We start from the raw sequence: 115343 nt of genomic DNA, 5'->3' as shown, positions 1-115343 counted from the left end.
TTGTTTTATGAAATTCATATATGCATGTTTGTTGTTTAATCTGCAACTCTTTAGATCTTTGATTATAACCTCTAAATCAAAGTAGATTAAGAATTAAATATACTAATGAAACAAAACTTTGAAACAATGTAATAAATAAAAAGAATATATGAATCCGATAAAGTAAAAATATTGCAATAATAACAATCAGAAGATTGTTAATAAAACTAGAAATTTTCTTGATATAAAAATCTAAACAAGTTGTTAAAAAATCATCGTATTTATATATTATTCCGATATCGTCTTTGACAATCTTAATTGTTTTATGATTGCAAAAAGTATATAGTAATTGTGATCATCAATACTGATATCTATTCTTAATTATTTGTTGTTGCCAAATACTTAGTAAGCTACTACCAATTAAATTGATGACTTTTATAAAAATAAAAGTTGTAATAATTATAAGAATATTGTTAATTATCGATGTGTTAATAATGTCATTAATCAGTATCTTAAATAAAAAAGTTAAACCAATACTAGTTGATGTAATTAATAACTCAATAAATAAAAACACTATGATACATTTAATATTTATTAAATTTTTAAAAATAAATGAAGTTTTGTAATCTATCGGTTGGTAATTATCTATATCAGGTTTAATTGTTATTAAAATTCCTGAAAAGATTGATTCAAATTCTTTATAACTAATCCGTTTTTTATAAGTACTACCTGGATCAAAAATTAAAAAAGAATTAGCATTCTTTTTAACGATAACAAAATGATTAAAATCTTCGTTTTTTAATAAACAAACTAAAAAATCATCTTTTAGTTTTATCAATTCATTAAAACTTGCTTGATATGATTCACATATCAAATGGTGTTTTCTAGCAATTTCTTCAAATTGCGAAATATTAATGCCACTGCTGCCAATATGATTATCTGCTTTAATTAAAAAATCGTTTAAATCAGCTTCAAAATAATGATTATATAACATCCTTATTACAGCTATTCCGCAATCATTATTTTCTTTTTGTCTAATTAATCTCACTAGTTATGACTTATACATATAAAGATATGTATTTTGCGATTAAAAAGAAGAAAATATTAATATTTTTTAAATCAATAATTTTGCGCTGACCCCAAAACATAAAACTTTTTGAATATCAGCACAATTTAGATTAAGAATAAAACTATAATTATAGTTCTATAATAAGATTATGTTGATAAATGATTAAAATTACTACCACACAGAACGACCGCATTTTACAATAGACTATTGTAAAATTAATGAATGAATGAAAAATAATTCATAAAATTGCGGATTTAAGAAACTTATGAAATTAAAAGATGTAGTTACCAATAATGGCCAAGACGGAATACAAGCAATCCCATCAGATGAAATGGTTGATGGATATAGATATATAAAAATTTCAGATTTAGGTAATGATGGTGAAATTTTGCAACATAAAAAGAAAGGTATTAAAGAAAAAAATTTCGAAAAATACATACTAAAAAATAATGATATTGTTTTCTCTATCATTGGTACTATAGGAAAAAGTTATTTATATAACCCTGATGACGGTAAATTAGTTTTTGCTGGAACTTTAACTAGATTCAATTTGGATGAATCTAAAATATACCCATTATTTATGAAGTATTATTGTTTATTAGATGAATGTAAAAGGTGAATGTTAGATCAAAGTACTGGTAGTATTAAAAAGGTCTTCATGCGAACGCATTACTAGAAATGTCTATACCAAATATTGATTATTATGAACAGGTTAAAATAGGTAATTTACTAGATAAAATAACTTCTAAGATTCTTTTGAATAATAAGATAAACGATAATTTAAAAAAGCAAATCGAGCTTTTATATAAACATTGATTTGATAATTTAAATTTCTGTAATAAGAAAAATAAACCTTATAAACTATCAGGTGGTAAATTAATTTGAAATAAATTTATTAAAAGAAATATTCCTGAAGGTTGAAAAGTAGAAAAATTAACAGATTTAATAAAATGGGAAAGTAGTTACCAACCCCCTAAAAAGATTTTATTTATTCTATGAAGGAAGGCTATGTCAGATTTATACAAAACAGAGATTATAATAGCGATGGACACAAAACTTACATCCCTATAAAAGATAATCTAACTATAGTAGATAAATTTGACATTCTTATGGATAAATATGGTGATGCAGGAAGAGTTAGATATGGAATTGAAGGAGCATTTAATGTTGCGTTAGCAAGAATAAATGTAAAAGATCCAGCATTAAAAGAATATATTAGATCTTATTTCGAATCTAAACCAATCTATAATTATTTACATAATTCATGTATGGCTTCAACTAGAGCTTCGTTAAGTCTAAACAATTTAAGTTCTTTGATGGTGATGATCCCTGATAAAGAAACATTAAATTCTTATGAAATTATTTTGCATAATATTAGATCAATTGTTTTAAAAAATAAAGAAGAAAACGAGAAACTATCTGAAATTAAAGATTTTCTATTACCACTATTAATGAACGGTCAAGCAACGATTGATTAAGAAATCATTTTCTAAATTATCGTTTATCTCATTATTTTTCTGAATTTTCAAATCTATTTGATTTATTATTTTTATTCTTTTTTCTTGTTCATCGATTGATGGAAGTCACACCTCTAAATCGTAGTAAGTGTCAAATGTCATTTTTGGTAATGTTGAACCTGTATTTCTAGGGGAAAGATTCAATAATTTTAAATAGTAATACAAATATTTAACATTAGCGAATTCTTTATTAACTTCCGTTCAGTACATAGTATTAGCTGTTCAGAACTTATGATTAACATATAATATGTTTTTCAGTGATCCTATTCTAGGAAGTAGAATACTTTCTTTATCTGAAAGATAGCTATCTGTGTATTTAATAATCCCGCCGGTGCCATATACTGGAATACTACCACCTACTACTTCCTTATAATCTTTTCCGTTCTTTATCTTTATTAATTCTCTTAATTCAAACTTTCTCAACATATAGTTATCCAATATATTTTCTATGAGCAATTTTTACATTGCTTTGTTTAACCATTGCATATTGCAATGTAGTATCAATTCTTTTATGGCCTAATAAACTTTGAACTTGTTCAATAGGCATTCCCTTATCTATAGCTACAGTAGCCATTGTTCTTCTAAATTTATGTGGATGAACCCTACCTATATTTAAGGATTTTCCTATTTTTCTTAACATGGTTTCTACCGCTCCTATTGTGATTCTATTATAAGGTAGTTTTTTACCAACAAATAACGCTAGATTTTTATCTTTTCTACTTTTTAGATAGTTTAATAAATGAAGCTTAGTTCTAGCGTCAAAATAAACAACTCTTTGTTTATTCCCTTTACCTAATACAATGAATTCTCTTTCATGAAAATTGATATCAGATATATTTAAAGATACCATTTCACCAATTCTCATACCTGTAGAAATTAACATATCAATAATTGCTAAATCTCTAGGATTATTACAACTATCTCGCATTAATTCTAATTCTTCGTCAGAATAAATTTCTTTTACACTAGATATTGATTTAACCTTCTTAATTCTACGAACAGGGCTTTTTAATATGTAATCTTCATCTTCTAGTCAAGAAAAGAAAGTAGCAAATATTCTTCTTATATTATCTATGGTAATTCTAGATAGTTGTTTGTCTTGAGAATATTTAATTAAATATTCTCGTATATCATCTGTTGCGATTTCTACTATTCTTTTGTTTATATCGTTTAATAATGTTGATATAGTATTGTAGTAATACAATAACGTTTTGTTAGAACAACCTTCAATTCGTTTTGCAGATATAAATCTATCTAAATAGAATTCATCATTTTTATCATTAATATCTTCTTTTTTATTGATATCGTAGTGATTAAATTCTTCATCTAAGATCTGTTTTAATTTAGATAATTGATTATTATTTAAATCGTTTTTTATTGCGTTTAAAATATTTAATTTTATCTGTTCTTGCATTGCTATTCACCTTTTTTCCAGAGAACAACAAGCAACAGCAGTTCATTGGTTATTTTTTAATGTTCCGCTGTTGTTAGAACATATTTTGCGGGATTAATGATATTATAACGAATAAGCAACATTTTAGAATGGAACTTTGAAAACAAAAAAATAAAGTTCATTAGAACTTTTTAATACTAATAAAAATAAACTAATACATAACTTAATCTTAAAATTCATTGGTTATAAAATAGTTATTAATTAATAAGTTAAGTTATCATTTTCTTTGTATTATCTATAAACAGAAATTGATTGATAACTAATATCAATAATATAAAGAAATTACGGTAAAAGATGCAAAACATTAAATTGATTTATTAAACAAAGATAGCATTAATTACTAATAAAAAATAACGATAATTTATGTTAATACATCTTTGTTTTTTATTTGTTGAATATAAAATACTATTCAATCAATTATTTGTTTTTGTAAAAATCTAAATAATATTTTAGTCAACTTATTTAACAAATAAATAATATTTAACTTAAAATAATTACACAAGATAATAATGGAATTTCAATTATGGTAAAGGAACTATTCGACAATAAAGCCAACCAATTATTAGAAAATAAAGCATGATTTAATAAAACTTTTAAGATTTTTATCGGATTATATATAGTTACTTCCATTTTAGGTATTATTGTTACATTTTTTGAAAATTTAAAAGCTTTTTTTGCTATTAAAAATGTTATTAATTACGAAAATAACGCAAATAACCAAGCTACCAATAATTTAGTCTTAAACACAATATACTCAACTTTATTATTGATAATCTTTATAGCGTGAATAATGTTTATTTTTTATTCAGTTTCAGCAGCTAAAAGAATTAAGACAAATTTCTTAGAATTATCAAGAATCCGAACTTTGTTTATTGTCGGAATCTTTGTTCCAGTTTTTGGAATAATTGCAATCGTTCAAGCAACTAGCGAAATTGATAAAAAAGTTGAATCAGTTTTAAATCCATCTTTAAAACCGAATAATGAACAACAAGAAGAAGATAAAGAATAATTTTTATAAATCATTAAATAAATCCACCAAGTAAATTGGTGGATTTATTATTATTTCGTTCTAAATTATTAATTTATATTGTTAATTTAAGTTAATAAAATTTTAAGAATTAAATCATACCTGAAGTATGAGTTTGTGTTTTGTATTCAAACCAAGGTTTGAAGCTTAATAGCGCTTTAATATTTAAGAATGTAATCACTAAACTAACGATACTAATTAAACTTATTCCCGCAAAATATAAGATGTAGTTAAAACTAGTTGGAGCGTTCATTGTATCTAATACATCAAAAATTGCGATTGTGGTAATTGCTCCAGAAAAACCGAATGCAGTTCAAGCAAAACTAGAATTATGTATCACTAACATCTTAATCATTGATAAGATATAAATAAATAAACTAATAGCTGAAAATAAGATAAATAAATAGATGAAAATTTGAAATGCTTGTTCTGAGAAATTAATTAAAACGGCTGGTGTTAAAGGATTAAAAATCTTTGTAAAACCTATCAATAGTAAATTAGGGCCAACAGCCATTATAGCCATAGAAGCATAATCATTTTTATCAGTATAACCTTTGAAATATTGCTTGTATCCAAATAAGAAAAATGAACCGATAAACAGGATTGCGCAAATTAATCAAAGCACTTGAAAATAAGCTAAATAATATTGATTATCAATCCCTATATTATCATAAAAATTACAAGCGATCCCAAGCCCAACTAATGGTAGAAACCAAGAAGCATACATTTCATCTTTTTCAAGATCATGTTTTGCCAAAACTACATTAACGAAATAAATTAAACTAAAAACATGGCATAAACTACCAAAACTGATAATAATATTAACTATTACACTAAAAGCAAAATTACTATCAAAATAATTGACATTAATGAATCCTAGAAAGTTTCCAAAAACCCCTACAACCATAAATAAAGCGAACACTGATCCTGCTTTTTTAGGTGTTCTTAAAAAACCTACAAATTGTTTTTTATTAAGAATAAATTTGCTAATTACAAGCAAAGCATATAGTAAAGAAAAGATAACTGAAATAACTAGGATTGATAAACTAGCAATGTTATATTTATCTTTAATTTCATCAAACTGTGCAAAGTGTGATAACAATGCGTTTCAAGCAAAACCAAGACCAATCGTTCCTAAACTTAAGTTTGCTAGGGATAATGGTACTTGTTCAAACTTTTGTCTATTTAGTTTTTTTGACATCTTATTTTTATTAATAATTATTTGCATAAAATAAATCAGATTATGCAACTAACGTTTTTTTAATGTTAAAATTTTAAATAAAATATGTTTATATTTTAATTTAAATTAAATTATCGTAAAAGTTACGATTAATCTTTAATTTAATAGAAAGAAAGAAATGAGTACAAAAACTAAAAAAACTGAAGCATCTTCTAAAAAATTATTAATAGTTCAAGCTAAAGTTAATAATAAATTAAAAGACTATTCTTTTAAAACTGAAGATGGAATCGTATTGTTTGAATTCATGTCACACTACGATGGTGTTAAGCTATACAAGAAACTAGTTGAAATGTTCTGTGCGCAAAAAGACAAAGTAGAAGTTGATGTTGATAGTTTCTTATCACTAGTTGAAAAAGATATTGGTATCGATTCTGAAACTGTAGCTTTATCTCTTGCTTGCGCAATCGAATATGCTAGTGTTATTCCATTTACTAGAAAAACTAAACCTGATACAAAACCTAGTTTTGTAATAAAGGTTACTAAAGATTACAAACCAATTTATGATGCTGCAAAAAACATAGCTCAAGCTATGACTTTATCAAGAAGACTTCAAGATACACCATCTGATGTTTTATACCCAGAATCATTTGTTGAAATCTTTAAAGAAGAATTCAAAGATCTTAAGAACATTAAGATTTCAGTATATAACAGAGAACAAGTTAAAAAGATGGGACTTAACCTTTTATATGGCGTAAATAAAGGTTCTGATCGTGAATGCCGTTTCTTAGTTGTTGAATACTTAAACAACAAAGCTTCTAAAGAAGTATTTGCTTATGTTGGTAAAGGTATTACTTATGACTCAGGTGGTATGAACTTAAAAACTGGTCCTCACATGAGACATATGAAATATGATATGTCAGGTGCTGCTATTGTGATGTCTACTGTTTTAGCTTTAGCTAAAAACAAGATTAAAACCAACGTAATCGCATTAGCTCCATTAACTGAAAACTTAATCGGTCCTAAAGCACAACGTCCAGATGATATTGTTGTAGCTTACAACAAGAAAACTGTTGAAATCGATAACACTGATGCTGAAGGTAGATTAGTATTAGCTGACGCCATCTCATATGCTGCTTTAGATCTTAAAGCTACTAGAATCTTTGATGTTGCAACTTTAACAGGTCTGATGAGCTACATTCTAGGTAAAACTTACACTGGTATTTTCTCAACTTCTGATAAATACTGAGAAGAATTCAAGAAAAACGCAGAAGATGCAGGTGAAGCAGTTTGAAGATTACCTATGCATAAAGATTACTTAGAAACTCTAAAAACTCCTTTAGCTGATATCGCTAACTCAACAAACAGCCCACACGCTGGTTCATCAAGAGCTGCTATGTTCTTAAATGAATTTGCTGAAGGTGTTGATTTAATCCACTGTGATATTGCTGGTACTGGATCTGACCAAGCTGGTTTAGGTTTATCGCCAATGTTACGTGCTTTATACCAACAAGCTAAAAATCAAAAATAATTTTATTTAGAAGATGTCAAAAGAGCTAACTAACCAAACCAATCAACCCGATCTTGAAGAAATAAAAGAATCACATACAAAAATTATTCAAGAAGGCATCAATCAAGACCAATTAAATTTAACTAATAAAGATAATACTCATAATGAAGTTTATGAATACCAAAGTAAATCTAAATTAGATAATTTATCTCTTTGAAGCAAAGTCTTTATCATTATCTTATTAGTATTAATCTGTATCGGGGCTATTATTGGTACGGTGTTTGCTATAACTGCTGCCAAAGAAATGATTCCTAAATAAAATAAAAAAATCTTAAATCATATCAGTAACAATATTTTATAAAATAGTTGTTACTGATTTTTTTGTTATATGTTTTTTTCTTATACGCTTAATTTTATATAATTAGATAGTAATTCTATGGATTATTTTAAAAGCTCACACTACAAAAAAACCAAACCTTGAATTATTACATTATTTTTGTTAATTTTTGTTTTTGGGTATTATCTAACTATCTGAGTTTTGCTAGGTGAGTTTAATTTACTTAAACTTAACTGGTTATTAGGTGAGGGAGTAATAATTACAAATGATCAGCAAATCAATGAAAGAAATTTTAATTTGTTGATTCTTATTTTTTTAATCCCACCTCTTGGTGTGTATTTTATTTTAATCCTTATTATTAAGTATTTATTCAAACAAACCGCTTATGATCTCATTCCATTAACATATAGTTTTAGTTTAGCAATGATTACAACAATCCTTTCTGGATTATTTAATTTTGCTAACCAAGGGATAATCATTTTTGCTAGAATAGTCTTAGTAATAACGGTTTTTAGTATTAGTTTTTTCTTTTTAGTTTTTATTACCAATAAACTCTTAATTAAATTTGATCAATATAATGATTATGTATACCTTCACGATCTAGTTAATGAAGTTGAAGATAAAAACCAACGCAAGTTAGAAATCAATAAACTAAAACAAAAACAAGAAGAAACAATAAAAATAACTGATAAGAATAAATAAAATCGTAATATGCAATTTATAGATCGTTGTCAATTAAAACTAATTGCTGGTAATGGTGGCGATGGTATCATCGCTTGAAGAAGAGAAGCACACTATGATAAAGGTGGTCCAGCTGGTGGTAGTGGTGGTAAGGGCGGTAATGTTATTTTAGTAGCTGACCACAACCAATCAACATTATTAAGTCTTAAGTATTCTAAGATCATTCGAGCAAGCAATGGTGATAATGGAAAACCTGATATGTCTTCTGGCCAAAATGGTGAAGATAAATATATTAAAGTGCCTATAGGTACTACTGTTTATGATGAAGATACAAATGAAATTATCGTTGATTTAGTTCGCGATAAACAAGAATTCATTATCTGTAATGGTGGTAAAGGTGGTCGCGGAAATGCTGCTTTTAAATCATCAACTCTAAGAGCTCCTAATCTTTATGAATTAGGTGATGAAGGTGAAGTTCGTTCAGTTCGATTAGAATTAAAATATTTAGCTAATGTAGGTATTGTTGGTTATCCTAATGCTGGTAAATCTACTTTAATTTCCAAACTTTCTAATGCTAAACCAAAGATTGCTAACTATCAATTTACAACTTTAATACCAATTCTTGGAATGGTTGAATTAAATAACAAACGTCTTGTATTTGCTGATATCCCTGGTTTAATTGAAAATGCTAGTGAAGGTTATGGTTTAGGGCATGATTTCTTACGTCATGTTGAACGTTGTGAAGTATTAATTCACTTAATTTCAATGAATCCATTTGATCATGATAATGTCATTGATGCTTATGAAAAAATCATGACCGAATTAAAGAAGTATTCGCAATTATTAGTTAATAAAAAGATGTTAGTAGTAGCTAATAAAATGGATGCTGAAGGTGCTATTGAAAATTTCAATAAAATTCGTGAATATTTAGCAAAAAAAGATATCGATATAAGACCTATTTCTGCTATCAACGGTGATGTTGGTAATTTAATTAATCGTGTTTTTAATCTTTATGAAAAAACACTTAATACCTCAAACGATGATAATCCTTTTTCAACACCTTCGGTGGTTGAAAAAGTCTATCACTATGACGGTGAAAAAGCGATTGATGATGATCCATTAGATGTAACAAGAGATGGAGAAAATCGCTGGATTGTATCTTCTAAAAAACTTACTTATTGATTTAAAAAAATTCCACAAACAACTCTTGATAACATTACCAGACTTGGTCAAAAAATTAAGGCGATTGGTGTTGAAGATCAACTAAAAAGTATGGGCGCTAAACCCAATGATGTTATTGTTATCTGTGATTATGAATACTTAATTGATGAATAGGTCAATTAATTATTAAGACATAGCATAAATTTTAATAAACTTACTTGGCGAGATCGGACTTATTGTGGTTATAACATTATCATTAAGATTTATAACAGCATAAGTTCTCTTATTCTTTTCAATTAAAAACTTCTTGGGAATCTCAAAATAACCATTATTTGCTTTATCAATATAATAAGGCAAAATATCTCTTAAAATATCATTGATTTCAGAATCAATAAAGATATCACTTTTTTCTTGTAAAACTAAACGTTGAATAGCTCGTATTCGAGAATGGTGAGTAAGTTTATACACAATTAATTTTTTGCCATCTGAATAATGGCATTTTCAATAATATTCATACCTTCATTATTTAGAGTATATCAAGGTAAGATTAAGTTTGCATCCTCTTTTTGTTTTTGCACATATTTGCGATGCATTATGCGAACTTGATTACGTCATTGATACAAAACTTGTTTGATATCTCTTGAACGTTCTAAACAATCACGCTCGATTCTTCTAGCTAATCGTTCATCTGATGGAGTGTCAATAAATAATTTAAAGGTAACTAGTTCTAGAATCTTATCATCATACAATGATAAGATTCCCTCATATAAGATGATATCCGCTGGATTTATGATCATATAATCATCTGATTTTCTAGTGTAATTTTTATAATCATAAATTGGCATTTTAATACTTTTGTTATTTTTAAGATCTAATAGATCATTATAAACCTTATTAAAATCAAAACTATTTGGATCGTCATAGTTAATTTTTTTTCTTTCTTCTAGTGATAGATCACTAAAAGGTTTGTAATAATTATCTAAACAAACCGTAGCTACTTTAAGTTTAGAATCCTTTTTAATCGCATCAATGATCGATTGGGTTATTGTCGTTTTTCCAGATCCACTCCCACCAGCGATCGCGATTATCATAGAATGAGTGTTTTTCATCTTATAACAAAGTATTATTAATTATTATTTATTAATAATATAATTATAAAAGTATTTAATTATCTAAGGTTTAAAAGTGGCACCTAAAAAGAAAAAAACCAAAAAAAGAACAGCAAAAAAAGTTGATAAAAAAGTTGACAAGAAAAATGAAGTAAAAGCTAAAGCTCAACTTACAACAATCAACGATCTAACAAATAGATTAAAAGCTAAGACAAGTGTTGACTTTAATGTGTATAGTAATGCTTCTAAACTTAAAGAAGTAATTATTTACCGTCCTGGAATTGAAGTTGAGAGAATTATTAAAAAACCTAACCAAACGTTTAGTAGTTCTAAACACTTAGAAAGAATTCAAAAAGAACATGATATTCTAAGTGCGATTTTACAAAAAAGCGGTGTTAAGGTACATTACCTTAATTTAATGCTTGCATCAGCTTTAGATCAGATCGATGTAAGTTTAAAAGAAGAGTTTATTCAACGCTTTATTATTGAAGCTAAGGTTACTAGTTTATCAGCATTTGACACCTTATTTAATTACTTTAGAAGTTTTGATAGCAATCTAGAAATGATTAACGCGATGATTGCGGGTGTTAAGAAAAATGAAGTACCTTCATTAATTATTGATCGTTTTAGTGATCTTGTATTAGATGATAGCGCTTATTATATAGAACCACTTAATGATTTCTTATTACAATCTAAATACTTCTCAACCATTGGTAATGGAGTTGTAATCTATAAACACAACGATCCTTACTTTAATAGACATACCTTGTTTTATGAATATCTAGTTAAATTCCATCCAAGATTTAACAATGTTAAAGTGTATTTCTCAAGAGATAATGAAAACTGTTATCTATCAAGTGATGATATCTTATTAGTTAATAATGATACGTTACTTATTAGTGTTTCACAAAACACTAACATTTTAGGTATTGAAGTATTTGCAAGAAATCTTTATAACGATCCAGATAACAAAATCTTAAGAATTATTGTATGTGCTAAAAAGAATAGCGATGAATTCATTAGCATGAACCAATTAATCACTTCACTTGATTATGATAAGTTTATTGTTAATCAAAAAGTAATTGGTGAGATTATCTTTTTTGAATTATTAGATTCAGAACAAAAAGATCTTGATGGGTTGAATAAATTAGATTTCAGACAGATCGAAATCACTTTTGAAGAACTAATCGAATTATTAATCAAAAGAAGACCGAAGTTTATTTTATCAGGTGGTGGAGATGAAATGAATGCGATTAGTGAATCGAATAATTCTTGTTTAGAAGTTTTAATGATCAAGTCAAATGAAGTGATCGTTTATGATCGTAATAAGATTACCAACCACTTATTATTGCAACAAGGATTGATTGTTCATTACTTACCATCAGCAGAACTTTCAAGAACAAATGGTGGAGTAAATAACTTAGTTATTCCATTAATTCGTGAATAATTCAAAAAAATATTATATAATTATAGAAGGTAAGAATATAAATACCTTCAATTGCGCCGGTAGCTCAGTTGGATAGAGCACATGCCTTCTAAGCCTGTTGTCAGGGGTTCGAATCCCTTTCGGCGCGCCATTAATTACACTTTTCTTTTGAACAAACTCATTTAGTTTATTAATCATTCTAAAGTATAAATAACTAAATCAACAATTAAAACGGTTGAAAATAAGTATACCGTTAACTGAGTTTCAAGGTTCGGTATATCGTCCTAATGAGTTTGTTATTTTATTAAATTCATACTAAAAATCTAAACGGCTGATTAATATCGGCCGTTTTTTTATTTGTTTTTATTTAAAATAATATATTGCAAAAAAAAATTAAAAATTTAAAATAAAAAAGCTATTTTATAAAAAATTGATAAGGAAGTAATAAAAATATGGCACAAAAACGTGGAACTAGATTAGGGTGTGATACTTGTAATGAAATTAACTACATTACAAGAAAAAATGCGAAGAAAAACCCTGAAAAATTAAACTTACACAAATATTGTTCAAGATGTCGTCAAGCGACTATGCACAAAGAGGTTAAACGTAAATAATGTTGTTAGAAGATTTTCAATTCAAACACGACATTATTAAAAAAGAATTAGATAAACACAACGCAGATGGAATCTTATTAGCTTCTGATCAAAATCGTTTATGATTTACAGAGTTTAATTCGTCTGCTGGTTTTTTATTAGTTACTAAGTCTAATTCTGTTTTAATAATTGACTCGCGTTATTTTGAGGCTGCTACTAAATCAATTAAAAATACTGAAGTAGTTTTAATGACAGCTAACGCATTAACTGATGTAGCAAAAAAATTAAATATCAAGCACTTATTAATAGAAGCTGATTATTTAACTTACCAATACCAAGGATTATTAGATCGTATTAGCGAAAAACAAACTGCAATTGATACGCAAAGTTTAAGAGCAATTAAAACTCCTTCTGAACTTGAAAAACTAATTAAAGTAATCGATATTACAAAAGAAGTTGGTAATAAATTACCAGAAATGATCAAGTTAGGCATGACTGAAATGCAACTAGCTAAACTTGTAACTTTTGCTTTAATTGAAGCTGGTGGTGAAAAAAACTCTTTCGATCCGATTGTAGCATCTGGACCAAATGGATCTAAACCACACCACAAACCTACTAACCGTAAGTTTGAAGATGGTGATTTTATTACTGTAGACTTTGGAACAATCTACCAAGGCTTCTGTTCAGATATTACTAGAACTTGAGTTTTAAACAAACCAAAAAACCAAAGATTAATTAACGCTTATAAATTAGTTGATCAATCTAATTTGGCAGGAATTGAAGCTGCTAGAGCTGATTTAACTGGTAAAGAAGTTGATAAGGTTTGTCGTGATTTAGTTGATGAATCAGAATTCAAAGGAATGTTTGTTCACTCAACTGGTCATGGTGTTGGAATTGATATTCACGAAAAACCAAACGTTTCAAGCGCATTTAATGAAAAATTAGGTGTTGATTCAATCGTTACTATTGAACCTGGTATCTACATCCCAGATGTAGGAGGCATTCGTATCGAAGATATGATTCAAGTAAAAGAAACTAACTCGATTTGATTATCTAAAGATATTGCAAGGATGAAACTTTAGTAAAATGATAAAAATACAAGCCGAAGATATTGATAGCAAAATTGAAGAACTTCAAAAAGAACTACAAGACTCTAGAAAAAATTCAAAATTTTTCAACTTCATCAAAGTTGATTTTTGAAGATTTTTAGTTGCTTGTATTTTTTCAATTAGTCTATTATTATTATCTTTATTAATCCTAATAGGTGTAGTGTATCCTAAACAATACCAACCAAACACTGATAGCGCTATTGGATTATTTTGATTATTTTCACCAAACAATGATCCTATTATCGGATCATATATGAAAACTAATACTTCACTAAGTTTATCGGCTTATGGAGTTTGTTGTATTGTGTTATTTTTAATAAATGTAATTAGCGCTTTATTCTATTATGGTTATAGTTTTAAAGATGAGAATTATTTAAAACTAGATAAGAAAAGTAAAGTAATTTTTAACTACAGAACTTTTGGTTATAGTTTTTTTATACTAGTTTGCGGAATTATATTAATTCTAGGTTTATTGATTACTGATTTTACTCAATTCCCTGATGCTAGTAAAGATATTATGATTGGCGATCATTTTGGATATGCTTTTAAAATTAGCAATATACCATCAGCTAATGTTTATGAGTTAGGAATTGATGTTTTTGGTTACTTATTAATAGTTGGTTTTTTCTTAATTAATGCAATAAACATCTTTTTATTCTTGAAACTTAACACTAAGTTTGATGAGATGGTAAAAAACAAAAAACAACAAAAAGCTTAATGAGATTATTAGTTAATAATAAAAAAGCTAAACACAACTACGAACTACTAGATAAATACGAAGCAGGCATAAGTCTTTCAGGTAATGAAGTTAAATCATTAGCACTACACCATGGAAGTCTTGATGATAGTTATGTCATTATTAGAAAAAATGAAGCATATATTTTAAACTTATTGATCCCAAAATATAAGTTTGATACTTCAAAAACTAATAATGAAACAAGAACACGAAAATTGTTATTACATAAAAGCGAAATCTTAAAGATCGATTTATTAAGAAAACAACAATCGATGGTAATTATTCCTTATCAGATCTATTTTTCAAAAAATAAAATTAAAGTTAGTATTCATCTAGCAAAACCTAAAAAACGTCACGATAAAAGAGAATCAATAAAAAATCGCGATATTCAAAGAGAGATAAGAAAGTACTAAATCTTATGGAAAAAAACAATAAATTAGATTACAAAAAATACTTAAAGAAAAATTTAAGTTATCAAAAAAACCGTGAATATTTATTAACTAGAAATGCATTAGTTACTAATGATATTAATACTTTAGCTACTAATGTATTTAACCCTGATAAGAACTTAAATGAGTTTTTAATCGACGCGCAAAAACCAAGCTTTAGCATTACTGATCAAGATATGAGTGGAAGATGTTGAATCTTCGCTGGTCTTAATGCTTTAAGAAGAAGAACAGCTGACAACTTAAAGATGTCTAATTTCGTATTTTCTCAAACTTACATGGACTTTTGAGACAAATATGAAAGAGCTAACACCTTCTTACACAAGATGGTAGAAAAAGCTAATATCGACCTAGATGACCGTGATCTAAATTCTGAACTTAGAAACGCAGGACAAGACGGTGGTTGATATGGTTATTTTGATAACTTAGTTAATAAATATGGTTTAGTTCCTCAAGAAATTATGCCTGATAGTTTTTCAGGTCATAATACTTTCATATTAAATGAGTTATTACAAATCTTATTAATTAAAGCTACTAAAGAAATTAGAGCTAATCAAAAAGATAGTAAAAAACAAGAAGATATTATCAAATCAACACTTAAAAAAGTGTTAGAAATGCTTGTTTTAGCTTATGGACCTGTTCCTACTAAGTTTGATTGACAATACCAAGCTGACGCTAAAAAAGAAGAAGAAAACAAGGAAAAAGATAAAAAAGAAGAAGATTCTAAGAAATCTGAACAAAACAAAGCTTTAGAAAATAAAGAAACAGACAAACAAACCGAAGAACTTAAGAAACAAGAAGAAAAAGATAAGCAAGAATTCAAAGAAATTAAAGCTGAATTCTCTTATATCAAAGGTATTACTCCACTTGAATTCGCTAAAGAATACGTTAAGTATGATTCAGCTGAATTTTTAGATCTTTGAACAATTGGTAATGATCAAGATTACAAGATCAACCAAAAATACGAATTAAAAGATTCTAATAATATTATTGAAGCTGCTAACTTCACATTCTTAAATGTTGATAAGAAGATCCTTAAATTATTCACGTTAGCTAACTTAATTTCTAAGCAAACAATGTGATTTGCTGCTGATGTTTTACACTACCGTGATAATAAAACCGGTGCTTTTGATAACGAGCACTTTGATTATGACGCTTTATTCAACTCTGACTTTAGCATCGATCGTAATCAACAAGTAAGACACCACTTCATTTCATCTAACCACGCAATGGCTATCTGCGGTGTTGATTTTGACGAACAAAAAACTTTAAATAACCAAAAAGCTTTAGTTCAAAAATACAAGAAAACTAAGAAGATCAACCAATACGAATTTGCTTTAGAATTAGCTAACACTTTCGAATTCAAGAAATGAAGAATTGAAAACTCTTGAGGTGGTAAAGTTGGAGTTAAAGGATTCTATTACATGACTGATAGTTGATTCAATGACTACTTAATTGATGTGGTTGTATCAACTAATGCAGCTGATAACTTCTTCGCAAATCCAAAATTCATTAATGAAGAATTAATCGATTTAGTTAAACAACTAAAAACTAAAGAGATCTTAAAACAAGCAATTGAATCTAAACCGATCTTAATCGATGGTTATGATCCATTAGGAACTAATCTAAAAGGAGTTAAATAATGTCAAAATTAGAACTAAAAGACTCAATTAAACAAATCCAGGCATTATCAAGATCTAAATTTAACAAACAATTAACTAATATCTTAAATGCTAATGGTGCTAAAGCTGTAGCTTACAATGGGTATAATTTTTCAAAAAACTCATTATCTTTCAATGTTGATCTACCAAGTTTAGATGTTGTAAACCAATTCCAAACTGGTCGTTGCTGAATCTTTGCTGGATTGAACTTATTAAGATATTACTTAGCTAAAGAACTTAATATTGACGATTTAGAATTATCACAAAGCTACTTAGCTTTCTGAGATAAATTTGAACGTTGTAACTATTTCTTAGAATCAGTTATCGATCTAAGAAATGAAAAATTAAGAGATCGTACTTTAACTTTCATCTTAAGAAATGGTGTTGCTGATGGTGGTCAGTGAACTATGCTTACTAACGTAATTAAAAAATATGGATTAGTACCTAAGAGCGTAATGCCAGATACTGCTAACACTTCATCAACTAACCAAGTTAATTACTTAATTAACTTGAAATTAAATAAAGCAGCTGCTAGTATTCTTGAAAACAAAGATAAACCAGTTGAAGAATTACAAAAAATCAAAACAAAGGCTTTAGATGATGTTTTCTATTTACTAAGCACAATTTATGGTGAATTACCTAGTAGTTTTGACTTTAGTTATACAAAAATAACTAAGAGTGATTCTAGTGATGGTTCTGAATCTAGATTTAATTATCATTCATCAAAAATCACAGAAAAAAACTACACTCCATTAAGTTTTTATAAAAAATATTTCAGTGATTTAATTGAAAATCAAGGTTTTATCTCAGTTATCAACGCACCATCAATTAAGAAACCATTTAACCAAACTTTCGGTGTTAAATACTTAAACAACGTAGTTGAAGGTGAAGAAGTTATTCATTACAACTTAGAACAAGGTTTATTTAGTTATTTAACAATCAAACAATTGTTAAATAAAAACCCTGTATGATTTGGTAGTGAAGTAAAACAAATTTACTTAAACCAAGCTAGAACTTTCTGAGATGATCAATCATTTGATTATGAAACATTATTTAATGTTGATTTATCTCTAGAAAAAGCTGATCAATTAGATTATTGATTATCAGCAGTTAACCACGCAATGGTGATTACTGGTGTTGATTTAGATCTTGATAGTTTCTTAGATATCGATATGGAATTTAACAAATTAGTATCAGCTAAGAAAACTAAACAAGCTTATGAATACTTAAATCAAGCAATGGCTAATTTAAAGATTAACAAATGGAAGATTGAAAACTCATGAGGTAATGATGTTGGTCACGAAGGTTTTTTTGTAATGTCAGATTCTTACTTCAAAAAATTTGCTTACCAAGTAACAATTACTAAGCCATTATTTGAAGATTTAATCGATAAATTAAATCTTAAAAAAGAGTTTGATAAAAAACCGATATTACTAGAACCATGAGATCCAATCGGAACATTAGCGAAATAATCAAATCGATTGATTGATGTATTAGAAATAAAAAACAACCATGAATAATGATGGTTGTCGGATTTTTAAGCGGTATTATTGTTTTTATCATCGGATTATCAATCTTTTTTAAAAATCAAAATAAAATACCTAACACCACAATAATGGTAATGATGGATAAAAATGCCGATGGTCAAACTTATCAATTAATTGAATCAAGATTATTCTTAATTGCTTTTTTAATAGTATTAGGATTTGGGATTTTTGGATTCTTTATGTATACAAAGCAACGTAGCACTTATCTTGATATAGCAACAGCTACAAACTTATTTTTCAAAAAGAATCAATGTTTTTTTAGAATTACCAAATACCAAAAGAAACAATTAATTATTGCTAAAACATTATTATTAGAAATTCAAGAAAGAAAAGCGAAAGAAGATGTTAGAGAAATTAGCGCAAATACTTAAGTTATCTAAAGAAGAACTAAAAGAACGATTAAATGTAACCGACGATGTTAGCGAAAGCGATTTATTAAAAGCATTGGGTTTTGATAAATATGCAGCTATTGGTGAATTGTTAAATATAAGTAAATTTACTGGACAAATTCCAGATTCTATAGATACTCTTAACATTGCTAATTTAGGAGAAGTTTTCCAAAAAGTTAATGAAGCTTTGTTTGGTGATGGACAATCTGAAGAACATTCAAAAAAATTCAGTGAATTTATGGAAAACATGGATACTTTTATAAGTACTTTTGGTAATGGTTTTTCAATGTATAATTCAGAAGAAAAACCTAAAGAAGAAGATGATGACGAAGTAAAAGTAACTTCATTAAAGAATAAAAAAGATTTTTCTTAGTTTTTAACAAGATAATATTTGATCAAACACAAAAAAAATATAAGCCTTTTAAGGCTTATATTTTTTGTTATTATGATTAATTTTACTTAGATAATTCGTTAATAATCCCTAGTTTTCTTATAAAAAAATAAAAAAAAGCGTTTGTTCAACACTTTTATATATCTTGAAGATTGAGAGATTTGCTAGAAATGCCGCTATGCAGCAGATCTAGACATATTAAAAAGCCCGCTATTTTGCTTTTTTACTTTTAATAAGCCTCGCTTATTATCGTTTCTATTATTAATATTTAAGAATAATGATAATTCTTTATCCTGTAACTCGATAATACTTGAAGAAAAGTATTTAACTTCATCTTCAGTTCATTTTTGGATCTTTTTAAATTTAGCAACTAACTTTTTTAGACTAGTGTTTCAGCTTCTATCAATTAATTTATTGATTTTATTAATCAGAGCTATATTACCTGATTTATCAGCGGCTCAGTTGTATTCTAATTGAAGGGTAACAGTTTCGCGGTCTATTTTAAGTAAGTTAGATATCATTCGTGATTTTAAGTTTAGATAAACTCTTGGTTTGCTTATTAATAATTCTCTCTTTTTCTGGAAGATCATATGTAGTACCTATAATTTTATTTATTCAAAGTGAAGATGGTTTTTAATTTAATCTAGTTATTTTTTAATTTAGATCGATTGTTATTTCTTTATTTAACAAAAATCATTAACTGTTTCTTCGACTTTAATAGGTTGCCATTTATTCAAAAATTTTCTAAATTCACTATTATTAAATTTTTGCAATCATTTAGTATTGATAAATTTATTTTTTTGAACCTTATCAAAAATTGCGTTTAGTGAGATCTGGAAATATTCTGAATCAGTCTTAATGGCAGAAACCTTCATATTTTCTTTTTTTATATTATTCATCCATATATTAACGCATTTTTGTAAAAAATCAATACCTAACCAATTAAATTTTTTAAAAAATTTTTAAACAAAAAATTCCGACCAGTGTTTTGTTGTTAAAATCCTTTATTTTAAAGGCTTTCAACGAATTAAAAAGCGACAATATTAATTGTGATTTGAATCTATAAATACCTTCTGTGAGTTGTAAATAATCTTGATTATGTTATTCTAATAGGTTACACCGTTTTATTTTGAAGCCAAAAAAACTTCAATTATTAAATAACTTTTTTATAAAAATTCTAATTTTGGTTTGTTTTACGTTTTTTTAGGATTCTTAAATCTAGTTAAATCATCCTTATAAGTTTTATGTATGTTAATTCGATTAATATGTTTTCTACTACTATATCGTAATCTACTACTATATCGTAATACGGAAGTCTTGTTCATTTAAAAACAAGTTAATACATAAACAATTTAAATTAAACCAACAAAATAAATAAAGCGCTCCGAAGCTACTTTTTTTAACAAAATTATTCTGTAATATAATATAATTTATTAATAAATTATATTATACATAATCGAAAAATTATTATTTATGTAATAATTAACCTAACGAAATATCGATTTCAAAATGAACAAACAGAAATTAGCAAGCAGAATCTGACAAGCAGCAAATAGTCTTAGAACTAAAGTTGATTCAAGTAAATACAAGGATTACATCCTAGGTTTTATCTTCTATAAATTCTTATCTGAAAGGCAAGAAGAAATAAATAATAAGATTCAAGATAGCGGGCAAGATTTAAAAGATACATCATTCATCGCTAACGGTTTTTTTATTGAAGAAGAGAATTTATTTTCAACATGATTAAAGGATGAAGATAAATATATTAAAACTAAACCAATTAGAGATGCTTTCTTAAAGTTTGAAGAATCACTAAACTCTGAGAAAAATAAACACGTTGGTTTGTATAGTGGAATCTTTAATGATCTAGCTAACTCTTTAAGTGATTTAGGTAAAGAAGAAAACAACAAGGTTTCTTCAATCGAACTTGATAAACGGCTTAAAGAATTATTTAATATCGTTAGAGACATTCCAATAGATAATAAACAAAATTACGATATTTTAGGTTTTGTTTATGAATATTTAATCTCAAGATTTGCTGAAAACGCAGGTAAAAAGAGTGGAGAATTCTATACACCGCATGAAGTTTCAATATTAATGTCTGAAATAGTTCATGAAAACCTAAAAGATGTTAAAAAACCTAACGAATCAATTAAAGTGTATGACCCGACATCTGGTTCAGGTTCATTATTATTAACTATAGGTGATGCTTTACAAAGAACATTTAATAAGAAATTAATAAGTTACTACGCTCAAGATATCAAAGTAGAAGCTTATAACCTTACAAGAATGAACCTAATAATGAGAGGTATTTCAAAACGAAAAATTGAAGTTAGAAAAGCTGATACTTTAACTTCAGATTGACCGCTTGATGGACCTGAAACTAATAAGCCATTAAGAGTAGATGCTGTGGTATCAAACCCACCATATTCTATTCATTGAGAACCTAAACAAGGTGATATGCGTTTTACCGAATTCGGCTTAGCTCCTAAAACGAAGGCAGATTATGCTTTCTTATTACATGATTTACATCATATTAATACTGAAGGTGTTGTTACTATAGTTTTACCTCATGGCGTTTTATTCAGAGGTGGTGCTGAAGAGAAAATTAGAACTAAATTAGTTGAAGGAAAACACATAGAAGCAGTTATCGGATTACCTTCTAATATCTTTTATGGAACAGAAATTTCAACAATTATAATGATTCTTAAGAATTCAAATTCTAAGAATAATGACGGCAATATCTTATTTATTGATGCTAAAGATTTCTATATAAAAGAAGGTAAAAAACACAAATTAAGATCATCTGATATCAAACGAATTATCGATGTTTATAAAGAATTTAAAAAGAATAGAAATATATCAGGTGATTTCTACAGAGCTGTTGATAGAAAAGAAATCATTGAAAACAAATATAACCTTAATATTTCGAGATATGTAAATACTACAGAAAGTAGTGATCATCAAGATATTTATGCAATAATAAATGGCGGCATTCCAAACACTGAGCTTAACAAATGAAATAATGTTTGAGAACTATTCTCATCATTAAAGAAAGAGTTGTTTAAAGAAACCAAAAAAGGTTATTATGACTTAAATAATAACGATATTTTTGATCTTATATCTAAAAATAAAGAAGTTAATGAATATAAGTTAAACGAAAAAACAACAATACAAAATCTATCGAATGTTCTTAAAACAGAATTAATTGATAAATTAGATGAACAACTAAAAACTAAAAAGAACGATAGTGTCGATTCATTCTCATTAGACATTCTTAAAGATAAGGTTTATGAAAAAATTAATGCAATTATCAAAAATTCAAAATTCATCGAGAAATATGAAGCTTATCAAACATTTGATGATAACTGAAATTTTATATCAAATGATATGATGTCGATTTTATCAGATGGTTTTGTAAGAGCAGCTATCTTTGATGTGAACATTAATGAAATTAAAACTAATGAAAATACAGATGATAATGATTCAATCATTTCATTAGATCTTATTAAGAAACGTTTCTTTAGCGAAAAGTATAATCAATGATTAGCTCTTAATGAATCATCAAAAGAATATAGTGAAAGAATTAATGAAATTTACGAATCGTTTTCTGAAGAAGAAAAATCAGATAATGCGAATTATTTCACTAAAGAATTAAAGAAAATAGATAACAAAAAATTAACTAAAGAAGTTCTTGAAGAATTTAATTCTATAGCTGAAGAAGATAGTGATTCTTTTGAAGCTAAGGTTCTTGAAATACAAAAATTATCTACCGAATTAAAGGATCAAATTGATACTAAAAAGAAGAAGTTAGAAAAAGAATTAAATTCAGAATCTTTAGTTATTGCTAAATCATTAACTGAAGAACAAGTTAAAGAACTTTTAGTTGATAAATGAATTAATCCGATTGTTGATAGCTTAGTTGGATTAGTTGATAAATTCTTTGAAAACTTATCTTATGATTTAGTAAGTTTAAACGAAAAATATTCGAATAATCTTTTAGAAATTCAAAATCAAATTAATGAAATTCAAGGTGAATTAGTTGAACTATTAGATCAATTAACAACATCAGATAAGAATGATGAAAAAGGTATTGAAGATTTAAAAAACCTATTAAAAAATTCTAATTAGTTAGTTTATCTAACTAATTTTCTTATACCCATTTAACAGTAAAAAGGGATTTAATATGACTTATAATAGTGAATTAGAATTTGAAAAAGAAGTAATCAAAAAACTCCAAGAATATGGTTGAGATGGAGGTCTTTTTGAAAATTGAAATAGTAAGCAAATTATCGATAATTTTATCGAAATTCTGCATAATAACAACTCTGCACCGAACAAGCTTGGTGAACGCAGACTTAGCGAAGATGAAGTTAGAAGAATAATTGATATTATCAAGAAAGAAGACACCCCTTATAAGTTCAACAAATTCTTATTAAATGGCAACATCATTTTTAGAAGAGATCCTGATGAGAATGGTGAGTCTAAAGAAATTGACTTATACATTTTTAACAAAAATGTAAATGGTGGAGCTAAGAACATTTATCAAATAATTAAACAACCAAGATTTAATTGTTTAAGAGATAGAAATAGACGTGGCGACATTACCTTATTAATTAATGGAATGCCATTAATTCATATCGAATTAAAGAATATAGGTAATGGTGTTATTTCAGGTTTTTCACAAATCAAACAATACCATTCTGAAGGTGTTTTTGATGAAGGTTTAATGAGTTGTGTTCAATTGTTTGTTTCGATGCAACCTGAAAATGCTAAGTATTTTGCAAACGCACGAAGCAGAAGTGAATATGAACAAGATTACAGTAAGTTTTCTAGTGAATTTTGTTTTAACTGAACTGATGATAAAAACAATAAAATTACCGATTGAAAAGATTTTATTAAGGAATTTTTAGCAATTCCTCAAGCTCACTTAATCATTAGTAAATTTACTATTGCAGATGCTGGAGATAAAACTCTTAAAGTTTTAAGAAGTTATCAATACCACGCTGTTAAGAAAATCGAAGAAAAATTAGAAGATAGCATAATTAGTAACACTTTTGAAGGTGGTTATATTTATCACGCGACTGGTTCTGGTAAAACTATGACCTCTTGAAAAGCGGCTGAACATATCTATGATTGAATCTTTGAAAAGAATAACTTAAATGGTCATTATCCTTTGGATAAAGTTATCTTTCTTTTTGACCGAGTTCAATTAGGTCATCAATCAATCCTGGAATATCGTAATTTTTCAGATAACAGCAATAAAAACATTCAGGATTCAACTAGCACTAAAGAGCTATACAATAAGATAATTTCAAGAAAAGCAGAAGATCGAATAATAAAAACTTCAATTCAAATGATCTATCGTTTGATAAGTAATGAATTTTACGAAGAAAAGCTATTAAAAATAGCTAATCGCAGAAATGTTTTTATTATTGATGAGTGTCACCGAAGTGTATTTGGTGAAATGTTTAATGGTTTAAGAAATATGTTTAGCAAATCGATCTGGTTTGGATTTACAGGAACCCCCATCTATGCTCAAAACGCAAAGAAAGCAGTATTTGATAAAGAGTTCGGTAATACTACTAAACAAATTTTTGGTGATGAATTACATACTTATTCAATTAAGCAAGCTTTGGATGATAAGAGTATTTTACCAGTCGACCCAAGTATTGCTAAGACGGTTGAATATTCATTTGCTAAAAAACGTTACGCTAGAAGTAAGGTTTTTCTAGATCTTAATCCAGATCTAAATGAAAATGAATACTTAGCTAATGCTAGCGAAAAACAAAAAGAAGAGTATGCTAATTACTTAAAAAAATTGCAATCATTAGATGATATTAAGTTTGAAGAAAAAATTGATAACAGTGAAAAATGGTTTGGTAAAAAACACCGAATTAAAGTTGTCAATGAAATTTTAGATAACAACAATAAATTAACTTCTGATAAAAAATTCCACAGCATTTTAGCAACAAATTCAATTGTTGAAGCAATTGATTATTTTAGACTTTTTGAAGAGTTATCTAAAGATTTACCTGAAGATAAAAAATTAAAAATAACCGCTATTTTCGATCCAAATGTTGATAATTTCTACAACGTTGGTCAAGTAGTTTTTGAGAAAGATCAATTCCGTAAACAAGCAATGGATGAGATCATTGAAAAATATAACAATAACTTCAATACAAATTGACAACCATTTGAATGAGATGAATATAAAAAAGATGTTGCATTACGTCTTGCTCATAAAGAATCTTATTCATATATCGATAAAACTCCAGAAGCAGTATTAGATCTTGTTATTGTTGTTGATCAAATGTTAACTGGTTTTGACTCTAAGTGAGTTAGCTGTTTATATCTAGATAAGGTTCTAGAATACGAATCATTAATCCAAGCAATTTCAAGAACTAATAGAGTTCATAATGAACACGGAGTAAAACCGCACGGATCTGTAGTTTATTACCGTAAGGTAGCTACGATGAAGAAGAACATCGATGAAGCTTATCGTTTATTCTGTGAAGGTAATACTGATCAGATTTTTGTTCCTAATATCAAAGAAAATATCGATAAAATGAACGAAGCTTTCCGTGATATTTGTGATATTTTTATCAAGGATAAAAAGACAAATTTTGATGAAAAACTAGAAGACCCTGAAACTTGTGTTGAATACATTCAAAAGTATTACAAATTAATGAGCAGATTTGTATCTGCTAAGCGTCAAGGTTTTGATTGAGAAAATGTAAAAGAACTTCCTAGTTCTAACGATCAATTATATATTGAGTTTGATGATTTCATTTCATATGATGATGAATCTGAAGAAAATAAACCTAATAAAAAATCGGTGATTCTTATTGAAGAAGGGCTTAATCAAGAAACCTTTAAATTTTTAAAATCACGTTATGAAGATGCGATAGCGATATGTAAAACTTATGTTGATGATATCGAAAAGATCATTATGCAAAAATCTGATGATTTACCTGATGATTATTACCAACAAGATGGTTGAATTTCTCAAGAAAAATCGCAAATTATTAATAATGATTACATCGAAAAACTATTAAAAGATTACTTGAATGATGGCGATGAGGATAAGTATAAAAAGGGAAGTAAAATTCTTTCTCAAGCTAATAGATTAGAAATGGAAAAAGTTAGATTGGATCTTAAGAACAATCCAACAGCTAGAGAAAGAATTAAAAACTCTGATGGAAGCGGTTATGAATATAGCGCTTATTCTGAAGAGATCAAAAAACGCTATCGCGATTCTAAGGTTATCAATTATCTAAACTCAATTGGTATTGATGTTAATAAGGATTTAGATAATTGCGAATACATAATATCAACAATTGAAGATATTTATTACCAACTTAAAAAGACTTCCAAAAATAGAGAGATTGCTTCAAAAATTGAAGAACTTGCTGAGTTTTATATCAATGATAGTGAATATGATATCTTTGATAAAGAAAAGTTTTGTGAGTATATAAATAAGAAAAATCCTGAAAATCATATTTCACCAAACGAATGATTATGAACCGAATTAGTTGATGAACTTTATAACTGATTAATTAGTGTTGAATTAGACTATTAGTCCAAATAAAACGACAATTTTATCGTTTTTAAGATAATCATTTTAAACCAAAATTAACCATATTTAATGAGTTTTTAAATTCATAAATATGGTTAATTTTTTATTAACAAAAAAATGTTTTAAGGATTTTTCATCGCAATAAATTCTTAAAAAAATGCTTATAAAATGTAAAAAATACAACATATATCCTTGCTATGTTAGAATTTTCGAGGATTTAAATAACTAAAAATTATATAAGAGCAAATTTAGATTTAAATCATTAACAAGGAAGATAGTAAATTTCGTGAAAAGAAAAAATATTTTCAAATTAATTAGCTTATTAAGTGTAGGATCTTTATTAAGCTTAGCGGCTGCTAGTTGTAGAGATGACTCTAAATCAGCAACCCAATCTACGAATTCTAAAACAACCGGATCAAATGGTTCAACAAATAGAATGCCAATCGATCCTTCATCTGAAGTAGCTAATGTTCAACAATACATTAACAGACTAACTAGCGATAGCTTTTCAATAGTTAAAAATAAGATGGTTGTTAATAGAAACACCGTTAAAGTTTCTGAACTTACTGATATGAGTTTTAAATTAGCTACGCCATATCCAGAAACTATTTCTAATGGTTGAAGCTTATCTGTAGTTCTAGGTCAAAAAGAAGATACAAGTATAACTATTACTCTTAAATTTGTTAAAAAACAAACAACTGTAACTGCTGCTAATCCTATTAAACTTACAGGTTTTTTATCAGCTAGCGCAGAAGCTCCTGTAAGTACAGAAACTGAAGCTAGCGCAGGTGCTAATGGTTCTGTTATGAGCGGTAGCACATCTACATCAGCAACTACAAGCACTAGCACTGGTACAGGCACCGGTTCTAAATAGCAACAATTTTTAATCAATTCTTTTTTGCAAATTTCTAATCAACAAGAGATAAACAAAATTTATCTCTTGTTTTTTTATTAAATATATAGAAGGATAAAATAACGCATTTTTTTATTTCTAATAAAATAAATGTAACTATACTTAGTTTTTTAATTATTAAATAATAATTAACTAAACAAGTAATTTATGTAAATTATTAATATGTCTATAAAAGAATTTTCTGATAATAACAAAGATTGAGATTATAGTATTCCAATATCTAAAAACAATAATCAAGATCAATCTAATAAAGCGAATGAAGATGTAGATAAGAAACTAGATCTAGAAAAAGAAGAATCATCTAATTTAGAAGAAAACAAACAATCCGAATCATTAGATAAAACTAAAGAAGAACTAAAAAATGAATCGGAATTTGCAAAAGAAGAATCATTAAATAATAATGATTCTTTAGATGACAAACAAGAAGAAAATAACAAAGTAATTATTGATGATGATTTAAGTTCTTTAGCTTTGGATAATGACGATTTTACTGAAAATAAGATTCCAAAAATAGCACCTATCTTCGGTAAAACTCAACAATCTGTTGTTGTTAATAAAGAATTAGAAGATAACAAAAATAATATAGAAAATAAACAAGAAATCAATCAAAACAATAATGTTGAAAATCTAGATAATAACCTTGTTAATGATCAAGAAGAAAATAACAAAGTTGTTGATGCAGATGATTTAAGTTCTTTAGCTAGTAATGATGATACTAATAAAGAAGTAGCTAAAATAGCTCCTAAGATTGGTGGGATAGATACCAAAAATGTTGTTGTTAAAAAACAACCAACCAAAATTGAAGTCAATCAAAATAATGTGACTCCTTCAGAATTAGTTAATTCTGAAGATGATATTGTTGTGTCAGGACCTGGTGTTAGTTACGAAGTTACTGATAATAGTGTAATGCCTGAAAATAACAATGCAGAAATTCTTACAGATCTTACACCAAAAGAAGTCAGACCAGCTGATTCTAAACCTATAGTTTATGAAAATGCTGAAAATGATTATTTAGAAAGTTTTAGAAAAACAAACTTTAACATAAGTAGTTTAATTAATTCTAATGCAATATCAGGATTAGCTATTCCCGCTTTTGTTAATGATTATAATGAGAATAAATGAAAAGATGAAAATCACGATAAATATCATCTAAATTATGTTCAGATAGCAGTAGATCCGATTAATAATTTTTATGGCAAAATCACTGAATCTATTGATCCATTAGTTGATCAATATTTATCTACAATAATCAATGAAGATCATAGTCCTTTCAAAAAACAGGAAGTTTTAATTAAAGAATGTGACCGTTTATTAAAAGAAATTAAGGACTATTATGTTAAGAATAATATTCGTGGTAAAAAGATTGGTAACGGTTTTATTATCTTTTCATTCTTCTTAATTATTGGTCTGTTCTTATTACCAATCTTCTTAAAGAACAAAAAAGCTATTAAAGCTTTTGAAGAATTTGAAAGCTCAAGATTAGCTGAAACAAATGATATCTGAAATGTTAATCATTCATTAAGTTTACAATTTGCTTCTCGTGTTAATTACAACGAATTAATGAAGTATGTCGCTAGAAAACTTAATATGGATTTTGAGAATGATTGTGATGAAGATATCTATACTTATTTAAAAAAGAATCACAAAGAATTGTTAGATGTTAGTAGTGCGATAACTCTAAAATATAAAAACACACCAATTCTTGATTGTATTGCTAAACATAAGGAATGAGAATACGTTACGACCAGTCATCAAATGTCGTTCCCATACACTGATGTCTCTGTTTCAATGAATTCTGATGGTAGTGTTTCAAGAAGAACTATTACCCGCTATGAAACATTAGTTGCTTACCACTATGAAAACACACCATTCATTCGTGCAACACGTCACCAAATTCTTAAAACAAATTTCAAGCCTGGCTTTAGTTTTGAAACTAATTTATTAGATAAAAAAGCAGCTAAAAAAAATAAAAACCGTATCAATTTTGAAAACGAAGAATTTTCAAAATTGATGAATATTACCAACAAAAACAACCAAATTAATACTGAGTTATTAGAATTCTTTACGATTAAAGCTCAAGAAGATTATGTTAAATGATATCAAAACCCTGATAACTGAATTAATTTCAAAAAATTAGATCGTATTTTAGTTAATACTCCACAAGCAATTACAAGTAGCGAATTAAAAGGTTTTGATACTGGTTTAAGTAATTCACTTAGAAAAGTTACATATACACAAGCTGATTTAGATTTAACTTATCGTTTAAACGATCTTAATGTTCAGTATTTAGTTAAAGATAAATACCAAACAATTACAGAACTAATCAAAATTATTAAAACTGTTGTTAGCGATTATTTATCAAATTGAGCTAAACGAGTTACTCCTTTCATGTTATCGCCAACGATTAGTCGTGAATGGTATAGCGAAGATCAGAATTACAAGATCTCAACTTCAGATACTTTTGAAAAATCGATTATTCCTAAGAAGTTGAATTATGAATACATCTTATCTAAAGTATTTAGAAATAACTTACTATACATAAATAAATCAATCCCTGGAACAGAATCTTGATATAAGATTAATAAAATTCATAAAGATGGAGAATTTGTTAGATACGAAATCTTGCAAAATGCTTATGAAAAATACGAAGAAATTGATTATGTTCCAGTAGTAGGTGCTCATGTTGGTTGTAAAATCATTCCTGTACCTTATGTAAGATATTACCCTATTTATGAACCTAAGTTCGTTTATTTCTTGAAAAAAGAAAATAAACATAACCATAATTTCACAATAACCAATAATAAGAATAAATCATACTTCAATATTGCTAATAACTTTAAATTAGAACTTAATAACGAATCTAATTTCAAAATAAACCATGCTAAAAGAAGTATTGATCTTCTAAATCCATTCTTGATTCTTAGAAATCAAGCTAATCAACGTTATTTAGAATTATTAGATGAAATTAGAGAAAACTGTTCTAATTATGTTCATGTTCAAGCGAACGATGATGGCTATTTTATCTTTGTTAATACAACAACTCCAGAAGATATAGATAATCAAATAATCGCTACATCGATTGCTAAATTAAAAAATAATTTATTAGAATTAAATCAATTACTAGATTAAAATTATATACATATGTTAGTAGATCCTAATAAGAAAACTGAAGCTTTTAATCCGAATGTAGATAATACTACATACAACGCACAAGCTAGTGGTGGCGATTCTGGTTTATGATGATTTTTATACATTCTTGCTTGACTAACTATCGTTGGTGGAATTATCTTAACTATTAAATGATATGGTTGAGGTAACGAATTAAGAAGAAAACAAAACGAAATCAACCAAGCGGCAAGTGCGATTGATATTAACCAAGTTAAGAGAAAAGATACTTTAATTAAGTTAGTAGAACAAGTTAAAGCGCAAATGAATTTTGAAAAAAGTACTTTAGAAAACATTACTAAATTACGCTCTTTATCAGGTTCTAACAGTGATATGAACAAAATTAACGATAACGAAAAGATTATGAATTCTATTTCAAAAGCAATTAATGTTAATTTTGAAAATTATCCTAACCTAAAATCTTCTTCAGCTATTGCTGAATTAATGAGTAGTAGTCAATACATTGAAGCAGAAATCTCAGCAAGCAGAAGATTATACAACACTAAAGTTACTGACTTTAACCAATTAATCGTATCATTCCCAATTTCAGTTAAAGCTAAATCTATGAGATGTCATTCTTTACCATTATTCGCAGCTTCAGAAGAAGATAAGAAAGACGTTAAAATGGATAGCTTATCTAAGATGTTTTAATAAGATTAAAAGATCCAAATGATGAAATAAAAAATCCCTCAATTATCTGAGGGATTTTTATTTGTAATGTTTTTGATAATATTCAATTAATCCATAGAAAGCTGCATCATTCCCTAATGAAGCGCCTACTACTTCCTTATTAAAGTTAAGAGGTAGGTTATTTTTGATTTCATTGATAATTAATTCATCACTTGAAACTCCACCACCAATAATAAAGATTTCTGGATCATAAAATGCATTGATAATCTTAAATGTTTTAACAATATTGTTTATCCATTCTTGTTTAATAGCTTTAGCTTGTTCGTTAACATTGATAAGATTATGATCAGTTAATTTTAAGTTATCTATTTTTAAAATCGCCTTTATTTTATTTGTAGTAATTACTGCTGAACAAGCTGTATCGATATCTTGATCAACCCCGTCAAGAATTTTTAAAACACCAATCTCACCTGCTAAATAATTAGCTCCATAATAAACATCTTGTCTAGAATACAAGCAAACACCAAATCCTGTACCTAATGTTACCATTATTCCATTATCATTATCTTTTTTAGCAAACTCAGCTAAGCTACAAGCTTTAATATCATTTAAAACAACAACATCAATCTTGTTTTGTCTGTTATTGTTAATCGTTTCATCCCAGTTCGTATGAAGATACTCTTTAACTGATTCATTTGTGTAGATAATTGTTTTAGTTTTAATATTAACCCCACCAAAAGTAGCGATTCCAACAAAAACAATTTCGTAATTTTTAGTTGCTAGATCTATTTGTTTAACAAGATTTGTTATCAACATTTCTTTTTCAAATAGTCCTTTGCTATTTTTAGTTTCAAATGACCCCTTTTTAATTATTGATAAATTAAGAGAATCAATATAAGCATACTTAACTGAAGTAGCTCCAACATCGAAACAAAGATATATTTTATTATTCATTTTACATCTATAAGAGCAATATTAGATATATTTTATAAAAGTAGCAAAATATTGATAAACTAAAAATAAAGTTATTGATAAATTTGAATCAATAACTTTATGAATGAATTATTTTGAGTAGTTATTATGTAATTAAAAAACTAATTAAAAAGCGTTTTTAATTGTGAAATCTAACGATGTTTCAAAAGTTTCATCGTTTGTTTTAGTAGTTGGTTTTGATTCTGCTAATTCAGGACCTGTTTTAGCTAAACCTTGTGGATCAGCACCGATGGCTAAATTTAATTTACCAGAAATTGTTTTATCAAGCTTATTAATTGACAACCCGCTAATTCTAAATAAAACAAATAAGTTATCAACAGTAAATAATAAATTTATCTTACCGTAATGAAGTTCTCATTGTTTTCTAAATTCTTCAGAATCTTTTTGAATACCTAATTGAGTAGCAAACGCATCTTCAAAAGTTTTCTTTAATTCTTCTTGGCCTTCGGTGAATGCTAAACCTTTTCAAACTTTATTAATCGGTTTGTTGTTAATTTTAAATAAAGATAAGAAAAGATCTAAATCATCTTCTTTAAACTGAATCGCGCTAACTCCTCAAAGATCTAAACCATAGATTAAAGGATTGCTAAATTCTTCAAATTTGACATTAAATAAATCTAATTTTTCTTCTTTTTTAGATTCACTTTCACTTTCTTTAGCATCAACAGTTTTAGCTTTATCTTCTTTATTCTCTTCAGTTTTAGTTTCATTCTTTTTTTGTTGTTCTCTTGTATGAACTAAATCTGCTAAATCGTTTAATGCTTTAGGAACATTATAAGAATAATAAGATATATCAGCACTCTTATCTGGATTTTTCTCAAGATTTACTTGATCCAAAAAGAATGCAGCATCATTAATATCTTTTGAATTAAATTTATTTTTTAAAACTATTTCGTTAGATTTAACTGATAGATTAATCTTTGCGTCTTTAGATGTAAATGTTTTTGGATAAACAGCTGTTGGTTTATCTGGAGTTGTTGGTTGATTCGGATCAGTAGGCTGTGACGGATTTTCTTGATTTGGATTACTCGGTTTTTCTATTTCTATTTTATTTCCAGGATTAATTGTAGGTAATTTATCAGTACAAGAACTAGCAATCACACTAAATCCTAAACTACTAAGTAAAATAAGTTGTTTAATTTTTTTAAGTTTCATCTCTTTTTTAATAATGAAACAAATATTGTCTATCTATAATTGTTGTTATATACATTTTGTATTATAGCAAAAACTAAATTCTAAGTAATACTATAAAACAAACATTCTTATAGCTTTATTAAGCTAAAAATCAATTTATAAAATATTGAATAAGAATATTTATGATATTTTCTTCTTTATAAGTGATTTTAAACATATCTTTAATATAAGAACATTATTATAAAAAGATGACTCGAATTACCAAATTAGTTAAGTGAATTTAAAAACTCTTCAAGTGGTTTAAAAAAAACTTTAAATATCTCTCTTCAATTTACTAAGTCTTTATTAGCTTTAATATGTTGTTTAATTCTTTCAAGCGTTTTATTGTCTGAACCTAGCATATTTTTATAATCATCAAAATAATTTATTTTAGCTAGCAACTGTTTACATAGATCTAGATAGTATGCTCTTGCTAATATACTAGCGACTGCAACACTTAAATATTTAGATTCAGCTTTCTGAGTCATGTAATCAATTTTAATGATTGGATTGATATTAAAATTGTTTAGATGTTCATAATATTTCTTAGAAGTTACAAATTCATCCAACACAATTTTGCTTTTAATCAAATACTTTTTATTAAAAGCATCTAATCCCGCATTATGCATATAAGCTTTAAGTGCATTAATGTTTTTTAATTTATCATACATTTCGTTAAAACATAAAGCGCTCGGAGTAGAATCAAAACAAAAAATTTGATAATCAATAAACTTCTTAAGTTCGTTAGCAATACTGATAATCTTATCATCAGTTAATTGCTTAGAATCCTTAACTCCTAGTTCGATGACTCTATTAAAATCATCTTTTTTAACCAAAGCGCAACAAGTAACAATAGGACCAAGATACTCACCAACGCCTACTTCATCACAACCAATCGTTGATTCGTTAGTTAAATCAACATATAAAGCATCATTTTTATAAAAACGGTTAGAACTTGCTTTAGTTTGTTTTTGAACCTTATTATAAGTAGTTTTATCAGTTAAAGTTGTTTGATTTTTATTATTAGTTTCTCAAAAACAATACTTATTAATAAAAGTATTTAGATGTTTAGAATTAGCTAATTTTGTAGGTTGGATAAGAATGCTATTAGTTTTATAAACACTAATAATCAGATAATCATAATAATTAAATCGTTTATAAACAAACTCGTTGTTGTTATCGATCTCGAATTCCTTTATTTGATCAATAAATTTTTTAATTACTTGATCTGATAACTTTTTAATTGAATAAGTATTACTAGACATAAAACGAATTATAAAAGTTTTTGATATTCTAAAATATACAAAAAGATAAAATAACCAAAATAGCTATGAACGATAAAAAGAAAATAATTACTTCTACTGATATCGAAAAATTAGGATTAAAATATAACGATGCAGGTGAATATAATCCTGAAGAAATCGACAAACTACTTGATATAGTTGTAGAAACATTAAAATTTTATGAAAGAGAATACAAGCGTTATCAATCACTTGATAAGCAATGCGCTGAACTTAACTCACAAGTTAAAACTTTAAAAGATGTAATTGGCGAAAAAGAAGTCATCATAAAAGAAATGAATGAAAATGGTTATGATCGCGTTACTTTTATGAATAAAACTAATTTAATGGATAATAATATTAAGAACTTATCATTAGCAATTAGTCAAATCAAACAAATTGATAATACCATTGCTCAAATGAATAAGGATATTAGATTAATTAAGCAAATCTTATCCAAATAATAATGCTTAATTGTTTTTTATTGATTATTATATAATCATAAAAGTAATAAAACATTGATAAATAAGGAATAAAGACAATGATTATTGGAATTGGCATAGACTCAGTAACTATTTCAAGATTTCAACAAAAGAAATCACCTGAATTTGTAAAGAAACTTTTAACAGAACACGAATTAAATAAATATAAGTCTGTTATCGGAGACAATAACCAAAACATCTTTTTAGCTATTAGATGAGCTTTTAAAGAAGCTATTTTTAAAGCTCTTAGAACTTGAGATGATTTCACTCAATTAGAAATTCGTAAGATTAATGGTGCTTATGAATGTTCTTTAAACGATAAGATTAAATTGCACCTTTCAATTTCACACGAAGGTGAAAGATTAGTTGCAGTTGCTGTAGCTGAAAGAGTTTAATGCGTTTTATTATACGTTTATTAAGCTTTTTAATTTTTCCTTTTGTTGGTTTAGAATTTGCAATTAGATATCTTGTAGCTCTAATTAAAGCTAGTATTTATAAGAATAATCCAACGTTTTATACAAAGGAAAATCGTTTTAAAACCGTATATATTTTAGCTAGTCGGATAATATTTTTTAAAGGATTAAAAATCGAGTTAAAAAACGAAGATTTAATTCCTAATAAACCTGTTCTTTTTATCGGAAATCACAAATCAAACATTGATCCATTTGTAATGATTTGAATGGCTAACCACTTAAAAGATATTACCGAATTAACTTTTGTCGCTAAAGCTGAATTAAAAAAGAAATCTATTGGTAAGATTATGTCTTTAATTGATGTAATTTTTATTGATCGACAAAGTATTAGACAAGCAGCTAAAGCAACTTTAGATGAGATAGAACTATTAAAAAACACCTCAGTTTGCGTATTCGCTGAAGGTACAAGAGTATTTTCGCATGAGTTAGCTGAATTTAAAGCTGGTTCTATCAAAGCTGCTTACAAAGCTTTTTGTCCTATCGTTCCTTTTAGTTTGTTTAACACACAAGGACGAATGGAGAAGATTTCAAATAAGAAGAGACCAGTTCAAGAAGGTTTTAGAAAAGCTAAAACTAAAAAGATCTACATTGAATTCTTAAAGCCATTAAAGCCAATTGATTATTCAAGATCTGAATCAACTTATATTATTAACAGCATAAGAAAGCAAATTCAGGAAACTTATAATAAACAGTTAGCTGATTTTGTTAAAAAATAACTCAATATTAATTAAAACAGTTATCACATTAGATGGTAACTGTTTTTATATTTTTATAAATAAAAATAAGAAAAACTAAAGTGTTTTTAAAAAATTAATGTGTTAAAAAAATTAAATAACAACTCAACAAATATGATTAAACTTATCTGGTGTGAAGACATTAATCATGGAATAGCTAAAGACAATCAACTTCCGTGAGATATTAAAAGTGAACTAAAACATTTTAGAGAAAGCACACTTAATCACCCGATTATTATGGGGTATAACACTTATACTGCGATTAACAAAATTTTAGATAACCGAGCTAATATCGTAATTTCTAAAAAACATCAAAATGAATTAAGGAATAACAATGAAATCTTCTTATATTCGGATATTAAAAAAGCATTAATCGATTTTAGTGTTGTAGATTTATTTATCATCGGCGGGAAGAAGATAATTGAAAACTCAATTAAGTATGCTGACGAATTGGTTATCTCTAAATTGGAAGATGATTATCAATGTGATCTATTTGTTGATGTTGATTACACTGATTTTGAGTTAGTTGATACTAAAATTAATGATGAGTTTAAGGTTGAGTACTGACACAGAAAGAAAAATACCAAAAAGCCAGAAGATTTAATAGAAGAGTTGAATATTAATATCACTGACGACTTTTTAAACCTATCATTTAAACATTTTAGTGGTCCTTTTGATCTATTACTTCATCTTATTAAAGATAAAAAAATGGATATAATGGCTTTAGATCTTTTTGAATTAGCCAACCAATATTTCCAATACATTAACAAGCATATGATTAATCTAGATGTAGTATCAGATTATTTATATATGGCTTGTGAGTTGTTAAGAATTAAATCTGATTTATCTATTCCTAATTTTGATACTGAAGAAAAAGTTGATCTTAATAATGATGACGAACGCGATCGAATTGTAAAGAGAATTATTGAATATAAGCGTTATTCAGAATTATTGCCATCACTACACAAAATGCAACTTGAAAGATTTTCATTATTTTCAAAAGAAGAAGATGACTGAGATGTATTCAAATTAACAACTAATGATTTACCAGAAGCACCATTGCCAGATTATGTTAATCCTAAGAAACTTAAAAAAGCAATGGAACGAGTTTTTGAAAAACTTAAAATTAAAACCATTACAGAACATAAGATTGTTATTGAAGAGTTATCAATCGAAGATGTTAAAGCTGAAATCTTAGAAATTATTAAAAAAGAACTTGATAATAAATATGATGTATCAACTGATTTAGAAACAATCTTTAGTCAAATTGATCAGAAAAAATTATCATTAAGATATTTTGTAACAGCTTTTGTTTGTTTATTAGTTTTAGTACGCGAACAAAAAATTGACTTGCATCAAAGAGAAGATGATGATTTAATATATATTTCTTTAGTTGATACTTCTAAGATAGTTGTAGTTCAAGAATCAATTGAAGATGCAATCAAACGCCAGAAACAAGACGAAGAAGAATTGCAAGAATCAATTAAAAAGATTCAAGAAGAACGTCGTCAAGCATTCTTCAAACAACGTGAAGAGTACTTTAAGAAAAAATATGGTGAATATTATGTTTCTAAGGAAGATTATGCAAAACTATCTCCAGAAGAAAAAATTAATATCAGAATTAACCAACGAAAGATCGATGAACAAGAAAAATTAAATAAAGCTAAAGAACAAAATTTAGTTGATGAAAATAATCAAGTAATTGATCTTAAGAATAAAAAACCTACTGCAAAACAAATCTTATATGAAGCAGATCTAATCGTTCAACAACTAGAAGATCTAATAAATGATAAGCAAGAAGATTATGATTCAGAAGCTAAATTAGAAGCATTACATACCGGTTTAATCAATCTTGATGAAGATGGTGAAGAGATTAAAAAAGACGATAACGAATCAAACTAATAATTGGTTAATATATTAAACTATTAAACCTAAACATATATAAGCTATGATGAAAACTAAAATAAAAAAGATAACTAAAAAATTTAAACTAAGTAACAAAAAAGAAGTTGAAGAATTATCAACAAAAGAAATCTTAGAAGATCAAAAAGAGTTTTCTGAACAAGTTGATAAATTAACCGAAAAAAAACAAAAACCAACTTTTGAAGATATTGGTAGTTCAACAGTTGATTTTGAAACTGATGATAACGATAAATTCTATCAATCAGTAAGAGAAGCGATAGAACAAACTAGTGAAATTGTTGATGATTTAGAAGAAAAAGATAAACCAAATAAAAATCAAGATAAAAAAGAGTTATCAGTAAAAGCGATTATTCAAGCTGCATTATATGTTGCAGGTAAAAATGGTATGAATCTACAAGAACTGAATAAGATCTTACCAAGATTACATCAAGATCAGATCTTTAAAGAACTTGAAGAAATGACTTATAGTTATGATCAAAATCAAAACTTTGGTTTAACAATCAAAAACTACGGTGGTCGATATAAGATTTTAACTAAAGCTGATGTTAAAAAAGAGATGCAACGCTATGTATCTGAAAAATTCAAAAATCCATTAAACAAAGGATTAATGGAAGTTTTAGCAATTGTTGCTTATAACCAACCTTGTACTAGAGCTAGAATTAATGAAATTAGAGGTGTTGATTCATTAAATTTAGTTGATAATTTACTAGAAAAAGGTTTGATTGTTGAAATCGGTAGAGCAGATACTCCAGGAAGACCTTTCCTGTATAATGTTTCTGAAAAATTCTTTGATTTATTCGGGATTGAATCAATTGATGATCTACCAGAGATTAAGCATTTTGATCCGGATTCATATCAAGAAGGGAACTTCTTTGATTCGAATCGTTATGACGATAACGAATAGCTCCCACTTCCCACCACAAATTAGTAAAAAGCAGTTAAAAATGACCTTTCGAGGTCATTTTTTTATATTTTTCAAAAAAATTATTTATCGTTATAACCCTTATAAATAAAGGGTTTTAAAGATTTCAAAATAATTAAGTGTTAAAAAGTGTGGCAAAGTGGGAAAAAATTGTTTAAAATATAAGTACGTAAGAATTCTGCTATAGGAGGTGAAATAATATGTTTATTGGCAATTACCAACATAATATTGATCCTAAAGGTAGATTAAGCGTTCCCGCTAAGATAAGAAACCTTATTAAAGAAAGTGTTGTTTTATCTAGAGGATTAGATGGATGCTTGGAATTACGTACCCCTGAAGAGTTTGAAAATTACGCTAATAAGTTCTTAAGCAAATCAAATAACAAACAACAAAACCGTAATTATAAACGTTTATTATTTGCTAATTCATTAACTATTGAAATTGATAGCGCTAACCGTGTTTTAATTCCTGCTAACTTTAAAAAGATGGCTAATCTTGAAAAAGAAGTTGTAATCATTGGTATGGGTGATCATGTTGAAATTTGAGACAAGAAAGCATACGATGAATTTAACGAAGCTAATTTTGATAACTTTAATGAACTAGCAGAATCGATGGAAGATGATAATCAATAATCAGATTCATTACCCAGTGTTATTAAAAGAAGTGATAGATAACATTATTACTAATAAAGATGGTATTTATCTTGATTTAACGATTGGGTTTGGCGGACATAGTTACAATATCATTAATGCTTTATCTGATAAAGCGAAGTTGTTTGGATTTGATCAAGACTACGAAGCAATAAATCATTGCAACAAATTATTTGAGAAATATAGCAATGTCAAACTGATTAAGGATAATTTTGCCAATCTTAAAGATCATTTAAAAAGATTAGAAATCAACAAAATTGATGGATGCTTAATTGATCTGGGCGTATCTAGTTATCAACTAGATCAACCTAAAAGGGGATTTAGTTACCATTCAGTTGGTCGATTTGATATGAGAATGGATCAAGATCAAAAGCTTGATGCAACTGAATTAATTAAAACCTCATCAGTTAATCAACTAATTACAATCTTCAAGAAGTATGGAGAGATCAAAGATCCTTTTAGAGTTGCTAATGAACTTAAAAGAGCATTTGAACAAAAAGATTTAAATACTCTTGAAGTAGTTGAACTGATTAAGGCTAATGTAAAAAAAGAAGAACTGTATAGCAAGAAACACCCTGCAAGAAAATATTTCCAAGCAATAAGAATAGCTGTTAATAAAGAATTAGATGTTTTAGAAAAAGTTTTAACAATTATTCCAGAACTATTAAATGTGAATGGCAGATTACTTATTATCTCCTTCCATTCATTAGAAGAAAAACTTATTAAAAAGGCATTTCGTAATTTAACATCAACAGCATCTTTAACAAACATTCCATTGAATAACGAAGAACTATTAAAATACAAAAATCATTATAATAAGGGACTTGAACCAAGTAAAAATGAACTTGAGACAAACAAGCGATCAAGATCAGCTAAGCTGTTTGTTTTAGAAAGGATAAAAGAATAGCGCATGTATAACTTAAAACAAACTTATTGCACAATCAATTTTGCGAAGGAAAAAATTGATTTTGTATTATCAACAAATAGAGATCAAAGTATTAATTTATTACGTCAAGTCTCAATTAAAAACCAAAACTATTACGACGAAACTAAGATCATTAATAAAAGATTATTGCTAGAAAAGATTCGCCACCAAATTGATTTGTTCAATCAAAAAAATAAGATGGAGATCAAAAAAGTAATTCTTAATTTTGACTCTTTAATTAATGATCTTAAAACTAACCAAATTAATACTGCGCCAATCAGTTATCTAAGTGCTGATCAATTTGATAACGAAATCAAAAAGTTTGTTTTAAACCAACAAAGAACACGCCCTGTTAATGAACAGCTTGTTAATTACAAAGTGTTCCAAACAATTGATAGACAATCTAGAAAAATTGCTGATCAATTAGAAGTTGGTAAAGAATATTATGCTGTTATTTTAACTTATACTTCTAAATCTGGTTTAATACCTGAAATCAGAGATATTCTTAAAACATTAAATGTAAAAATTTCAAGCATTTCTACTCAAGAAATTAATTATCAAGCATCTCAGCAAGTTAAAGATATTAATGATACGATTGTTGTTGATATGGTTGAAAACTTTACTAATCTTAATATTTATTTAGATGGTAATTACGTAATCACTAAAAGAATAAACTTAGGAATAAAACAAGTTAAAGAAAACCTAATTAAGAGTTTGAATGCAAAAAACTACAATAAAGATGCAAACAACAATAGAGATATTAACGAAATAGTTAATATGTACTTTAATAACGATCTTTTATCATTAAATGAAGATAACAAATTCAATTTATTAATTAAAACTAATAAGGAATTTTTAAGTTATCAATACTTATCAAAAGCCGATTTAGATATACTTATTCAAAAACAATTAGTTCATATTGTCGATTTTATTAACAAAGAATTGGAATTAGTTAAAAAAGAATTTAACAAACCAATTAAAGAAATCATTATAAATACTATTAACAATTACGCTATTGCTAATAACTTATTAAATAAGGATGGTGAATTAATTAATGATGTTGATATTAGTAAATTGTACCCTCCAAAGCTATGAGATTATAAAAACGAATTTATGCAATCTTATTTAGCTATTAAAAGACAATACGAACATGATTGCTCTATTAATAAGATTGATAACTACATCACTACTCCACACGATTATAACTTTGATCATGAAAGTGATAGAAAAGCTATGATCTTATCAATAAATAAGGAGCTTGCTAACATCATATCAAAAATCGCTATCAAATAATAAAAATCTAAATATTAATTAATTATGTCTGATCATAAACTAAAAAATATGGATGACTCTAAAATTTTAGAAGAAATGAAAATAGAGTTAGAAAAATTAAGACAACAAATAGCAAAAACGGAGTTGAAGAGCTCTAATGGATCAGATTATAATAACAGGATAAAATTAGGTGATTTTAGCGAACATATTTTATCTTTAAATGACACTCCATTTTCATTTGACTTGCAATCTGAAAATAAACCAATTGCTAATGAATTTATTCAACCGCAAATTATTGATGATAATGAAATAGATTTTTTTGTAAGTAAATATAAAAAAGATTACAAAATCAAAGTAATAGGAATCGGTGGTGCTGGCAACAATATTGTCGAACATATAGTTACTAAATTCAATGATCTAGTTAGCGACAACGTTACATTCTATCAAATAAACACTGACGCTAAACATCTTAATGCATTAGTTAGAAATAAATCTAAAGCAAAAAAATGCTTTATCGATTCACCATATACTTATGGTAATGGAGCTGGTGGAGATATTCAAAAAGCTAAAAAAGCAATAAGAGAATATTATGATCAGCAACTTGATGAAATCTTAAGTGATTGTGATATTTGTATTGTAATCGCTGGACTTGGTAAGGGTACTGGAACTGGTGGTTCAACTTATATCGTAGAAAAAGCAAATAGTAAAAACATTATTACTCTAGCTTATGCGATTATGCCGCTTAACAATGAAGGTAATCAGACTTATGAAAGAGCAACTGATGGTCTTTATGAATTATTAAAAAATGCTACAGCTATTAACATTATTAACAGCGATGATTTAAACAAAAGTTTATCTAATCTAACAGTTGAGGCTCGTAATAATGAAGTTAATAATCAAATCGGAACGTCGGTTAATGCAATTATTAAACTAGCTCAAGAAAAAGAAATTAAGAATATTGATTTCGGCGACTTAATGTATTTCTTTGATAAAGAAAGCGATGTGTCGTATGAATTCTTGGTGAAAGAGATTAAAATCCCGAGTAGCCAAGGCAGTTTAATAAATTTTAATTTATTAAACAATGATTGATCAGAGACCAATAAGCTGATTGTCATGTATCAGCTCAACAAGCAATTACCCGGAAAATTGTTTGATGAGTATAACGCAAAAATCAAAAATTCTGTCAGCAAGGATGCCCATATTGTGTTTGGTAGCAAATCTGTTGATGGTGATGAAAGTATCGTTACGATCCTTGGTAAGAAGCCTAGTGGTTTGATTCATTCTAATAGCAATTTAGATGTTTCTTTTAATGCTTTGATTAATCGCCCTGATAGTTATAATTCGACTGAATATGATAAATTTCCTGAATGAAAAAAGATCATAACTGATAATAATAGGTCTGTAACTGAAAATGCTCTAGTTGTTGTTAATAAAAACGGTTCTCAAAACGAGACAAACTCGTCAATAGAAACAAAAAGCATATTAAGCTTATTTGATTCTGAAGAATAGTAAATTATTACTATTAATTTTGTTAAATCATTTTAATCTCTAATCTCTCGCTTTTTCGATAATAGAATCTAACGACAATAATAGTTTTATTATTTTGTTTTTCATATTATTTCTCTCCTTTCGTAATTTTTTCTCAACTATTTTTGTCCTTTCATGTTTTCTTTCTAAATTTTTTCATTGTTTTATGTTTTTATAAACTATGTTGGACGTTAGAAAAGATCGAAAAATACCTTTAATTTAAATAAAAAAATTAAAGCCATTAATTCCTTTTAATTAAAAACTCAGCAATCTCAAAGTAGGTTGATGAGTTTTTTATTTTGCTTATTTATAAATTGAAATCCTTAGAGTCACAAAATATTTTCATAAAAAAGATTTAAAAATACTATATTTATTCTTATGTAGTGTTTAAAATCAATTAAAACTTCTTGCAAATAAAGATATGTGTTTAATTGATGAAAAATAAGAAAAAAATATGAAATATTTTTAATAAAACCAAAATAATCACCCTAAGTTAATTTAAATTCTTATACATTGTACTATTGATCTAATTATTAATTAGTTAATATTACATCCATTAACTAAATCAAATAAAGATAAGTTTGGCTTTAATCAAAAAAATTAATAAAAAAATCTACCAATTGAATGGTAGATTTTGCATTATTATTGTTTGTGTTTATTTAAATATTGCTTTCAAGTATCTTGATAAAGAGGTAAAACTGTGAATGATTTAATTGATTTAGGATTATTAGCATAGAATGGGTCTGTATAGTATCCGACACCGTAATTTCCAATAGAGACAACTTTAGCTCTAACTAATGAACCACCATTTAAATCATCTTCTTGATCACCATAGTTGTTATTACAGAAATAAATGTAATCAACATTTCCGTTAGCATCAAATTCAGCACCCCAAATAGACATTGCGTGACCAGGATAAGAGAAACCAACAGCTTTTTTGTTTAAGAAAGCATCTTTCAATACATTATTGAATCCTCTATAACTTAAACCATTATGATCTTCAGTCACATCATTTGATCGACCTCTGGTTTCTCTAACAGGTTTAGGGGTAAATACATCTTTGAAATATCCACCTCTGTTATTTTCTGTATTAACTAAATAACCTGATGTTCTAGGTTTTCAACCTGAAATGAATCAGTTAATTCCATCATTGATAAAACCACCTCTATCAATTCATGCATTTGTGAATTTTTGGAAAATTTGACTTCTTCCTTCTTCTTTGTCATTTTTAATTGATTGGTGTTCTGGATAATACATCGGAACACTCTTAGATCAATCAGAAGTTGATTTTAACGCAAAGTATTGATCAATATATTCTTTGTTATTATTGATTCATCAGTGAAGTAAATTAGAAGCAGATGCTGCTCAACATAGGTTGAAGTCACCATATTGATTTTCAAGTAAAGCTATCTTATTAACGTCATATCATCCATATTCTTTTTTGAAAGCTAATCTAACTACATCACCTCTATTAACTCATTTTTCAGGATTATCTTTGTAACTAGGAGCATTAACTCCGTAAACAAACATTGTTTTATTAGCGAAATTGTATGTCGATGGATTTACATATTCACTATTAGAAGCTGTAGGAGTATACTCAATTCTTTCATCTTCTTCGCTAGTATCAAGAGAATTTGAAGTTTCGTATGAACTTTCATTATTTCTTAATTCATTAACTTTAGTTCATAAAGAATTAACTAATGTCTCTTCTTTCTTCAGGATACTTCTAATATCAACTAGAAGTTTATCCATAGAATCTTTAGCTGCTTTAATTGATTTGTAATCAGATGCTTTAACTGTATCAACGGTTAAACTTAAAACATTGTAATAATCAACTTTGTAATATTGTGCACTTCTAGAATAGATCGCATCTGCACCTTGACTAGCTCTTATATTAGGGATCTCTTTTTTAAATTTTTCTAATTTAGCTTTATCAGCTTTGTATTGTTCTTTTTCTTCGCTGCTTAATCTTTCATATTCTGCTAGCGCAATAATAATCTTTGTTTCAACATCAACACTAGGAGTTGTTTTAGATAAAACATCACGATATTTTTTAGAAAAAGGAGGTAGAGTGTTTTCTAGATTGGTTAAACGGTTTTTTAATAGATCTAGTTTATTTTTAACATTAGCTAGTTTTGATTTAACATCATCTGGTAGATTGTTTCAACGACTTAATGCTTCGTTTATATCACTTCCAGAACCTAAAACTTGATCATCTTGACCAGCATCAATATTCATTAAACCATCAGTTAAGTAATTAAATAACTTAGTATTATCAGCAGTAGTACTACCTAAACTATTTGAAGTATTGTTATCATTTGTTGATTCTACAGAACCACCTAAAGTCGCATTTTCATTAGAGCCATTAGCACCTATTTCGCTATTTGAATTAGGTCTTGAATTGTTATTACCCGAATCTGTTGATGATACCGATGAATCAGTTGAATCGGATGAATTAGTTGATTTTTTATCGCTAGAACTATTATCTGTTCTGTTATCATCGTTATAGATTTGATCAATACTATTCTTATCTTGCAAAGCTTTATCAATCGCAACTTCTAAAGCATCGATTGCATTTCTGATATCTTCTAGCGATGATGAGTCGTTATCATAAACTTCTTGAGCTTTTCTAAAAGCTTCGCGTAATTCAACGATAATTTTTTGGTATTTAGAATCATCATATTTACGCATTTCACTATCTTGATCACTTAAGATCAAGCTTAAACTTTGCTTTTCAAGTTGGTAATTTAATCCTTTAGGGTTGGTACAAGAAGCTAAAATTGAACTTGGAGTAATCAATGCGCCAAATAAAGAAAAAAGAAGTCTAGATTTTTTTAATTTCATTATTTACTACTTATTAATTTGATATTTACTTTTGTAATAAAATTCAAAAATATTTAACAATCTGAGTTTTAATGAAAATGCTAATATTTATATTAGTTTTAATCTCTATCTGTTCCCATTATTATAACAAAAAATATCAAAAATTCTAGTTGTCGATTGTTAGTTTTTTAAAAAATAACAAGAAGATTTTGTAAAAAAATAGGTAATAATATTTTGTAATAAACTAATCGATATTAATTAAATTATCTTTAATCAGATTGTATAAATCATCAATATTACCAGTTAATAAATATTTATTGATTCCGTTAAAATAATCATTTTTAATATCAGGATTAACAGAATATAACTTGGTTTTATACTTAAGTTGCATTAAGAACATAATCGCTCTTGCCACTCTTCCATTACCATCACTAAAAGGATGTATCTTATGAAAAATACAATGATACTTTAAGATTAATTCAGTGCGATCTTTTTCAGATAAAACTTCAACAATTTCGTTCTTAAAATTGCTATTAAGTTGTTCTAGTTTACTAACAATTTTACTATGCTCACTACCGATATGTTTAGCGCTTTTAATCTTTAGATTATGCTTACGAAAAGCACCGTTATCATCCAAAATAAAACGCATAATAATGCTGTGTAATTTTAAAATGGTATCAATATTTATATCTAATTGATCATAAAACTTAACAATGTATTCAATACCCATTTTAAAATTAACTAATTCATAAAACTCTTGGTTATTTTTTTGACCTGTTGGCGGTTTATTACTAGCAAATAAATCCCTTACTTCATCATAAGTAAAGGTATTGTTTTCCATGCTGCAACTACTATAAGCTAATTCTAGAATAATCTGATCTAAGGTTTCTTTCTTAAAGTTCATGACACCTTTTTATTTTATAAAACTTTAATTATTTTTATTTGCGTTTGAACTCATATTAAGATTAAATAACAACTTTTTTAATTCAAGCGATAACGTTTGATATTATTCTTAACAATATAGTTTTTATTTAACCTAATTAAAATATGTCTTTTTATTAATAAGAAAGAAAACTATTGATAAATTAATTGTTATTGTTTATTAATTTATTTAAACAATGCAGTCTTATAATCATTACCATAAACCTTATATAAGGTTTGACGATAAGAATTAGTTTGATGAGGATATCTAGCCTTATTAGTGCCATCAATAATGTTATAAGGTTCTACATAATTATTAATCTTTGAAGATCAGAATGGAACATTCAAACTAAAACCAACCATTAAAGCATTATTAACATTCTTATAAGTGTTATCATCACCTAAAAAAGGAATCTTACCATCTGAAGCGAATAATAAACCAATAGGTAAATTATCTTCGTTAGTTACTAAAGAACCACTCATACCACCAATAATTGAATTATCACTTAACATAGAATATGTTAAACCATAAAACAAACCTTTAGGTTCGTTGTTAAACATTGCTCCATGCGAAGCAATTGCATAACCATTATTCACATCTTGAGTAACAAAGACATTATTACTTAAGTTATCAATAATCTTATCATTAGATGATAAGAGATTAGAACTTACATTGTAATGCACTAACGAAGGGTTAGGTTTATTTATTTCATAAGGAAAACCGATGAAATAATCTGTTAATGGTTTAGCATTTAATTTAGTATCAGCGAAGAATTTTTTGATGTCAGCATCATTCTTAATAATCTTATTAATTGTATTTGGTTGATTGAAGACTTTATTGTCATCATTACTTCTAGTTAGGTAGTTATTAATATAAAGATTAACTGAACCATAATCCATTGTTGCGTATGGCAATGAATTTAGTTGCATATTGTGACTACCATCTTTAAATTTATTTATCGAGATATCTAGTTCAGTTATCGCTTTATCTAGATGCTGTTTAATTAATTTATTATCTTCTTTTTCTCTTTTAGCTGCTTGAGTTGCTACTTTTTGCTCACTTCTTGATAATGCTGCGTATTCTTTAGCTGTTATATAAGAATCAGCAAATTTCTCAGTATCATAATCAAACTCAATAACTGAAAACTCGGTATAGTATCTTTTGTTATTGAATAGACTAGCAACTTTATCATCCATAAAGTTGTGCCCTAAAAACAAGGTTTTAGGAAATTGTTCTTTTCTTAACTTCTTATATTTAAATTTAGAATGTTTATTTCTTCAATCATCAGCAACACCAATGAAAACATCCTTAACTTTTTTAGTTCGGTTAGGTTGAGCATTGAATGAATAATCATTAGTTCCAAATAGCTCTAAAGCTACATGGTAGTTAGTAGCAAAGAACAATTTATATTTAGCATTTGATTGTTTATGATAATCCAATAATCATAATGTTCCAGCAGTAACTGATCCATCATCAAAATTTCAAATTAATGAAATTGAACGATTAAAGTTTGATTGTAAATAATCTGAATTTTTACTATAAGTTTTAGTTTGATTAGCTAAACTAAAACGTTTTAATTCAGGATGCGTTGCGTAGTAATTATTGATTTCTTCATTAGTTAAAGTTTGATCATTTGGACCAGGTTTAGTTTCAATATGATTGTTAGGTTGATTTTGATTATTATCAGTTGAATCTGATTCGATATTATTAGAATTCGTAGAATCTGTTTCTGGTTTAATGATACCTATAGTAGTATCGCTATCATTATTTGAGTTATCTACTTTATTATTATTTTGATTAGAACCGTTATTATTTAGTTCTGAATGATTCGAATTATCATTTTTATCTGTTGAATCATTTAAATCCGATTCGGAATTATTTTGTTCGTTATCATTACCGATTACTTCGTTATCGTTATTAGATTGATTACTAGAATCATTGTTTTTATCAAGTTTTTCTTTTTGAGTTTTAGCTAATTTAATTGCTGATTCTAACTCTTGCTTAGCTCTATATAAAACATAATAATCATTTCTATGACTCGCTTCTTTAGCTTTATCGTACACTTGAGATAAAGCTTGTCTTATTTCTTCGTATTTCGACTTGTTATACTTAGCTAATTCTTTAGTTTCGCTATCTAATAATTCTTTTAATTGATTCTTTAACTCATTTATGTAATTCATATTATCTGCTTGTGGATTCTTACAAGCAGATAATATGAAACCAAATGTACTCAAAGTACTTATCAAGCTAAGTGAAATCTTTAACTTTTTAAGTTTCATAATAATGATTTATTGCGATTAGAATCGTCTAAGAACCTATCTAAAATCTATTAACTTATATGATAATATATTTTATTTAAATAATGTTGGTTAATCTTTAGATTATTTAGATGATTGTTTCACAAGTTTAGATCAAAATATTTATTTTTTTTAGATAATTTCTAGATTTGTATATTGTTTGATATTTTTACAAGAAAATAAAGATAATGAATCAACTAAATTTAATAAAAATAAGTTAAGGTTATATATATATATATATATATATAAATAAATAAATAAAACCTAAAAAATTTATTGCTTATTTATAAATAAAAAATGGATTTCTTCATGGGGTATTTTAAGAAATTCATTTTTGATAAGCAACAACTATTAATTGAATATAAATTTATAAAGAATTATAATCTCAAGTCGCTTCAACATTGATAGTTTTATCTTCATTATTTAATTCATGAACTAATTTTTTGGATTTTAGTTTTTCAAATAAGCAATTAACAACTATTAGCTCGATTGCTTGTTTAATAATATTAGGATCTCTTTCAAGTTTTCTATTAGAATCATTAAATTGTCTTATAATCCCTTCTTGATCTGTTTCATTTAAATCAAAAGGAATCGCCAAGTTTTCAAGAGTTTTAATAAATTCTTGAATATCATTATCGTTGAATTTGTAATCTTTCTTTATTAATATGTGAGATCGTTTAAATAGGTCTGGATTCAATGGATAACTCTTATATTCAAGGTGATCGCAATCATCACTTAAAAAATATCGAGAATTTATTTCAATAAAGTTTTTTAACCCTCTAATGTCATATTTATCATTCTTATATTTAAGAATATGGAAAGGGTTTTCTATGATAATGATTAGTTCTGGTTTTTTATCTTTTTCTTCTTTATTGGTTTTTAGTAGATTTATTAACGAATCTTCAAACTTAGGTTTATTATCTTCACTAGCTATAGCTTCTTGTTTGAAGTTATTATCTCCTTGATCAAGTTTAGTTTCATCAGATTTAGATTTATCATATTCATTAGTTTTTTCTTGATAATCTTTTTTAGAAAATTCTGAATGTGTATTCTTAATCAGTTCATCAATATTTGAATTAGAGGATTCTATTTCATATTTAGATAAGTCATGATTTTTAACTTTAAATTGTTCATCTTTATTAGAAATATCACCGTTTGAGATAGATTCATTTTTATCAATTTTTTTATAAAATTCGTTAATAAAATCATCAACAAAATTTTTATTTTTTTCAGTCTGAATTTCGCTATTATTATCTAATGAATCTTCTCTATTTTTAATAGCTATATTAGATGAATTAGAACTACTATCATTTTTGTTATTTTCAATAATCGAAGTATTATTGCTAATTTTTAAATCAATTTGTTTGTATAGTTCTTCTTTTTTAGCATTGAAATCAGCTTTATCAACACTATTAGCTAATACAGGAATAACATCTTTTTTGTTATCAGCAAATTTTTCTTGATTATCTTCTTTGATTTATTCTCTTGATTTTTTTGATTATTTACTGCTAGTTCTTGAGCTTTAATAACTTCATTTATAGTAATTAAATCTACAACTTTATTATCAGATGGTTTATTATTGTTCGATTCATTTATTAATTCATTTTTATTTTGTTCATCCTTGTTTTTTTGATCTAGAATAGACTCTTTTACTTTTTTATCTTTTAGTTTAGACTCAGACGAGGATTTTTTATCTTTTCTAAGATGATCTACTTTTATCTTTAAATCTTTACAAAGACTAATAGAAAAAATCAATGCTATCAAAAACATTAAGAAAAATATCACTAATGTTACTAAGTTTTTAAATAATACTGTATCTATCATGATCTTTTGTTTGATCTTTTTATCAAATACAAAATGTTTTTGATTGTATAAAAATAATTATATAAAAATAAAATTAGCGTATCAATCGTTATTTAAAGTCTTATTAGGTTTTATTAATATTTTCAATTAACTTATCAATTTAAGTTTTCATTCATTCTTATAAATAAAACCATCACCTATAATGATTGGTGATGGATTATCAATTATTAGATCGAAACTAAAAACGCAATTGTAATATATGAGTTTATAGTTAAAAAGATAATTCCTAAAGAATTATTGATGATTAAAAACAATAGTTAAATTATATTAATTAATTCTATTGTTAGATAGTATGTTAATTTAGTTTTAGTTAAGATATTTTATTTAGAAAGATCAGGACTTGTTTCAGTAAGACCTGTATCACCTCAACTACTAGTTTTGTACAACCCTGAATTATCCGATGGTATTGGTTCTGGTGAAGTTTCTCTAGTAGTTGCTTCATCCGATCCATAAGGATAACCAACAGTTGCTGGTGGGTATGCTTGATCTGGTTGTGAAGGATCAGTGTTATTATAAGCTCCATTTTCTGCTCAACCAGTAGTAAAATGTTCTGATTCTGTTGGACTAGTTTCACCTCCAATAGGTTGAGAAATTCCATCATCAGCTCAACTATGAGTCATACCAACTCCTGAATCAGAAACAGAAGGTTGCATTAAATCATTATCTTTAGTTCCTGTTTCAGAAGGATTATCTTCTAATTTATCAGTTGATTCTTTATTATCAATACCAGGAAGACCTGTATCACCTCAGCTTGTAGTTAATCCACCTGATGCAAAACTCGGATCTACAGGAGGCATTTCTTCTTTATCTAATCCAGTTTTTTCAGAATCTTCCGATTTCGAGCCATCAGACGATTTAGGATTTTTTACTTCGTTAGATTGATGATCTACTGCAGCATCTCTGCCAGCCTCAGTAGATCCTTCAGCATTACTAGTATTTCCTGTTCCCGTCGAACTAGAATTACCATCTTGATTAGGTCTATTAGGCATTCCTTCGTGGTTCATTGCGGAAGAATCAGTTCCTGAATTATCTGAATCTGCTTTGTTGTTAGACTCATCTACTGATTCTTTACTTGGTTGATTGTCAGTTTTTTTGTCAGTATCTATAGGTTTACTTTCAGTAGGTGGAGTTGTTTTTTCTTCTTTAGTTTTATTATCATCAGATTCAGTTTTTTTATTATTTGAATCATCAGATTTTTGAGGCATTTTTTGTTCTGTGGTTGGTTTTTTACAGCTAGCAACCGAAATTGCTGCTACTGAAGCAATACTTAATAAACTTACTAACTTTAAAAAGTTTTTTCTTTTCACTTTAAACTAATTTTTAAAACAAAATCTTAAATCAATTTCGTTAAATAGCTATATAAATAATCAACATTCAAGTCAATCGTTTCAGTAATTCTGAACAAAAAAAAAAAAAACGGTAATATGAAACAACAAAAAATGATTTATTAGGTTTAACTTCTTATATTTTTCTTATAAATAAAGATTTTTAACAATATTTTTATTTATGTCTTATTTATAAGACTATAATATTTTTTGAAATAAAAGATAACTATTATTTCTTAATTAGAATACTATTTAAAACTAAAAATTAATATGCTTGATTATTTTTTAAATAAAAAATAAGATTCATTACTTAAAGCGAAAATGAATCTTATTATGATTTGTTTGTGAATAGTTTTAAACTCAAAAGAGTTTAAATTTTTTTATTAACAAAAGAACTTATACGATTATTTAATTATTGAGCCGTTTATAAATCGATAGGAGGAGAGCTTTCTGGAAGCGAAGATCCTCAATCAGTAGGCGCACTACCTATCCCTGAATCATCCCCGACACCATTTGAACCTGGTTCAGGCATGGTATCATATGGACCGGTTGGTGTAGGACAAGTTCCTGGGTAAGAACTAGGATAACTTGATGGATAATTATCACCATAAGAACCATCAGATGATCCTGGTGTTCCATTATAATTTGGGTATGTTGGAGAATCATAACCAGGATACATACCATAAGGACTACCTGTTCCGCTAGTAGCTCATCCAGCAGACGGATCTGAAGGTACAGGAGGTGCATATGGATCACTTACACTAGGAGGTGTAGATCCTGTTGGATTGTATGGTGATCCGTATGGATATTCTGTAGATAGTACATTTGGACAATCATTATCAGGAGTAACTGCCGGGTGATAAGAGCCACTATCAGTTCCATCACCTCAACTAGGTGTTAATGGAGTTGCTAAACCATCTTCTGGACTATCTGCTGATGGTGGTGAATTTTCCATCATTGTAGGTTTGTGTTCTTCTGTAGAATTAACTGGATCAACTTCTTTTGAATCCAATTTTTCTGCACTGGTTTCTTGATCAGATTCAGATTGCGCTTGTTTGTCTTCTCCATTGATTGAAGAATCATCGTGAGTTTCTTTATTTTGATCAGATTCATCTTTTGAAACCGAATCTGTTTCAGGATCATGAACATCTCCTGATACACTAGAAGGTTCATCTTGCATACTACTAGATTGAACTTCTCCAGATTTAGGTTCGCCTTGTTCGCTAGTAGGTTCAATATCTTTTTTAGTTTCAGTTTTTTCTTCTGTTTTTTCAGTTATAGGTTGCGCGGATTGATTTTTTTCACCATTTTCGACATCTGTTGCTGGACCTTCTTTTTTAGGTTCAGTTGTTTCATGGCCTTGTTCTGCTTTTACCATTTCACCTGCGCCATCTCTTGAATCTTGTTGATTATCAGTTTGTGGATGATCAGTAACCATACCATCATCTTTAGATTTTAAAGTTTCACTATCAGAATGATCCATCATAGAAGTTTTTCCATCAGTTACTTCTTCAGATTGTTTAGAATTTTCTTTTTCTGCTTCAGCCTGGTTGCCAACTTGTTTTTCAGAACTTCCTTCAGAGGGTTCATCTGATTGATGCTCTTCAGTTTTTTCAACAGATTTATGAATATTAGTTTCTTCTGAGTTTTTAGTTTCTTCAGATTCATCTGATGAATGCATCATATTTACATCTTCAGAAGCATTATGCTTAGGTTGTTCTGTTGTTTTTTCGCCAACTACACTATCAGTTGAACTCGTAGATGATTCTAAATTTTTATTTGATTCTGCTTTAGGTTGTTCATTAACACTTTTATCAGTTGTTTCTTGATTTGTTGAATCAGAAACTGATTCATTTGAGTTTTCTTCATTAGTTTTTTCTGGCAATTCAGATCGGTCTTTAGTTTCTATCGATTCAGAATTATTCGTATCATCAGAATCAACGTTACTTTTATTATTAGATTCGTTTTTTTTATTAGATAAAGCTTTTGTATCTGTTGTTTTTTCTTCGTTTATTTTTTTATCATTATCTTTAGATTCAGAGCTATTTTTATTTTCTGTTTTATCTCGATTAATTTGATTTGTTAAATCGATATCTGGTTTTTTACAACTTGATACTGCGATTGATGCCATCGAAACAACACTTAATAAACTAATTAACTTTAAAAAATTTTTTCTTTTCACTTTTAAAATTTTTAAAGACAAAATTATTCTTAATTTTGCTGCTATCCATATATAAAATCGGACATTAATAAAACAATTAATCTTATTTTGAATAAAAAATAATAAGTTGTAATTAAATCAAAAAAATAAAAGCAATTATTTCATTTTTCTTCTTTTCAATATCTATTAAATAAAGTCTTTTAATCAAATTTATTAATGTATCAATTTATTAAATTCTTAATTTTTTAAAAATTTAAATAATATCTATAAGAAACGAATATATTAATTAATTAGATAGGTGCTATTTAATAATCTAACTATGGTTAATTATTGTAATAATCAAACTTTTTCTTTACCAAAATAAATAATATAAACTAGTTTTTAAATAATCTAATCTTAAAATCGGTTATAATTATCTAGCGCGCCGAATTAGTTTAGTGGTAAAACAGATGCATGGTAAGCATCAGAGACAAGTTCAATTCTTGTATTCGGCACCATTAATTTTTAGACATTTAAAGCCCTATTGTTCATAAAACAATAGGGCTTTTTTATTATTTATATTTTTTGATATTCATTAAAATAACCGATAAATCTAATTTTTTTATTTATTACGAATAATAAAAAAATTATTTAAGAAACTGATTTCGTTTATGACGCTTTTCTAATTTCTTTAAATACACCCCATCATCACAATGGAGAACAAACGAGAAAAACGAGTATGGATGAATTTTGTTTCTAGTAATTGCTATTATTTTATAAACTGAATTCTTGAATTTTTGATAAACCACTAAGTATCAATAAAATAAATAAAAATAATGAAATAATATGAAGATAATAAAATTACCACCTACATACATAATAATAATCTTATTAATATTCTGATAATTATTTGGTGGATAAAAATAATCTGTTAAATAAATAATTAAAGTAGCTCAAATAATAAACGATAAATAAATACCAGCAAATATAATCAAGAAAACTATTCAGTTTTCACCACCAACTTTAAGATATTGATTTTTAAGTTTGCTATACTCTAATTTTTCGTTAGTTGATTCAATCTTAAAAATAAAATAAATAAAACCAACAATTGGGATTAAATATAATCAATTGAACTTAGTATGTTTTAAATATCGATTAGCTTGTCTTGTCGCATTAATAAAAAAGTATTCTTTTCAATTAAGATAATAGGGTTTAATAACATTAGCCAAACGATGTTTCTGTCATCGCTTAGGTAATCTATTAATAATTTGTAATGTTTTATTAGAATCGCTTGATGAATTTAACATTATGTAAGATTAATGACCTTTTTTATTGCGAATATTTTGTTGATCAAGGTAACCATTATTAAAAAAGTTAATTAATATTTGCACCATCCATTTATAAAAGTATTTACTAATATAACCTTTTTCATTATCTTTATCATTAATAATACTGTACAAGATTGATGTTAATGGTAATCCTTTAATTTGTTTTTGTTCTTCTCATTTGACTGCATTGCCAGTATATCCATACCAGTTTTTTCAATAATCCGAATCAGTTCTAACTAAAATACTTCCATAAGGACTAAGAACACCAGCAGATGACTCAAGAAAAATGCTAGTATTTGTTAATACAACTCCTTTAGAATCTTGATCAATGACTATTTTAGAATTAGGGTTAACATTAATTGAGAATCCAACTTTAGTAGTTACATCACCAAAAAGTTTATGAACAGCAATTAAATCAGATTTAGTCGTAAATCTGAAGTTGAAATTGTTCTTATCCAAGAAATAAGCATTGCTTGTTTCTGTGTGATATTGTCTGAAATAACCGTTTTGAATTCCTACTTTTTTATACTTATATAAAAGAATTCTTTCGGTTAATTCGTTAATTCAAGAGTTGTGATAAGTCGCATAAAAACCAACAAAAGAATTTAATATATCTTCAAAAATGTCATGATCTAAGTGATCATAAACATATTTATTAAATGTTTCTCAGTTTTGATAATCAATACCTGATTTTTTTAATTTATCAACAATCTTAAATTGGTAATTATCATAAATAGTATTAACAAGTTTTTTAGCTTGGTCTGAATCATTAGTATTTGGATGAAAATCCTGAACAATATCTTGGATAATTGCTTGAGGATTTTCTTTTCTAATCTTTTCTTTAGCTGCTTTAATTAATCTTTCATTTTTTGAAATATCTTTTAGATTTTTCTCAGTGTTAATCTTACTTATGTATCTTTTATAAAGCGGGATGTTTGCTAATGGAACAATCGTTCCAACCACTAAAAAGCCGATAAAAGCAGAAGTAATTCTTTTCACTTTTTTAGAACTTTTACTTTTAGTTTTATCTTTTAACTTCTTTGGTTTGCACAACATTAATATACCACCTTAAGAGATCAACGAATAAAATAAATTGCTATTTATGTTTTTTTAGATAAGAGAGATGATTTTATAACTATGATTAGGTATTATTATAATATTGAAAAGTTTATCTGATTTTTTTATTTAAATTAATATTTATAATATTATCTAGATTATGAAACGAGCAGATTATTGCGTTATAGGGCTTGGAAGGTTCGGTAGTAAAGTAGCATCCAAGCTGAAAGAATTAGGCTATAAAGTTCTAATTATTGATAAAGATAAAGAAAAAATTAATTTAGAAGCTAAAAGATTTGATTTTGCAATCAGCTTGGATGCTACTGACATTATGTCTTTATCTGATGTTGCTATCAATAAATTCGATACGGTAATCTTATCGGTTAGCAGTCTTGAAGAATCTATTATTATAGCAACAAACCTACGTGAATTAAAGGTTAAGAATATTATAGCCAGAGCTAAAAATGAGGTTCATAAAAGAGTTCTTAAAACCTTTGGGGTTAAAGAAGCGGTAATTCCTGAAGAAATCGTCGGTGAAAACATCGCTATGAGAGTAGTTCATAGTATTAATAGCGAAATAATCTCGATTGATGATGACATCTCATTAGTTCGTGTTTATGCTACTTCTAAGGATGTAATCAACAAAAGAATTGTTGATATCGACATAAGAAATAAAACTAATGCTAACATTATCTCAATAACAAGAGATTATAAGAATATTTATTCTATCGACAAGGATACAATTATCTCAAAAAACGATTTAGTTACAGCGGCTTGTAACAATGTTGATATCTCTCGTTTTCTTAAATTAATGAGCTCAGATAATTAATTCAATAAATAAACTATATGTATAACCATAATTTAATAGAAAATAAATGAAGGAAAGTTTGATCAGATCAAAATGTTTATCATTTTGATCTAGATAAATCTAAAACTAAATACTATATTTTAGATATGTTTCCCTATCCTAGTGGTAAAGGATTACACGTAGGGCATGTTAAAGCATTTATGGCAACTGATGTTGTTTCTCGTTGAAAAAATGCTTTAGGTTTTAATGTTTTACATCCGATTGGTTGAGATGCTTTTGGATTGCCGGCTGAGCAATATGCAATTCAGACAAATAATCATCCTGCTAAATTTACTCAAGAAAATATTGATAATTTTAGAAACCAATTACAAAGCTTAGGATTTAATTATGATTATCGATTAGAAGTTGATACTACCAACCCTAATTATTTTCAATGAACTCAATGAATTTTTAAAAAGTTATACGAACACAATCTAGCTTACCAAGCTGATATTGAAGTTAATTGATGTGAAAAACTAGGAACAGTATTAGCAAATGAAGAAGTACTAACTGATGAAGCTGGTAATAAGATCTCTGAAAGAGGATCTTATCCAGTTATCAAGAAAAAAATGCGTCAATGAGTACTTAAAATTACTGAGTTTGCTGACGAATTAATCAAAGATCTTGATGATATTAACTGACCTAATTCAATTAAAGCGATGCAAGTTAATTGAATTGGTAAATCAACTGGTGCTAGCATTAAGTTTGATGTTGAAGGTTTAGATAATCAAAAAATCGAAGTCTTCTCATCAAGAGCTGATACTCTATTTGGAGTTAGTTTTATTGCTTTAAGTTTCGATCACGAACTAGTTAAACAAAAATTAATAACGAATAAAAATGACCAAATCGAAGAATTTATTAAAGCTAACAGTATTGATCAAACCGTAAGATATGTTGGTATTGATACAAATTATTTTGCTATTCACCCAATTACTAAAAAAAGAATCCCAATTTATTTAGCTGACTACATTATCAGTGATTATGGCACTGGCGCTGTTATGGGTGTAGCTGCTCATGATGAACGCGATTATAATTTTGCTAATAAATATAATCTAGAAATCATTCCAGTTATAAAAGCTGATAGTTATCCTTATCTTGGTGATGGAAGCCATATTAATTCTGATTTTATTAATGGTCTTGATAATGATCAAGCAATTAATAAAATTATTGATTACCTAGAAAAAAATAATATTGGTAGTAAAAAAACTAATTACAAACTGCGTGATTGAATTTTTTCAAGACAACGTTATTGAGGAGAACCTTTCCCTGTTGTGTTTGATGAAAATAATAATTGTCATCTTCTTAAAGATGAACAATTACCTTTAAAGTTACCAGAACTTAAAGATTTTTCACCAAACAAACAAGGATTACCACCACTAGCTAACGCTAGTGATGAATGACTACATCCAATTATTGATAATAAAAAATATACCCGAGAAATTAACACCATGCCACAATGAGCTGGTTCTTGTTGGTATTTCTTAGGATATATTTTAAAGTTACACGAATTAAATAAAAATCATTTAGATCAAAATTATCTAGCATTAAATTCACCAGAAGCTAAAGCGTTATTTGATCATTTTATGCCAGTTGATTTATATGTTGGCGGACAAGAACATGCTGTATTACATTTATTATACGCTCGTTTTTGATATAAATTCTTATACAAAATCAATGTTGTAAGTTCAAAAGAACCGTTCTATCAACTAATGAACCAAGGAATGATTCTAGGTGAAGATGGCACCAAGATGTCTAAATCTAAGGGAAATATTATTAATCCAGACGATTTAGTATTATCACACGGAGCTGATACGATTAGAACTTATGTGATGTTTATGGGGCCGTTAAATGCTAGTTTAGCTTGAAACTCAAACGCATTAAATGGAACTAGAAAATTCCTTGAAAGAGTTTATAACCTATTTGATAAGATAACTATCAATGACGATCCAAGTGAGCATCTAAATTATGATTATCACAATTTCTTAAAAAAAGTTAATCAACATTTAGAAAACTACGAATTCAATCTTGTTGTTAGTGAAATGATGATCTTTATTAATGCTTGTTACAAACAAGAGCAAATTAATAAAGAGATGATAAAAAACTTCTTGATTGTTTTATCATTCTTTGCGCCATTCTTAGCTGAAGAATTGAATGAAAAAATCAATAACAAACAATTGTTATATACAATGAAATTAGCTAAATGAGATGAACAATACTTAGTTAAAAATGTTGTTACGATCTCTTGTAGTATTAATGGTAAATATAAAATGGTTAATGATTTTAATATTGACGCATCGGAACAAGAAGTTGCTGATTTTTTCTTAAATCAAGAAACAATCAAAAAACAAACCCAAGATAAACAGATTGTTAAAACAATCTTTGTTAAGAATAAGATTATTAACTTTATCGTTAAATAATCTAAAAATTAAAATAAACAAAAAATATAAGCAGATAAAGGGGCAACTGCTTATATTTTTTTGTTGATCTCGAGTTTTTAAACTCATAATAATTATAATATATAAATTAATATTTTCTGTTATTTATTTAAATATCACATTTTAATAAAAAGCAAAGCAAAAATTAAAGATTTTTTTAATTATTTAAATCCAATAAATAAGACAAAATAAAAACCCAATCTTAAAAGAATTAGCTTATAACTTTTTAAGATTAGGTTTGTTTTTTTATTAAGTTGGTTAATCTTATTAACCAACTTTTTTATATCTAAAGTGAAGAGTGTGTTTACCTACTACGTGGTTGTGAATCGCTTGAATAAAGTCACCTACATAGTAAGGTTTGTTTAAATAATTTTCTTGAGTTCTGTGTTGTTTGTGATAGCTTAATTCTTTAGCTTCAACATCTAGACCATAAACAGTTACAGTATACGTGTGATCTGCGTTTGGCGGGTAGCATCCAAAATAAATTAATGACCCATCATGGTGAGTTGAAGTAAATCCTTCAGGTAAAATACCACCTAATTGATCATTTGTTTTATTGTTAGCAAATAATGTTTTGCAAACACTAGAGTTATGACCTTGTCATAAAACATCATCGCCATAAACTCCCTTTTTAGATTCTAATCATTTCTTATGATCTAAATAAGATTGGTTAGCTTCTAATTTATTAGTTTTAACATTAGCAGCAATTCAGTGAATAAAACTGAATCCAATTACAGCAGCCGCATCAAAGTCTTCAATTAAAACCGCATAACTCTTAGCATTCGGAATTTTTTCTCATTCTAAATCTAAAGAATACGAAGGGAATGGAGTTTGGTTTTTGTTATCTAAAGCGCCACCATGTGCGTGAAGATAACCATCTTCACCAACCATTTTAGATCAGATTTGTTTGTTGTTACCGATTAAATATTTCTTCATTTATTATTGATCCTCTTTTAATTAGGTTTATATCAGAAGTGCAATTCATGTTCACCAACACAGTGCTCAATAATTTTTGCATTAAGATCTGATAAATTATAGTGTTTTGGTAAATCTAGTTTTTCAACATCTAATCCATAAACACGGATAGTATAAAGATGACTATCATCTGGTGGAAGTGGTGGTAAGTAATCACTAGCAGCTTCAGGAGTATTTTTAAAAGCGCTTGGAACACATTCAATGATTACACCCTTAGAAGTTTCAGTCATTCCTTGAGCTGTTGAGTTAAGACCTTGAATGATTTCAGAATTATTAATATTAGCTGCATAGGCTAATTCGTTACCCTTAATGTTAGCTACAACTCAGTGAATAAATGATTGACCTATTACACGTGAAGCTTCGTAATCTACCATTACAAGAGCGTAACTTTTAGCTGATTCAATTTTGTCTCAAGCTAAATCTAAACTTTCATATCTTTCGTTGTTTTGTTTAACAGTTTCATTTTTTAAATAAATACCATTACCTTTTTCTATAAAACAACTAGAACGGATTGTTGTATTTTTGTTTGTCATAGTGATAATAATTATATGCCTAATAGTTAATTTGTGTAAAAATAAGATTATTTTTATATTTCACTATTTTTATGAAATGTTAGCCACAGTTTTAAACAAATATTGTGTGATTTATGTTCCTTGACAACTAAGTAATTATTAGTTATCAACTTTAAATATCAAAAGATTTTTGAGGTGATATTATATAAAAAATCACCTAAAAATTTAGGCGATCATTATATCTGTTTTTATTCAATTTTACCGTTGATTTGTTAAAATTCAACTTCATCTGGATGAAGGTCTAATCCGCCACAATCTGGTAATTCGTCAATAATTTTAATATCTTCTTTGCTTATTGAAAAATCGAAAACAGCTAAATTACTTTTAATTCTTTCAAATGTTTTTGATTTAGGTAATGGAACGATATCTTTTTGAATAATTCAATTAAGAATTAATTGCGCAGTGGTTACTTTATATTTATTAGCTAATTCTAATAATTTCTTGTGTTCCAGGATTTGCGATTGAGAAAACGGAGATCAAGCTTGAACAACAATGTTGTTCTTATTACAATAATCAACTATTTCTTGTTGCATATAACCTGGATGAAATTCTAATTGATTAACCATTGGCATAATTTTAGCAGTTTTCTTTAATTCTTCTAAATGATGAACTAGAAAATTACTTACACCAATAGCTTTAATCTTACCTTCCTGATAAAGTTCTTCCATAGCCTTTCAAGTTTGACTATTAATTTCTTTTCAGTTATTTTTGAAATTTCTTCCAATCGGTCAATGAATTAATAAAAGATCTAAGTATTCAAGATCTAAATCATTAAGTATTTTGCTAAACGCCTTCTTAGTTGATTGATAACCTTTGTCACTATTTCAAATTTTAGAAGTGACAAATATATCTTTACGATTAACACTAGATTGTTTAATAGCTTTACCTACTGATATTTGGTTATTATATATTTCAGCACAATCTAAGTGACGATAACCTACTTCTAAAGCATATTTAACAGCATAAACAGTTTGGTTTCCATCTTCTAATTTATATGTTCCAAATCCAATGCTAGGCATTTTAATATTATTAGCTAGTACATTATATTTCATATATCGTTCTCTACCGTTTTTTATTAATTACATATATGTTTATAACATATATAGGACTTATTACTTTAGCTTAGGATTTCTAATGGTTATTCATTTGCTATAACATTTTAGTTAGTTATATTAACTTCTATTGAGTAATTGAATTTAAAGTGTAAATATTATTTATTTTGGTTCAGATAACTACATATAAAATTAATTTTTATCAAAAATATTCGGTAAAATGATTTTTTTAAAAATAGTTTTAAAGCAATGTATTCCTGAATATTATTAAACAAATAATTAAAAATCATTTTTAAATTAAAGTAAATATTATTTGAATGCACCTTATCATAAGGCTAACTGGTTTAACTAAAAAAGTCTTTTTAAAGACTAAAGTTTTTATTAAATAGATATGCTAAAAATTACAACTCGCTTATATAAAAATGAGTAAGAAAAAAACAATTAAAAAACAATTATTTTAATAAAAAAAATATTAAAATAATTATAAATATAGAACTAGATAAGAGGAGTTTCTAATAAGCCATAATTAAATTTGTGGTCTATTTTTAGTAAAAATTATTCAATTTTACTAACTAATAATTTAATTTTGACTTCATTTTTTTACTCATTATTTAGTTCGGAATGGATGATTATAATGGTAGAAAAATCATATCCCCAAGTAGCTTTAGTATTTTTATTAGCTTGGGTTGCTTTCATGATTGTTTATATTTTATTTTGTATTATTTTGTTTCGAACAATATATAAAAATAAATTACAACTTTCTAAAAAATTAAAATCTATATCAGATCTTTTAGATAAAAAATCAAAATTATCTAAAATGATATTTTCATTATCTGAATTTAATAAATTAGATTATAAAAAATTGCTATATAATGCGCATAAGATCTCTTCTTTTGCCATGGCAATAATTTATGTTGTTTCAACCACTATTTTAGGCATAATCAGATTTGTGTGATTTAACGATAATTCAGATAATTTTTATGTTATTGCGCTAAAAAGCGATTTTTGATCTCCTATTATTTTTGCATTAACATTATTTTGTTTGATGTATCGTGTTGCAGTTCAAATTACTATTGATAATAAAATTAATCCCGAAATAGAAAGATTAACAAATTTTATCGTTTTAGATCAAAATAAATATGAGGAATTTCTTAATAAAATTAACGAATTAAATTTTGAATTTTATGATGAAGAAACTAATACAGGATTGCAAAATCTATTAAAGGACAAGGTTTTAAATACATTTACGAATCTTTTTAATATTGATACATCTATAATTTCTAATATCAATAAAAAGATGAGAATTCAAAAAATTGAAGCTATTAATTTTATTGTAATCTCATTATTAACAGTTATAGATAAAAATTCTTGCATCCAAAATGATAATCTTGAAAATAAAAACCTTCAAATATTAATTCAAAGCGCAAGAGATGTTAAGTTAGCTTTCTATGCTAAAGTTTTTTTAACTAAGAAGATCAAAACCAAAATAACTTCTAAAAACAACCCAGAAGAAGCAATTAACGATAAATTACCTAGCATCTTATTGAGTGTTGCTGATATGCTTTTATAAGAAAGATTGCTAGTCTATAAAATAGATAAAATGTAGCTATTACATAGCTACATTTTTTATTGTTGTTTTAATTATCAGAACTATTTATAGATAAATACAAAAGATTTATGATTAATCAATATAACATTATAATTTCATATTACCAAGATTAAAATTTGCTATTTAAACAAATAAAAACAACCTAACCTAAAATAAAAAAAACACCTGCTAAGTATGGCAGGTGTTTTAATTGATTGCTAGTTAAATTATTTTTTAACTATTTGGTGAGTAATTGGTTGTTTAGGTGCTGAAGGAGGGGTTGGAGCAGATGTTGGTTTTGTTGGATGAACAACTGGTGGTTTGTTAGGAGCTTGAGCTGGAGGAGTTGGAGCAGTTGGTTTTTGTTTAGCTGGTTCTTGAGTGCTAGGAGCTGGAGCAGGTGCTGGAGTAGGTTTTTCAGCCACTTCTTCACTAGCAGCTTGTTCTGGTTGGTAATCAACACCATCAGATACTGCTACCATTGTATGACGAATAACTCGATCATATAAGATATAACCAGATTTCATAACTTTAGATACATGATCAGCAGGGTATTTAGGATCACTTACCTTATCAGAAGCGCTCATGTATTTTTCATCAAACTTGTCACCAGGTTTGATATCCATTCTGTGAATATTAACATTTTTCAATCAGTTAATAAATGAGCTTAATACCATTTTAAAACCACTTACATAGTTTTTAACTGCTGGATCTTTAGAAGCAAAATCAATCGCAATTTCTAATTGATCAACAACATTAATTGCTGAGTCAATTGATTTTTCAATCGCATATTTTTTAGCGTTTTCGATCTCTTCTTTTTTGCGAGCATCCAATTCTTCAATCTTATCACTAATTTTCTTTTGAGCTTTAGCTTCAACTTCTTGAATCTTGTTCTTGATACTTTCGTTAGTTGATTCCAATCTTTGTGTCAGATTTTCAATATAGCTGTTAATATTATTAACAGAATTTTCAATCTTAACGAATTCATCGTACATCAACTTGCCTACTGTAGCAATTTTTTGTTTATGATTTTTTGGATTTTGAACGAAATTTTTTAAATCTTCTAATGAACTCTTGATTTGAATATTTTCATTAGATAAATTAACTGTAGCTCCAACATTAGCAGTTGGTTGCACTTCAGTTGTTGGTTCGTGGATTGTTGAATCTTCTAAAGAAGCATCTTCCTCTTTAAGTTCTTCTCTTGTTTTTTGTTCTTGGTTGTTCATATTATTCTCTTCTTATTATTTATTTTTATTAGCTTTTTCGCGAATTTTTTTTATATCATCTAAAGTTCTAATATCTTTAATAGTGTTTAAAACGCGATTAAATGCTAATGTTTGTTGTTGCTGTTGCGAGATATTAGAATCGGTTGGCTGATTATTATTTGATTGATTGTTTTCTGATTGAAAACTTCAGTTTTGTTGTTCTTGTTGAATTTCTTGTTGGTTATATTTTAATTCTTTAATTTCTCTTAAAGCCAACTTGTTAAAGTGTTCAACTTGTGGGTTTGGTAATTTTGCGACTTCTTCAAGACTTAGTGATCCATCATTAGTTTTATTAATGTCAGCATATACAACATGGATTACTAAAGAACCTTTATCGTAGTGTGATTTAGTCTCTAAATCATATCTAGCTTCAAGACCCATATCTTTAATAATTACTTGGTCTCCTGCTTTTGTACCAGGTGGTATTCTAACGTTAATTAATTTGTTAATCGTCGGAACTTTGATAATCCCACCAATTGAAGCTAGCATAGGATCTACTAACGCTTTAACGTGGATATCATTATTCTTAATTGTGAAGAAGTTTGAAGGTATTACTTTAAAGATAACAGTTAAGTCACCTTTTAGATTATTAGGGAAGATGTGACCAAAACCTGGATAGTTAACTGAAATGTTTAGTTGAGAAGTAATTGGTAATTTAATATCTAATGTAATAGCTTCATTTGTATAAGATTTACCTAAACAATTTTTACAAGCGATACGGATTAATTTACCATATCGGTTACATACCATACAAGATTCAACATTACCATCAACATTACGACAAGCAGGACATAGTTTGTATGGTTGGCTAGAACTTAGATCAATACCTGTTGCTGAACAATGATTACAAGGAGTGTGACGAGTGTATTTTATACGCTTGATAGCATTGTTAAATAACAACACTTGGTGAACTTCCACTTCTTTAACAACGTTAATTTCATTTAAGCGTTCTATTTGAATCAAGTTTGGTTCTTGATATTTAGTTGACGCTGGTTGTGGGGTTGTAGAATCAGTTTCACTTAAGCGTTTTAATAATTTCGACTTGAAACTTGATAAATCGTTTATCGTTTTAGCGAGGTTTTTAGAATTGTCATTATCGTCCATTTTTACACCTACTTGTTTTCTCAACAATTTAATGCTGTAATCATATATCTGCTCTTCTGAAGTATGCATCGGTCGAACCGGTTGTTGTAACGGGTCATAATCAACTTCTTCATACTCAATTCGGTTAGGTCGTTCTTCTCTGATGATATCATCACTTTCAACTTGATTTACATAACTATCCTTGAAATTAAGGTTCGAACTTATGATAGTTGGTTCAGTAATATTATTGAACTCTTTGTGATTATCAACTAGCTCATAGTTTTGATCATCAGCAACACTGATGTTATCAATGTTGTTTTCGATAATGATGTCGTTTGTTTTTTGATATGTTTGACTATCTTCTGATGCGTTATTTGAATTTTGACTTAATAATTCTTCAATTGATAAGAACTTATTATCATCATTGAATACTAGCAATTCGTCATCTTTTGGTTGATCAAATAACTCTTTGTATTCCTCTTCTTTTCTAAGTTCTTCAGTTAATTCTAGATTAACATCATTTACAACTGGAGAGCGATCAATTAAATCATCTGATAAATCTTTTTCATCTTTAGATTCTTGATCGAGAAGTTCTTTAATACTAATTTCTTCAATGAATTTTGGTTCTTCTTGTTTTTGGAATACTTCTTCAATTGATATTTCTTCAGTTTTTTGTTGATTTAATTCTTGGACTGGTTTATGTTCGATTTCTAATTCAACTGGTTTAGATTGTTCTTCTATTTCTAAGGCAGCTTGATCTTGTAGAAGTTTTTCTAAATCATCTTTATTTTCTTCTTCATATCAATTTTTATCAGTATGAGTCGGTTCAGACAATTGATATTCAGTTGCTCAGTTAGTATCTTCTCTAACTGGTAGTTTTTCAAAGTTTTGCTCAACTAATTCGAATTTTAATTCTTCTAATTTAGATAGATCAATTTCAACAATCGGATTTTCTTTAACAACTGTTTGCGGAGGAGTTACTTTTGGTTTGTCTTCAATTTTAACTTCTAATGTTGATTGAATTTGTTTTTCAACTGTTGATTGAGTAACTTCTTGGGTATTATTTTCAACAATCGGTTTAGTAGATTCTTCAGTTTTTAACTCAACCGTTGATTCTTTTATTGATTTGGTTGCTTGCTCAACTGTTGGTTGAGCAACTTCTTGTGCATTTTCGACAACTGGTTGAGTAATTTCTTGAGTTTTTAATTCAACTGTTGGTTCAGGTTTTAATTCAATAACTGGTTGAATCACTTCTTGTGTTCTTGTTTGAACAATCGGTGCAGTTTTAAATTCAACTGTCTTGGTTTCTTGAACCTCTTTAGTTTTAACTACTGGTGGAGTGATTTGCGAAGTTTTAGTTGTTTCTTTTTGTTCAGTAGTTTTTAGTGTATGAATAATAACTTCTTGAGTTGATGGCGATTTAACTTCTTTGGTTTTAACTTCTTCAACTTCTTTAGTTACTTCTTGAGTTTTTAATTCATCAATTGGAGTAGCTGTAACCTCAACTTTTTCAGTTAGTGTTTCTTCTACTTTATTTGTTTGACTATTTACTTCTTGAGTTTGTTCTTTTGGTTTCGTTACTTCTTGAGTGTTAGCTTCAGTTGTTCGATTCTTTAATAAGAATGACAAATCAAATGGGCTTCGTGAAATTTGTTGTGTTTTGTTTTTTGAAAAATCAACAATTTCAGGCATATTTGAATCAATAAAGTCATCATCAACCGCAATATCTGAATCTTCTTGTTCTTCTTTAACTTCTTCTTGTGATTCAACTTCAGTTGGTTCAGATGAAACTTCTTCTTCTACTGGTTTAACAAGGTCTTCTTCTTTAACTTCTTCAACCGGTTCAGGTTTGTCTTCTTGAGCATTAGCTTCTACTTCAGGTTGTTCAACTGTTGTTTCTGGTTGAGCTGATACGTAATCATCTTGATCGCTTTCAGTTGATTCTTCAACACTTTGTTCTTCTTTTTGAACTTCTTCTTGAACTGGTTCTGAAGCAACTTCTTCAACAGCTTCTGTTTTTTGTTCTTCTTCTGATTGAGCTGTTGTTTCTTTAACAAATTCTGGTTCTGATTGCTCTTCTTCTACTGAATCTTCGCGAGTTGATATGAAGTTATTGTCGTCATCGAAATAACCTTCTCATACTCATTCACTGTTCTCATCATAATGACCATAGTCAGGATCACCAATAAAGCGAGTCCATGACATATCTTCATCTTCTTGAGTTTCTTCTTCAACACTTGAAGTTACATTATCATCGAATAAACGTTCTTCAGACTCATCTTTGTTATCATCAAATAACTTCTCTTCATTGTTATCATCAAATAGTTTTTCTTCATCCTTGTTATCGTCAAAGAGTTTTTCTTCTGTGAATGATGAAGTAGCTTCTTCACTATAATCTGGAGTATCGTCAAATAAGCGTGGTTCATCTACGCTAGTTGTGCTAGCTGCGCCCACATCGATAATTTCAGGTTCGGTTTCAATCGTTTTTGAAGCTTCTTTTGATTTTGCTCAAAATCCACCTTTTTTGTCTTTTTTCTTTTTCTTTTTCTTCTTACCGAATTCTTCTTCATCCATTCAATCATCATCAAATGAGATGTCATCAAATTCATCCGCAGCGTTGATCGTATCAAAAAAAGAATCAAAAATATCAGGATCGAAGTCTAAATCACCTTCGCGATCTAATCCATCATGTCCATATTTATCATAACGTTCTTTCTTTTCAGGGCTTGAAAGAACTTCATAGGCTTCATTTATTTCTCTAAAGAGACTTTCAGCGTTAGGATCATCCTTGTTTGTGTCAGGGTGGTATTTTTTAGCCAGCTTTCTAAACGCGCGTTTTATCTCTCGCTCATCTGCGTCCCTGTCTATTTCCAATACTTCGTAATAATCGCGTTTTTCTGCCATAAAAACCTTATTTTCAATTTATTGAAAGTTCAATAAAATGCTTGTATATACTTTATTTTAATTATAACTAATAAAACTTATTTATTATGTCGAAATGTTTCTATTTTAATTTAGCAATAAAATCTTTAATAAAATAATAGTACATTTCTTTATTAATTTGATGCGGCAAATGCGCTGCTTCATCTATAATTCTAGTCGTTAAATTATTGGTGTATTGACTAATATAATTAATCGATTTATTAGGCGGTATCACTGGATCATTTTCACCAAATATCAATAAAACAGGTTTATTATTAAGTGTTTTATAAGCGTTATCTAGCAATGTTTTAGATTTTTGCGAGATCAGATTCAAAAATAATGGGATCTTGTCTTTGTTATTGGTATAAATCTTTTTTAATCAGCCAATTAATGAAATTTGATCATTAACTTCATCTTGTTGTTTTAGGATATCTAAAAATGATTTATTGTTAAATGATTTTAATGAATCAAAAATTCTTTTTTTATCAAAACTAAAAATTGCTGGATTTAGTGGAGCTTCCAGAATTAGCGCTTTAATTTTTTGAGGAATTAAATAATTAACAATACTACAAATTCCACCACCCATTGAGTGCCCGATTAGAATAACATTATCCAGTTGCTTTTTATTAATAAAATCGACTACTAAATCACTTAAATAATCTAATTTTAACTGAGATTTATCAAAATCATTTTCATCTATATAATGTTTTCCGTGACCAGGAAGATCGAATGTATAATAATTAACTTGTTCTTTATTTAGTCTTGAAAAAATTTCGGAATGTTTGGTATGAGAAGAACTAAAACCATGCACAAATACAGCGTTGTATTTGTGTTTTTTTATCTTTAATTCGTATGAAAAGTTAGTATTATCTAAATTCAACATTATTTTTTTGAATCAAAGACTAATTGAACTTTTTTAGTTTTTTGTTTTTTAGTAGGTTCTGGTTTTTTATCTTTAAAATCTGTGGTTTTAGTTTTTGCTAAAAAACTGTTGTATTCATCTGTTAATTCAGTTTTTATATCATTAAGTGATCATTCTTCATAATCATCTTCATCATTAATTATTTTTGATTGCTTGTATTTATTGATATAACTAGGGTTGTGGATTTTTTGAGTTACTAAATTAGTATCTGTTCTTACTTGTTGTAAGCTTTTATCTAAATGTTTATTAATTGATTTGAAGATTTTTCTATCTTCTTCAAGTGATTCGTTAAGATCTGATAAATTAAAAGTTCTTAATGTTTTTTTAGTAATATCTAATTTATCATGCTGTGAAGGTTCATATACAATTTCGCTTGATAAAGAACTTAAATCGTTTGTTATACTTTCCAACTTTTGTTCAAAACTAGGATCTTTATATGAATTATCTAGTTCAAAGTCTTCAAAATGTTTTCTAGATATTTCTCTTGTTTTCTCGGTTTTGATATTCACTACTTGGTTAGTTGTAGCTCTTAGAATCGCTAAATCACGTTTTAAAACCTGAATCTCTTTCTCTTTGTTATTAACATCTAAAAATAACTCATTAATTCTTAATTGATTAGAATGAGTAGTTTCGGCCATTATTTTTAATTGTGATAATAACTGGTTTAGCATCTGATCTTTTTTGACTAAACGAGTATCTAGTTCTTTATTTATCTTGGTTGATAACTGGTTTAATTTGTTATCAAATCCTTGTTTTAGTTCAACTATTTGATTGTTGCTTTGTTCTTCTTGGTTGGCTTTAACTGATTGTTGAGCTAATAACTTATATTCATTAGCTTTTTCGTAAGCTTGTTTCAAGATTTCATCAGCTTGTTTGTTTGCTTTAGCTAGAATTTCTTCCTTTTGTTTTTCTAGATTTAGTTTTTCTAAATCCATTTCTTTTTGATGGTCTTTGATTGCTTCTTGGAATTCTTTGTTGATTGATTCAAGTTTAACCTGTTTGCGATCAAGTTCTTCATTCAACCTTTCGATTTCTCTTTCGCGTTCTTCAAGATTTTCTTTGTATTTTTCTAGTAAATTTACTTTTTCTTGATATTGATTGTTAACATCTTGATAAACTAATTTAGATATCTCTTTAATAACTTGATTGTTAGCTTGTTCTATAGTTTTATTTCTCTTGTTGTTTTTTTGCTCTAAATGATCAAGATCAAATTGTTTAGTCGCATTAATAATGTCTTCTTTAGTAATTTCTTCTAAAGTATCATCATAAGAAACATCTTTTTTAGCTATTACTTCTGGTGATAGCTCAATTTTTTCAGTATAAATCTCATTACCGATTTGTTCATTATCAGATATATTTTCAACTGGTTTTTGCTCTTTAGTTTTTGTTTTTTGTTCTTTGGTTTTTTCTTCGTCAAAAGAAGCATTTAAAACTTCGCTTGTTGATGGTAAATCATGTTCAGAATCATCATCTGGTTCATAATCAACATCAAGCATATCAGTTAGATCTACTTGTTTTTCTTCAACATCATCAGTAGATTCAAAACTGTAATCACTGTGGTTTTCAGTAATCGCATAGTCATCTTCTTGTTTTGTTTTAGTTATGATGTCAGTTTTTTGATTTTTTGTTTCTTTTTGAGTGATTGGTTGGTTATAAAATTCTTCAGTCGCTTGTTTTAAATCAATGTGTGTAGTTTTGTTCGTTTTTTTAGATTGTTGTTCAGTGATCTCAAAACTATTATCATCTTGCGCGCTAATAAATGAACTTAAGTTTTTGGTGAATGCTTCGATTAAATTTTCATCATTATCATTAGTATTTTGACTTCGCTCGAAGTCATCATCGCCAACAAAACGTGTCTTATTTACCTGAGGATTTTGATCTTTAGTGTCAGTTTGATTAGAATCAAATATTCTAGAACGATGGAATTCTAAATCTAAATCATCTTCTTCATCTTCTTCTGGCACAATTGTATCTTGAGAACTATTTTTGTTTGATTCATTGATTACTGAAGATTTTTTATTCTCATATAAATTGTCATAATCCTCTATAACATCTTTTAAAAAATCAAAATCATCTTCGCCATCGAAAATGTTTTTGTTTTTATCTTTTTTATCAATATCTAAAGAATTATCATTAATTAGTTTAGAATCAAAATCATTAAATCTGACTTTCGGACGATTCGCGCTTTCTCTTCTATTAAAGTAAAACTGACTTCTTTTGCTATTATTTTTATTATCCATCGAGAATCTAAAGTATTTTATTTATTATTTTAAATTAATTAACTTTTAAATAATAAATAAAAAAGTCATTACACACAATTAAGATACTTAATGCTGCTTCATTTCTGACCTGACATGTTTCGTGATAATTGTTGCAATGACGAATTAATTTTAATATATCTATTCTTTAAAGTCACTAATTTTTTTATCTAATAACTGTCTTTTCTTTTTGTTATTCTTCTTTTCTTTGATTTTTTTAGTAACTTCAGAGAATTGTTTAGCTCATTGAGAATCTAATTCTTCATCATCTTCAATATATTCAATTATTTTTCCAGATGTTGGAGCTTTTTTAGGTAATTCGATTGGTTCGTTTTTAATGTTTTTAGACTGCTTGTAAGTTTCGTTAACTGCGTTGATTTCTTTATCAAGATCTAGAATTTTTTTATTAGTTATATCATCATTACTTGTCGATAAAACTTTTTGTAAAGAACGTTGAGAAGCATTGATTTTATCCAGTTGTTCTGATATTGATTTAGAAACAGATAACAAATGATCGTTATCATTATATTTTTTAACTAATAAGTTGTTAAGTTTATCTAAATCATTGTTTTCAGCAGTTAATGCTTCAACTTTAGCTAATAATTCTTTGTTTTTTTCTTGTTCTAATTTGATTGCTTCATTCAACTCACGGTTAGTATAAACAATTAAGTCATACTCAGATTTAATTCTTTCTATTTCGTTAGTTGTTAATTTAGCTGTTTCTTCTGCTTGCAGCAAAGCATTTTTCATCACTTCGATTTTAGCTTCATTAGCAATTAAAATCTTATCAACTTCATTCTTATGTTTTTCATAAGTCTTACCAACAGTATCTTCATATTTCTCGACTTGTTCTTTAAGTTTAGACTCTAACTGACTAAACTTAACTTTAACACCTTGTTTAATACCATCGTTAATTAATTGGTTAACAATTTCGGGTTGATCTTGAATAAATTTTTTAAATTCTTCGTCTTTGTGTTTAATTTTAGCTCTTAGTTGGTTAAGTAAATAATCTTTTTCTTTAACTTTGCTCTTTAATTCAAAAGATAAAATTTCATAATTTCTTAATACTTTTTTAATCTTTTCAATTTCTTCGTAATAATCTCTAGTTCTTAAAGCAATTTGGTTTTCGGTTGTTACATCACGTTCATAAATTTCACCGACTAATTTTGCATTTTCTTCTTTTAATTGAACTACTTTTTCTTTTAATTTATTGTAATAATCCGAGATTTTTTCAATCTTTCTATCATAAAAATCTTTAAGGTTATTAACCTCTTCATCAAAAATCTTCTTAGTTTCTTCTTGATTTTTAATGAATTCTTCTTGATGTTTGTTTTTAATTTCTTCGATTTCTTTGTAGTATTTTAGTTCTAAGTCTTTTTTAGTAGCTTCATGTTCTGATAAAGTTACAATATGTTCAAAATGTTTTGAGCGACCTTTTTGAATAAACTCGCTTTGTTCGTTTAAAAACTCAATGCGTTCTTTTTCAAATTCAGCACGTTGTTTAGCTAATTCTGCTTTTTCAAGTTCAATATCAGTTAAATTCTTATTGTGAATTAGTTTATCTAACTCTCTTTGAAGTGGAGCAACAAACTTATATGTCTTGATGTATTTGTGTAAGTGTTCTAATCACAATTCATCAGACATACCATTTTTTCTAGCTCTTACATAACTGTTTCTAGCATTTTCTAAAAAATCTGCTAAATCTTGTTCAGTAGCACTTGGATGTTGAGTTAGAAAGCTGTTTATGCAATAATCAGCTTTGTTAATATTGAAATCTTGAAGAACTTCTTCTTTTGAACTTTCGTCAAAACTAAAAACTTTATCAGTGATAGACATTAAAACTTAAATTTTATATAAAAATATAAATATCTAAATTATTATATTATATTTAAAATATATAAATGAAGACTTACGACCTAATCATTTTAGGAGCAGGAACTAGCGGTATATATTGTGCTAGTTATGGTGCTATGAAGGGTTTGAAATCGTTGGTGATCGAAATGACCGACAGAATAGGAGGTCAGCCAACGCATTTATACCCTTTCAAAAAGATTTATGATTTTCCAACAGCTAACGGAATTTTAGCCAAGGATTTTATCAATCTTTTATCTAATCAGCAAGATAGTTATATCAAGCAAGGATTGATTACATATTCATTAAATACTTTAATTAGTTTTCAAAAATACTTAACCAGTGAAAATTTATTTGAATTAACTTTATCAAATAATTCTATTGTTCGTTCTAAAAAAATTATTATCGCAACTGGTAACGGTGGGTTTGAACCAATCAGATTAAATGAAGATTTAATTCGTAATCAAGATATTAGTAATATCCATTATCAAATCAATGATCTGTTAATTTATAAAAATAAAGATGTTTGTTTTTTAGGTGGTGGTGATAGTGCTGTTGAATTAATAAATCAGTTAGCAGATCTAAAGATTGCTAACAGTTTATCAATTGTTCATAGAAATAATAAATACCGAGCTTCACAAAATTTAGTTGATCAAATTAATCAAAAAGATATTAACCAATATCTTGATCAAACCATTGAATCGATTAATAACAACACAATTAATTTGATAAATAATCAAAACAATCAAAAAACAACGATAAATTTTGATTATCTGATAGTTCAATATGGTTTAAAACCAATTAAATCTCTTGATTGTTTTGATCATTTAGAGCAAGATCTCAATAACAATTTAATCGTTAATGATTTTCAACAAACTTCTGATGATAACATTTATGCAATTGGTCTTGCTAGCAACTACAAAAAAAGACCTAATTTAATTATTTGCGGAATGAATGAAGCTGTTGTGGCTATCAAACATATCAACGATTTGATTAATCCTTATACTAGATCTGTTGATTATCTAATTAAATAAACTGATTTAAAATTGTTTATGTTTTTAAACTTTATTTTTAAAATTAAATGATTAATATCTAGGTTTTGATAAGTCTTAAAATAAAAAATAGATAAGGAGCATTAATGTTAAATAAGATAAAAGTTTACAGTGAAATTGGTAAACTAAGAAAAGTTTTAGTGCATACACCAGGTAAAGAATTAGAATATATAACTCCTCAAAGATTGGATGAGTTATTATTTAGCGCTATCTTAAACCCAGTTAAAGCGAGAGCTGAGCATCAAGAATTTATTAAGATTCTAGAATCTTATGGCGTTGAATGTATTCAGTTATCAGAATTAACCGCGCAAACATTCGAACAAGCAGATAAGCAAGTTCGTGAAGCATTTATTAATCGTTGATTGGATGAATGTATTCCGGTATTATCTAATTCTAATCGTCAAATAGTTTATGAATATTTAAAGAGTTTAGAAAATCAACCGGTATTAATGATTAAAAAGATGATGTCAGGAATATTAGCTAAAGAAGTTGATATAAAATCAGATGTCGAATTAATTGTTGATCCGATGCCAAATCTTTATTTCACCCGTGATCCATTTGCAAGTGTTGGTAATGGTATTACTTTACATTATATGTATCATCCAACAAGAAGACGCGAAACAATTTTTGCTGACTTTATCTTTAGTCATAATCGCCATTATAAAGATACACCTAGATATTATTCAAGACAAGCAGAATACAGTATAGAAGGCGGCGATCTGTTTGTGTATGATGATAAGACATTAGTAATTGGTGTTTCAGAAAGAACTGAGAAAAAAGCAATTCAACATTTAGCTGAAAAAGTGCGCGATAATACAGAAACTTCTTTTGAAAAAATCTATGCTATTAATGTCCCTAAGATGAGCAATCTAATGCATTTAGATACTTGACTAACGATGCTAGATTACGATAAATTCTTATATTCACCTAATATGATGGGTGTACTTAAAATCTGGGAAATTAACTTAACAAAAGAAGAGTTAGAATGAAAAGAACTTAATGAATCGCTTGAAGAGTTTTTATCAATGGTGATAGGCAAAAAAGCAATTACCATTCCTGTTGCCGGCGAAGATTCTACACAGATCGAAATTGATGTTGAAACTAATTTTGATGCAACTAATTTTTTAGTAATTGAACCTGGTGTAGTAATTGGTTATGATCGTAATCGAAAAACAAACCAAGCATTAAGAGATGCTGGTATTACTGTTTTAAATTGAAATGGTGATCAATTATCATTAGGTATGGGTAGTGCCAGATGTATGAGCATGCCATTGTACCGCGATTCAATTAAAAAATAAGTTTTAATAATTCTTAATTCAATAAAAAGTGATTTAATTACTTTAAATCACTTTTTTTATTTCTTTAAAAGAATATTTTTTTCTTCTTTTTTTAGATGAATTTACATATCTTTAATGGAGGATGAAATGAGAAAATTAACCACGAATGATAAAAACTTATTACACGGTGGGTCCATAGCTGCAATATCAACTGCAGTTTTAATAGGTCAGATGGTTATCGGATCTATTAGCAAGTCTGCCGTAACAATAAGTAATATCGTAAATGATATCAAAAATAAACCTGATCCTAATGGATATGCAGTCGGAATTTCGAATGAACCTCAAGTAAAGCATGTTTATTCTAGCTTTGCTCCAACAAAAGCTAGGTATTCATTCTTAAGCCCATATGCTTCATCAATATATTCAGGTTTATAACAATAAATAAATATGCCAGTAAAATCAACAACAAAATCTGTTGGCGCTACTAGAAAAAGGGCTACTAAGAAAACAACTACTAAAACAGATAATGCTCAAGGCATCAGCGAGATTGCTAATAATGGAGCTGTTTTGTTGCCGCCTGATATGAAGGTTATGCCAACAGTAGTTAAAAAACGCGGTAGACCTAAAAAGATTAAACCAGATGTTGATGTTGAATCAAATCTAATGAAAAACTTAATAGGAGGGATAGACGATGATTTAGGGTTCGGGATTTCAAATTTCGCAATCGGAGATAATGAATTTATAAATAGTAATTCATTATTTGATAATCGACCTAAACAAGAATCAAAACAAAAAGTAAGTGCTTCTGATAGCAAAACAACAAAAAAATCAGCTGCTAACAAAAATAAAAAGAAGAGCGGATTAACTGGAGCATTATGAAAAGTCGGAATTGCTACTAGTGTTGCTGGTGATACATTATCTTCAGCTACCGAGGATTTTTATAATATATATAAACAAAATACCGCAAAAGCACCAACAAATTATTCTATGGCAATTGATAACTCCGTATTTGGACAATACAGAAATCACGAAGGGACATTCAAATATGTAAATAATTGAACTAATATATACAAAACGTATAAAGAACCGGATACAAAAATAAAAACATTAGATATTCATAATAAATATCTGAAACTTTTTGGTGATTAAAAATATAAGTAACTAAACACACTATTTTCTTCTTAATCTTATTATTTTCTTATTAAAGTGTTTAGTTACTTATCAATAAATTTCATTCAGTCAATACGACATAAAAATTGAATAATCAGGCAGATAGTCTGATTATTTTTCTGTTATTTTGAACTTGTTAATTTTTTAGGTTCGTTCTCTTTATATATTAAATTAGGTCCTCTAAATTTGAAATCTTTTAAATCGTTAAGAATTGATTTAGCTGGAGTTTTTTTATTAGCTTTATTAACTAATCTTAAATCCTGAGAATTAATTAATTTATCCTTTAAGCTTTTGTTAACAAAAGGATTTATTGTTTTTATTTCGGTCGATACTAAAGGCTTTTTATATGAATTTATATCATTAATATTGTTATATTGCTTAGCAATATTTTTAATGATAATTTTACTAGTTTCTTCTCTTAATTTTTCAGTTAAAGCTTTAGAGAATTTTTCAGAATTAAAATTATCTTCAGAAATTAAACGATCCTTAATAATTCTTTTTTGTTCTTTTATTAATTCAAGAATATTTTCATCTATACCTTCAAAATTAGATTCATTTAATTCGATTTCTTCAGTATTAGATGAGTGTTTATTCTCTAGATAATATTTTGGTGTATCAAACTTTTTGTTAATCAATGAGTGGAAGTCAATTGTCGAATTATTATCAACAGTCTCTCATTCAGTAGTTTCAATTACTTCTAAATTAGATTTTGGCAATTCAGTTTTAGATGATGCAAAAGTTTCCGAATTATTTAATTCAATTGTGTCATCCACTAGTTTAGTGGATTCATCTAGAACTCTGATAATAGGCGCTTTTGAGTAATCAATTGCTTTTTTACAGAACATTTTAAATTCTGTCTGTTCTTTTATGATCGAGTTGTAACTTTCAAATTCAAAATCAATGTAATTATATTTAACGTCTAGCTCTTTTAAATCTCAATTTAAATCATTATTATTTACAGGATAAATTCTGTCATCTAACAATTCAGAATCAAGTTTTTTGTAGTTAGGTTTAAATTTAACGCTAACAGTTTCTAAATCTTGTTGAATAACTGATTCTGGTTTAATTTTGATTAACGGAGACGAAGAGTAATCCATTCAATCAGCTACCATCTTTAATTCATTTTGTTCTTTGATGATATTGTTATAGCTTTCACAATCAAAGCTTAACATGTCATATTGAGTGTTATCTTCTTTAAACTTCCAATTAAGTTCACGTTTTTGAATCGGATAAATTGTTTGATCAGTTAACTCTTCATTTAATTTATCTAGTTCAATTTTAAATGTTTCTTCTTGAATATCTAAAACAATTTCGTTTACTAAGTTATCAGTTTCAACTAAAAGTTCTCGTTTATTTTGCTTGATACTTTCAATATCAGACACAATATTTGCATCTAAAATGATTTCAACATTTTCAATGTTAATTCCTGAATCCTTAATTTCATTTTCTATCTGACTTAGCGAAGCTTCTAATTCTTGAATCGATTTTTGTTTGCTTAATTCTTCATTAACTGAATTATCAAATGTTCTGAAGTCATTTTCAGGGATATTAATAACTTCTTGTTTAACGAAATTGTTATTCATTGTTATCGCTGGAATGACTTCTAGTTCATCTAATGATTTTTTATTTGTTCTATGAACTACAACAGCAGGAATGACTTCTAATTCATCTAATGATTTTTTCTTTTTTGTGATTGATTTCAATTCAGAATTTAATGCTGAATTCATTTTATTTACATCAACATATAATTCTTTTTCTTTAACACTATCTTCGATAACTTGGTAATGGATAATCGAATCATCTTTATGAGTTTTTTCTTCTAATTTATTACTTGTTTGATTAATATGAATAACTTCTTTATCGATATTCACACCTTCTAATTCAATATCGATTGTATGATTTAAATCAACAGAGTAATCAATTGTTTCAGAAATTGATTGATAAGATGGTTTATAAACTTCTTGAGAATTAGTTTGATTTTCACTTAAATCAACTACATCGATTTTTATAACTTCATCATTAATTAGATCAACATTAACCTCAGGTAAGTTCGTAACTTCTAAAACTTCAGGTGAAAGAACTGGATATTCAGAGATTTCAATAACTTTTTGTTCGATTAGAGGTAGAATCGATTCAACATTCGGTTTGTGAATGTTAGCATCTGATAAATTAATTAATGATTCACTAGATAATTCTACAACTGGTTGATTGATTACGACAGGTTGTGATATTACCTCATTTTGAATATTTGGCTCAGTGATAGTTTTAACTTCTTGAATAACTTCAGATTGAATTACTAATTCTTCATTTATTTCTAATGGTTGTTGAATATTTAAATGAATGTTTGGTTCATAAACATCTTTTTTTTCTTCTACTTCATCTGCAGGAATTGCGTCATAAACAACACTTTCTTTATTAAGTTGTAATTCGTTAAATTCCTTTTCATTATCAAAAGCTAAATTATTAACAGATAATTCCTCTAATTCTGTTAGCTCTTCAATATTTAAATCAGCAAGATTTTCTGGCAATTGATCGAGTGATTTTATTTCACCTTCAATAACATCTTCTTCTTTATTGTTAATAGGTTGGCGTTTTTCAGAATTATAGATAATTTCTTCAATAATATCACTAGCAGTAGAAAAGTTTTTAGCTTGTTCTATTATATCTTTTTCTTCTTGTTCTTTGTAATCGCCGTCATAAATCGTATCAGTAATTAAAGATTGATCAGTTTCATCAAAAAAACCGTCAAAACGTTTACTAATCGATTCTTTGATCGCTTGAGCTGTACGATCTTCTTTTTTCTTTTTCTTAGTTAATAAACTTTTCTTAGACTTAAGTTTAATTTCGTCAAATTCAGCTTGAAGCAAATCTTCTTCATCTAAAACAGAATCAAAATATTTATTTTTTAAATGGCTTTTGTTAGTTCTTATTTCTCCAGAAAAGATGATGTTTTCATCGTTTAAAATTGATTTATTACTAAAATCAAGATCATCTTCTTGTTCAAATTCACTTTCAACTTTTACGTTTAAAAGCTCTGGTTGGTTATTAGCTAGATTTTTAGCAACACCTACTTCTTGTTGTTCTTTCTTAGCTCTTTTTTTTGTTTTTTTATTTTCTGTTTTATTTTTTTTAGTTCTAGCCATAATGTTTTATTTTATAAAATTTGATACTTCTTGAAATTCTTAAGTTCACGATTAGCAATTAAATTAATTAAATCATTTTGATTTAAATAATTAACGCGATAACTATGTTTTCAAGTTAATGCATTTAAAATTGGTCCAATTTCATTATTATTGATACCTAAAATATATGCCCTTTTTCTATGTTTGTCAATCAAAGTTATTTGTTCAGTTCAAGAAACATGATAATCATAAACAATTTCTAGAACTTCATCAAAGTTAGTTGCACTAATAAATGCTGATAATAAAACCTTGGTGTTATTCATTAGATCAGAAATTGATAAATTATTATGTTCAAAAATGATGTAATTAATCGGGTGATAGAACACTAAGAAATAAAGTGGTTCACGTTTTTTAGTTAAATCATTTTCAGTTACTCTGATCATCCTTAAAATCTTAGCTTTATCTAAAATCCTAATGATTTCTAGTAATTCCTCAAAATCGATATCAAGTTCTTTTGACAGTAAATTTAGATTAAAACAAGGAATATCAGCATAAACAACAACATTTAATAATGACATGCAAGTTTTAATTGAATACTTCTTGTTAAATAATTCATAAACATCATGCCTAAATAAATTAACAATTTGATTAAAAAATAAAATCTGCGCATCAGCTTTATCGTTAAATCTTGCTAAAATAGGACTGTATGAATTTAAATAATCATAGTAATCTACAAAATTAATATCACTAAACTTTTCTTTAGTAATTAAATATTCACTAAATCTAAAGGGTTTTAGGAAAAAGTGATTAAAGTTATAATGATCGATAATCTTATTATAAAGAATACCAGAGTTGTTTACAAACAAGTAAAATATAATGTTTTGCTTTTTAGCAATCTTAGCAATTTGTTTAAACCAAATTTTTGTCCCTTCTTGTTGGTTCATATTACTAATAATAAAGAAAGCATTATTAATATCTTTAATTTTATTTAAGAAATCATCAATTTTAGTTTCATCATTAACATAAACAGAACTTAAATCTACTAAATAAAGACTATTTAATAAGTTTTGTGAGTTAAATCTAGAATAGATTTCACTAATAATTTCCGTTTGTCCGCAATAATCCAAACCAGAAATTACTGATACCTTTTTAGTCTTTTTTGTAGAAAATAAAACATCAACAAAGAAACCACGCGTAAAATTAGTGGTCAGGTTTTGACTAATTCAGTTTTTTATCTGTTCTGAATGAATTAATTCCATAATGTCTTTTTCTACTTGTTTGAGTTAATAATTTTATTAGCGTATTGTTTAATTTCGCTCTTAGATAATCTTCCTTTATTTACGCGTTTGAATACACCGCGTCTTCCGCTCATTTTTTGAGGGATTTTTTCTTTTTCACCAGCTTGCGCTTGATAAATTTTTTTAGCAAATCAACCACCTGGTTTTCTAATTTTTAATGATTGATCATTGTTTAGTTGTTCTTGAATTTTATCATTAATAATTACTACATCTTCCGTCTTGTAATGATTAATTCCATCATAATTATCATCATAATCAAATTGATTATCGTTTTGATCTGGAATGAATTCATCAGATGATGATTGATTGTTTTGATACTTACTTATGTAAGCCTCTTGGTTTTGATCTTGATAATTATAGTTTTGATCATATTCATAGTCATTTAATCCGTTTTCATAACCATAATTAAATTGTTCTATAATTTCAGGATCTAATTCAACATCAACAGGTTCGAAATACATTCCATTTTCATCAACATAACCTTCATCATATTGGTCATATTGATCGTTATAATACCCATAATAACCAGAATAATCAGGGTAGTAATTATAAGTATTTTCTTTTAGTCGAGAAATTTCTTGATTGAATTTTTCAGAAACTTTAGTTGTTATTTCATCAGTAATTAAATTAATGCTATCTTTGTTATAGATATTATGAATATTGTTTAAGAACGATTCTTTTGATTTGTTGTATTCATCAATAATTGTTTGATTTTTTTGTTGTTCTTCTTTTAATTTATTAATTTTTTCATTAATCGCATTAACATTAATTTGATCAACCTTATTACTGTTTTTGTATTTTTCTTTTTGTTTTTCTAATTCGTCTAGAGCTTTATTATTTTTATTGATTAATATTTCTTGATATTGATTTCATTCGAGATTTTTTAATCTAATAATATCGTCAAACTGTTCTTTTTGTTGGTTTAGTTTAGTGATAATTTCAACTTGTTTTTGCTTAATTTGTTTATCATATTCTTTTTGTTGTTCGTTAAGAACATTTAGGTAAGTATCTCTAATTTGATCGAAATCACTTTCCTTTTCATTTAATAATTCGTCGGTTTTAATTTGAATTTTTTCGTTAATTAAGTTTATGAAATCATTCTTACTTTTGATAAGCTCATTTTCATATCTTTCTTTATGTTGATTTAAGATTGCTTCATACGCAATTTTTTGATTTTCTAAAACATCTTTAAACTCAGTTGTTTTCTTAATGATTTCAGATTGATTTAATTCTTGATTTTTGATCAATTGATTTTTTAATTGACTAATTTGTTCATTAAGAGCTTGAATTTGAACATTTGATTCTTCTTGTTTTAATTCAAGAGCTTTTTTATCTTCTTGATATTTTTGTCTTAGTTGTTCTAAAATATCAAAGTTGTATTGATTGTTATTTAAAGCAACTGCACTTTGTTCTACAACGACATTGGGCGTTAAAATTTCTGGTTGCAATGATTCTAAATCAATTACTTTATTTAATTCATTTAATTGACCTAATGATAGTTTTTGATTTTTATTATTTAATTCTTGATTAGCTAATTGATTATTAGGAATTTCTTGTTTAGTTAATTGACTAAATGGAGAAGTTTCGGATTCAAAATTACCAACTATTTCAGGTTGTTGATTTTGCAGTTCATTTGGAACTTGAACATTTACACCTTCTTGTAAAACATAGCTAGAATCAATTGTTGAAATCTGAATATTTTGTTCCTGAATATTTTTCTTGATTTGATCTAATTTTTGATTTTCTACCTGAATATTCTTAACAATATTGCTTAAATCTTTAATATCATCAATTTCTTCGTTAATTGTGATGTTTTCAATTTTTTCAACTGAAACATCTTGATCAACAACTTCCGGAACAATCGAATCTCTAGCTTCTATTTTGATGTTAGTTTCAATTAATGGATTTAATTCATTGATCTTTTTAGTTAAAATTACTGCTTCATTTTCAGAATCTTCTTCTTTAACCACAAAAACATTTTGAATCGGTAATTCTTGTTGGATTTCTTCTTTTTGTTCTTTTGATTGAATTGGTTTTAATTCTTTTTCTTGATCATCGTAATAATCCGGTTTAACAGTAATAATTGGCGATGCTGGTACTGTTGTTTCTGTGATATTAATCGGTCGAAGATCTTTTAAAGATTGCAGTTTTTCTTCTAGAATTTTTTCTTGCTTAATGATTGCTAAAGCTAATTGTTCAGCTATAAATTGTTGTGAATATTTAGTTAATTCTAGTTGCGCTTGGTGTTCTTGCTTCAATTCATTTAATTTTTTCTCATTAATCTCAATTAGTTCTAATTGTGTTTTTAAAACTGATTGTTTTAACGCTTCTAGATCTTGTTTGTTAATCAGATCTTGTTTATTAATGTTATTAATATCAACTTTAATTTCTTCTCTTAATTTATCTAAATCGATTTTAGCGATTTTATTAAAATCAATGGCTAATTGATTTTTTAATAAATCCAGGTCTTTTTTAGTTGTTGAGCTAAGATCGATACGTAGATCTTGCTTTAAATCTTCTAGATCTTTTTTTGTTAAGTTATCTTGAACGATTAATTTATTTTCAATATTATCTAATTGTTTATTACTAGAGTTAGATAATGATCTTATCTCATTAGCGATTCAATCAATTGATTGTTCTAAATTAACTAATTTAGTTTTAGCATCTAGTTTTAATTCAAATAAGTATGTTAAAAATTCATTTTGTGAATTGAACTCTTTATTATTTAAATAAAATAATCACGGCTTAATATTAGCTTTGCTAATTTCGTCCGCTATTGTTGCTGAATGTCTATTAATTTCATCAAAAACTAACTGAACTTTTGTAAGCGTTTTATTTAATGAATAATATTCTTTCTTAAGTTCAACTAAATCTTGAACAGATAATCGATCAATGTTAGAGCTATCAAAATCGTTGTTATAGAAATTTCTATATAAGTTTTCTAACAGCTTTATTCGAGTAATGATATTTTGTCTTAATGCTGTTAAATTATCTTCTTCTGAAGTTGGTTTAGTTATTTGTTTTGCATCGTTATCTGAATTTATTTCATTTAACAATTGTGCTTTTAGTTGTTCTAATTGTTCTGTTAATAAAGCAATTAGCGCATCATCTTCAGCTTCTTGTTCTTTAGTGTATTCTTCTTGACAATTTACACGATAATTAACTTGGGGAGGTTGATAGTTAGAAAAGAAGGTAGATTCTTCTCTTCTTTCTATAATATCATCTTGTAACAACGCTTTTGATTGATCTTTATTATTCATTTTTAATGCTACTTAGCTTTCTTTTTTTCAATTAGTTCTTTAATTGTTTTAATTTCATTTGCTAATTGATTGATGCGTTCTTTTTTACTATTAGAAACATCCTTTTTGTGATTTAAATCAATTCTTAAATTCGAGTTTAGATTGTGATCAAAAATTTTACTTCTTTCTTGATACATTCTAAGGTTTTCATTGTATATAGAGTTTAAATCATCTTGGAATGGTTTAGCTTCTGTTTTTTGAGGAGTTGCTTTAATTTTTTCTGTATTTGTTTTTATTTCAGAAATCTCTTCATATAAACCAGATAAACGTTTTTGCAATTCCTGATTTTCGTTTCTTAGCAAACTAATGTTCTGTTCGTAAGAATTTTTTAAGTTATCGAACATTTTTTGATATTTTTGATCTTGGTATTCTAATGTTTTCTTAACTTCAATAGGACTTTTTTCGATTACTTGAGATAATTGGTTTATTCTTGAATTGAATTCTTCTTTTTCGTTTCTCAATAAATCTACTTGGTTTTTAAAATCAGATTTAATTTCGTTAAATAAACTCCTAAATTCGTTTGTATTAAGATTTTGTGAATCGCTTGTTTGTTGTTTTGTTTCATTAAGAATATTTTTGATTTCTTCTACTAATTTTGAATTAGCAGAAATTTCTTCTAATTCTCTAGAAGTTATTTGACTTTGATCAATGCGCTTTTGTTCTAAATCGCTTTCAATTTTCTTAATGCGTTTTTCAGTGTTAACAGCAACTTGGTTTAGTAAGTTGTGTAATGAATTAATCTTATAAGAGTTATCAGCGTTTAGTTGATTGTGGTAAGTTAAATGTTGAGTTGCGTTTTCTGCAAAAGCTTTTTTGTGTTGTTTTAATTGTTTTAATTGTTTAGTTAATTTAGAGTTTTTCTTGTTCGCTTCTTGTAAAGCTCATTGGTGTTCTTTTTGAATAATGAACATCTGCTGATTGTTAATCATTTGTTGCATTTGCATCAAAGGATTATTGATATCAAATGTAGGTTGAGGTGGGTATGCTAAACCAACAAATTGAGGAGATTGCATTGGTAATACTCCTTGATTTGGTACGATTTGTTGATTTGGATTTAAAAAATTAGGGTAAGGATTTTGGAAGTTTGCCATATTGTTTTTCTTAATTTCTTCTTGAATTAATCTTCTTTGTTTTAAAAGATTATTTCTAGCATCTAGGATTTTTTTATTTAGTTGAACTAATTTTTTAAATTGGTTCTGGATATCTTCTTGTTTTTTCTTTAAAGCATTATCAGTAGCTTTTGCAGATGTTAAGATTTTTCTTGCCTTATTATATTCAGAACGAAGTTTTTGTTTTTTCTCTTCTAGTAATCTTTCTGTTTCTTGTAAGCGTTGAGAATTTTCTGCGTTTTTCTCTAACTCTTTTTGAAGATCAGCTTTTTGTTTACTAACAAGTTGTTGTAAGTTAGATAGTTGTTGTGTCTTAAAATCAACTTCTTGCTTAATATTACTAACTTTGTGTTTTTCTTTTACGATCTGTTTTAGTTTATTTTCAACTTCTTCGTTTTTAAATTTGATTTCTTGGAATTGTTGATTTTTTGCTAAATTTAGTAGATCGCGTTCTTTATGTAATTCTTGTTGTTTTTTTAATAAAGATTTGCGTAGTTCAGCATTCTTAAACTTTTGTTCTTCTAAGATGCGTTTTTCTCTTTCTTGTTCTTTATAATTTCGAATAATTTTCGAACGAAGAATTTCAATTTTATTATTTTTTTGATTTAATTGATCTTTTAGTTGTTCAACTTTATTAAAAAAACTTGTTTTTTCGTGAGCTAATTTGTTTTGTTCATTCTTGATTGATTTAGCTAATTTTTGATATTGTTCAATCTTAATTTTTAATTCTTTCTTATTAGAATTAACGTTGAAACTTTCTTTTTCTAAAATGTAACGTAATTGTTTTAAGTCTTCTATTTTGAAGCTTAGATTACGTTCTTTTTGTTGAACTTGTTGGTAAAACTCATCAATTTCTTTTAAGTCGTTTTCTTTTTGTTGAGAAAAATTACGTTTTTCAGTTTCAAGAGTTCGGTATTTATTCTCAAGATCACGTGACAAAGCTTGTTGATCTGCCATGATTCGATCAACATTAGAACGATCTAATAGAACTTTTTGTTTTTCAACTTCAAGATCATTTTCAATTTTTCTTAAACGAGTAATAAACTCAGTTTTTTTACTGTCTAAGTATTCGCTTTCGCGGTCAATTTTTTCTTTCTTTTCATTCAATAAAGCTAATTGATCATTGATTTTAGATTTATCAGCTTTATTATTCTTGCGAATTAAATCTAATTTAGCGAAAGCTAAATTGATTTTGGTCATCGCATTATTTACTTCTTTTTCCTTAGCAGATAGTTGTTCTTTTTCTTTTTTTATTTTTTCAAATTCCGCTTTACGATCAAACGAAAATTGTTCTTTTTCAGATTCTAAAGAATCTATCTTACGTTGTAAATCAGCTTCTTTTTGTTGTTGTTGTCTAGTTTTTTCATTTAATTCTGCTGAACGTAAAGATAAGATTTCATTTTTTTGATTAATTTCAGATTTTAAAACGCCGATTCTTTGGATTAAATCGATACGTTTTTTAGCTAACAACTCATCTTCTTCTTTAAATTGTTTTTCCTTTTTTTCAAGAATTAACAACTTGTCGTCAATTTCTTGTTTTTTTAACTTACCTTCGCGAGCAATTGCAACTAATTCATCTTTTTGTTTATCGATTTCGCGTTGTTCGTTTTCAATCTGATTGCGTTGTTTTTGAATTTCTAAATGAAGCTTAGAAATCTTATTGTATTTATTACGTTTTTCTTCGTCAAAGTTATTTCTTTCTTCTTCAAGACGTTTAATATCTTTTTTAATTTGAAGTTCTTGTTGATCTTGTTCTAGTTTTCTTCTTTTTATCTCTTCTTCTTGAAGTTGTAAAACTACATTACGTTGATTATATTCAGCTTCTAGTAATTTAACTTGATTATCAAATTTAACACGTTCTTGTTTGATTGCTTCGTCTTGCTTAATAAATTCAATTTCAGCACGTTTAAATTCTTCAAGTTTTAACTTAATTTCATCGCTTTTAGCATTATTATTTTTTTCAATTGTTTTTAATTGGCTGTAGCGATCATTAACTTTTTGAGCATATATAAGTAATTCGTTTTCTTTAACGTCTAACTTATTTTTAGCTTCAATGAACTCCTCAAATTTTTGTTGTTTTTGATGAGCAAATTTTTTCTTTTGTTGTTCTAAATCATCTAATTCATTACTTAAACGTGTATTAAGTTCGTTGTAATGATTTTCTTGATCTTTTTTAAGTTGTTCTAATTCAGTTCGTTTTCTAACTAAATCAGATTCGATATCATTAATTTTAGCAATTGAATTAGCTTTAAAATTCTCGATATTGTTTTGATAGATTTCTAAATCACTTCTTTTTTTAGCTAATTCTCTAATTTCATCATCAATTGATTTTTTAAGCTTATAGTTTTCTTCTTTATCTAGATCTAATTGTTTTCTTTCATTACTAAGCTTTCTCAATTCATTTTCAAGATGAGCTTTCTTAAGTTCAAGTTCTTGATGCATTACTTGAGACTTGTGAAATGCTTCATTTTTTTGAATCGTTACATCATTTTGGTAATTAACTAAAGAAGCTTCTTTCTTTTGTAGATTTTTTTCATAGATTGAAAGATCTTCTTTTTGACGTTTTAAATCCTGTTCAAAAGCTTTAAAATCTTCAATCATCTTACGTGATTTTTGATTTAATTCTTCTTTTTGTAGTTCTAGATTACTTTTACTTGTGTTTAAATTTTCAAGTTCGTTTTTAAGCTTTTGTTCAAGTAGTAATGATGACTGCTTACTTTTTTGAGCTTTAGCTATTTCATCGTTAAGCTCATCAATTTTTTCTTGAACTTCATTTTGTTTTTGTTCAAGTCGCTCATAACCTTCTTTTAATTCTTTTTCTCGCTCAGATAGTTTTTTTTGTTCGTAACTAACGTTGTTTTCAAAGTCAGTTTGCTGACGTTTAATTTCGCGTTCGTATTGAATTAACTCTTGTTCACGTTCGTCATTTTTTTTACGTTCAATCAAAAGCATTCTTTGCAAATCAGAACGTTCAGATTCAACATCAAGTTGAATCTTACGAATCATTTGTTGATCAAGAATTTCTTTTTGATCTAAATCACGTTTTCTTTGATCAATCTCGATTTTTAATTGTTCAAGATTTCTTAATTTAGATAAGATTTCACGTTTTTGATTATGAAGGTTATCTTCTTTCAGCGACGCTTGGTTTAGTTTATTATTAGCTTCTAAGAAAAGTTCATCAATTTCTTGACGTTTCTTATTTAAAGAAGCTTCATAGCTTTTATATCTACGTTCTTGATTTTCTTTTTCTCTTTCGAACTTTAATTTATCTTCGTTAAGTTCAGAGCGATATGTTTCAAGCTCGCTAATTTTTTCATTAACTAAAGCGTCTTGTTTATGTTTTTTTTCTTCTAAAATGCTATATTTTTGATTTAATTCACTTTGCAGATTATTTAATATAGCAATAGATTGCCTACGCATTGACTCAAATGACAGGTTAGCAATCTTTAGACGATCTTTATCGTCTCTTAATTTATTTAATAAACGCTCAGCTTTATTGTTTTTTAAAACTAAATAGTCTTTTTGCTGAATATTTCTAGCTTGAGCTTTATTCGCTTCAAGAACAGCTTTTTTAGCTTTTCTATATGCGTTTTGTAGATCAGTTTTGCGTAGTTCAAAATAACGATCAGCATTAGCTTTAGCTTGTAAAATTTTGCTTTTTTGATCGTCAAAACTGCGTTTTGCTTTTTCTACTTCTCTTTTTAAGTTATCTAAATTATGAGCATAACCTTTTAGTTTGTTATTATGCTCATTGCGCATTTGTTTTAAAGAATTTAGATATTTTTGTAATTGTTCTTTATAACGCTTAATCGATTCTTTCTTTAAATTAAGGTTATAAAGATGCATCTTTTTAGCCTTTTCTAAAGTGTTACGCTGAGAAATTAGATCATTGATCTGTTTTTTTAAATGTTCTCTAGCGAAATCATCTAAGGCTTTAATACCGTAAGAATCTTTATTCAATTGTGAAATTTTTTCGTCAATTAAATTTTGTAATTCCGAAATTTGACGATCGATATCATTAATTTCACTTGTTGAAGAATTTAATAAATTTTTGTATTCATCAGTTTCAGTAGCTAACTTATCTTTTAATTCATCAATTTTGATGTAATTAGTTCGAATATTTTTATCTGATTCTTTATTATAAGAATCGATATTAGCTTCTTCTTTTTTTAGACGATCATTTAATTTATTAACAAAATCAATAGAATCATTTTTATACTGCTCAATATATCACAGTTCATTATCTAAACGATCTAATTCGTTTAATAAATAGTTTCTTTCATCTTCAAATTCTTCTGGATGAAATTGATCTTCGTTAGCTTCTAAATCATCAATAGCTTGTAATAAGCGTTTTTTTTCATCAGCTATTTCAGACTGTACTTTTTGATAATAATCGATATCATCATTTACTTGAGCACTTTGTTTTTTTAATTCTTCTAATTCTGCTTGTGTATTAAAAGTATTGTTATCAGAACTATGATAACTAAATTTACTTTTAAGTCTATACTGGTTTGCTAATAAATTTTCTTGGTTTGCTTTGATATATCCATCGTCAAATCCAGTGTCATAGACATCCTGAAAGACGTTATCGGATTGATCATCAAACTGACCAGTTTCGAATTCAGAATTAGGGTTTTTTCTCATTGTCGATTTATATCGATTTTGTTATTTTAGTTTTATCTGTTACCGTAAGGATCGAATTTAGCTCTTCCCCCGCGTCTTCTGAATGATGGTTGAATTTCTTCGTATTCTGGATATTCATAAGCAGCTTGTGGGTAGTAATGGTTTTCCATTTCATACATAGCTTCATCATAACCAGCGTTGTAAGCATCATCAATCATTAAACGTTCGTTAATACGATTGTTGTAAAAATCATTTTGTCTTGGAGCTGGTGAGTGAATAATTTGTGGAGCTTGAGGTACTAAGTAGTTAGGTGGTTGTTGAACTACTGTAGGAGGTAAAGCTAAAATTTGAGGAGGTAATTGTTGCGGTTGTTGTGGAGGTAATTGAGGTAATTGTTGCGGTTGAGGTGGATTAATAGTTTGTTTAAACATATTAGCCAGCATTAATTTTTCAAATAATGTTGGGTTTTCACCTGGTAATTGTAATGGGTTTTGAATAATCGGTGCTGGTGCTGGTGCTGGTGCTGGAGGAGGTGGAGGTAATTGTTGATATTGATGAACAGGAGGCATCATTGGGTGGTTATGACCAAAACCACCGTAAGGGTTATTCATTCCCATTGCCATCATTTGTTGAGGCAACATTTGACTCATTTGATTAATTTGTGCCATTTGAGCCATTTGTGCCATTTGAGCAGATTGTCTTAAAGAGTTGTTAATTTGTTGTTGGTGATAAGATAAAGTTTGGTTTAAGTGTTGAGATTGTAATTGTGATTGACTTGCGTAGTTCTCTACTTTACTTACAACATCAGATAACGCTTTTTGTAAAGAAGATTGTAATGTATTCATTTCATTCTTCTTAGCAGTTTCTTGTTCAACCATCTTTTCACTGATTTTCTTAGAAGTAATTTCAGTTAATTTATCAGCAAAAGCTTCAAATTTATTTTCTAACTTACCTTCAATATTAGAAGAAGATTCTTTTAAGCGGTTTTCTAAGTTAGCATTAGCTTCTTTTGATTGAGCGATAATTTGTTCTAATTTTGTAGCAAAATCTTTATCTTGTTTTTCTTTTGCTTGTTTAGATTGTTCGATAATTTCTTCAATCTTAGTTGTAAATTCTTTGCTTTGTTTTTCTTTCGCTTCTTTAGATTGTTCGATAATTTCTTCAATCTTAGTTGTAAATTCTTTGCTTTGTTTTTCTTTTGCTTCCTTAGATTCTTCGATAATTCTATCTAATTTGCTAGCAAAGTCTTTGTCTTGTTTTTCTTTTGCTTCTTGACTTAAATTAAACGCAGCTTGAGTTTGGTTCAATTTTTCAGTTAATAATTCAATTCTCTTTTCAAAGCTTTGAATTAATTCATTACTAGATTGTTGGTAAGTTTCTCTAGAAATTTCTTTAGATTCATCAATAATTTCTCTAGTTTGATCAAGTTTATTAGCTAATTGTTCTAAGCGTTCTTCTAGTTTGAATTGTCTGTCTTCACTTTCATCTTTAGTTTCACTTGATTTATTCTTAATATCGTTAATGTTTTCTAGCAATACTTGTAATTGGTTTTCAATTCTTGAATTTGAATTCTTTAATTCTTGGTTAGAAACTCTTAATTCTTCGTTAGAATTTCTTAATTCTTCGTTAGAATTACGTAATTCATCGTTAGTATTTTTTAACTCGCTGTTACTAGTTTTTAGTTCATCATTTACTTGTTGTAACACTTTTAAATTCTCTGCACTTTCTAATTTAACTTTTTGAATTTCTTGTAAGCTTGCTCTTTGAATTTCTTCAAATTTAGGTAATAAAGCAGATTCGATATCTTCAATCGGTAAATTGATAACACCTTCTTCTTCATCCTCTAGATCATCTTGTTCTTCATTTATTTGATCATCAGATTCTTGAGCACCTTGAATTGTCCCTTCTAATAGATCGTCATCATCTAATTCATCAGTTGATAATTCTTCATCAGAGTCGTCGTAAATCGGTTTTGAATTAAGTTCAGGTGTAACTGGAGTTTGGTCAGGTTGATTAACTGTTGCTAATTCAGGTAATAAACCTCTTGTTTGGTTAGCAGATCGAGGTTTTTTCTTACGAGGTTTTTCTTCCTCTTCTTCGTCATAGTAAGAAATTAATTCAGTACCAGTGTTGTTCTTTAAGAAGTTTCTTAAGTCATCTTCTTGTGCAGCAATAACATTATTTTCAGGTTGTTCTTCAACTGGTTGAACTTCTTCTTGTTGTTGTTCTTGTTCTCAATCTTGAGCAACTAAAGCATTGTTTTGTTGATTATATTCATCTCACTGTTCTTGTTGAACTGGATTACCATATTGATCATATTCCATTTGTTGGTTTTGATCATATTGTTCTTGCCCATAACCATCATAACCTTGATTATTAGGCAACATACCAATTGGATTGCCATATTCATCGTATTGAACCATAGGGTTTCCGTATTGATCGTATTGCATTTGGTTTTGATCATAACCTTGATCACCACTTGGTAACATACCTACTGGATTACCATATTGATCGTATTGTTGATATTGAGATTGGTCTTGTGAAGACGGTAAAGCTTCAATTAGATTACCGTATTGGTCATATTGTTGCATTTGATTTTGTCCTTGATTACCGCTAGGCAACATACCAACAGGGTTGCCATATTGATCGAATTGTTGTTGGTTAGAGTTTTGTGATTGTGTCGAACCATTTGGTAACATACCAACTGCTGAGTTACCATATTCATCAAATTGTTGATTTTGATCTTGTGACTGTGCAGAGTGACCAACAGGTAACATAGCAACAGGGTTACCATATTGATCAAATTGTTGATCTTGCCCTTGATTCGAGCCAGGTAACATACCAACTGGGTTACCGTATTGATCATATTGTTGCTGGTTAGGATCTTGCGATTGATTACCAGGCAACATGCCTACAGGATTTCCGTATTGATCGTATTGTTGTTGATTTTGACCTGATTGATTGTATTGTTGATAATAAGGGTCATTTTCTTGAGAATAAGTGTTACCTGATAACATACCAACAGGATTTCCATATTGGTCGTATTGCTGATTTTGATCTGGTTGATTCTGGTTAATAAGCATCCCATTAGCATCATAAACAGCTAATGAAGGATCGCTTACAGGATTACCATTAGCATCATATCCATATGATACTAATGATGATTGTTGTTGGTATTGGTCGTTTCCTTGGCCAGGTTGGTTGTAATTGTTTTGATTGTTATCCATTATTGTATGCCAATTGCAATTTTGAAAGCAATATTAATTTTGTAGATATATGAAAAACCTTCTGAAATAATGAAAATTCAGTATTAGGTCCATTATCATACATATTATAACAAAAGAAAAATTAATAAAAATTATGAAATTTTATAGTATCTAACTTAATTTTTCATTAATTAAGCTAGTTCAGTTAGTAATTCTTCAATCAGTTTTATCAGGCTGAGAATCTTGGTCAATTAGTAAGCCAACAACCTTATTTTTATAATAAGCTTTTGACTCTTCAAAGTTATATTCATACTCTTTTTTATCAATCATTCCGATTATTTTAGCTTTTTTACGGTTAAGAATATCAAATAACTTTCCGACACCATCACAGAAAGTGTAAGGATAAGTTTGACTATCCCCACACCCGAATAGTAAAAATATTTTATTAGTTACATCAAGACGTTTAAATTCGAAATCTAATCAAACATCTAAGATATCGCCAGTCCCTCAAGTTGATGTACCAAAAATAATTACATCATATTGATTAATTTCATCAACATTGGTTTTTGTTACATCTAATAATGTTGTTGGATATTTAATTTGATTATTGATTTTCTTGGCAATCAACTCAGTTGTACCAAGATTTGTTCCATATACTATAGCTATCTTTTTCATCTAAACTAATTCACTGCAACGATCACAAATTTCGTTGTTTTTATTACTTAATTCTTTAAAGTAGTTTCAACATCTTAAACATTTTAAGAAATCGGTCTTTTTAACGGTGATTTCTTGATTTTTTGTAAATAAAACATCTGCAACATTCAATCATTGTTTTAATGATTTAACTAGTTGTTTATTTGTTTCTAAATATTGACTAGATAAATAAACAACAGCTTCATTAGATTTAGATAATATCTTGTCTTTTCTTAATTTTTCAATTTCAGCATAAACAGCATCTTTAATATTATTAAATTCATTATCTAATTGTTCTAGATCTATATCAGTTTTAATTTCAAATAAACTTGGAGGATTAATTAAATAAATTGATTTTTCTTTATTAGGAGCGGTATAGAAACTGTAAACTTCTTCACAAGTATGAACTAAAATTGGTGCAATTCGGTATAAAGCATTAATAAAGATGTAATTTAAAGTAGCTTGAATAGCTCTTCTTGAACTATCATCTTTTTTATTACAATATAAACTATCTTTAATCAATTCGAAGTATCAAGATGACAGATCAACGATCATCTTATTGATTTCTTTAGTAATTTCTAAATAATCATAATTTAAATAAGCTTGATCAATTTTTCTAAAAGATTTATTCACTTGATTAATTGTTAATAAATCAGCTAAACTAAGTTTGTAAGTTTTTAAATCTTTAAAGTCGAAATCGTTTAAATTACCGAGAATAAATCTGAATAAACTGTTACGAATTTTACGGTAAATTTCGCTATTTTGTTCAATTATCTTGTTACCAATTCTGTGGTCATTTGAATAATCAATTGAAGCAGCTCACAATCTTAAGATATCAGCACCTTTATCTTTGATAATTGTCAATGGATCAATAACATTTCCTTGTGATTTTGACATCTTGAATCCTTTTTCATCAAGAGTAAATCCATGAGAAATTAATTCTTCATAAGGAGCTGTTTTGTTCATCACTGTAGCACATATCATGCTTGAGTTGAATCAACCACGGTATTGGTCGTTTCCTTCAAAGTAGATAGCAGCTTTATTTTTAATACCATTGTGTTTTAATATATTAAATGAAGTGCCTGAGTCAAATCAAACATCTAAGATATCAGTTTCTTTGTAATAAGTTTTTCTTGGATCGTATTTATTAGTTAAGAAATACTTAGCATCATGTTGGTATCATGCTTGAACACCTTCAGTTTCCATAATTCTGATTGTGTTATCAATAATCTCTTTATCAAGAATTGGTTCCTTATTTTCATCAAAGATAATCGGAATCGGTAAACCTCATGTTCTTTGACGAGAAATACATCAGTCAGAACGCTCAGCAATCATACTTAACATTCTTTTTTCATAACGTTCGTTTGGATATTTAACACTTTTAATATTATTTATCAATTGTTCTTTAATTGACTTAATATTAATGAATCATTGCTTAGTAGCACGGTATATAACTGGTTTTTTACTTCTTCAGTCATGTGCTGCTTGGTGTTTAATGAAATCTAATCCTAATAATGCATTCTTCTCTTCAAGTTGCTTAGCAATAATCTTATTAGCATCGTCATAGAAAACACCAACTAAAGATTGATCATATACAGTGTTATCAAAACAACCTTCATCATTAATCGGAACGTAAGCATCAATCTTATAGCGCTTACATACTAAAAAGTCGTCTAACCCAAATCCAGGAGCAGTATGCACTAACCCTGTACCATCAGAATCACTAACATGTTCTCCTAAAACAACAAGACCTTTTTTGTCTGGATATAGACAGTGTGCATATTCAATGCGATCAAGTAAATATCCTTTAATTTTCTTAATTACTTTCGGTGAATTGAATTGAAATTTTTCTACTAATTTATCGTATAAATTTGAACCAACTAAGTATTTTTGTTGGTCAGATTCGAATAGTGTATATTCAAATTCTGGGTGAACTGAGATAGCTAAATTTGATGGTAAAGTTCAAGGGGTAGTTGTTCAAATAATTAAATTAACATCTTTACCAATTAAATCATTATCTAAAGTTCTAAACTTAACATAAATACTTGGACTTTTAACTTCTTTATATTCTACTTCAGCATCAGATAAAACTGATTTAGATGATCAAGATCAATAAATCGGTTTGTAATCTTGATACACTAAACCTTCGTTAATCATCTTAGCAAAGACTTTTAATTGGTCTATCTCATATTGCTTATCATAAGTGTAATAACAAGCTTTAAAATCAGTAATTAAACCAAGAGTTTTGAATTGTTCTTTTTGGTTTTTAATCTGGTTAATAGCAAAATCACGACATACTTCCATGCGTTCTAATACTGATAATTTAAAGAATTGTTCTTGCCCAAGTTTCAATTGAACAGCATGTTCGATTGGTAACCCATGAGTATCTCACCCAGGGATATATGGACTATAATACCCTTGCATTAATCATCTACGAACAATGATGTCTTTAATGATTTTATTCATCGTGTGACCAACGTGAATATTCCCGTTAGCATATGGAGGGCCATCGTGTAAGATTAACTCTTTATTATTCTTATTTTTTTCTAATCTTAATTGATAAATATTATCATCTAATCATTGTTGTTGAATCTTACTTTCTTTAGTTGAAAGATTAGCCTTCATCTCAAAATTAGTTGAAGGCATTAATAATGTATCTTTATAATTTTTACTCATATACCAGATTTAATATTTTAAGTTTGTAAAATATACTATTTTTATTTTATATTTTAATAATTAAAATTATATAGATATGTCATCAAAAATTAATATTGTTTTATACCAACCACAAGATCCAAGAAACGCAGGAAACATCGCTAGAAGTTGTGTTGGTTTTAACGCAACTTTACATATGATTCATCCTTTTGGCTTTTTTATTACAGATGAAAAATTTAAAAGAGCAGGATTGGATTATTGAGATAAACTAGAATTAAAACAATACGCAAGTTTTGATGAATTCTTAAATAAAAATAAAATTCAAGATAATTTATTTTTATTTACAAAAAAAGCGACTAATTATTTATCTAATATCGATTTTAACGATTATTTAGATAATAAAGGAGTTTTTCTTATTTTTGGTAAGGAAACTAGTGGATTGCCAAATGAGTTATTAGAAAAATATCAAAATTACTTAGTAAAAATTCCAATGCATGATAATATTCGGAGTTTTAATTTATCAAACAGTGTAATCTGTGCGTTGTATGAACTAAGTCGTCAAAATCAATTTAAGAATACAAAATAAATAATTAACTTATGCGTATTAGAAATATCAAAGATGCTAATCTAAAAATTACAAAGGTTCGTAATACTATAAAAATTGAACAATTAATTGATATCCTTGATTTCAATAAAAATAATGTTTTAGAAATCGGTTCTGGTAAAGGTGGTTTTATTTATCAAAAAGCATTAAATAATCCTGATATTAATTATTTAGGAATCGAAAAAAATGCAACAGTTATTTTAAAAATGATAAATAAGTTTTCTGATATCGAAAATTTACAAAATTTATCGATTTTAAACGGTGATTTTGCAATAATTCAAGAAAATATTCCTGAGCAAATTTTTAGTAAAATTTACTTAAATTTTTCAGATCCATGACCTAAGAAACGTCACGCAAAAAAACGTTTGGTGGATTTAGAATTCTTAATGAAATATAAAAGAATTTTAAAACCTGATGGTGTTATTGAATTTAAAACTGATAATGATGGATTATTTGAGTATGCGATCGAAACAATACAATCAAATGATCAAATAAAAATCATCGCTTTAACTCGCGACTTGCACAGCCTAGATGAAAACGATGATTTAATAAAAGATAATGTAATTACCGAATACGAACAACGTTTTATTAATCTTAATAAGAATATTAATAAAGTTGTTTTTAAATTTATCTAATTAGATAAATTATTAATCTTAGTTGAGCTAACTCTGATAACTCTTCAGATATAGCTAAAAGCATCTTCGTATTTATCAAATGTTCTAGTAACATTCCCTAATCTAATTTCATAGATTAAATGAAGATTATTAATTCTTACTAATTTTCCATTATCATATAAGAATCTTGTAGAAGGATCAATTGTTAATGTGCTAGTAGCTGTTGAGGTAATATTTTTTAATTCTTGTTCAGTTGGTCATTGATCATTTTGATAAGTTTCTTCATAAACAATATCACCTAATCAATTACGTAAAACTAGAATATTCTTAGATTCTTGAATTACATTAACTAATTCTGGTTTAACTTCACTTCGATATTTAATAATCTTAGAATTAGTTACCGATGGATTAATTGTTAAATTAAACGCTTTAGCTAATTTAGTCGGCTTAATTGAACCATCTTTATTTCAAGCAATCAAAACATCATAAACATTAACTAAGTGCTTGTTATTAACATTATCATTAGAACTAAATAATGTATTGTTAAGTGCTTGAATAATTCCGTAAGGTTCAACATCACTATTCGATTTATCGTCAGGATTGTTTAGCAACGTTGCTTTATGTCCTGGTGTTGGTGTAATTCCGAATTGGCTATATAGGTTTTGGATATCAAAATTAGTTACATTATATTTAACTAATAAATTATCATCATTTAACGGTTTTAAAGTAATTTTTTTATAAGTCGGATTGTATGAGATAGTATTTGAAACATTAGTTAATAAACTATTAACTCGGTTTGGATAAATCTTTTTATATTCTTTTAATGAATCCGCTAAAGTATCAATAGCAGTTTTTGATAATTCATTACTATATCTCTTTAAGAAAATATTCTTAAAATTATCATCACTTAAAATATTTAATCCAAATAAAGGTTGATCGTTATATTCTATAACAAACATTTTGTCTCTTGAATTTAATGTATCATTCAACGAGAATAAATTACCTATTAAATTTTGTAAAGCAGCACCAGTATCAATATTTACTGCTTCGTTAGATTGAGTTAATGCTGATGTAAATTCTATATTTAATTGATTAGCAATAACTGAACTCATATAAGTTCTTATATCATCTCGTGATGTGTTTGAGTTAATATCAAAACCTTCAAAAATCTTTTTAGTAAGAACTCTTATACTTGCATCAATAATACGATCAATCAAGACCATTTTTTGGGAATTGGTTGATGAAGGAATTGCTGCGTTTAATTCATTTCTGAATTTTGTTATATTTTCTTCTGAAACTCGGTAGCTATTAATCTTATTTTGGTTAATATTCAAACTAATAGACATATTAACAAATTTAGCTGTTGGATTTACATAAATTCCAACATTATTGTTGTAGTCGATTTGCGTAGATCAACCAATCCCGCCTTGATCACCATGGACAATAGCATTAATCTTACTATTTTTATATCCACCAAATAATCCTTTATCACTATTTTCAATGTAGTTATCAGCAATAATCTTATTAAATGCTGTATATACTGGATTGCTTTTTAAAAATCTATCTCTGAAGATAACGGGGTCAGTGAAACTTTGAACACTATCAATAAATTGATCTAAATTATTAAAAGAACCAAATTTATTAACATTTTCAGTTGATGACCTTAAATAAAAAGGAAGTTCATATTCAACTGAAGCACTTTTGCTGATCGATAGATAAGGAACACCAAATCATACTCTGAAATCTTTATTGTTATTATTTACAGTTCCTTTAATATTAATGAATAAGTTATTTCATAAAAAGTTATTAATAACGCTAAATAACTTATTGCTAAGATTTGAGATGAACATCTTATTTAACAAGATTGCATTATCGACTTTATTGTATTGCGTATGATCTTCATTAAGTTCATATAACTTTAAATTAAAATTTGTGTTATTTAAAATTAACGAATCAATTGCTAAATTTTTAACTTTTAAAATATCGATTAAATTTAAAGGATTGATGTTAATTTTTGTAGGTTTGTCTTTAGTAACATCTTCAAATTCATAATAATAAAGATCTTTGAAAAACTTATCAAGTTTATCATCCCTAGTTTTCTCAGTTAGATCATCACTTACAATGTTCGGAGTCGGATCTTCAACAGCTTCATTTTCACCATAAATTAAACCATTGGGGCTTTTTATGTAATGTTCAGGCTTACCAATTCTTTCTAACGAAGCTTTTGTTTGATCTGAAGTATATTTATTGTCTTGTAATAAATATGCTGGACGGTATTTGTGCGGTCTAAAAGAAGAATCATTGATATCTTTTAAACCATCTGCATTAATAATTTCACCCGTTGATGGATCTTTTTTAATTCCATCACCGATCATTAGTTTTCTTGTAACAAAATTATTAGCAACTGATAAGAAATAAGATGCTGCTTGTTTTTCTGTGCTAAAGGTGTGATTGTTAAATGCAATATTAGATTTTAAAAACTCATTTGGTTTAAGCGGATCATAACCATTCAAACCACCTACTTCTGAGATCGTTTCATCATTTTGTCTAATATTGAATAGATCTAATGCTTTGTCTTTTTGGTAGTAATACAATCCACTCATCATCGAAGCTATACCTAAACCGAATAATGTAGCTCCAAAAAAGACTTTTTTAAATAATTTCATATATGAACTGCGTTAGCACTTATTAAGTAATTATAACATTTTTACCCTATAATATTGATATAGCTCAATATAAAAGATTATTGCTTATTAAGAATTTTTGTTTGCTAATATTTATTATATAGTATAATATACACTGTGTTTATGGCGGTTGTGGCGAAGCGGTTTAACGCACCTGACTGTGAATCAGGCATGCACGGGTTCAAATCCCGTCAATCGCCCCATTAATAACAAATCATCAATATTATTTTATAAAAATAGGGACAAGTCCCTATTTTCTATTTTTTTGTAAAATTACCGCATTTTTAATATTTTTTAACTTTTCTCTTTCAATAAAAATGCTTGTTATTGGTGCAAAATATAAAAAAGTTATAGCGTTTAAGCTATAACTTTTTTATTGTATTTTTGGATTAGTACATTCGGTGTTTTTTTTGTAAACGTTTTCTAGCCGCTTTTTGTTTTTCGCGTCTTCTAATCCCTTTTCTTAGGTGGTATTCGTGTCTTAGAAAAGATCTTTTAGTTTCGCTAGCTACACGTTTAAATTTACGTAAAGCCAATTCAAGATCACCATCTTTTACTTCAACCTTAGGCACAAAATTACCTCCTTTACTAAATTTAACATCTTATATATTATAAGATATTATCTTTTTTTGTGAGAATAAGATTGATTAATATTTTCAATTTCTTTAGTTAAGTTTTGTCTGAATTCCTTAGTTTTTTCGTATTCAATTTCAGATTTCTTGCGAATTCATTCAGCTTTTTTGAATTCAGAATTAATTAAATCAGAAGTTGATTTGATTTCACGAATTTTTTGATCAAGTTTCTTTTGAAAAAAATCATTCATTTCATCTTGATAATTAGCAACTTTTTTATTATGTAATAAATCTAGCTCTTTATCAATATCAGGAATTGATTTTGGTAATGTATTATATTTAACTTCTGGAATACTTTCATGTGGTTTTTGGAATGGTTTTGTAATTAATTCATCATCAGTTTGAGTTTGAACATTTTCATGTTGATATTCTTGTTCATCAACAAAACCACTTACAACTTGACGATAATTTAAATATTCTTGTTTTTTACTAGCTTGTTTTTTTTCGTGTTCTATTAATTTGGTTGCAAAATCATTATGAAAATCAATAACTAATGAAGCTTCGTTGATATTTTCTTCAAACTCGTTCATTTTTTTGGTTGAAAAACGATCAGAACGTTCTTTAATATTTTTGTTTAAATATTCTTTTTTAATTTCTTTAATCTGTTTTAAGATATTATGAACTTCATCGTAATCATAACGATAATCGTGTGGATCACGCTCACCTTTTTTAAAGGGAATATTGAGAATTGATTTCATTCATTCGCGTTTAGTTAATCCTTGTGATTTTGCCTTTTTTCAAGATTTTTTTAACGCTTTTTTTTCGTAACTATTCTCGGGGTTTAAAAAGTTAATTAACAACCTTACTCTTAAACTATCAGCATAAAAAAGTTGATCATAAACATTAAACAGTTCTTTTGATAACTCTTGTTCTGCCTGCTCTTTGTTTTGTTCTTCTTGTTTTTTTTGAGCTATTAATGCCTTGAATTTCTTAAAGTCTTCTTCGCATTCTTTTCCGTAAGCTTTAATAAATCCATGGATATCAAAATGTCCGTAATAAAGTTTGCAGTCCTTGATGTATCTTGATCATTCAAAATCAAAACCATAGAAGTCTTTATAACCTTCTAAGAATGCTTGCCATTTAGAGATATCTTTATATATCGCTTCTTTAGTTAAGTTTTGTTCAATCTTACTGCTCATACTTTTTTTAATTATACTAAACGCTAATTTAGGCTGTATGATATTAACTAATTAAACATTTGGGAAACGTTTTTTTAATATCCCATTAATTCAAGGAATGAAGAAGAATAAGAATAATGAACCAAAATAAATAACTGTAAGCATATAAATAGGAAGACCTTTACCACCGATAGTTGTATCAGCTTCAATAAATCCGCCAAACGCGCTTGTTGTAATTTCTGGATTGTTAATTGCTTGTCTTATCGGATCAATTAAATAAACATAAATTCCTTGGTAAGCAAAAATAACAAATACTAAAATCGAAGCAACTGGAGCAATGAACATAAAGAATTTGCTAATTCTATGTTCTGGTGTTAGTTTAAACAATTCAATATAAGCTTCTTGTTTTTTCTTTAATTCAGTTAATCTAGTTGCTTGTTCGTTTGTCGGGTTAGTAACAGATGATAATTCTTTTATTTCTTTGATTTCTAATTTAGTTAGTTTTTTATCTTTATTTTTTAATGAAACCTTAATTCTTTTAATAAAGATTGAAAATGGTATTAACGCATAGATAATAAAGAAGAATAATGTAGGGAAGTTAGTTATTCCATCAGCCACACGGTCATTTCCAAGTCCAATACTAATAGCAGCTATAATCATACCAAAAATAACAATAACAAAAAGATATGATAAGATTCCAGGAATATGACTTTTTAGACCATAGAATTTATCTTGTTCTGATAGGTTTTGATATTTTTTGTTGTATCAACGTTTTAATAACTTAGATCCAAAAATTAAATCATCTTCAATTAATCCTTGATGGTTAGAAATCGTTACCACCATAAACGCATTAGCAACTCCTAGAATTGATACTAATAAGAAGATATTGAAAATTACTTTAAAAGCAAGTGAAATTTTTTGAGCATCTTGTTCAGATCATTTAAAGACATTTTTAAGTAATGTTTCATTGATTGATAAAACAGCATAACCATTACCTAGAAAAATCATTCCAAGTGTTATTAATAAATAAGCAATAGATACTGTTATTACACCTATTGATAATAATATCTTAGTGTATTTTTGTGGATTTTTCATCTTATCTTGAATTGATGTAAAACTCAAGAATGAATCAAATGAAAATAAAATTGATGGCAAAACAACTAGTATAGTTGAGAATGAATTTACTTGATTGATTTTAGTCGCCATAGAATTCATCACTGTTTTACTAGTGTTAAATAATGACTGATCATATTGCATAGCACCAGCAATAATTCCTACGATCGTAATAATAATGATCGGTAAGAACTTAATGATCATACTAAACGATTGAAATACTTTAGATGCAGTTAATGAAATCGAATTGATCGCCAAAAAGATAATAAAGATTATAAAACCAATTCCGATCGTCATTAGTATTGATGATCGTGGTGACTGATTATTAAAATCAGTTAATAATCCTCATTTACCAGCAGAATCAACCATTGATAAGAATAATTCTCCGGCATACATAAACAACACAACCCCAATAATTCCATTATAAAAGTGTGATTGCGAAATTTTTAAAAAGCGACCTGCTTTCTTACCTAGTGTTAAATCACAATAACCAGAAACACCGAATTTAGAATTCCCAGTTGTGGTTACTTCGATGTAAGATAATGCTAATAATAATGTAATAATAGCACTAATTACTCAAGCTGTTATTACTAAGTAAGGATTGTTATTCGTAGCTTTAAATACACCGATATTTTTAACGAAAATACCGACACCTATCATAGCCCCGATCATCATCGATAGCGAGGCAAATAATCCTATTTTGTTTTTATTTTTTTTAATCTTTATCATTGTTTTTTTGTATTATAATTATTTATTTATCTTCCTTTTATACTTAAGCACTTCTTTATTTTATAAAAAAAATAACAAAATGTTGTTTTTTTCAATAAATTCAAAAATTTGCAAAATAAAAAAAACTCAGTTTTTTACTGAGTTTTTTTGGTGAATCTTATTTTAGAAATATTATTTTAATTATTATTTTAATTATTATTTTAAGACCTGTTTTCGAATTCTTTTTATATATTTTTACTTAAATGTTATTAAGGATAATATATTATATTTAACGCTTTTACTAAAGAATTACCTATTATTTAAACAATTAAAAGTTATCTAGATAAGAATTTTATATACGGATTTATTTTTCTTGAATAGCTTCGATACCTGGTAGAATAGTATCTTCCATAAATGCTAATGAAGCACCACCCCCAGTTGATACGAAACTAAATTTCTCAGCTAAATTAAATTTATTAGCAGCAGCAGCGCTATCACCACCACCAATAACGCTATAACTATCAGATTCAGCAATCGCTTTAGCGATTTCTAATGAACCTCTTTCATAATTAGGGTTTTCAAACACCCCTAAAGGACCGTTTCAGAAGATTGATTTAGCTTTAGCGATGTATTCTTTGAATGTTTTGATTGATTCTTCACCAATATCTAAAGCTTCAAAGTCCTCATCTTCTTGATCTTTAGCGAATACACATTTACCTGCTTTAGCAGTTTTGATATCAGTAATTTCACTAGCTTTAGTTACCATCTGATCAGTAGCTAAAACAATTTTATTTTCTTTATCTTCTTCTAGAATCTTCTTAGCAGTATCTAACATTTCAGGTTCAAATAAAGACTTACCAATATGGAATCCTTTAGCTTTATTAAATGTATTTACCATACCACCACCAATTAAGATATGGTCAGCAGTTTTTAGTAATGATTCAATAACTTTTAATTTATCAGATACTTTAGCGCCACCCAGAATTACTACGAATGGTCTTTTTGGTGAATCTGTTAATTTAGATAATGCTTCAATTTCTTTTTGAACTAAAAAACCAACACAAGATTGACCAATATTTTTAGCAATACCAACGTTTGAAGCATGTGCTCTGTGACAAGTACCAAAAGCGTCATTTACATAAACATCAGCTAAACTAGCTCAGAATCTTCCAAGTTCTTGACTGTTTTTAGATTCTTTTTTAACAACTTCACCAGTGTGGTCAACGTCGTTGTATCTTGTATTTTCTAGAAGTAATACTTCTTTAGGTTGAAGTTTTTTAACAGCTTCAACAACTTCATAACCGAAGTTTTGTTCTAAAAATTTAACATTATCAATCTTAGTTGATAAATTTTCATAAACAGCTTTTAAGCTTTTCTTTTTAGAAGTAATATCATCTAAAGATTTAATACGGCTTAAGTGACTTAATAAAATAATCTTACAATTTTGTTCGATTAAGTATTTGATTGTAGGTAAAGCCTCAATGATTCTTTTTTCATCAGCTACCTTACCATCCTTAATTGGAACGTTAAAATCAACGCGAACTATAACCGTCTTATCTTTTAGATCAATATCCTTTAATGTCTTTTTGTTGTATGTAATCATTGTTTATTGATCTCTTTTAAATTTATTTTTTAATTAAAGTTTAGCGAAGTATTTAGCAACTCTGATTAATTGAGCAACGTATGAAGATTCGTTGTCGTATCAAGAGTAAAGTTTGTATAGTTTTTCACCATTAGCTTCTAATACTGCAGTTAATTTACTATCAAAGATAGAACCGTGAGTTTCATTAACGATATCAGATGAAACTAAAGCATCTTCAGAGTATAAGAATGATTCTGAACTAGCAGCTTTCATAGCAGCATTAATTTCTTCTACTGAAACTTCTTTTTCTAATTTAACAGTTAAATCTACTAATGAACCAGTAATAGTAGGAACTCTTACAGCTATACCATTTAATTTACCAGTAGCTTTAGGAACAACTAAACCGATAGCTTTAGCAGCGCCAGTAGAAGTAGGTACCATGTTAGTAGCAGCAGAACGACCTCTTCTAAAATCAGAGTGAGGAGCATCTTGTAATCTTTGGTCAGCTGTGTAGGCGTGAACAGTAGTCATATAACCAGCTTTAATTCCGAATTTGTCTTCTAAAACTTTAACAACTGGAGCTAAGCAGTTAGTAGTACAACTAGCAGCTGAAATTACAGTATCATCTTTGTTAAGTTCTTCGTGGTTAACATTATAAACAACTGTTTTGATTCCTTTTTCTTTAGCAGGCGCTGATAAAACAACCTTTTTAGCACCGCCTTTTATGTGAGCATTAGCTGTTTCTTGAGTTAAGAAACGACCAGTTGATTCAATAACTAAATCAACTCCGTGATCTTTTCAAGGAATTTGAGCAGGATCTTTTTCGCTGTATACTCTGATTTTGTGACCATTAACAATAATTTCGTTTTCAGTAGCAGTCACTTCTTCACTCATCTTACCATGAGCTGAGTCATATTTTAATAGGTAAGCTAAAGTCTTAGCATCTGTTAAATCGTTAACAGCAACAACTTCAACGCTTGAATCTTTTAAAAGATCTCTACAAGCTAAACGCCCAATGCGTCCAAATCCGTTAATACCAATTTTTAATTTAGACATTTTTGTTCTTCTTTCTTTTTTAATATTTCAATTTAATTTTAATACTAATAATAAAAAGCATCAATAAAAATCGTGAAATTTTCAGACGGGTTTTTGTGCAGATTTATATTAAACTTTTATTTATCAATTAAAAAACTTAATGCAAAAGCATTTATTCCTGTATGAACCCCAATTACTGGAGTAATCATAGCAACATCTAATTCATTAAATTCTAAACTTTTTAATCCTTCTTTAACTAATTTAAGAACTTCTTTTGTTTTCTTATCTTCTTTGAAAGTATGACAAAATCCTAATTTTACGATTTTGTTTTTTGTTAGCTTTAATTTACTAGTCGCTTGTTCGATACATTTTTCGATTGCAGTTTTTATATTAATCGCTTTATCAACTAATTGATTAACCCCTTTATGAAATGATATTATCGGACTAATTTTTAAAATCCCTGCAATCAGCGATTTCATTTTTGAAATCCGACCACCTTTTCTTAATTGGGTTAAGTCATTTACCACGATCATTGTGTATATACGATTTTTTCAGTTTTCGATATATTCTTCAATTTCTTTAATCGATTTATCTTGACTAATTAATTGTTGAACTTCATTAACTAATCATTTTAATGAAATCGCAGTGTCGCAAGTATCAAAGATGCTAATATTTTTAAGATCACTTAATTCAGTTTCAATCACCATTTTTCATTGGCTATAAGTTCCACTTAAACCACTTGAAATCGGTAATACGAAAACATGATCATAATTCGATGCAACTTCTTTTGTTGTTTTTAAGATCGATTCAATTACTGGCATCGATGTTTTGATATCAACATTTTTGTCTTTGCTTAAATAATCATAGATCTCATCTTGTTGAATATCAACACCATCTAAATAAGTATTGGTATTATTGATGGTAATCTGTAAAGGAACTACAAAAACATCTTTCAATTCATTAGTTTTAATCGTCGAGGATGAATCTGTAATAATCGCAATCTTCTTCATATTTTTAGTTTTACATAAAAAACAAATTGTTTTTTTATGCTTCTTATAATTTTACTACTATAAAAGAAAAAACGAGCAGATAAAATAATACTGCTCGTTAAGTAAAATGGTTTTATTAATGGTGGAGACGAAGGGGGTCAAACCCTCGACCTCCTGAGTGCAAGTCAGGTGCTCTATCAATTGAGCTACGTCCCCAAAAATGGTGGAAGTAAATGGACTTGAACCATCGACCTCACCCTTATCAGGGGTGTGCTCTAACCAGCTGAGCTATACTTCCAGTTCTTGATAACCATATGAATTATAACACATTTAATTTAGCTCGTTAAAAAATATTGCATTTATTTTTAATTTCGACTTATTATATTTTCTTGTTAAGTTGATTTGATTAGTTTTAATAAATGCCTGATTATGTTTAAAATCATTAATTTGATAGTCATTTAAACTTAAGGTAAGAATCGTTGGTATTCTTAAGATAAAATCATTAATTGCATTTTTATCTAAATAAAACAATTGATAAACTTCAAAATCCTTACTTAATTGACAATAACTAGTATCATCATAATAAATAACGTCACCAATTAAAAAATTAAATAATAGGTATTTCTTATATTCTTCTAGTGAATAATCGCTGTAATTATCAATTTTGTTCTTAATAAGATATTGTTTTCTAATCTCATAAAGATCAATAATCTTTTCTTGATTGAGATGATAATTAAATAAATCAATCTTATTAAGATAATCATTCTTTTTAAATTGATTTAATAAAGCAAACTTATGTAAGTTATCCAGTGGATCTAGTTCGAAATTTCGATAAATTTTTCAATTAAAACTTTGAATTAAAACTAAATCATATTTTTGCGCTAATTCATTAAGGAATGGTTCAAAACTTAAATTTAAAACACCCTTACCCCTAAAACGTTCATCACTAACAACACCAAAGACAAGTGCTGCTGTTTTAGTTTCATTATTAATAACAAGTTTTTTATCTAAAACAAAACAGCCATACTTGAAATCTTTTTTGATATCTTTTTCCACATAAATCTTGATTTCTTTACCATAATAAGCATTAATTAAATAGTTCCAAGAAAATTCATTTTCTTCTTTAAATGCTCTTAAATAAAAATATTTATATTGTTCGATTAATTTCTTATCTTTAGTTAGTTCTAGCATAGTTTTACAAGATATCTTTTAATAACAAAAGCTGGTTTATATGAATTTTTTGAAAACGAGATCATTGAATCAATTAAATCGTCTTGACGATCTGTATATTGATCATTAAGATGATGAATTTTAAGAGAATTACTTAAAAGATATTGATATGATCCGCGATAGGTTTCATCACAATGTTCGATAATAATTTCACAACGGTTATTAATCGAATAAGAAACGCTAAAACCAATCATTTCATTTAAATGTGATAATGATGTTAGTTTTAGCGTTTTGTTATTTATTAATTCTTTTATCGCGTAAAAGAATGCTTTTTCTGCATCGTAGTTTCTTTGATTATCTTGTTTGGCTAATCAACTTAAATAAAATTTTTCTAGTTCATTAAAATTAACTTGATCATTAGTTTTAATGACACAATTTTTAGCGTAGTTTTTAAGAAAGAAGTTTAGGTGATTACGCTTTTTTTGTAAACTATTACCTGCAAAACTAATTAATTTTTTAGTTTCGTATAGGTAATTTGTTGTTGTTTCAAAAACAACTTCTAATTGGTATTTAGTCTTTAATAATTCAAGTTGTTCACTAGTCAGATCATCAATAAAAATCTGTTGATTTTTATCTAGTTGATTAATTTGTTGTTCAATAAGATTTAAAAAATCAAAAGAGCTGCCAATTTTAGTGATTGGTGAGATAATAATCTTTTGAGTGGGATAAAATTTATCTTTTAAGATCTTTCGCATTAAGTTTTTATCTAGATCAACAGTACCAAAAATGATGATCCCATTATCTTTTTTTTGATAATCAAGATCAAGACCATAAAATGATCAAGAATAATAAGTTAAAGCACTATAGAAATGATTAGTATCAAATTGATTAATTTGATCCTGGAAACTATTAATGTTTGATAGATCTAAACGACGCATTATTTTGCTTCTTTTAGTTTTAGTAGTTCGATATCTAAAGCGTGCTGTAAGCGCATTATTTCTTTAGAATCAGTTGTATTTTTCATCTTATTTTCTAATTCTTTTTTGTTCTCAAGAATTTCATCATAAGATAGTTTATCAGCTACAATAAAATCCAAAGCAAAGATTCTAATTAGATTTTTGTTACTATATAGAGTTGCATCATCAATTACAACCGCTTTTTTTGTTTTATCTAAAAAAGTGATGTAACCAATTGAGTGTTTAATACTAAAGATTGATGGTTCAGTATTTTTCATAAAAGCAGCATAACCATCTGATCCTTTTACAAGGATCATTTCTATATCTTCATCAAATAAAACACCTTTAGGACTTAAAACTTTTAGTTTAACCATTATGATAATGTTTTTGCTTTTTCAATCGCTTCATCAATCGAACCAACATAAAAGAAAGCCTGTTCAGGTAAATCATCATGTTTACCTTCAACAATTTCAGAGAATCCTTTAATTGTTTCACTAATTGGAACGTACTTACCTTTGTTTCCACTGAATTTTTCAGCAACAAAGAATGGTTGTGATAAGAAGTTTCTAATCTTACGAGCTCTTGATACGGTTAGTTTATCTTCTTCAGATAATTCATCAATTCCTAGAATTGCAATGATATCTTGTAATTCTAAGAATTTTTGTAAGATCATCTGAACTTTACGTGCTGTTTGATAATGTTGAATGCCAACAACACTAGGATCAAGTAATCTAGATGTTGATTCAAGTGGATTTACTGCAGGGAAAATTCCTAAAGACGCTATATTTCTATCTAATACAGTTTTAGCATCAAGGTGGGTAAATGTTGTAGAAGGAGCAGGGTCAGTTAAATCATCTGCGGGCACATAGATTGCTTGAACTGATGTAATTGAACCTGATTTAGTTGAAGTAATTCTTTCTTGTAAAGATCCCATTTCTTCAGCTAATGTTGGTTGGTAACCAACAGCTGAAGGCATACGCCCTAATAAAGCAGATACTTCTGAACCAGCTTGAGTAAATCTAAAGATATTATCAATGAATAACAACACATCTTGGTTATTAGCATCTCTGAAATATTCAGCCATTGTTAAACCAGTTAGCGCAACTCTCATTCTAGCACCTGGAGGTTCATTCATTTGACCAAACACTAATGCAGTTTTATCGATAACTCCACCTTCGATCATTTCGTAGTAAAGATCATTACCTTCTCGGGTTCTTTCACCTACCCCAGCAAATACTGATAAACCACCATGGCCAGTAGCAATATTATGGATTAATTCTTGCACTAATACTGTTTTACCAACACCAGCACCTCCGAATAAACCAATCTTACCACCTTTAGCATAAGGGATTAGTAAATCGATTACTTTAATACCAGTTTCGAAAACTTCTAATTCATTAGACTGATCAGCAAAACTTGGAGCTCTGCGATGAATTGGCATTCTTTTTACAGAGCTTTCTAATGGTTTTTTGTTATCAATCGGTTCTCCGATAACATTAAACATTCTACCTAAAACATCAGTACCTACAGGAACTGAGATTGGTTGATTTGTTGATGTTACTTTAACATTTCTTGCTAATCCTTCGGTTGGACCCATCGCGATGCATCTAGCAATGTCATCACCAATTAATTGAGCAACTTCTAAATAAAGTTTTTGTTCAGGTTGATCGATAATCAAGCAATCATAAATATTCGGTAAATCTTCTTGTTTTTCAAAAATAACATCAACAACAGGACCGATTACTTGATAGACTTTACCATAGTTATTTTTTGTACTCATATACTATTTCGCTGCTCCTGCAACAATTTCATTAATTTCTTGCGTAATTTTAGCTTGACGTAGTTGGTTATATAACAACTTATATTTGTTGTAAAGATCATCTGCATTTTTAGCTGCAGTATCCATTGCATTACGCCTGCTAGCATATTCGCAAACTTTTGATTCAATTAAACAACCGTATAAGATAACTTGTAATAATTGTTCTTCTAATGCTGGAATAATCACATCCACACTTGGTTCAAAAGAAATATTTTTAGGGAATTTATCATTAATCGAATCAAGCGTCTTAGCATCAAAAATACTAGGATCTGCTGGCATTAGTTGAATCTTCTTGGCTTGAAAGTTTAAATTATTAATATATGTAGTATAAATGCAATTAATTGATTCGTACTTATTTTTTTCGTTTAATTCTAAAATTTGTTTTCCTAAAATATAAGACCAATCAAAATCAATTTGCTTATCATTAACACTAAAACTTTGAATAATTCGGTTGTCTAAATTTCTTGTTTTTAGATAAGAATTTAATTTGTTGCCAATTAAAATTACTTGATCATTTTTTCCAATTTCATTAGCCAACAATTTACCAATATTTGTATTATATGAACCACATAAACCAAGTTGTGTGCTAATTACAATTCAAAGTTTTTTATCAGATTTAGTTGTTTGTCCGCTTTGATTTTTATTAGCTCTCATCTTATTGTAATTGGTGATAATAGCTCCAATTACTTCATAAAATTCTTGATAAAAATCTTTAGTTTTATAAAGAGTTGTTTTAAAACGATTGAGTTTAACAGTTGATAACATCTTCATTGCTTTAGTTATCTTATGCGTTACTGTTATAGACTCCATTCGTCGTTTTAATTCTTGCATCGAAGCCATAAAGTTACTCCAATTCTTTTATATCACCATACAGTGATCCATCATAATCAACTAGTGTTGAAGTATAATGTTTAACAACATCTTTATAGAATGTTTTTAATTCATTTGTAATTGATTCATCAAACGCTTTTGCTTCATCAAGTTTTTTATAAACTGGATTTTCTTGCATTTTATTTAAAACAAATTCTTTAAATTTTATGATGTGATCTGTAGGAATTCATTTAATAAAATGATTTTTAATTCCGAATAAAAGGATTGCTTCACTTGTTTGATCGATCGGTTTAGATTGTGGTTGTTTAAACATTTCCATAACCCGTTTACCGTGTTCTAAAACAATCTTAGTTTCAGCATCTAGATCAGATGAGAATTGTGAAAAAGTATCTAATTCACGATATTGTGCAAGTTCTAATTTTAAACTACCAGATACTTGTTTTATTGATTTTAATTGCGCTGCTGAACCAACCCGAGATACTGATAATCCAACATGGATTG

88 protein-coding genes, 5 tRNA genes and 1 other RNA gene (2 of these 94 running past the window's edge) are annotated in these 115343 nt (G+C 27.6%); 43 read left to right on the top strand and 51 right to left on the bottom strand.

Annotated features, from left to right (window positions below):
* Positions 1-1027 carry the 5' portion of a cysteine peptidase family C39 domain-containing protein gene (locus tag NMG68_RS01885; protein WP_255035010.1) on the bottom strand. Its footprint begins 983 nt before the window's first position, so the window shows 1027 of its 2010 coding nt (coding positions 1-1027); it begins with the start codon at positions 1025-1027; its stop codon lies beyond the left edge, outside the window.
* Between the two features lie 286 nt (positions 1028-1313).
* On the opposite strand from NMG68_RS01885, the gene NMG68_RS01880 reads away from it, so the two are divergent.
* Together NMG68_RS01880 and NMG68_RS01875 are read left to right on the top strand one after the other, a co-directional pair.
* Positions 1314-1724 (top strand): restriction endonuclease subunit S, encoded by a 411-nt coding sequence (locus NMG68_RS01880; protein WP_255035009.1) that lies wholly within the window; start codon positions 1314-1316, stop codon positions 1722-1724.
* Between the two features lie 319 nt (positions 1725-2043).
* Positions 2044-2526 (top strand): restriction endonuclease subunit S, encoded by a 483-nt coding sequence (locus NMG68_RS01875; protein ID WP_255035008.1) that lies wholly within the window; start codon positions 2044-2046, stop codon positions 2524-2526.
* On the opposite strand, the gene NMG68_RS01870 is transcribed toward NMG68_RS01875, so the two are convergent.
* A complete protein-coding gene (locus NMG68_RS01870; protein ID WP_255035007.1) occupies positions 2497-2991 on the bottom strand; it encodes a restriction endonuclease subunit S in 495 nt (164 codons plus the stop codon). The two genes, NMG68_RS01875 and NMG68_RS01870, sit on opposite strands and share 30 nt — an antisense overlap.
* A gap of 4 nt (positions 2992-2995) precedes the next feature.
* Positions 2996-3979, bottom strand: coding sequence for a site-specific tyrosine recombinase/integron integrase (gene xerA / locus NMG68_RS01865; protein WP_255035006.1), 984 nt, complete (start codon positions 3977-3979; stop codon positions 2996-2998).
* A gap of 562 nt (positions 3980-4541) precedes the next feature.
* Between xerA and NMG68_RS01860 the strand changes: the two genes are divergently transcribed.
* Positions 4542-5027, top strand: coding sequence for a hypothetical protein (locus tag NMG68_RS01860; protein WP_255035005.1), 486 nt, complete (start codon positions 4542-4544; stop codon positions 5025-5027).
* A 109-nt stretch (positions 5028-5136) separates the two neighbouring features.
* Here the strand turns inward: NMG68_RS01860 and NMG68_RS01855 are convergent, their stop codons facing one another.
* Positions 5137-6246: an SLAC1 family transporter gene (locus NMG68_RS01855; protein ID WP_255035004.1), complete on the bottom strand. Its 1110-nt coding sequence runs from the start codon at positions 6244-6246 to the stop codon at positions 5137-5139.
* Between the two features lie 157 nt (positions 6247-6403).
* Between NMG68_RS01855 and NMG68_RS01850 the strand changes: the two genes are divergently transcribed.
* The 4 genes from NMG68_RS01850 (at position 6404) to obgE (ending at position 10085) form a co-directional block, all read left to right on the top strand.
* Positions 6404-7753: a leucyl aminopeptidase gene (locus tag NMG68_RS01850; protein ID WP_255035003.1), complete on the top strand. Its 1350-nt coding sequence runs from the start codon at positions 6404-6406 to the stop codon at positions 7751-7753.
* Positions 7754-7766: 13 nt separating this feature from the next.
* The gene (locus NMG68_RS01845) at positions 7767-8051 is read left to right on the top strand and encodes a hypothetical protein (RefSeq protein ID WP_255035002.1); all 285 of its coding nucleotides are present in this window, start codon (positions 7767-7769) and stop codon (positions 8049-8051) included.
* A gap of 117 nt (positions 8052-8168) precedes the next feature.
* Positions 8169-8771 carry an MPN565 family protein gene (locus tag NMG68_RS01840; protein WP_255035001.1) on the top strand — a complete coding sequence of 201 codons (603 nt, stop codon included), beginning with the start codon at positions 8169-8171 and terminating at the stop codon, positions 8769-8771.
* A 9-nt stretch (positions 8772-8780) separates the two neighbouring features.
* On the top strand, positions 8781-10085 hold the full coding sequence (obgE, locus tag NMG68_RS01835) for a GTPase ObgE (RefSeq protein WP_255035000.1): 1305 nt from the start codon (positions 8781-8783) through the stop codon (positions 10083-10085).
* 12 nt (positions 10086-10097) lie between these two features.
* Here obgE and NMG68_RS01830 read toward each other — a convergent pair whose 3' ends face one another.
* The gene (locus tag NMG68_RS01830) at positions 10098-10379 is read right to left on the bottom strand and encodes a hypothetical protein (protein ID WP_255034998.1); all 282 of its coding nucleotides are present in this window, start codon (positions 10377-10379) and stop codon (positions 10098-10100) included.
* A gap of 2 nt (positions 10380-10381) precedes the next feature.
* The gene (udk, locus tag NMG68_RS01825) at positions 10382-11020 is read right to left on the bottom strand and encodes a uridine kinase (RefSeq protein WP_255034997.1); all 639 of its coding nucleotides are present in this window, start codon (positions 11018-11020) and stop codon (positions 10382-10384) included.
* Positions 11021-11096: 76 nt separating this feature from the next.
* On the opposite strand from udk, the gene NMG68_RS01820 reads away from it, so the two are divergent.
* The 10 genes from NMG68_RS01820 to NMG68_RS01775 all read left to right on the top strand — a co-directional run bounded on the left by NMG68_RS01820 (position 11097) and on the right by NMG68_RS01775 (position 19300).
* Positions 11097-12467, top strand: a complete 1371-nt coding sequence (locus tag NMG68_RS01820) for an arginine deiminase family protein (protein ID WP_255034996.1) — start codon at positions 11097-11099, stop codon at positions 12465-12467.
* A gap of 53 nt (positions 12468-12520) precedes the next feature.
* Positions 12521-12597, top strand: a tRNA-Arg gene (locus tag NMG68_RS01815).
* Positions 12598-12898: 301 nt separating this feature from the next.
* Positions 12899-13060, top strand: a complete 162-nt coding sequence (rpmG, locus tag NMG68_RS01810) for a 50S ribosomal protein L33 (protein ID WP_255034995.1) — start codon at positions 12899-12901, stop codon at positions 13058-13060.
* Positions 13060-14121 carry an aminopeptidase P family protein gene (locus tag NMG68_RS01805; protein ID WP_255034994.1) on the top strand — a complete coding sequence of 354 codons (1062 nt, stop codon included), beginning with the start codon at positions 13060-13062 and terminating at the stop codon, positions 14119-14121. Before rpmG ends, NMG68_RS01805 begins: the two co-directional genes overlap by 1 nt.
* A gap of 4 nt (positions 14122-14125) precedes the next feature.
* A complete protein-coding gene (locus NMG68_RS01800) occupies positions 14126-14866 on the top strand; it encodes a hypothetical protein (RefSeq protein ID WP_255034993.1) in 741 nt (246 codons plus the stop codon).
* On the top strand, positions 14866-15297 hold the full coding sequence (gene smpB / locus NMG68_RS01795; protein WP_255034992.1) for an SsrA-binding protein: 432 nt from the start codon (positions 14866-14868) through the stop codon (positions 15295-15297). The genes NMG68_RS01800 and smpB overlap by 1 nt, the downstream gene beginning before the upstream one ends.
* A 5-nt stretch (positions 15298-15302) precedes the next feature.
* Positions 15303-16973 (top strand): C1 family peptidase, encoded by a 1671-nt coding sequence (locus NMG68_RS01790; RefSeq protein WP_255034991.1) that lies wholly within the window; start codon positions 15303-15305, stop codon positions 16971-16973.
* On the top strand, positions 16973-18463 hold the full coding sequence (locus NMG68_RS01785; protein ID WP_255034990.1) for a C1 family peptidase: 1491 nt from the start codon (positions 16973-16975) through the stop codon (positions 18461-18463). The genes NMG68_RS01790 and NMG68_RS01785 overlap by 1 nt, the downstream gene beginning before the upstream one ends.
* A complete protein-coding gene (locus NMG68_RS01780; RefSeq protein WP_255034989.1) occupies positions 18433-18909 on the top strand; it encodes a hypothetical protein in 477 nt (158 codons plus the stop codon). The genes NMG68_RS01785 and NMG68_RS01780 overlap by 31 nt, the downstream gene beginning before the upstream one ends.
* The gene (locus tag NMG68_RS01775; protein WP_255034988.1) at positions 18881-19300 is read left to right on the top strand and encodes a hypothetical protein; all 420 of its coding nucleotides are present in this window, start codon (positions 18881-18883) and stop codon (positions 19298-19300) included. Before NMG68_RS01780 ends, NMG68_RS01775 begins: the two co-directional genes overlap by 29 nt.
* Before the next feature lie 194 nt (positions 19301-19494).
* Here the strand turns inward: NMG68_RS01775 and NMG68_RS01770 are convergent, their stop codons facing one another.
* Positions 19495-19908, bottom strand: a complete 414-nt coding sequence (locus tag NMG68_RS01770; RefSeq protein ID WP_255034987.1) for a hypothetical protein — start codon at positions 19906-19908, stop codon at positions 19495-19497.
* A 93-nt stretch (positions 19909-20001) separates the two neighbouring features.
* Positions 20002-20217 carry a hypothetical protein gene (locus NMG68_RS01765; RefSeq protein WP_255034986.1) on the bottom strand — a complete coding sequence of 72 codons (216 nt, stop codon included), beginning with the start codon at positions 20215-20217 and terminating at the stop codon, positions 20002-20004.
* A 610-nt stretch (positions 20218-20827) separates the two neighbouring features.
* Here NMG68_RS01765 and NMG68_RS01760 point away from each other — a divergent pair.
* The 5 genes from NMG68_RS01760 (at position 20828) to NMG68_RS01740 (ending at position 31626) form a co-directional block, all read left to right on the top strand.
* On the top strand, positions 20828-23449 hold the full coding sequence (locus NMG68_RS01760) for a type I restriction-modification system subunit M (protein ID WP_255034985.1): 2622 nt from the start codon (positions 20828-20830) through the stop codon (positions 23447-23449).
* Between the two features lie 55 nt (positions 23450-23504).
* Complete coding sequence (locus tag NMG68_RS01755; protein WP_255034984.1) at positions 23505-26900, top strand: type I restriction enzyme subunit R domain-containing protein; 3396 nt, start codon at positions 23505-23507, stop codon at positions 26898-26900.
* A 283-nt stretch (positions 26901-27183) separates the two neighbouring features.
* Positions 27184-27771: a hypothetical protein gene (locus NMG68_RS01750; RefSeq protein ID WP_255034983.1), complete on the top strand. Its 588-nt coding sequence runs from the start codon at positions 27184-27186 to the stop codon at positions 27769-27771.
* A 201-nt stretch (positions 27772-27972) separates the two neighbouring features.
* The gene (locus NMG68_RS01745; protein WP_255034982.1) at positions 27973-30939 is read left to right on the top strand and encodes a hypothetical protein; all 2967 of its coding nucleotides are present in this window, start codon (positions 27973-27975) and stop codon (positions 30937-30939) included.
* A 12-nt stretch (positions 30940-30951) separates the two neighbouring features.
* Positions 30952-31626 carry a LemA family protein gene (locus NMG68_RS01740; protein ID WP_255034981.1) on the top strand — a complete coding sequence of 225 codons (675 nt, stop codon included), beginning with the start codon at positions 30952-30954 and terminating at the stop codon, positions 31624-31626.
* A gap of 57 nt (positions 31627-31683) precedes the next feature.
* Here the strand turns inward: NMG68_RS01740 and NMG68_RS01735 are convergent, their stop codons facing one another.
* The 3 genes from NMG68_RS01735 to NMG68_RS01725 all read right to left on the bottom strand — a co-directional run bounded on the left by NMG68_RS01735 (position 31684) and on the right by NMG68_RS01725 (position 35036).
* Positions 31684-32559 carry an ROK family protein gene (locus NMG68_RS01735; protein ID WP_255034980.1) on the bottom strand — a complete coding sequence of 292 codons (876 nt, stop codon included), beginning with the start codon at positions 32557-32559 and terminating at the stop codon, positions 31684-31686.
* A 144-nt stretch (positions 32560-32703) separates the two neighbouring features.
* Positions 32704-33753 (bottom strand): hypothetical protein, encoded by a 1050-nt coding sequence (locus NMG68_RS01730; protein ID WP_255034979.1) that lies wholly within the window; start codon positions 33751-33753, stop codon positions 32704-32706.
* Between the two features lie 245 nt (positions 33754-33998).
* On the bottom strand, positions 33999-35036 hold the full coding sequence (locus tag NMG68_RS01725) for a ribonuclease HIII (protein WP_255034978.1): 1038 nt from the start codon (positions 35034-35036) through the stop codon (positions 33999-34001).
* Between the two features lie 65 nt (positions 35037-35101).
* On the opposite strand from NMG68_RS01725, the gene NMG68_RS01720 reads away from it, so the two are divergent.
* The 9 genes from NMG68_RS01720 (at position 35102) to NMG68_RS01680 (ending at position 43941) form a co-directional block, all read left to right on the top strand.
* Complete coding sequence (locus NMG68_RS01720; protein WP_255034977.1) at positions 35102-35515, top strand: hypothetical protein; 414 nt, start codon at positions 35102-35104, stop codon at positions 35513-35515.
* A 77-nt stretch (positions 35516-35592) separates the two neighbouring features.
* Complete coding sequence (locus NMG68_RS01715; protein WP_255034976.1) at positions 35593-35928, top strand: holo-ACP synthase; 336 nt, start codon at positions 35593-35595, stop codon at positions 35926-35928.
* Positions 35928-36722, top strand: coding sequence for a lysophospholipid acyltransferase family protein (locus NMG68_RS01710; RefSeq protein ID WP_255034975.1), 795 nt, complete (start codon positions 35928-35930; stop codon positions 36720-36722). Before NMG68_RS01715 ends, NMG68_RS01710 begins: the two co-directional genes overlap by 1 nt.
* 99 nt (positions 36723-36821) lie before the next feature.
* A complete protein-coding gene (gene scpA, locus NMG68_RS01705; protein WP_255034974.1) occupies positions 36822-38642 on the top strand; it encodes a segregation/condensation protein A in 1821 nt (606 codons plus the stop codon).
* Between the two features lie 46 nt (positions 38643-38688).
* Positions 38689-39567, top strand: coding sequence for an SMC-Scp complex subunit ScpB (gene scpB, locus NMG68_RS01700; RefSeq protein WP_255034973.1), 879 nt, complete (start codon positions 38689-38691; stop codon positions 39565-39567).
* Between the two features lie 218 nt (positions 39568-39785).
* Positions 39786-40217: a division/cell wall cluster transcriptional repressor MraZ gene (mraZ, locus tag NMG68_RS01695; RefSeq protein WP_255034972.1), complete on the top strand. Its 432-nt coding sequence runs from the start codon at positions 39786-39788 to the stop codon at positions 40215-40217.
* On the top strand, positions 40204-41142 hold the full coding sequence (rsmH, locus tag NMG68_RS01690) for a 16S rRNA (cytosine(1402)-N(4))-methyltransferase RsmH (RefSeq protein WP_255034971.1): 939 nt from the start codon (positions 40204-40206) through the stop codon (positions 41140-41142). Before mraZ ends, rsmH begins: the two co-directional genes overlap by 14 nt.
* A 3-nt stretch (positions 41143-41145) precedes the next feature.
* Entirely contained in the window at positions 41146-42453 is a 1308-nt protein-coding gene (locus tag NMG68_RS01685; protein ID WP_255034970.1) for a hypothetical protein, read from the top strand.
* A 48-nt stretch (positions 42454-42501) separates the two neighbouring features.
* A complete protein-coding gene (locus tag NMG68_RS01680) occupies positions 42502-43941 on the top strand; it encodes an FtsZ/tubulin family protein (RefSeq protein WP_255034969.1) in 1440 nt (479 codons plus the stop codon).
* 660 nt (positions 43942-44601) lie between these two features.
* Here NMG68_RS01680 and NMG68_RS01675 read toward each other — a convergent pair.
* The 4 genes from NMG68_RS01675 to NMG68_RS01660 all read right to left on the bottom strand — a co-directional run bounded on the left by NMG68_RS01675 (position 44602) and on the right by NMG68_RS01660 (position 50698).
* Positions 44602-46803, bottom strand: a complete 2202-nt coding sequence (locus tag NMG68_RS01675) for an IdeS/Mac family cysteine endopeptidase (RefSeq protein WP_255034968.1) — start codon at positions 46801-46803, stop codon at positions 44602-44604.
* 223 nt (positions 46804-47026) lie between these two features.
* Positions 47027-47686: a Fic family protein gene (locus tag NMG68_RS01670; RefSeq protein ID WP_255034967.1), complete on the bottom strand. Its 660-nt coding sequence runs from the start codon at positions 47684-47686 to the stop codon at positions 47027-47029.
* A gap of 203 nt (positions 47687-47889) precedes the next feature.
* Positions 47890-49983 (bottom strand): MIP family Ig-specific serine endopeptidase, encoded by a 2094-nt coding sequence (locus NMG68_RS01665; RefSeq protein WP_255034966.1) that lies wholly within the window; start codon positions 49981-49983, stop codon positions 47890-47892.
* Positions 49984-50368: 385 nt separating this feature from the next.
* Entirely contained in the window at positions 50369-50698 is a 330-nt protein-coding gene (locus tag NMG68_RS01660; RefSeq protein WP_255034965.1) for a hypothetical protein, read from the bottom strand.
* A gap of 139 nt (positions 50699-50837) precedes the next feature.
* On the opposite strand from NMG68_RS01660, the gene NMG68_RS01655 reads away from it, so the two are divergent.
* On the top strand, positions 50838-51023 hold the full coding sequence (locus tag NMG68_RS01655; RefSeq protein ID WP_255034963.1) for a hypothetical protein: 186 nt from the start codon (positions 50838-50840) through the stop codon (positions 51021-51023).
* Positions 51024-51417: 394 nt separating this feature from the next.
* Here NMG68_RS01655 and NMG68_RS01650 read toward each other — a convergent pair whose 3' ends face one another.
* The 3 genes from NMG68_RS01650 to NMG68_RS01640 form a co-directional block, all read right to left on the bottom strand.
* Positions 51418-51825, bottom strand: coding sequence for a hypothetical protein (locus NMG68_RS01650; protein ID WP_255034962.1), 408 nt, complete (start codon positions 51823-51825; stop codon positions 51418-51420).
* Positions 51826-52184: 359 nt separating this feature from the next.
* Positions 52185-53171, bottom strand: coding sequence for a hypothetical protein (locus NMG68_RS01645; RefSeq protein WP_255034960.1), 987 nt, complete (start codon positions 53169-53171; stop codon positions 52185-52187).
* Between the two features lie 442 nt (positions 53172-53613).
* Positions 53614-55371 carry a hypothetical protein gene (locus NMG68_RS01640; protein ID WP_255034959.1) on the bottom strand — a complete coding sequence of 586 codons (1758 nt, stop codon included), beginning with the start codon at positions 55369-55371 and terminating at the stop codon, positions 53614-53616.
* A gap of 402 nt (positions 55372-55773) precedes the next feature.
* Here NMG68_RS01640 and NMG68_RS01635 point away from each other — a divergent pair.
* Positions 55774-55847 (top strand) — tRNA-Thr (locus NMG68_RS01635).
* A gap of 129 nt (positions 55848-55976) precedes the next feature.
* On the opposite strand, the gene NMG68_RS01630 is transcribed toward NMG68_RS01635, so the two are convergent.
* Positions 55977-56636 carry a hypothetical protein gene (locus tag NMG68_RS01630; protein ID WP_255034958.1) on the bottom strand — a complete coding sequence of 220 codons (660 nt, stop codon included), beginning with the start codon at positions 56634-56636 and terminating at the stop codon, positions 55977-55979.
* 9 nt (positions 56637-56645) lie between these two features.
* Positions 56646-57713 carry a hypothetical protein gene (locus NMG68_RS01625; RefSeq protein WP_255034957.1) on the bottom strand — a complete coding sequence of 356 codons (1068 nt, stop codon included), beginning with the start codon at positions 57711-57713 and terminating at the stop codon, positions 56646-56648.
* 160 nt (positions 57714-57873) lie between these two features.
* Here NMG68_RS01625 and NMG68_RS01620 point away from each other — a divergent pair, with 160 nt between their 5' ends.
* Together NMG68_RS01620 and leuS are read left to right on the top strand one after the other, a co-directional pair.
* Entirely contained in the window at positions 57874-58542 is a 669-nt protein-coding gene (locus tag NMG68_RS01620; RefSeq protein WP_255034956.1) for a potassium channel family protein, read from the top strand.
* A gap of 17 nt (positions 58543-58559) precedes the next feature.
* Positions 58560-60977: a leucine--tRNA ligase gene (gene leuS, locus NMG68_RS01615; protein WP_255034955.1), complete on the top strand. Its 2418-nt coding sequence runs from the start codon at positions 58560-58562 to the stop codon at positions 60975-60977.
* Positions 60978-61262: 285 nt separating this feature from the next.
* Here leuS and NMG68_RS01610 read toward each other — a convergent pair whose 3' ends face one another.
* From NMG68_RS01610 to NMG68_RS01600, 3 genes are all read right to left on the bottom strand, one after another.
* The gene (locus tag NMG68_RS01610; RefSeq protein ID WP_255034954.1) at positions 61263-61931 is read right to left on the bottom strand and encodes a YbhB/YbcL family Raf kinase inhibitor-like protein; all 669 of its coding nucleotides are present in this window, start codon (positions 61929-61931) and stop codon (positions 61263-61265) included.
* A gap of 17 nt (positions 61932-61948) precedes the next feature.
* Complete coding sequence (locus tag NMG68_RS01605; RefSeq protein ID WP_255034953.1) at positions 61949-62503, bottom strand: YbhB/YbcL family Raf kinase inhibitor-like protein; 555 nt, start codon at positions 62501-62503, stop codon at positions 61949-61951.
* 251 nt (positions 62504-62754) lie between these two features.
* On the bottom strand, positions 62755-63594 hold the full coding sequence (locus NMG68_RS01600; protein WP_255034952.1) for an aldo/keto reductase: 840 nt from the start codon (positions 63592-63594) through the stop codon (positions 62755-62757).
* A gap of 634 nt (positions 63595-64228) precedes the next feature.
* Here NMG68_RS01600 and NMG68_RS01595 point away from each other — a divergent pair.
* The gene (locus tag NMG68_RS01595; protein ID WP_255034951.1) at positions 64229-65164 is read left to right on the top strand and encodes a hypothetical protein; all 936 of its coding nucleotides are present in this window, start codon (positions 64229-64231) and stop codon (positions 65162-65164) included.
* 245 nt (positions 65165-65409) lie between these two features.
* On the opposite strand, the gene grpE is transcribed toward NMG68_RS01595, so the two are convergent.
* The 6 genes from grpE to NMG68_RS01565 form a co-directional block, all read right to left on the bottom strand.
* Positions 65410-66408 carry a nucleotide exchange factor GrpE gene (gene grpE, locus NMG68_RS01590; protein WP_255034950.1) on the bottom strand — a complete coding sequence of 333 codons (999 nt, stop codon included), beginning with the start codon at positions 66406-66408 and terminating at the stop codon, positions 65410-65412.
* A 15-nt stretch (positions 66409-66423) separates the two neighbouring features.
* Positions 66424-70434, bottom strand: a complete 4011-nt coding sequence (topJ, locus tag NMG68_RS01585) for a terminal organelle assembly protein TopJ (RefSeq protein WP_255034949.1) — start codon at positions 70432-70434, stop codon at positions 66424-66426.
* Between the two features lie 100 nt (positions 70435-70534).
* Positions 70535-71335, bottom strand: coding sequence for an alpha/beta hydrolase (locus NMG68_RS01580; RefSeq protein WP_255034948.1), 801 nt, complete (start codon positions 71333-71335; stop codon positions 70535-70537).
* A complete protein-coding gene (locus NMG68_RS01575; RefSeq protein WP_255034947.1) occupies positions 71335-73614 on the bottom strand; it encodes a coiled-coil domain-containing protein in 2280 nt (759 codons plus the stop codon). Before NMG68_RS01575 ends, NMG68_RS01580 begins: the two co-directional genes overlap by 1 nt.
* Before the next feature lie 58 nt (positions 73615-73672).
* Positions 73673-73758, bottom strand: an RNA gene (ffs, locus tag NMG68_RS01570) — signal recognition particle sRNA small type.
* A gap of 15 nt (positions 73759-73773) precedes the next feature.
* The gene (locus NMG68_RS01565; protein WP_255034946.1) at positions 73774-75468 is read right to left on the bottom strand and encodes a coiled-coil domain-containing protein; all 1695 of its coding nucleotides are present in this window, start codon (positions 75466-75468) and stop codon (positions 73774-73776) included.
* A gap of 65 nt (positions 75469-75533) precedes the next feature.
* Between NMG68_RS01565 and NMG68_RS01560 the strand changes: the two genes are divergently transcribed.
* From NMG68_RS01560 to NMG68_RS01545, 4 genes are all read left to right on the top strand, one after another.
* Complete coding sequence (locus tag NMG68_RS01560; protein WP_255034945.1) at positions 75534-76517, top strand: NAD(P)/FAD-dependent oxidoreductase; 984 nt, start codon at positions 75534-75536, stop codon at positions 76515-76517.
* Between the two features lie 104 nt (positions 76518-76621).
* Positions 76622-77833, top strand: a complete 1212-nt coding sequence (locus tag NMG68_RS01555) for an arginine deiminase (RefSeq protein ID WP_255034944.1) — start codon at positions 76622-76624, stop codon at positions 77831-77833.
* Between the two features lie 126 nt (positions 77834-77959).
* A complete protein-coding gene (locus NMG68_RS01550; protein ID WP_255034943.1) occupies positions 77960-78247 on the top strand; it encodes a hypothetical protein in 288 nt (95 codons plus the stop codon).
* Positions 78248-78259: 12 nt separating this feature from the next.
* The gene (locus NMG68_RS01545) at positions 78260-78961 is read left to right on the top strand and encodes a hypothetical protein (protein ID WP_255034942.1); all 702 of its coding nucleotides are present in this window, start codon (positions 78260-78262) and stop codon (positions 78959-78961) included.
* A gap of 143 nt (positions 78962-79104) precedes the next feature.
* Here the strand turns inward: NMG68_RS01545 and NMG68_RS01540 are convergent, their stop codons facing one another.
* The 7 genes from NMG68_RS01540 to ileS form a co-directional block, all read right to left on the bottom strand.
* On the bottom strand, positions 79105-82125 hold the full coding sequence (locus NMG68_RS01540; protein ID WP_255034941.1) for a hypothetical protein: 3021 nt from the start codon (positions 82123-82125) through the stop codon (positions 79105-79107).
* Positions 82126-82136: 11 nt separating this feature from the next.
* Positions 82137-83363, bottom strand: coding sequence for a hypothetical protein (locus tag NMG68_RS01535; protein WP_255034940.1), 1227 nt, complete (start codon positions 83361-83363; stop codon positions 82137-82139).
* A gap of 11 nt (positions 83364-83374) precedes the next feature.
* A complete protein-coding gene (locus tag NMG68_RS01530; protein WP_255034939.1) occupies positions 83375-86662 on the bottom strand; it encodes a cytadherence-associated protein in 3288 nt (1095 codons plus the stop codon).
* 8 nt (positions 86663-86670) lie between these two features.
* Positions 86671-92454: a cytadherence high molecular weight protein 2 gene (locus NMG68_RS01525; RefSeq protein WP_255034938.1), complete on the bottom strand. Its 5784-nt coding sequence runs from the start codon at positions 92452-92454 to the stop codon at positions 86671-86673.
* 32 nt (positions 92455-92486) lie between these two features.
* Positions 92487-95660, bottom strand: coding sequence for a coiled-coil domain-containing protein (locus tag NMG68_RS01520; protein WP_255034937.1), 3174 nt, complete (start codon positions 95658-95660; stop codon positions 92487-92489).
* A 150-nt stretch (positions 95661-95810) separates the two neighbouring features.
* Positions 95811-96314, bottom strand: a complete 504-nt coding sequence (locus NMG68_RS01515) for a flavodoxin domain-containing protein (protein ID WP_255034936.1) — start codon at positions 96312-96314, stop codon at positions 95811-95813.
* On the bottom strand, positions 96315-99008 hold the full coding sequence (ileS, locus tag NMG68_RS01510; RefSeq protein ID WP_255034935.1) for an isoleucine--tRNA ligase: 2694 nt from the start codon (positions 99006-99008) through the stop codon (positions 96315-96317). It abuts the gene before it with no gap.
* 76 nt (positions 99009-99084) lie between these two features.
* Between ileS and NMG68_RS01505 the strand changes: the two genes are divergently transcribed.
* Positions 99085-99573 carry a tRNA (cytidine(34)-2'-O)-methyltransferase gene (locus NMG68_RS01505; protein WP_255034934.1) on the top strand — a complete coding sequence of 163 codons (489 nt, stop codon included), beginning with the start codon at positions 99085-99087 and terminating at the stop codon, positions 99571-99573.
* A gap of 11 nt (positions 99574-99584) precedes the next feature.
* Positions 99585-100226, top strand: a complete 642-nt coding sequence (trmB, locus tag NMG68_RS01500; protein WP_255034933.1) for a tRNA (guanosine(46)-N7)-methyltransferase TrmB — start codon at positions 99585-99587, stop codon at positions 100224-100226.
* Here trmB and NMG68_RS01495 read toward each other — a convergent pair.
* Entirely contained in the window at positions 100223-102871 is a 2649-nt protein-coding gene (locus NMG68_RS01495) for a hypothetical protein (protein ID WP_255034932.1), read from the bottom strand. The two genes, trmB and NMG68_RS01495, sit on opposite strands and share 4 nt — an antisense overlap.
* A gap of 144 nt (positions 102872-103015) precedes the next feature.
* Here NMG68_RS01495 and NMG68_RS01490 point away from each other — a divergent pair.
* Positions 103016-103092: transfer RNA gene (locus NMG68_RS01490), tRNA-His, on the top strand.
* A 186-nt stretch (positions 103093-103278) separates the two neighbouring features.
* Here NMG68_RS01490 and rpsU read toward each other — a convergent pair.
* From rpsU to atpA, 14 genes are all read right to left on the bottom strand, one after another.
* On the bottom strand, positions 103279-103461 hold the full coding sequence (rpsU, locus tag NMG68_RS01485) for a 30S ribosomal protein S21 (protein WP_255034931.1): 183 nt from the start codon (positions 103459-103461) through the stop codon (positions 103279-103281).
* Between the two features lie 47 nt (positions 103462-103508).
* Complete coding sequence (locus NMG68_RS01480) at positions 103509-104660, bottom strand: DUF5454 family protein (RefSeq protein ID WP_255034930.1); 1152 nt, start codon at positions 104658-104660, stop codon at positions 103509-103511.
* A gap of 51 nt (positions 104661-104711) precedes the next feature.
* Positions 104712-106481 carry an amino acid permease gene (locus tag NMG68_RS01475; RefSeq protein ID WP_255034929.1) on the bottom strand — a complete coding sequence of 590 codons (1770 nt, stop codon included), beginning with the start codon at positions 106479-106481 and terminating at the stop codon, positions 104712-104714.
* Positions 106482-106824: 343 nt separating this feature from the next.
* On the bottom strand, positions 106825-108063 hold the full coding sequence (locus NMG68_RS01470; RefSeq protein WP_255034927.1) for a phosphoglycerate kinase: 1239 nt from the start codon (positions 108061-108063) through the stop codon (positions 106825-106827).
* A 33-nt stretch (positions 108064-108096) separates the two neighbouring features.
* Positions 108097-109098 (bottom strand): type I glyceraldehyde-3-phosphate dehydrogenase, encoded by a 1002-nt coding sequence (gene gap / locus NMG68_RS01465; protein WP_255034926.1) that lies wholly within the window; start codon positions 109096-109098, stop codon positions 108097-108099.
* Positions 109099-109214: 116 nt separating this feature from the next.
* The gene (locus tag NMG68_RS01460) at positions 109215-110087 is read right to left on the bottom strand and encodes a DegV family protein (protein WP_255034925.1); all 873 of its coding nucleotides are present in this window, start codon (positions 110085-110087) and stop codon (positions 109215-109217) included.
* Between the two features lie 119 nt (positions 110088-110206).
* Positions 110207-110282 (bottom strand) — tRNA-Ala (locus NMG68_RS01455).
* A 5-nt stretch (positions 110283-110287) separates the two neighbouring features.
* Positions 110288-110364: transfer RNA gene (locus tag NMG68_RS01450), tRNA-Ile, on the bottom strand.
* A 32-nt stretch (positions 110365-110396) separates the two neighbouring features.
* Positions 110397-111257 carry a hypothetical protein gene (locus NMG68_RS01445; protein ID WP_255034924.1) on the bottom strand — a complete coding sequence of 287 codons (861 nt, stop codon included), beginning with the start codon at positions 111255-111257 and terminating at the stop codon, positions 110397-110399.
* Positions 111251-112174, bottom strand: a complete 924-nt coding sequence (locus NMG68_RS01440) for a phosphatidylglycerol lysyltransferase domain-containing protein (RefSeq protein ID WP_255034923.1) — start codon at positions 112172-112174, stop codon at positions 111251-111253. Before NMG68_RS01440 ends, NMG68_RS01445 begins: the two co-directional genes overlap by 7 nt.
* Positions 112174-112566, bottom strand: a complete 393-nt coding sequence (locus tag NMG68_RS01435) for a F0F1 ATP synthase subunit epsilon (RefSeq protein ID WP_255034922.1) — start codon at positions 112564-112566, stop codon at positions 112174-112176. Before NMG68_RS01435 ends, NMG68_RS01440 begins: the two co-directional genes overlap by 1 nt.
* Entirely contained in the window at positions 112566-113972 is a 1407-nt protein-coding gene (gene atpD, locus NMG68_RS01430; protein WP_255034921.1) for a F0F1 ATP synthase subunit beta, read from the bottom strand. Before atpD ends, NMG68_RS01435 begins: the two co-directional genes overlap by 1 nt.
* 3 nt (positions 113973-113975) lie before the next feature.
* The gene (gene atpG, locus NMG68_RS01425; RefSeq protein WP_255034920.1) at positions 113976-114851 is read right to left on the bottom strand and encodes an ATP synthase F1 subunit gamma; all 876 of its coding nucleotides are present in this window, start codon (positions 114849-114851) and stop codon (positions 113976-113978) included.
* 4 nt (positions 114852-114855) lie between these two features.
* Positions 114856-115343, bottom strand: the final stretch of a protein-coding gene (atpA, locus tag NMG68_RS01420) for a F0F1 ATP synthase subunit alpha (protein ID WP_255034919.1). The gene runs 1066 nt beyond the window's last position; 488 of the gene's 1554 nt are visible here — the last part of the coding sequence; its start codon lies off the right edge, out of view; its stop codon occupies positions 114856-114858.

This window comes from Mycoplasma bradburyae (assembly GCF_024338845.1).
GTDB lineage: Bacteria > Bacillota_I > Bacilli_A > Mycoplasmatales > Mycoplasmoidaceae > Mycoplasmoides > Mycoplasmoides bradburyae.
Note: the sequence above shows the minus strand (reverse complement) of the source record. Positions and strands in the feature narration are given on the sequence as shown.